Origin of the sequence: Anaeromassilibacillus sp. D41t1_190614_C2, assembly GCF_015558525.1 — a bacterium.
Classification (GTDB): Bacteria; Bacillota; Clostridia; order Oscillospirales; family Acutalibacteraceae; genus Anaeromassilibacillus; species Anaeromassilibacillus stercoravium.
Map to the genome: position 1 here is coordinate 1 of NZ_JADMOD010000005.1, position 115,343 is coordinate 115,343.

101 protein-coding genes and 2 tRNA genes (1 of these 103 running past the window's edge) are annotated in these 115,343 nt (G+C 56.4%); 32 read left to right on the forward strand and 71 right to left on the reverse strand.

All coding sequences use genetic code 11. The features are described from left to right. The 11 genes from I2G69_RS05735 to I2G69_RS05785 all read right to left on the reverse strand — a co-directional run. On the reverse strand, nt 1–1,332 hold a 1,332-nt coding region (locus I2G69_RS05735), incomplete at its 3' end, for a hypothetical protein (RefSeq protein ID WP_195560395.1). Between the two features lie 1,131 nt (nt 1,333–2,463). After that, on the reverse strand, nt 2,464–3,072 hold the full coding sequence (locus I2G69_RS05740) for a recombinase family protein (RefSeq protein ID WP_087231674.1): 609 nt from the start codon (nt 3,070–3,072) through the stop codon (nt 2,464–2,466). A 442-nt stretch (nt 3,073–3,514) separates the two neighbouring features. Then, entirely contained in the window at nt 3,515–4,423 is a 909-nt protein-coding gene (gene argF, locus I2G69_RS05745) for an ornithine carbamoyltransferase (protein ID WP_087231671.1), read from the reverse strand. A 42-nt stretch (nt 4,424–4,465) separates the two neighbouring features. Then, on the reverse strand, nt 4,466–5,644 hold the full coding sequence (locus I2G69_RS05750; protein WP_191395658.1) for an aspartate aminotransferase family protein: 1,179 nt from the start codon (nt 5,642–5,644) through the stop codon (nt 4,466–4,468). A gap of 38 nt (nt 5,645–5,682) precedes the next feature. Next, nucleotides 5,683–6,006 carry an MGMT family protein gene (locus tag I2G69_RS05755; RefSeq protein ID WP_191441778.1) on the reverse strand — a complete coding sequence of 108 codons (324 nt, stop codon included), beginning with the start codon at nt 6,004–6,006 and terminating at the stop codon, nt 5,683–5,685. Between the two features lie 17 nt (nt 6,007–6,023). Next, nucleotides 6,024–6,884, reverse strand: coding sequence for an acetylglutamate kinase (gene argB, locus I2G69_RS05760; protein WP_087231662.1), 861 nt, complete (start codon nt 6,882–6,884; stop codon nt 6,024–6,026). A gap of 91 nt (nt 6,885–6,975) precedes the next feature. Then, nucleotides 6,976–8,196 carry a bifunctional glutamate N-acetyltransferase/amino-acid acetyltransferase ArgJ gene (gene argJ, locus I2G69_RS05765; RefSeq protein WP_087231659.1) on the reverse strand — a complete coding sequence of 407 codons (1,221 nt, stop codon included), beginning with the start codon at nt 8,194–8,196 and terminating at the stop codon, nt 6,976–6,978. Nucleotides 8,197–8,232: 36 nt separating this feature from the next. Next, on the reverse strand, nt 8,233–9,273 hold the full coding sequence (gene argC / locus I2G69_RS05770; protein WP_195560396.1) for an N-acetyl-gamma-glutamyl-phosphate reductase: 1,041 nt from the start codon (nt 9,271–9,273) through the stop codon (nt 8,233–8,235). 37 nt (nt 9,274–9,310) lie between these two features. After that, nucleotides 9,311–9,607, reverse strand: a complete 297-nt coding sequence (locus I2G69_RS05775; RefSeq protein ID WP_195560397.1) for a hypothetical protein — start codon at nt 9,605–9,607, stop codon at nt 9,311–9,313. After that, nucleotides 9,604–11,013: an argininosuccinate lyase gene (argH, locus tag I2G69_RS05780; protein ID WP_087231650.1), complete on the reverse strand. Its 1,410-nt coding sequence runs from the start codon at nt 11,011–11,013 to the stop codon at nt 9,604–9,606. The genes I2G69_RS05775 and argH overlap by 4 nt, the downstream gene beginning before the upstream one ends. Before the next feature lie 248 nt (nt 11,014–11,261). Continuing rightward, complete coding sequence (locus I2G69_RS05785; protein ID WP_087231643.1) at nt 11,262–12,512, reverse strand: argininosuccinate synthase; 1,251 nt, start codon at nt 12,510–12,512, stop codon at nt 11,262–11,264. Between the two features lie 364 nt (nt 12,513–12,876). On the opposite strand from I2G69_RS05785, the gene I2G69_RS05790 reads away from it, so the two are divergent. Further along, nucleotides 12,877–13,386, forward strand: coding sequence for a flavin reductase family protein (locus tag I2G69_RS05790; protein WP_191448479.1), 510 nt, complete (start codon nt 12,877–12,879; stop codon nt 13,384–13,386). 134 nt (nt 13,387–13,520) lie between these two features. Here the strand turns inward: I2G69_RS05790 and hflX are convergent, their stop codons facing one another. From hflX to I2G69_RS05870, 16 genes are all read right to left on the reverse strand, one after another. Next, nucleotides 13,521–14,780 carry a GTPase HflX gene (gene hflX, locus I2G69_RS05795; protein WP_087231638.1) on the reverse strand — a complete coding sequence of 420 codons (1,260 nt, stop codon included), beginning with the start codon at nt 14,778–14,780 and terminating at the stop codon, nt 13,521–13,523. 66 nt (nt 14,781–14,846) lie between these two features. After that, complete coding sequence (locus I2G69_RS05800) at nt 14,847–15,311, reverse strand: hypothetical protein (RefSeq protein ID WP_087231635.1); 465 nt, start codon at nt 15,309–15,311, stop codon at nt 14,847–14,849. A 9-nt stretch (nt 15,312–15,320) separates the two neighbouring features. Next, the gene (locus tag I2G69_RS05805) at nt 15,321–15,899 is read right to left on the reverse strand and encodes a hypothetical protein (protein ID WP_195560398.1); all 579 of its coding nucleotides are present in this window, start codon (nt 15,897–15,899) and stop codon (nt 15,321–15,323) included. Continuing rightward, nucleotides 15,896–16,963, reverse strand: coding sequence for a baseplate J/gp47 family protein (locus I2G69_RS05810; RefSeq protein WP_195560399.1), 1,068 nt, complete (start codon nt 16,961–16,963; stop codon nt 15,896–15,898). The genes I2G69_RS05805 and I2G69_RS05810 overlap by 4 nt, the downstream gene beginning before the upstream one ends. Continuing rightward, nucleotides 16,950–17,300, reverse strand: coding sequence for a histidine kinase (locus I2G69_RS05815; RefSeq protein ID WP_191395669.1), 351 nt, complete (start codon nt 17,298–17,300; stop codon nt 16,950–16,952). Before I2G69_RS05815 ends, I2G69_RS05810 begins: the two co-directional genes overlap by 14 nt. Continuing rightward, nucleotides 17,301–17,639, reverse strand: coding sequence for a hypothetical protein (locus I2G69_RS05820; RefSeq protein ID WP_243254857.1), 339 nt, complete (start codon nt 17,637–17,639; stop codon nt 17,301–17,303). After that, nucleotides 17,639–18,544: a hypothetical protein gene (locus I2G69_RS05825; protein ID WP_195560400.1), complete on the reverse strand. Its 906-nt coding sequence runs from the start codon at nt 18,542–18,544 to the stop codon at nt 17,639–17,641. Before I2G69_RS05825 ends, I2G69_RS05820 begins: the two co-directional genes overlap by 1 nt. After that, nucleotides 18,541–19,071 (reverse strand): LysM peptidoglycan-binding domain-containing protein, encoded by a 531-nt coding sequence (locus I2G69_RS05830; protein WP_195560401.1) that lies wholly within the window; start codon nt 19,069–19,071, stop codon nt 18,541–18,543. The genes I2G69_RS05825 and I2G69_RS05830 overlap by 4 nt, the downstream gene beginning before the upstream one ends. 94 nt (nt 19,072–19,165) lie before the next feature. Next, on the reverse strand, nt 19,166–19,471 hold the full coding sequence (locus tag I2G69_RS05835) for a hypothetical protein (protein ID WP_087231615.1): 306 nt from the start codon (nt 19,469–19,471) through the stop codon (nt 19,166–19,168). A gap of 11 nt (nt 19,472–19,482) precedes the next feature. Then, nucleotides 19,483–19,842 carry a hypothetical protein gene (locus I2G69_RS05840; protein ID WP_140400331.1) on the reverse strand — a complete coding sequence of 120 codons (360 nt, stop codon included), beginning with the start codon at nt 19,840–19,842 and terminating at the stop codon, nt 19,483–19,485. Then, entirely contained in the window at nt 19,839–20,858 is a 1,020-nt protein-coding gene (locus tag I2G69_RS05845) for a phage major capsid protein (protein WP_191405777.1), read from the reverse strand. Before I2G69_RS05845 ends, I2G69_RS05840 begins: the two co-directional genes overlap by 4 nt. A 24-nt stretch (nt 20,859–20,882) precedes the next feature. Next, complete coding sequence (locus tag I2G69_RS05850) at nt 20,883–21,227, reverse strand: hypothetical protein (protein ID WP_191395675.1); 345 nt, start codon at nt 21,225–21,227, stop codon at nt 20,883–20,885. 12 nt (nt 21,228–21,239) lie between these two features. Then, nucleotides 21,240–22,208, reverse strand: a complete 969-nt coding sequence (locus tag I2G69_RS05855) for a hypothetical protein (protein WP_195560402.1) — start codon at nt 22,206–22,208, stop codon at nt 21,240–21,242. Then, nucleotides 22,205–23,356 (reverse strand): serine/threonine protein phosphatase, encoded by a 1,152-nt coding sequence (locus tag I2G69_RS05860; protein WP_191395677.1) that lies wholly within the window; start codon nt 23,354–23,356, stop codon nt 22,205–22,207. Before I2G69_RS05860 ends, I2G69_RS05855 begins: the two co-directional genes overlap by 4 nt. Before the next feature lie 5 nt (nt 23,357–23,361). Continuing rightward, nucleotides 23,362–24,612 (reverse strand): PBSX family phage terminase large subunit, encoded by a 1,251-nt coding sequence (locus I2G69_RS05865; protein WP_191395678.1) that lies wholly within the window; start codon nt 24,610–24,612, stop codon nt 23,362–23,364. After that, nucleotides 24,602–24,928: a hypothetical protein gene (locus I2G69_RS05870; RefSeq protein WP_140400330.1), complete on the reverse strand. Its 327-nt coding sequence runs from the start codon at nt 24,926–24,928 to the stop codon at nt 24,602–24,604. Before I2G69_RS05870 ends, I2G69_RS05865 begins: the two co-directional genes overlap by 11 nt. 300 nt (nt 24,929–25,228) lie before the next feature. Here I2G69_RS05870 and I2G69_RS05875 point away from each other — a divergent pair, with 300 nt between their 5' ends. Beyond that, on the forward strand, nt 25,229–26,104 hold the full coding sequence (locus I2G69_RS05875) for a DegV family protein (protein ID WP_191441119.1): 876 nt from the start codon (nt 25,229–25,231) through the stop codon (nt 26,102–26,104). Between the two features lie 376 nt (nt 26,105–26,480). Then, complete coding sequence (locus I2G69_RS05880; RefSeq protein WP_191395681.1) at nt 26,481–26,648, forward strand: hypothetical protein; 168 nt, start codon at nt 26,481–26,483, stop codon at nt 26,646–26,648. A gap of 66 nt (nt 26,649–26,714) precedes the next feature. Here the strand turns inward: I2G69_RS05880 and I2G69_RS05885 are convergent, their stop codons facing one another. Continuing rightward, nucleotides 26,715–28,055 carry an MATE family efflux transporter gene (locus tag I2G69_RS05885; RefSeq protein ID WP_195560403.1) on the reverse strand — a complete coding sequence of 447 codons (1,341 nt, stop codon included), beginning with the start codon at nt 28,053–28,055 and terminating at the stop codon, nt 26,715–26,717. A 155-nt stretch (nt 28,056–28,210) separates the two neighbouring features. Here I2G69_RS05885 and I2G69_RS05890 point away from each other — a divergent pair, with 155 nt between their 5' ends. Further along, a complete protein-coding gene (locus I2G69_RS05890; RefSeq protein WP_087231584.1) occupies nt 28,211–28,669 on the forward strand; it encodes an Lrp/AsnC family transcriptional regulator in 459 nt (152 codons plus the stop codon). A 246-nt stretch (nt 28,670–28,915) separates the two neighbouring features. Here I2G69_RS05890 and I2G69_RS05895 read toward each other — a convergent pair whose 3' ends face one another. From I2G69_RS05895 to I2G69_RS05990, 20 genes are all read right to left on the reverse strand, one after another. Then, complete coding sequence (locus tag I2G69_RS05895) at nt 28,916–30,991, reverse strand: trypsin-like peptidase domain-containing protein (protein ID WP_195560404.1); 2,076 nt, start codon at nt 30,989–30,991, stop codon at nt 28,916–28,918. Beyond that, complete coding sequence (locus I2G69_RS05900) at nt 30,988–32,499, reverse strand: HAMP domain-containing sensor histidine kinase (RefSeq protein ID WP_087231576.1); 1,512 nt, start codon at nt 32,497–32,499, stop codon at nt 30,988–30,990. The genes I2G69_RS05895 and I2G69_RS05900 overlap by 4 nt, the downstream gene beginning before the upstream one ends. A gap of 36 nt (nt 32,500–32,535) precedes the next feature. Further along, entirely contained in the window at nt 32,536–33,231 is a 696-nt protein-coding gene (locus I2G69_RS05905; RefSeq protein ID WP_087231573.1) for a response regulator transcription factor, read from the reverse strand. A 321-nt stretch (nt 33,232–33,552) separates the two neighbouring features. After that, a complete protein-coding gene (locus I2G69_RS05910) occupies nt 33,553–34,938 on the reverse strand; it encodes a condensation domain-containing protein (RefSeq protein ID WP_191395684.1) in 1,386 nt (461 codons plus the stop codon). Nucleotides 34,939–35,403: 465 nt separating this feature from the next. After that, nucleotides 35,404–35,889, reverse strand: coding sequence for a 3-isopropylmalate dehydratase small subunit (leuD, locus tag I2G69_RS05915; RefSeq protein WP_087231567.1), 486 nt, complete (start codon nt 35,887–35,889; stop codon nt 35,404–35,406). Between the two features lie 13 nt (nt 35,890–35,902). Further along, a complete protein-coding gene (gene leuC, locus I2G69_RS05920; protein WP_195450977.1) occupies nt 35,903–37,171 on the reverse strand; it encodes a 3-isopropylmalate dehydratase large subunit in 1,269 nt (422 codons plus the stop codon). 279 nt (nt 37,172–37,450) lie between these two features. Further along, on the reverse strand, nt 37,451–39,106 hold the full coding sequence (gene ilvD / locus I2G69_RS05925; RefSeq protein ID WP_191448490.1) for a dihydroxy-acid dehydratase: 1,656 nt from the start codon (nt 39,104–39,106) through the stop codon (nt 37,451–37,453). A gap of 84 nt (nt 39,107–39,190) precedes the next feature. Next, nucleotides 39,191–40,699, reverse strand: coding sequence for a lysine--tRNA ligase (gene lysS / locus I2G69_RS05930; RefSeq protein WP_191395685.1), 1,509 nt, complete (start codon nt 40,697–40,699; stop codon nt 39,191–39,193). Between the two features lie 115 nt (nt 40,700–40,814). Next, entirely contained in the window at nt 40,815–41,303 is a 489-nt protein-coding gene (gene greA, locus I2G69_RS05935) for a transcription elongation factor GreA (protein WP_087231226.1), read from the reverse strand. 244 nt (nt 41,304–41,547) lie between these two features. Further along, on the reverse strand, nt 41,548–42,426 hold the full coding sequence (locus I2G69_RS05940) for a S66 family peptidase (protein WP_195560405.1): 879 nt from the start codon (nt 42,424–42,426) through the stop codon (nt 41,548–41,550). A 301-nt stretch (nt 42,427–42,727) separates the two neighbouring features. Beyond that, nucleotides 42,728–43,390 carry a hypothetical protein gene (locus I2G69_RS05945; protein ID WP_191441127.1) on the reverse strand — a complete coding sequence of 221 codons (663 nt, stop codon included), beginning with the start codon at nt 43,388–43,390 and terminating at the stop codon, nt 42,728–42,730. A gap of 115 nt (nt 43,391–43,505) precedes the next feature. Continuing rightward, a tRNA-Pro gene (locus tag I2G69_RS05950) sits at nt 43,506–43,583 on the reverse strand. A gap of 213 nt (nt 43,584–43,796) precedes the next feature. Next, nucleotides 43,797–44,210 (reverse strand): TM2 domain-containing protein, encoded by a 414-nt coding sequence (locus I2G69_RS14070; protein WP_207740549.1) that lies wholly within the window; start codon nt 44,208–44,210, stop codon nt 43,797–43,799. A gap of 238 nt (nt 44,211–44,448) precedes the next feature. Beyond that, complete coding sequence (locus I2G69_RS05960; RefSeq protein WP_195451182.1) at nt 44,449–46,215, reverse strand: phosphoenolpyruvate carboxykinase (GTP); 1,767 nt, start codon at nt 46,213–46,215, stop codon at nt 44,449–44,451. 138 nt (nt 46,216–46,353) lie between these two features. Then, the gene (tsaD, locus tag I2G69_RS05965) at nt 46,354–47,370 is read right to left on the reverse strand and encodes a tRNA (adenosine(37)-N6)-threonylcarbamoyltransferase complex transferase subunit TsaD (protein WP_191521323.1); all 1,017 of its coding nucleotides are present in this window, start codon (nt 47,368–47,370) and stop codon (nt 46,354–46,356) included. 12 nt (nt 47,371–47,382) lie between these two features. After that, entirely contained in the window at nt 47,383–47,835 is a 453-nt protein-coding gene (rimI, locus tag I2G69_RS05970) for a ribosomal protein S18-alanine N-acetyltransferase (RefSeq protein ID WP_191395834.1), read from the reverse strand. Continuing rightward, nucleotides 47,832–49,004 (reverse strand): glycosyltransferase 87 family protein, encoded by a 1,173-nt coding sequence (locus I2G69_RS05975; protein ID WP_195560406.1) that lies wholly within the window; start codon nt 49,002–49,004, stop codon nt 47,832–47,834. The genes rimI and I2G69_RS05975 overlap by 4 nt, the downstream gene beginning before the upstream one ends. Before the next feature lie 23 nt (nt 49,005–49,027). Continuing rightward, nucleotides 49,028–49,846, reverse strand: coding sequence for a putative RNA methyltransferase (locus tag I2G69_RS05980; protein ID WP_195560407.1), 819 nt, complete (start codon nt 49,844–49,846; stop codon nt 49,028–49,030). A gap of 1,077 nt (nt 49,847–50,923) precedes the next feature. Further along, nucleotides 50,924–53,536 carry a DNA polymerase I gene (gene polA, locus I2G69_RS05985; protein ID WP_191395837.1) on the reverse strand — a complete coding sequence of 871 codons (2,613 nt, stop codon included), beginning with the start codon at nt 53,534–53,536 and terminating at the stop codon, nt 50,924–50,926. Between the two features lie 172 nt (nt 53,537–53,708). Next, nucleotides 53,709–54,125 (reverse strand): MarR family winged helix-turn-helix transcriptional regulator, encoded by a 417-nt coding sequence (locus I2G69_RS05990; protein ID WP_172749574.1) that lies wholly within the window; start codon nt 54,123–54,125, stop codon nt 53,709–53,711. 275 nt (nt 54,126–54,400) lie between these two features. Between I2G69_RS05990 and dusB the strand changes: the two genes are divergently transcribed. The 3 genes from dusB to I2G69_RS06005 are packed head-to-tail and all read left to right on the forward strand — an operon-like array spanning nt 54,401 to nt 57,228. Next, nucleotides 54,401–55,393, forward strand: coding sequence for a tRNA dihydrouridine synthase DusB (gene dusB / locus I2G69_RS05995; RefSeq protein ID WP_191441134.1), 993 nt, complete (start codon nt 54,401–54,403; stop codon nt 55,391–55,393). After that, entirely contained in the window at nt 55,390–56,325 is a 936-nt protein-coding gene (locus I2G69_RS06000; RefSeq protein ID WP_207727199.1) for a ComEC/Rec2 family competence protein, read from the forward strand. Before dusB ends, I2G69_RS06000 begins: the two co-directional genes overlap by 4 nt. A 12-nt stretch (nt 56,326–56,337) precedes the next feature. Beyond that, on the forward strand, nt 56,338–57,228 hold the full coding sequence (locus I2G69_RS06005) for a hypothetical protein (RefSeq protein ID WP_191405499.1): 891 nt from the start codon (nt 56,338–56,340) through the stop codon (nt 57,226–57,228). Nucleotides 57,229–57,444: 216 nt separating this feature from the next. Here I2G69_RS06005 and I2G69_RS06010 read toward each other — a convergent pair whose 3' ends face one another. Both I2G69_RS06010 and I2G69_RS06015 read right to left on the reverse strand, forming a co-directional pair. Then, nucleotides 57,445–58,791, reverse strand: a complete 1,347-nt coding sequence (locus I2G69_RS06010) for an MATE family efflux transporter (RefSeq protein ID WP_191448501.1) — start codon at nt 58,789–58,791, stop codon at nt 57,445–57,447. 325 nt (nt 58,792–59,116) lie between these two features. After that, a complete protein-coding gene (locus I2G69_RS06015; RefSeq protein ID WP_191441138.1) occupies nt 59,117–60,385 on the reverse strand; it encodes a hypothetical protein in 1,269 nt (422 codons plus the stop codon). Between the two features lie 499 nt (nt 60,386–60,884). On the opposite strand from I2G69_RS06015, the gene I2G69_RS06020 reads away from it, so the two are divergent. Beyond that, complete coding sequence (locus tag I2G69_RS06020) at nt 60,885–61,586, forward strand: GNAT family N-acetyltransferase (RefSeq protein WP_140400328.1); 702 nt, start codon at nt 60,885–60,887, stop codon at nt 61,584–61,586. On the opposite strand, the gene I2G69_RS06025 is transcribed toward I2G69_RS06020, so the two are convergent. Beyond that, nucleotides 61,489–62,184 carry an ABC transporter ATP-binding protein gene (locus I2G69_RS06025; RefSeq protein ID WP_191405496.1) on the reverse strand — a complete coding sequence of 232 codons (696 nt, stop codon included), beginning with the start codon at nt 62,182–62,184 and terminating at the stop codon, nt 61,489–61,491. The two genes, I2G69_RS06020 and I2G69_RS06025, sit on opposite strands and share 98 nt — an antisense overlap. A gap of 355 nt (nt 62,185–62,539) precedes the next feature. Between I2G69_RS06025 and I2G69_RS06030 the strand changes: the two genes are divergently transcribed. Continuing rightward, nucleotides 62,540–64,063 carry a phosphomannomutase/phosphoglucomutase gene (locus I2G69_RS06030; RefSeq protein ID WP_087231181.1) on the forward strand — a complete coding sequence of 508 codons (1,524 nt, stop codon included), beginning with the start codon at nt 62,540–62,542 and terminating at the stop codon, nt 64,061–64,063. A gap of 219 nt (nt 64,064–64,282) precedes the next feature. On the opposite strand, the gene I2G69_RS06035 is transcribed toward I2G69_RS06030, so the two are convergent. Next, nucleotides 64,283–64,618: a helix-turn-helix domain-containing protein gene (locus tag I2G69_RS06035; protein ID WP_195560408.1), complete on the reverse strand. Its 336-nt coding sequence runs from the start codon at nt 64,616–64,618 to the stop codon at nt 64,283–64,285. 153 nt (nt 64,619–64,771) lie between these two features. Here I2G69_RS06035 and I2G69_RS06040 point away from each other — a divergent pair, with 153 nt between their 5' ends. From I2G69_RS06040 to spoVAD, 4 genes are all read left to right on the forward strand, one after another. After that, a complete protein-coding gene (locus tag I2G69_RS06040; RefSeq protein ID WP_243254873.1) occupies nt 64,772–64,984 on the forward strand; it encodes a helix-turn-helix domain-containing protein in 213 nt (70 codons plus the stop codon). After that, a complete protein-coding gene (locus tag I2G69_RS14190) occupies nt 64,985–65,212 on the forward strand; it encodes a hypothetical protein (RefSeq protein ID WP_243254859.1) in 228 nt (75 codons plus the stop codon). A 293-nt stretch (nt 65,213–65,505) separates the two neighbouring features. Continuing rightward, nucleotides 65,506–65,919 (forward strand): stage V sporulation protein AC, encoded by a 414-nt coding sequence (gene spoVAC / locus I2G69_RS06050; RefSeq protein ID WP_087231689.1) that lies wholly within the window; start codon nt 65,506–65,508, stop codon nt 65,917–65,919. Between the two features lie 13 nt (nt 65,920–65,932). Continuing rightward, nucleotides 65,933–66,952: a stage V sporulation protein AD gene (gene spoVAD / locus I2G69_RS06055; RefSeq protein ID WP_087231171.1), complete on the forward strand. Its 1,020-nt coding sequence runs from the start codon at nt 65,933–65,935 to the stop codon at nt 66,950–66,952. Nucleotides 66,953–67,051: 99 nt separating this feature from the next. Here spoVAD and I2G69_RS06060 read toward each other — a convergent pair whose 3' ends face one another. The 5 genes from I2G69_RS06060 to I2G69_RS06080 form a co-directional block, all read right to left on the reverse strand. Then, entirely contained in the window at nt 67,052–68,869 is a 1,818-nt protein-coding gene (locus I2G69_RS06060; RefSeq protein WP_195560410.1) for a serine hydrolase domain-containing protein, read from the reverse strand. 6 nt (nt 68,870–68,875) lie between these two features. Beyond that, the gene (locus I2G69_RS06065) at nt 68,876–69,355 is read right to left on the reverse strand and encodes a hypothetical protein (protein ID WP_195560411.1); all 480 of its coding nucleotides are present in this window, start codon (nt 69,353–69,355) and stop codon (nt 68,876–68,878) included. 41 nt (nt 69,356–69,396) lie between these two features. Beyond that, nucleotides 69,397–70,656, reverse strand: a complete 1,260-nt coding sequence (locus tag I2G69_RS06070) for a competence/damage-inducible protein A (protein ID WP_191395847.1) — start codon at nt 70,654–70,656, stop codon at nt 69,397–69,399. Between the two features lie 118 nt (nt 70,657–70,774). Continuing rightward, nucleotides 70,775–71,953 carry a tRNA uracil 4-sulfurtransferase ThiI gene (gene thiI / locus I2G69_RS06075; RefSeq protein ID WP_195451168.1) on the reverse strand — a complete coding sequence of 393 codons (1,179 nt, stop codon included), beginning with the start codon at nt 71,951–71,953 and terminating at the stop codon, nt 70,775–70,777. 17 nt (nt 71,954–71,970) lie between these two features. Beyond that, nucleotides 71,971–73,098, reverse strand: a complete 1,128-nt coding sequence (locus I2G69_RS06080) for a cysteine desulfurase family protein (protein ID WP_242969642.1) — start codon at nt 73,096–73,098, stop codon at nt 71,971–71,973. Between the two features lie 254 nt (nt 73,099–73,352). Here I2G69_RS06080 and I2G69_RS06085 point away from each other — a divergent pair, with 254 nt between their 5' ends. Together I2G69_RS06085 and I2G69_RS06090 are read left to right on the forward strand one after the other, a co-directional pair. Beyond that, nucleotides 73,353–73,763 carry a Fur family transcriptional regulator gene (locus I2G69_RS06085; protein ID WP_087231152.1) on the forward strand — a complete coding sequence of 137 codons (411 nt, stop codon included), beginning with the start codon at nt 73,353–73,355 and terminating at the stop codon, nt 73,761–73,763. Beyond that, a complete protein-coding gene (locus tag I2G69_RS06090; RefSeq protein WP_195560412.1) occupies nt 73,753–74,322 on the forward strand; it encodes a GNAT family N-acetyltransferase in 570 nt (189 codons plus the stop codon). Before I2G69_RS06085 ends, I2G69_RS06090 begins: the two co-directional genes overlap by 11 nt. A 600-nt stretch (nt 74,323–74,922) precedes the next feature. Here I2G69_RS06090 and I2G69_RS06095 read toward each other — a convergent pair. The 3 genes from I2G69_RS06095 to I2G69_RS06105 are packed head-to-tail and all read right to left on the reverse strand — an operon-like array spanning nt 74,923 to nt 77,368. Next, on the reverse strand, nt 74,923–75,117 hold the full coding sequence (locus tag I2G69_RS06095; RefSeq protein ID WP_087231147.1) for a hypothetical protein: 195 nt from the start codon (nt 75,115–75,117) through the stop codon (nt 74,923–74,925). Then, complete coding sequence (locus I2G69_RS06100) at nt 75,114–76,244, reverse strand: MGDG synthase family glycosyltransferase (RefSeq protein WP_191395850.1); 1,131 nt, start codon at nt 76,242–76,244, stop codon at nt 75,114–75,116. The genes I2G69_RS06095 and I2G69_RS06100 overlap by 4 nt, the downstream gene beginning before the upstream one ends. Then, complete coding sequence (locus I2G69_RS06105; protein WP_191395851.1) at nt 76,241–77,368, reverse strand: MGDG synthase family glycosyltransferase; 1,128 nt, start codon at nt 77,366–77,368, stop codon at nt 76,241–76,243. The genes I2G69_RS06100 and I2G69_RS06105 overlap by 4 nt, the downstream gene beginning before the upstream one ends. Before the next feature lie 408 nt (nt 77,369–77,776). Between I2G69_RS06105 and I2G69_RS06110 the strand changes: the two genes are divergently transcribed. The 4 genes from I2G69_RS06110 to I2G69_RS06125 all read left to right on the forward strand — a co-directional run bounded on the left by I2G69_RS06110 (nt 77,777) and on the right by I2G69_RS06125 (nt 83,078). Next, nucleotides 77,777–79,549 (forward strand): VanW family protein, encoded by a 1,773-nt coding sequence (locus tag I2G69_RS06110; protein WP_195560413.1) that lies wholly within the window; start codon nt 77,777–77,779, stop codon nt 79,547–79,549. A gap of 48 nt (nt 79,550–79,597) precedes the next feature. Then, nucleotides 79,598–80,578, forward strand: coding sequence for a glycosyltransferase (locus tag I2G69_RS06115; RefSeq protein WP_195560414.1), 981 nt, complete (start codon nt 79,598–79,600; stop codon nt 80,576–80,578). Between the two features lie 213 nt (nt 80,579–80,791). Beyond that, nucleotides 80,792–82,708: an NAD(+) synthase gene (locus I2G69_RS06120; protein ID WP_207740550.1), complete on the forward strand. Its 1,917-nt coding sequence runs from the start codon at nt 80,792–80,794 to the stop codon at nt 82,706–82,708. A gap of 25 nt (nt 82,709–82,733) precedes the next feature. Then, nucleotides 82,734–83,078, forward strand: coding sequence for a TIGR04076 family protein (locus I2G69_RS06125; RefSeq protein WP_191395855.1), 345 nt, complete (start codon nt 82,734–82,736; stop codon nt 83,076–83,078). Between the two features lie 322 nt (nt 83,079–83,400). On the opposite strand, the gene I2G69_RS06130 is transcribed toward I2G69_RS06125, so the two are convergent. Together I2G69_RS06130 and I2G69_RS06135 are read right to left on the reverse strand one after the other, a co-directional pair. Then, nucleotides 83,401–85,077: a S1C family serine protease gene (locus I2G69_RS06130; protein WP_243254861.1), complete on the reverse strand. Its 1,677-nt coding sequence runs from the start codon at nt 85,075–85,077 to the stop codon at nt 83,401–83,403. Between the two features lie 423 nt (nt 85,078–85,500). Then, nucleotides 85,501–85,689 carry a ribbon-helix-helix domain-containing protein gene (locus I2G69_RS06135; RefSeq protein ID WP_087231127.1) on the reverse strand — a complete coding sequence of 63 codons (189 nt, stop codon included), beginning with the start codon at nt 85,687–85,689 and terminating at the stop codon, nt 85,501–85,503. 111 nt (nt 85,690–85,800) lie between these two features. Between I2G69_RS06135 and I2G69_RS06140 the strand changes: the two genes are divergently transcribed. The 7 genes from I2G69_RS06140 (at nt 85,801) to I2G69_RS06170 (ending at nt 91,486) form a co-directional block, all read left to right on the forward strand. After that, entirely contained in the window at nt 85,801–86,094 is a 294-nt protein-coding gene (locus I2G69_RS06140; protein ID WP_087231124.1) for a DUF6809 family protein, read from the forward strand. A 155-nt stretch (nt 86,095–86,249) separates the two neighbouring features. Continuing rightward, nucleotides 86,250–86,729: an RNA polymerase sigma factor gene (locus I2G69_RS06145; protein WP_237966906.1), complete on the forward strand. Its 480-nt coding sequence runs from the start codon at nt 86,250–86,252 to the stop codon at nt 86,727–86,729. Beyond that, nucleotides 86,726–88,333 carry a DUF5050 domain-containing protein gene (locus tag I2G69_RS06150; RefSeq protein ID WP_195560416.1) on the forward strand — a complete coding sequence of 536 codons (1,608 nt, stop codon included), beginning with the start codon at nt 86,726–86,728 and terminating at the stop codon, nt 88,331–88,333. The genes I2G69_RS06145 and I2G69_RS06150 overlap by 4 nt, the downstream gene beginning before the upstream one ends. Before the next feature lie 13 nt (nt 88,334–88,346). Then, nucleotides 88,347–88,874, forward strand: coding sequence for a cob(I)yrinic acid a,c-diamide adenosyltransferase (locus I2G69_RS06155; protein ID WP_191448510.1), 528 nt, complete (start codon nt 88,347–88,349; stop codon nt 88,872–88,874). Between the two features lie 25 nt (nt 88,875–88,899). Beyond that, on the forward strand, nt 88,900–89,592 hold the full coding sequence (locus I2G69_RS06160) for a peptidoglycan recognition protein family protein (protein ID WP_207740551.1): 693 nt from the start codon (nt 88,900–88,902) through the stop codon (nt 89,590–89,592). Nucleotides 89,593–89,826: 234 nt separating this feature from the next. Further along, nucleotides 89,827–90,357: an RNA polymerase sigma factor gene (locus I2G69_RS06165; protein WP_195560418.1), complete on the forward strand. Its 531-nt coding sequence runs from the start codon at nt 89,827–89,829 to the stop codon at nt 90,355–90,357. Beyond that, nucleotides 90,350–91,486 (forward strand): hypothetical protein, encoded by a 1,137-nt coding sequence (locus I2G69_RS06170; RefSeq protein ID WP_195560419.1) that lies wholly within the window; start codon nt 90,350–90,352, stop codon nt 91,484–91,486. The genes I2G69_RS06165 and I2G69_RS06170 overlap by 8 nt, the downstream gene beginning before the upstream one ends. A 181-nt stretch (nt 91,487–91,667) precedes the next feature. Here the strand turns inward: I2G69_RS06170 and I2G69_RS06175 are convergent, their stop codons facing one another. From I2G69_RS06175 to I2G69_RS06185, 3 genes are all read right to left on the reverse strand, one after another. After that, the gene (locus tag I2G69_RS06175) at nt 91,668–93,917 is read right to left on the reverse strand and encodes a vitamin B12-dependent ribonucleotide reductase (protein ID WP_195560420.1); all 2,250 of its coding nucleotides are present in this window, start codon (nt 93,915–93,917) and stop codon (nt 91,668–91,670) included. A gap of 256 nt (nt 93,918–94,173) precedes the next feature. Next, nucleotides 94,174–94,761, reverse strand: a complete 588-nt coding sequence (locus I2G69_RS06180) for a response regulator (RefSeq protein WP_087231104.1) — start codon at nt 94,759–94,761, stop codon at nt 94,174–94,176. 21 nt (nt 94,762–94,782) lie between these two features. Then, nucleotides 94,783–96,186 carry a sensor histidine kinase gene (locus I2G69_RS06185; RefSeq protein ID WP_195560421.1) on the reverse strand — a complete coding sequence of 468 codons (1,404 nt, stop codon included), beginning with the start codon at nt 96,184–96,186 and terminating at the stop codon, nt 94,783–94,785. A gap of 309 nt (nt 96,187–96,495) precedes the next feature. Here I2G69_RS06185 and I2G69_RS06190 point away from each other — a divergent pair, with 309 nt between their 5' ends. From I2G69_RS06190 to I2G69_RS06200, 3 genes are all read left to right on the forward strand, one after another. Continuing rightward, nucleotides 96,496–97,671 carry a M15 family metallopeptidase gene (locus tag I2G69_RS06190; protein ID WP_195560422.1) on the forward strand — a complete coding sequence of 392 codons (1,176 nt, stop codon included), beginning with the start codon at nt 96,496–96,498 and terminating at the stop codon, nt 97,669–97,671. Between the two features lie 288 nt (nt 97,672–97,959). After that, nucleotides 97,960–98,235, forward strand: coding sequence for a metal-sensing transcriptional repressor (locus I2G69_RS06195; RefSeq protein ID WP_087231095.1), 276 nt, complete (start codon nt 97,960–97,962; stop codon nt 98,233–98,235). A gap of 288 nt (nt 98,236–98,523) precedes the next feature. Next, nucleotides 98,524–100,392 carry a heavy metal translocating P-type ATPase gene (locus I2G69_RS06200; protein WP_195560423.1) on the forward strand — a complete coding sequence of 623 codons (1,869 nt, stop codon included), beginning with the start codon at nt 98,524–98,526 and terminating at the stop codon, nt 100,390–100,392. Nucleotides 100,393–100,890: 498 nt separating this feature from the next. Here the strand turns inward: I2G69_RS06200 and nifJ are convergent, their stop codons facing one another. Then, complete coding sequence (nifJ, locus tag I2G69_RS06205) at nt 100,891–104,457, reverse strand: pyruvate:ferredoxin (flavodoxin) oxidoreductase (protein ID WP_195560424.1); 3,567 nt, start codon at nt 104,455–104,457, stop codon at nt 100,891–100,893. Between the two features lie 442 nt (nt 104,458–104,899). Here nifJ and I2G69_RS06210 point away from each other — a divergent pair, with 442 nt between their 5' ends. The 3 genes from I2G69_RS06210 to I2G69_RS06220 all read left to right on the forward strand — a co-directional run bounded on the left by I2G69_RS06210 (nt 104,900) and on the right by I2G69_RS06220 (nt 108,594). Then, on the forward strand, nt 104,900–106,219 hold the full coding sequence (locus tag I2G69_RS06210; RefSeq protein WP_330610134.1) for a hemolysin family protein: 1,320 nt from the start codon (nt 104,900–104,902) through the stop codon (nt 106,217–106,219). A gap of 380 nt (nt 106,220–106,599) precedes the next feature. Beyond that, entirely contained in the window at nt 106,600–107,145 is a 546-nt protein-coding gene (locus I2G69_RS06215) for a QueT transporter family protein (protein WP_087231084.1), read from the forward strand. Nucleotides 107,146–107,202: 57 nt separating this feature from the next. Continuing rightward, nucleotides 107,203–108,594, forward strand: a complete 1,392-nt coding sequence (locus I2G69_RS06220) for a TrkH family potassium uptake protein (protein WP_237966914.1) — start codon at nt 107,203–107,205, stop codon at nt 108,592–108,594. Nucleotides 108,595–109,229: 635 nt separating this feature from the next. On the opposite strand, the gene I2G69_RS06225 is transcribed toward I2G69_RS06220, so the two are convergent. The 5 genes from I2G69_RS06225 to I2G69_RS06245 all read right to left on the reverse strand — a co-directional run. Further along, nucleotides 109,230–111,887 carry a TasA family protein gene (locus I2G69_RS06225; RefSeq protein WP_195560426.1) on the reverse strand — a complete coding sequence of 886 codons (2,658 nt, stop codon included), beginning with the start codon at nt 111,885–111,887 and terminating at the stop codon, nt 109,230–109,232. A 339-nt stretch (nt 111,888–112,226) separates the two neighbouring features. Beyond that, the gene (locus I2G69_RS06230; protein WP_087231079.1) at nt 112,227–112,889 is read right to left on the reverse strand and encodes a potassium channel family protein; all 663 of its coding nucleotides are present in this window, start codon (nt 112,887–112,889) and stop codon (nt 112,227–112,229) included. A gap of 200 nt (nt 112,890–113,089) precedes the next feature. Next, the gene (locus tag I2G69_RS06235) at nt 113,090–113,713 is read right to left on the reverse strand and encodes a potassium channel family protein (RefSeq protein WP_237966916.1); all 624 of its coding nucleotides are present in this window, start codon (nt 113,711–113,713) and stop codon (nt 113,090–113,092) included. Between the two features lie 586 nt (nt 113,714–114,299). After that, nucleotides 114,300–114,376, reverse strand: a tRNA-Arg gene (locus I2G69_RS06240). Nucleotides 114,377–114,711: 335 nt separating this feature from the next. Beyond that, on the reverse strand, nt 114,712–115,343 hold the end of the coding sequence (locus tag I2G69_RS06245; protein ID WP_195560427.1) for a carboxylesterase family protein. Its footprint extends 5,467 nt past the window's final position; the window shows 632 of its 6,099 coding nt (coding positions 5,468–6,099); its start codon lies beyond the right edge, outside the window; the stop codon is at nt 114,712–114,714.

The window sequence follows — 115,343 nt, forward strand, 5'->3', positions numbered from 1 at the left end:
GGTATCGGCTTCCACTTCCGTACCGTTCTCCAAGACGATCCACTTCTCCAAGCCAGGATAGCTGGTCTTGTCGCCGCTCACCCAATAAACAGCGTCCTTAAACCATGTGAAGGTCAGCAGGAAATTGTCCGGGTTGTCCACGCCAAACGTCAACGTTTTCGAACCTTCCGCATTTGCCTTGTCAATGGCCTCCTGAACGCGCTCTGCGGCATCCGAGGGATTTCCGCCTCCTGCAAGGTCTTCTTTGCCGGTCCATTTCCAATAGCCCTTGCTGTCTTCCGGCGCAACGTAATTGGCGTGCATCTCAATCTGTCCCGAAACTTTGCTGCCGGAGACAACAAACGTATTATCGCCGAAGGTGTTGTTTGCGCCGTCTTCATAAACATCTTCATAACTTCCGTTGTTGTCTTCCAGGTTTACCAGGCCAACAATCGCATTGGTAAAGGTGTTGTTTTCGATAACGATGGTGTAGCCGTTACACTCCACACGGTTTGCGTCCTGATAAAGGTCTTCAAAATACGCCTTGTTATAAAGCTCCGGCGTACCTGTAACCGTATTGTTTGTGAAGCTGTATGTACCCTGCGACGAAGCGTCCGATTCGCCTGCGTATTCATGAACGGCAAAATTGCAATTGATGAACTGGTTTCCATCGATTACAGCATTGCTCACATTTGCGTTATCGGACTGTCCGCGGATAGCCTCTTCAAACCCTTCAAAAGTACAGTTTGTAATCGTAAAGGATTCAAAACTGCCGATGGAAATTGCAACATTTCCATTTCCCTGTCCGCTCATATCGTTTGTGCCCGTGAAGTGGCAATCTTCAATCGTAAAGTTGTCTGCAAACTCGATCATCTGGCTGTGATTACTAATCCCCGCCGACATATGGCTCGTTTTGTTCGCTGCATTGTCAACTACAACAATGTTCAAGCCTCTCAATGTGACGTCGTTCGCATACAATAGCTGAATACCACCCATGTCCGGCGCACCGCCGCCAAAAGTAAAACCCTCTAATGCTTCACCATTTAATGTCTCAACGGTAACATCGGCGTCTTCCGCTGCTTGAATCGTCAGGCCATCTAGCTCATTCACAACCACAAAGCGGTTATATGTACCCGATTCTATATTGATGGTCCAACCGGTTTTATCTTCTTGTTCATTAATATAATTGATAGCTTCCTGAATTTCGTTTACAGTATCCGCTTCGTCCGTCACGGTGATGGTTTTTGCAGCGTTGTCTGCCTCAAATGCAAACACACTCGTAGGCAACAGGGATAACACCATGATCAGCGCCACAAATCCGCTGAGAAAGCGCTTTGACAACTTGATTTTCATTTATAGCACCTCTTTCCTCAAAATTACACGGCAAAACATATACTCTATTCTCAAATAGTCCCTCTTGTTCGAACAGCGCCCAACACCCAACCACTGACAGGCCAAAAACTCTCTGTTCCCCCCTTATTGGCTTCTGGCAGCGCAATGCCGGAAGGCTGGCCGCTCTCCCCAGAAAGTCTGCCCCCTTTCGATTGATAAAATAAAAGTACCAACAGGATTCTTCGAATGGATTCTCAGACTTGTCCCTCGTAGCAAATTCACAACCGTACAGGCCCGGAAACTTCTTCCTGCCCAGGCCCGGTTGTCAAACCCATTTTCTGTTTCCCGTGGTATTCTGCGAATGTGTGTAGCTCTCCCTCAACAAACGGTTGAGGCCTTAAAAATAGCTGGCCACGTTTTTAAAAAGCACAGCTGTGTGTACGGGGAGCGAACGGCTCCCAACGGATGGCAATGGTGGACCGGGATGCCGTAATCTTCTGAGAGGCTTTCCCTCTTGCCGGCCTCCTTGGCCCTGTCTTCCTAAGCCCATGATTTAACGGAACGCCGTATTGCATACGGCAGCACGGAGAGGCCGACGAAGAAGTTCGGGATAATATCTCCACAGGCCCCCTTCATCAGCCTCCCCCTACTGCCGCTCAACGGGAACATGTGCCCCCGTGCGCGGTAGCAGGATTGCAGAGTCAATATATTGAGGATGTACTTGTAATCGATTTTTGACCCATACGCCTTTGCAGTCGGCCAGTATGGTATCGCACATGTGAAAAAGCCGTTAACCATCTCAGAGACGTTTCTGTTTTTAAAAATCTTCCCAGTTTTCCTCTATAGTTCATGTCTTAATAGACAATTCCGCCTATATTTTTTCTATATTTATATATTTTAAATATTTATTGATTTTGTAATTTTTATCTTCTATTTCTTCTTAAATACTCACTAAATGGTGTCGAAATCAGACTTTTAAAACCAAAAATGCTATAATAAACAAAAATTCTGTAATGTAATGTAAATTAGTCTCATTCGTACTGCAAAATAGTTAAATTACACAATAATCGAGGAGATTTTTATATCAAATTTCCATTGGCAATATGTAGAAAATTTGGATTCAAAAGTCTACCATCAAAACCAACATATATTTCATAAATTTTTCATAATAGATTGGTTCCATTTCAAAAAAGTGCTGTGCGCAACGCCAAGTTCTCTGGCGGCAGCGCGGGCGGTGATGCTGCCTTCCCGATATCGGGTTCGAAGCGCATAGAACTCCTCTGGGATCGGCATTTTTTCTCTGCCAAACCGCACCCCCTTCGCTTTGGCTGCTGCAATTCCTTCCGCCTGCCGTTGTTTGATGTTTTCGCGCTCAACCTGGGCAACATAACTTAATATTTGAAGGACCAGGTCTGCGATAAAGGTTCCTGTTAAATCCCTCCCTTTTTGGCGTGTATCCAGCAACGGCATGTCCAATACAACAATATTGGCCTTCTTTTCCTTGGTGATAATCCTCCATTGGTTTTGTATCTCGCTGTAATCCCTGCCTAAACGATCGATGGATTTGACGACCAGTGTATCCCCTCCTTTTAACCGGCGCAAAAGCCGTTTATATTGTGGACGGTCAAAATCCTTCCCGCTGAGCTTGTCCATATAGATATGCTTTTCCGATACCCCAAACTCCTGCATCGCAATCATTTGACGGTCCTCATGTTGATCCTTCGTCGATACCCGGATGTAACCATACATCATTTCTTGCATGTTTGATCCACTCCTATCATTGAAAATCGGGATACAATCATTGTATAGGATGTACATTTTTCGGTTCTTCTATCAGCAAAAATACATGAAATACGTTTAATATACGCTTAGTAAAATTTACATCATTCCAATTACTACATTTTTCCTATGTAATAATTCGAAATAAGTGCAATTTAATCACAAATTCCCCTTTGCTAAATTTTCTATAATGAATATTTTTCATATATACTACGCTTCAAAGCATCTTAAAACGATCTTCCCCCTTTCTCCCCATTGCCGTATGTTCATATAAAAAAACCGCCCTCAAAAACTTGAGAGCGGGGGAAGAACGGAAAAGGAAATAATGTATCTTTATTTTTCTGAAACGGGAAAGTTTTGCTTCATACAAAAAGACGGCTCCGGGTATCCTTTTCGAGAAAACCCTTCGCCGTCCTGAAATATTTTATTTTCTGCCCAAGAGCTTGACCAAAACCGCCTTCTGCGCATGCAGGCGGTTTTCCGCCTCGTCGAAGATCTCTGTGGAGTGCTTCTCCAAGATCTCCGCTGTGATCTCCTCGCCGCGGTGCGCCGGCAGGCAATGCTGGACCATCGCGTCCGGCTTTGCCACGGACATGATCTCGTCGTTGACCTGGAAGCCCTGGAACGCTTCACGGCGCTTCTGCGCCTCTTCTTCCTGGCCCATGGAAGCCCAAACGTCTGTGATCACCACGTCGGCGCCGCGTGCAGCTTCCTTCGGGTCGTTTGTGATGCTGAACGCCGGATGCTGTACGGCGAAGTCGAGCACCATCGCGTTTGGCTTATAGTCGTTCGGGCAGGCGACCGCCACTTCCATCTTCATCTTCAAGCAGCCGACGATCAGGGAATTCATCATATTGTTGCCGTCGCCGATGAAGCACATTTTCAGGCCGTCCAAGCTGCCCTTGTGCTCCCGGATAGTCATCAAGTCCGCCAACACCTGGCAGGGATGGGCAAAATCCGTCAGGCCGTTGATGATCGGGATGGTGCCGTTCTGGGCCAGCGCATCCACCTCGGACTGCTTGTATGTGCGGATCATGATGCCGTCCAGGTAGCGGGACAGCACGCGCGCAGTATCCTCCACCGGTTCGCCGCGGCCGATCTGCAAATCGCTGGCCGAGAGGAAGATCGGCAGGCCGCCGAGCTGGTACATGCCGACTTCAAAGGACACGCGCGTCCTTGTGGAAGCCTTCTCAAAGATCATGCCGAGCGTCTTGCCCGCCAAGTGGCGGTGCTCGATGCCGTGCTTCTGCTCATATTTGAGCTGGTCCGCGAGGTTGAGGATCTCGGTAATGTCCTCGGTCGAAAGGTCGAGCATTTTTAACAGGTGTTTCATCGGTCAATCCCTCCGTATACGCCCTTGGGCGGTTTTTCTATATTATTGTAAGTTTGAAATGGTTTCTTGCAAAATGGCGAGGCCCTTGTCGAGCTCCTCCTGGGTGATGGTGAGCGGCGGCAGGAACCGCAGCATATTTTTCGCCGTGAGCACCAGGAGCCCGTTCTCCACGCAAGCCGTTGCCACTGCTTTGGCATTGTCCGCCTTGAGCCTGGCCCCCAGCATCATGCCGATGCCGCGCACCTCTTCGATTCCATCCATGGCCGCCAGCTTTTCCCGCAGGTAATCGCCCTTTTGCGCAACCTGCTCCAAAAAGCCCGGCTTGCTGATTTTTTTCAGGACTGCCAGCGCGCCCGCGCAGGCAACCGGGTTCCCGCCAAAGGTGGAACCGTGCATGCCCGCGCCCATCACAGTGCCCAGGCGCTCCGTGCAGAGGCAGGCCCCAATGGGCAGGCCGCCGCCCAGCCCCTTCGCGCTGGTGATCACATCCGGCTGGACGCCGTAGTGCTCATAGCAATACAGCTTGCCCGTGCGCCCCACGCCGGTCTGCACCTCGTCCACCACGAGCAGGATATCGCGCTCCTTGCAGAACGCCGCCAGCGCCTGGACAAACCCCTTGTCCAGCGGGCAGACGCCGCCTTCGCCCTGGATCAGCTCGATCATCACCGCGCAGGTGTTTTGGTCAACCTGTGCCTGGACGCTCTCCAGGTTGGGATCGGCGTAGGCAAAGCCCTCGGTAAAGGGGGTGAAGTACTGATGGAACCCCGCCTGCCCGGTGGCGGACAGTGTCGTCACCGTGCGGCCATGGAACGAATTGTTCAGGGTGACGATCCGGTTGCAGCTCTCCCCATGCGCCTGGACGCCGTACTTGCGCGCCAGCTTGATCGCGCACTCGTTGGCCTCCGCGCCGGAGTTTGCAAAGAAGACCTTGGAGAAGCCCGTCTGTTTGCAGAGGGTTTCCGCCAACTGGGTCATCACGGGATTGTAATAGAGGTTGGAAATATGTTGGAGCGCCGCCGCCTGGCCGCACACCGCTTCGACCCAGTCCGGGTCGCAGTAGCCCAACGCATTCACACCGATTCCCGCGCCAAAGTCAATATATGGCTTTCCTTCCGTATCCACAGCCGTGGCCCCTTTGCCGCTCACCAGCGCGACCTGGAACCGCCCATAGGTGGGCATCAGATACGACTGTTCCTGTTGCTTGACTTCCTCAAAAAGCATAACGATCCCTTCTATCTGCGGGCTGCAAACGCCGCCCCTTAAAATTCGACGCAATAGGTTTTCATATCCACATATCCGTCTTCGCTGACCACTACGCCCTCGCCCTCCAGCAGCCTGCGCTGCTCTTCCGGGCCGCCAAACGCAAACTCCGGCGCAAGCCGCCCTTCGCGGTTGACCACGCGGTGGCAGGGGACGGGGTTCTCCCCGCCCATGACCCACGGATAGGGATTGCGGTGCAGCGCCCAACCGACCGCCCTGGCGCCTCTGGGGCTTCCGGCCAAAAACGCCACCTGCCCGTAGGAGATGACCTTTCCCTTTGGGACCCGCCGCACAATCGCATATACACGTTCGTTAAAATTCATCGCCGTTACATTCTAAATCAATACAGCATGGTCCCGATGCCTTCGTCGGAGAACAGCTCGATCAAGATGGAGTGCGGGATGCGGCCATCCAGGATGTGCGCGCGGTTCACACCGCGCCGGACCGCCTCCACGCAGCAGTCGATCTTCGGGATCATGCCGCCGCTGATGATACCCTGGTTCTTGAGGCTGGGCACCTCGCTCACATTGACCACGGGGATCAGGGTGTTCTCGTCGTCCTTGTCGCGCAGCAGGCCGCGGATATCCGTCATCAGGATGAGCTTGATCGCGTCCAGTTTTGCCGCAATGCGCGCCGCCGCGACGTCGGCGTTGATGTTGAACACCTCGCCGTTCTCCCCGCCGGCCACTGTGGAGATGATTGGCACATAGCCGTTGCGGGTTGCGTCGATGATGATGTCCGTGTTGACGTCCACAATCCGCCCCACGTAACCGAGGTCCCCCTCATTGGAGCGGAGCTTTTCCGCCGTCAGCATGCCGCCGTCCAGCCCGCACAGGCCGACCGCCCGGCCGCCGTGGTGCTCCAAGAGCTGCACGAGGTCTTTATTGACCTTGCCCGCAAGGACCATCTGCACAATATCGATGGTCTCCTCGTCCGTCACGCGCATCCCACCGACAAATTGGCTCTCCTTGCCGATCTTTTTCAGCATGGCGCTGATCTCCGGCCCGCCGCCATGCACCAGCACCACATTGATGCCCACGAGCTGCATCAGGACAATATCGCTCATCACGGCGTCCTTCAGATCGTTGTTAATCATGGCGTTGCCGCCGTATTTGACCACTACGGTCTTTCCCGCATATTTCTGGATGTATGGCAGCGCCTGTACAAGCACCTTGGCCCGCTCGGCGGTGGATATTTTCATACTCGTCGTCCCCTTCAAATTGGAAATAGTAGCCGCTTCCGGCGCGGCGCGCAGATGCTTCCCATCCGCACGCGGCCGCCCTGCCGGAACATCAGGTGCGGTAATCCCCGTTGATCTTCACATAATCATAGGTCAGGTCGCAGCCAAAGGCCGAAGCGCTTGCATTGCCGTCGTGCAGTGTCACCAGGATGTCGATCTCGTCCTCGCTCAGGACCTTCTTGGCAACCTCCTCGTCGAAGGGGATGCCCGCACCGTTGACGCACACCTCGATGCTGCCCGCCCGCGATGCGAAGCCCACATCAACCCGGTGGATGTCCACCGGCGCACCGGAATACCCGATGGCGCACAGCACGCGGCCCCAGTTGGCGTCCGCGCCAAACATGGCCGCTTTCAATAGGCTGGAACAGATCACGCTCTTGGCCACGGTGCGCGCGTCCGCGTCGCTGGCCGCGCCGGTCACCTTGCAGACCAAAAGCTTTGTCGCGCCTTCGCCGTCCTTTGCCACCATACGCGCCAGGCGGATGGCAATCGCACGCAGCGTCTCCGTGAAGAGATCGAACGCCTCCGTCCCCTCTTCAATCGGGTCGTTTTCGGCCAAGCCATTTGCCAGGATGGCGGTCATATCGTTCGTCGATGTGTCCCCGTCGATGCTGACCATGTTGAAGCTGTCCTTCACTGCGATGCGCAGGGCGCTGTCCAGCACCGCTGGGGCGATGTTCGCGTCCGTTGTCAAAAAGCACAGCATGGTCGCCATATTGGGGTGGATCATGCCGGACCCCTTGGCGATGCCGCCCATGCGGACCGTCTTCCCGTTGATGGTGACTTCGGCCGCCGCCTCTTTGACCACCGTGTCCGTGGTCATGATCGCCTTGGCCGCATCTGCGGAACCGTCCTCTGTGAGGGACTCCGCCAGCTTCGGCGTGGCCTCCAGGATCGGCTCAATCGGCAGCACCTGGCCGATCACGCCTGTGGACGCTACGACCACGTCTTCGGGTTCCAAATGCAGCGCCTTGGCAGCCGCTTCACACATCATCTGCGCCTTCTGTTCGCCGTCCGCGTTGCAGGTGTTGGCGTTTCCGGAATTGCAGATGACCGCCTGTGCAATGCCGTCCGCAAGATTGCGGCGCGTGACCTGAATCGGCGCGCCCTTGACCAGGTTTTGCGTGTACACCGCGGCCGCGGCGCACGGGACCTTGGAATAGATCAGCGCCAAGTCGGGCTTGCTTTTGTTCTTGCGGATCCCGCAATACATGCCGGACGCCAGGAACCCCTGTGCGGCAGTCACGCCGCCTTCTATCGAAATCGCTTGCATGATTCATTCGCTCCTAAAAATGGATTGCCGCCCTTTTTAGAATGCCGGCGGCGTCAGCATCAGGCCGCAGGTCTCGTCCAGGCCGAATGCGAGGTTCATGTTCTGGATGGCCTGCCCCGCAGCGCCCTTGACCATGTTGTCAATGGCGGAAATGGCGATGAAAGTGTTGGTGCGCGGGTCCATGTGCAGGGAAATATCGCAGTAATTGGAGTAGCGCACATTCTTAATATCCGCCACGCGGCCCTCCGGCAGCAGCCGGATGAAGGGTTCGTCCCCATACTGCTCCTCGTACGCCTGCCGGATCTCCTGCAAGGAGACCTCTTTTTGCAGCTTCGCGTAACAGGTGGCCAAGATCCCCCGGTTGACCGGGAGCAGGTGCGGCACAAACGTCAGCTTGACCGGCGCCCCGCCCGCCACATGGGACAGGCTCTGCTCCATCTCCGGCGTGTGCCGGTGCGCCGCCACTTTATAGGCGGAGAAGCCCTCGTTGAGCTCCGGATAATGGGTGTTCTGGGTCAGCTTGCGGCCCGCGCCCGTGACGCCGGACTTGCAATCCGCAATGATCCCCTCTGCGGCGATATACCCCTTGCGCAGCGCCGGCGCCAACGCCAGCGGCACAGCCGTGGTATAGCAGCCGGGGTTTGCGATGATCTTCTTCCCGCGAATCTGCTCGCGGAACAGCTCGGGCAATGCATAGACCGCCTGCTCGTGCAGCTCTTTATAGAGGTAGGTCCCGCCGTACCATTCCTTATAATCGTCCTCGTTTTCCAGGCGGAAATCCGCCCCCAGGTCGATAAAGACCTTTCCCGCGTCGTAACACGTCTTTGCGAGCTCCTGCGAAAGCCCGTGCGGAAGCGCAGCAAAGACCACGTCGCTCTTCTCCACCACTTCCTCCTGCGTACCGCACACCAAATCGCAGATGTGGTAGTACGCCGGATAGATGTCGCTGAGCGCCTGCCCGGTAAAGCTGACCGAGCTGATGGCCGCCAGCTCCGCCTGCGGATGCCCGGTGAGAAGCCGGACCAGCTCCGCGCCGGCGTAACCGGTCGCGCCCACGACGCCTGCCTTGATATTCATTCTCGTCACCTTCTATATCCTTGTCCAAAACGGACTCTTACATCTTTTCTTTTTTCTCTTTTGCATCGTCTTCCGCTGTTTCGGCCGGTTTCTCCTCCGGCTTTTCCGGTTTTGTGGGGATGCCGCCCTTGCTGATAAACCGCTTCATGCGGATCTTGTAGACCGCCTCATCCACGATCACGCCGACGCAAAGGCCGCCGACCGGCCCCATCACATACTGCTGGATGTATGCGCCCACGACAAAGCCCATGATGATGCAGACCACCATCCAGAAGTATCCCTTTTTCGGCTCCACCGGCCGCAAGCGCTTTGCCGCTTTTTCCAACTTGTTCACGGCGTCTCGCCCCCTTCATCGTACGGCCATACGGCGTCCTGCATGAGCGCCAACACCCGCTGCGCCTCTTTTTCCACGTTCTCCGGCGCCGGGCCGCCCGGCACTTTCCGGCCATTCACACAGGTGTCCAGGGAGATTGCCTGGTAAACGTCTTCCGCAAACAGGGCGTGGAACTTCTGGTATTCCTCCAAGGGCAGGGTCTCCAAAGTCAAATCGTGGTCGATGCAATAGGCCACGAGAGCGCCCGTCACTTTATACGCATCGCGGAACGGCAGGCCCTTGCCCACCAGGTAGTCCGCGCAATCGGTTGCGTTGATAAAACCCTTTGCCGCCGCCTTGCGCATATTTTCAGGCAGAACCTTCATGGTGTCCACCATCGGAACAAACGCGGTCAGGCACATGTGCAGGGTATCCACCGCGTCGAACACGGCCTCTTTGTCCTCCTGCATGTCCTTGTTGTACGCCAGCGGCAGGCCCTTCATCATGCTCAGGAGCGTGGTGAGGTCCCCGATGGCGCGCCCCGCCTTGCCGCGGACCAGCTCGGCGATATCCGGGTTCTTTTTCTGCGGCATGATGCTGGACCCGGTGGAGAATGCATCGTCCAGCTCGATGAATTTGAACTCCCAGGAACACCACAGGATGATCTCCTCCGAGAAGCGGGAGAGATGCACCATCGCAATGGCCACCGCCGCGGCGGTCTCCATGCAGAAGTCGCGGTCGGAGACCCCGTCGAGGCTGTTGTGGGTGTAGTCGTCAAAGCCGAGCAGCCGTGCGCTCATGGCCCGGTCGAGCGGATAGGTTGTCCCGGCCAATGCGCCGGAACCCAGCGGGCAGACATTCATGCGCTGCGCCGCGTCCTTGAGCCGCGCCAAATCGCGCTGGAACATCTCCGCATAGGCCATCAGATGATGGCCAAAGGTGATGGGCTGCGCGCGCTGCAAATGGGTATAGCCCGGCATCACCGCGCCCTTATAGTCCAAAGCTTTCTTGCAGAGCACCTCGATCAATTCCTTGATCTGCCCATAGAGCATGCCGCACTGCTTGCGCAGGTACAGGCGGTCGTCCAACGCCACCTGGTCGTTCCGGCTGCGGGCTGTGTGCAGGCGCTTTCCGGCGTCCCCCAGGCGGGCTGTGAGCTCCGCTTCCACAAAGGTGTGGATGTCCTCGGCCTCCGGGTCGATCTCCAGCGCGCCGGATTCCAGATCCGCCAGGATGCCTTCTAACCCCGCGCAGATGCGCTCGGCCTCCTTTTGGTCGATCACCCCGCACGCCCCCAGCATGGTTGCATGGGCGATGCTCCCTTCGATGTCTTCCTTCGCCATGCGGCTGTCAAACCGGATGGAGGAATTAAAGTCGTTTGTCTTTTTATCGAGCTCCTTGTGGAACCGTCCTGTCCAAAGTTTCATATGATGCACTCCCCAATGATTGATGGGCGCGTCGCGCCGCGTTCCCTTCTATGATTGCACGCCCGGTCCCCGACAGGGCTCTTTCCCCGCCAAAATCCGCCGTGCTTCCGAACCGTTCCCCTGCATCCGGGCGGGGAACTCGGAATCGTATAATGTATGAGGCCAGAATTTCTGGCATCCCTGCGGGGCAGAAACTCCGGCCTCTCTTTTCTGAATCTCGCGCGGTTATTGCTGTTAAACTTCGTCGCTTATTTCTCCACAGGCCAGTTCTTCTTTGCCATGGCGCGCACTTTGATCGGCAGCCCAAACAAATTGATGAACCCTGCGGAATCCGCCTGGTCGTAAACCTCGTCCTCGTCAAAGGTCGCCATGTCCGAATTGTACAGGCTGTACGGGGAGGTCACGCCAGCGTCGATGATATTGCCCTTATAGAGCTTGAGCTTCACTTCACCGGTGACGGTCTGCTGGGTGCTGTCCACAAAGGCGGAGAGCGCCTCGCGCAGCGGGGTGAACCATTCGCCGTCGTAAACCAGCTCGGCAAACTTATTGGCGACGTTCTGCTTATAGTGGTAGGTCGCCTTATCCAGGCAGATCTCTTCCAGCTTGTTGTGGGCGTGATACAGGATCGTGCCGCCGGGGGTCTCGTACACACCGCGGGACTTCATGCCCACAAGACGGTTTTCTACAATATCCGCAATGCCGATGCCGTTCGCGCCGCCCACCTCGTTGAGCTTGGCAACGAGATCGACCGCACAGAGCTTCTGGCCGTCCAAAGCGACCGGGATGCCCTTTTCAAAGGTCAGGGTGATGTAGGTCGGCTTGTCGGGCGCCTGCTCCGGGGAAACGCCCAGCTCCAGGAAGCCCTCTTTATTGTACTGCGGCTCGTTCGCCGGGTCCTCCAGATCGAGGCCCTCGTGGGAAAGGTGCCACAGGTTCTTATCCTTGGAATAGTTGGTCTCGCGGGTGATCTTCAGCGGGATGTTGTGCGCCTCCGCATATTCGATCTCGTCCTCGCGGGACTTCAAATCCCAGATTCTCCACGGCGCGATGATCTTCATGTCCGGCGCAAATGCCTTGATCGCCAGCTCAAAACGCACCTGGTCGTTGCCTTTGCCGGTGCAGCCGTGGCAGATGGCGTCCGCGCCCTCGGCTAGTGCAATCTCCACCAAGCGTTTTGCGATGATTGGGCGCGCAAAGGACGTGCCCAGCAGGTATTTATTTTCATACACCGCACCCGCCTTGACGGTCGGGAAGATGTAGTCTTCGACGAACTGTTTCTTCAGGTCTGCAATATACAATTTGGAAGCGCCGGTCTTTTTGGCCTTTTCCTCCAGGCCCTCCAGTTCGCTTCCCTGTCCAACGTCGGCGGAAACCGCGATGACCTCGCAGTTGTTGTAGTTTTCCTTCAGCCACGGGATGATGATCGAAGTATCCAGGCCGCCGGAATACGCCAGAACGACCTTCTTAATATTGGTATTATCAATCGCTTGCTTTGCCATTTTGATAGCCCCCATTTCTTCGTTGTGTTTTATTATACACTGTTTATGCAAAAAATCAAGCATTTTATGTATAAATATTCACGTTGTCCGTATTCCATAAATTTCACTTACCAAGTTCCCATTCTCTTGTGAAAGTGCACAGTCTCGGATTTGGCCTTTGCAAGGCCCCTGCCGTTGAACGTTCTCCCCTTTCCAAATGCTTTCTTTCCGATTTATTATAACACTATCCCATGGAAAAGCAATGGTACAATCTGTGCGTTTTGTCCTTCACCAATGGGATTTTTCTCTCCACAATTCGCCGGCCTACCTCTTGCCTTCTATGGTATAATAAGGATATTCTAAACACGATACGGAGGCGTTTTTTATGAACGGTTTTAAAACGGTAGAAATCAAAGACCTGCAATTCAATCCCTTTACGCTGATCGACAAAGAATGGATGCTGATTACCGCAGGCAATGAGCAGAAATGCAACACCATGACCGCCAGCTGGGGCGGACTGGGGGAACTCTGGAAGCACTATGTGTCCTTTATCTTTGTCCGCCCGCAGCGCTACACACTGGAATTCATCGAAAAAGAAGGCTATTATTCCCTCTGCTTCTTCGACGAATCGTACCGCAAGGCGCTGTCCTTCTGTGGGAGCCATTCCGGCCGCGACTATGACAAATGCAAGGAGACCGGCCTGACCCCGGTGTTCGACGAGGCCGCGCCCTATTTCGCAGAGGCCAAGATGGTCCTGATCTGCCGCAAGCTGCATAAGCAGCCGATCGACCCGGCCGGATTTATCGACCCGTCCATCGACGCAACCTGCTATCCGGAAAAGGACTACCACGAAATGTTTGTGGGCAGCATCGAAAAGGTCCTTGTCAAAGAATAATCCTCTAAAAATGCCGCGAAACGGGAAGCCCGAAAAGCTTTCCCGTTTTTTGCTTGGCAATCGCCACACAAAAATCCCCTTTGCCGTCCAATCTTCGGACCGCAAAGGGGATTTTTTCTATCGTATTCTGAGAGCTATTCGTGCGGAAAGATCACGTAGTCCTGCACCAAATGGAGTAAAACCGGATCTACTTGCGCGGTCAATTTTAAACCGTCCGCGGTATATTCCTCCTGCAAGATGGTTCCATCCTTCCGCAGCTTTGCCGCCAAACCGCCCTGTGCAAAGGGAAGCAGCAGTTCCACCCGCGTTGTCTTGACCGGAAGGTTTTCCTCAATGGACTCCAACAGGGCGTCCAAGCCGCGCCCCGTCTTGGCGCTGATGCGTACCGCATTGCCGATCATCGGCAGATCGTGCAGCGATGGGACCAAATCGCACTTATTCAGCACCGGGATGATGGGACGCCCGCCGCAGCCCAATTCGGCCAACAGCGTGCGGGTGACGTCCAAATGCACCTGCGCTTCGCTGCTGGAGGCGTCGCACACATTCAAGATGATGTCCGCCGTCGCCGCCTGTTCCAGCGTGGAGTGGAACGCCTCCACCAAATGGTGGGGCAACCGCCGCACCAGCCCGACCGTGTCGATGAGCATGACGGTCTTTCCGCAGGGCAGCTTTAAGGCGCGGGCCGTCGGGTCGAGCGTGGCGAACAGCATGTCCTTTGCCAGCACACCCGCCTGCGTCAAGGCGTTCATCAGGGTGCTTTTCCCCGCATTCGTATATCCCACGAGCGCCACTGTAATTACGCCGTTCTTTTGACGGCGGCGCTGGATCTGGCCGCGGCGCTTCTCCACCTCTTCCAGTTGCTCCTTGAGCTTGGAAATGCGGCGGCGGATATGGCGGCGGTCGGTCTCCAGTTTGGTCTCGCCCGGTCCACGCGTGCCGATTCCACCGCCCAGACGGGAGAGCGACGTTCCCTTTCCGCCAAGGCGCGGCAGCATATATTTCAGCTGCGCGAGCTCGACCTGCAACTTGCCCTCGCTGCTTCTTGCCCGCGATGCAAAAATATCGAGAATCAGCATCGTGCGGTCAATCGTCCGCACATCGCTGATGGATTCAATATTGCGGATCTGTGTGGGAGAGAGTTCGCAGTCAAACACCAGCAAATCGATGTCGTAGTTTTTACAGTACGACGCGATCTCTTCCATCATTCCGGAACCCACACAGGTAGCCGTGTCGGGGGAGGGCCTTTTTTGGGTCATCGCGCCGCAGGGTTCCGCCCCCGCGCTGCGCACCAATTCATACAACTCCGCCAGGGACGCCTCCGCGTCGTATTCCCCCGTGTCCACCGCTGCCAGCAGCGCGCGTTCCGGCCTCTTTTCCTTCTCGGTATTTTCCAAAGGCGCCTCCCCCTTTCTCTGTTGTCTTATTTTACAATATCTGGCAAAAGCTTGTCAAATCGGCGGCTAACGGAACAGCAGATATCCGTATCCGCCGCCCGCCTGGTTTAGGCTGTTCGCCATGCTGTCCGCGGCGGGCGTTCCCTGCGCCTGCTGCACCGTAAGCGTAGTGCCGGACAAGGAAGCCCCCTGTGTACCGCCCTCTTCCGTCACAATGGCGAAGTTCACCCGATAGTACCCCGTATGGGATTCGATTGGCGGCGCGTCCATCTGGAAAACCAGCACAGCCGTTGGCGCAAACGGGAGGGTGATCGACCGGCTCTCGGCCCCGTTTCCATTGTAGGTTCCCACCGTCGCCGCATTCCCCAGCAGCAGGCGGTCTTCGGCGGACAGATGCGCCTGCGTGTCTCCAAAATGCTCGGCCAGCAGGGAATCCAGCGTTTCATTGTCCGCCACAAAATCGGCGCGCGCCGGTTTGTCCGTCCCCTGCCACCGGTTTAGCCCCAAGCTTGTCTTTTGTTCTGTCGGCATAAATCCTCCTTATCGTTCAAACAGCTCATCCTCCGCCTGATCGAGCTGATCCCAAGTGCTGTTCCCGGCGTCCCATTCGTCAAAGGTCTTTTCCGCATGGTCAATAGTATTCCAGGAAAGGTCCCGGAAATCCAGTATGACGTTCAAATGCGCGGGCAAAAAGCGTTCCAGGTAGGCGACCGCATTTGCGCGCGCTTCTGTGCTCTCCAAGCCGGTGCAGTTGAAGCACAGCCGCTGCCCCGATGGATCCTCCAAAATCGTGGCTTCGATTCCAACCGATTGCAACAATTTTAAAAAATCGCCGCAGGTATTCGAATTGCTATGGACAGCGCCGCACTGCAACAGCACCTTTCGCCGTTCTTCCAGGGAACCCTGTATCTGCAAGCCGAAGAGCGCCTCCCAGCGGGAAAGCCCCTCCTCCCCCGCTGTACAGAGGAAGCTGTCCTTTTGTAAGGCCTCCAACCGCTCGCACAGGACATCCAACGCCGCAGCATAGGCAGCCAATTCTGCATCCACCAAGGTCTCCCCCGACAGGGCGTACAACCCCGTTTCGCGGAGGGCGGAAGCCATCGTATCGTAAGACGTCATGCGCTCGCCTCCTGTACCGTCACATTCTGCAAGACCGCAAGCTGATTTGCTTTGACTACCCGGTCGGCCGCAGCGCTTCCCACCAGGGTGCAATTCTCCACAACGCCGGTGGCAAAAACCTTTGCGGTCAAGGCGGCCGCCCGGACGGGCTCGCCCACGCCCAGGCCGGCAAAATATGCCTGTACCGCCTCTTCCACGCCATCGGAGGCCGCTTCGAACGACATCCCCGCGCAGGGTACGATCTGCACCGTGACCGGGCAGGAGACCGTTTGCGCCGCCGCGACCGTCACCAGGACGTTGATCTCGCGCAGCTCGTCAAACATCGCCTGCACACGCTGGACCGTTTCACTGTCCGCCGCGGCGCCGCTCGCCCCCAGGTAAACGCCAACCGTTCCCAGCCCCTGTTCCTTAGGAACCACATTTGCGGAAAAGACACCCTCGTCCTTGAGGGCCTGATTCCGATAGAAAGCCGCGTTTGTTCCATTCGGAAGGGCCGCATAGCTTTGCGTCAAGCGGGCGCGAAGGGACTCGTCCCCCTCCGCATCAGCGCCGCCCGTAAAGGGTTTCTGGTTCGTCACCTGTTCGATGCCCGGCGGGACGGTAATCAGCGTTGTGACCGTCCCGGCCGCCGCATTCCCATCCCGTCCCGGCTGTTCCGCCTCCGCGGGCACCGTCACCGACGTGCTCCCCACGGCCAGGACAGCTTCCTCCGTCGTGACATAGCGCGCGCCATCCTCACCCGGCAGGGCGCACACGGTCCCTTTGTCGATCACCGCGCGGTACCAAAGCGGCTTGGCGCGGGAAAAGGTGAGTTCTCCCGCAGCTGCCTGCGCTGGCCGTCGCTGAATCCCGTGCTCCTGTGCGCGCAGATCCAGCTGTTCGCCCTGCGCGGTCTGCGCAAAGAACTGTTGTTCCAGCCAGTCCATCGCCGCCGTCAGGGAATAGACCTCCCCGGCCAGCACCCGCAGGCGGATGCCGATGTCGGACGCATCGTCCGCCGGATATCCGGCGAGCTCTTCAAAGGTCCCCTGCATACGGCCCAAAATTTCTTCATATGTCTCCATCACATGTCACCTCGATCTCTGCCCCGCCGCCTTTCCAGGCGATCTGTATCCGCGCGATGAGCGGTTCCGCAGCGCTGCAAACAGCACTCTCCACCCACACCTGCGGCAATTCCCGCAGCGCTTCCTGCGCCATGGCCAGGGCGTTTGCGTCCTTGTCCTCCGTTTCGGGCCGCAGGGTATACAGGCGGCTTCCTAATGTAGGCTGAAAGGCAAACCGTCCCAAAGGTACGCGCAGGCGGATCGCCGCGCGCTGCAAAAGCTCCTCTTCGCCGGAAATCTTACGCGGCAGCCCGTTGGCTCCCAGGGAAAAATCGCCGCCGGCAAGCGCTGTATCCATTTATTCTCCCTCCTCCGCGGCAAAGACCTGTCCATTGATGACCACCTCGCCGCTGTTTTTCAAATAGATTCGCGCGCCCCCCTGGGAGAACAACAGCAGTTCCCCCGGCTCCAACGCCGTTTCCTCCACTACAGCCCCTGCGCAGACCATCCCCTCCGTACTGTTGACCAGCACGGCCCGCGCCGCATCCGGGGGCATATAGGCGATTCCCCAGGGGGCGGCGAGGGCAACATCCCTGTACTCCCCGCTCCCCTGCGCGGTCGAACTTCCCGTCATCCGGGCCACTTCCGCGGTTGGTTCCCGGCGGAGATCCCCCGCCATCTTTTTCGAAAGCCACATCAGCCTTCCTCCTTTCTGCGCAGTGTCACGCGGCTGATCTCCCCGCGGCTGTCCAACTGATACTCCCATGCCGAAACATAGAGATTTTTCCCATAGTCCGCCTTCGCCGGGCTTCCCAGCGGTGGGCACAGCATTCCTGGGCCGCACACCTGCACGGCGAACGCCTTCTGGCGGGCCTTTCGCAACACATCCTTTGCCCGCTCCACGTCGGAACCGCTCAAATAGCGCCTGCGCACAACCCCGCGGGCCACAGCCTCCTCATCTTGCAAAATGGCGTCGTAATCCGCTGCATCCCCGGTGCGCATGCGTAATTCCGAAATGCGGGCGGCGTCCTTCCAAACAATTTTGCATGTGGAGAGGGGCCAATGCGAGCGGGAAACATCCACCGGCTCCGGCTGCATCAAGCCGGATGCATCCAGCACATCCCCCCGCGCTATAAGCCGCACCCCCAGATACGTTTTGCAAAAGGCCTCCAGCGCCTGCCACTCGCTCATTCCCTTTTCCACCGTGAATGCCCCGCCAAACACCTCATCCCGCCCAAGGTAGCCGGTAAAGCCATACGGGGCGGCGTGCCGTTCAAACAGCAGTTTTAGCGACGGCATGTAATAGATCTGCGGCTGCGCTTCATTGTCCAGCAACAGGGCGGCGCGGCTTCGCGCGGAGAGTTCCACCGTGATCCCGTCCCCGTCCTCCGAAAGTACCTGTTCGTCCACGATCCCCGCAAAGAGCACCCGTCCTGCCCGGTCCATCAATTGAATCCAGCAGAGGTTCCCCACAGCGTCCCATGCGGGGAAGCGTGCCTCCAAGCTGTCCGCGGGCGCATCCTCGTCGCTGCGCAGCCGCAGACACACCGGCGCTGGCAGCTGAACCCGCTCTCCCCTGGCGGTCCATCCCACACACCTCATGGCAGCTTCACCTTCGTTCCCTCCGCCAACCGGTTGGGCCATTGAATCTGCGGGTTACACTGCCGCAGCACATCGACCGTCGTGGCATACCGGTTTGCCACATGCCACAGCGTATCCCCTTTTCCGCAGACGGCATATTCATCGCGGAGGATTCCGTCGTCCTCCGCCGACTCTTCGTCCTCCAAAAACAGGAAGCTATAGCGCACCGCGTTGGGCCGCGCCTCCCCCAGCATTTGGAGGGAGGCAAAAACGGCCCGGAACGGCGCTGCGCCGGGGATGCACAAGATCTGGCTTTTGCCCTCCCGGAAAACCGCCGCCAGCCGCTCAAATTCCGCGGCGGCGTCTTTCCCCAGGAAGCTCCCTTTGCCGGTCACTGCGCGTCTCTGGCAACCGAGGTCCTGTAGGGCTTCCCCCACCTGCGGGAGCGTCAGCCGTTTGACATTTCGCTGGTACTCCACCTGCAAGGTCTCCGGATTCCGCCCCCAGACAAACTTGCCAAACCGCATGGCGCGTGCTTCCAAGCTCATGGCTCTTCCTCCTTTAGTTCCTGCGGATAGCGCCGCACATCGCGCTCCAATTCCTCCGAGAGCCGGTCTGCCCAATCCAAATAATCGTCCTGGTTCATGCTTCCTCCTCTGTGCAGAAGGCCGTCTCCTCTTCCCTGCGCAGGACGGCCCATACATACAGGCTTTCGCCTTCCAACCACTCCACATCCGCGCGGGTCACGCGATACCATTCCGTCCCCACCTGTACAAGGTCGCCGGTCAAAAGCTTCTGATCGGGCGTCCCGGTATAGAGGTAACACTGCGGCGCTTCATCGCTTTGTTTGCGCAGGGGGCGGATCACGGCCCAAGCCTCTTTCCCGTTTGCCGTGGCCTTCTGCCCGTAGGTCTTCAGGATATGGCGGACCAATTCTTTTCTTGTCACAATCCCGCCCCCTATATCCGTTCAAATACAAACTGGGTGTCGTTGAGATAGGGCGCGGCGGCGGCCTCGGACTCCCGCCACAGCGTCCGGGCCGTGTCCACATCCGCCGCATGTTTGGTCACCCGCACGTCTCCGACTGCAAACCCATTCTCCGCGCCCGCCGCCGCGCGGAGCAGCGCCCAACGGTAAAAGGCCAGTGCAGCCGCCGCGCTGCACAGCACCAGTTCGCCCGCTGTCCCGATGTCCGGCTTTGCGATCCCCATCACCTGCGCCCGCGCATTCTCGCACAGGGGCCGGTATTTCCCGGCCTCCTGTTCCCCGAGACCCGTCAGCAGGGCAAACTGCTCGAAAACCGCTTGTGTCTCCATCATTCCTGTTCCTGGTAGCAGAGGGTTTTAACCGCCCCGTCAAAAATTCTGGAAAAGCCCGCAATCACGCTGATGGAGGCGCGTTCCAGCTGGCGGTCGATCAGCTTATCATAGTCGGTCGTCACCCCGCCCGCCTGCACCATTTCCAATGCGCAGGTCTTGTCCAGGCCGATGACGCCCTTCGCGGTCAGAGAGGGCGCATGCAGCAGGGTTGCGCCCAAGGGCGTAATCATCTTGCCGGTTCCCTGGAAATTCAGCCCCGCCTGTGCGTCGCACATCTGGCTGAGCGCCAAAATCTGCTGCATGGTCGTGGTCGAGGCCAGCATGGTGTTGAGCTGATACGGCGCAAGGCCCGCCCACAGGGATACCAGCCCGGCATAGTCCACTGCACCCCCGGCGGTTCCGATGTTCGTCGCCGTGCTGTCGCCATCATCGCCGTTCACCAGCACGTTCATCGCATCCTGGAGCTGTGCGCGCGCGATGTAAGCGCCGATCTGGCGGAGCGTAACCGTAAACAGGTCCAGCTTCTGGAAGCGAAGCGCTTCGTAGGAGGCCACCAGCATCCTTCCGCGCTTATACAGGTGGACCAAATGGTCCTTTGTGGTCACGGTGGTCTGGGGAAGCACCGCGCCTTCGGCCACCGGCTTCAGGGATTTGTCGTCGTCCGACGGTTCCGAGGAAAGGGTCCGGTAGTCCATGCCGGCGATGTTGGTCACGGTCGCCACCAAATTCGGCAGCAAGTCCGCCTGCTCCATCCCCTGGCGCACAGCGCGCGATACATATTCCGGGAACAGGGCCGTGGAGTCGCTCGTCTGGAAAAATTTCTCCACCAGGTCAGAGCCCGGCCCGCTCACGCGGATGTCAAAGCGTTTGAGCTGGCGCTGGTATGCGTCCAGACCTTCCAGCGGCGTCCCGCGGTAGTTTTCCGAGGGGTCCAATTCCTCCAACGCCTGGGTAAAACTTTTTCCCGGCGCGCTGTACATTCCCTTTTCGAGCTTGAGCGTTTCATAAAAAGCCATTCTTCATTCCTCCCTTTTTCCGGCTTACGCCAATACCAGGCCGCAGGTGCCGGACGGTTCATCCACATCCGTAATCAACAGCAACCGTCCGGTGGCCTCTACCTGTACCTTGCCGGTTCCATCCGCGTTGACCGTCTGGTATCCCACCGTCGGCTTTGTGCCGGTATAGGGGAGCTTTGCATAGCCCGCCATCTGTACGGCCGCATACCCGCCGCGCAGGGAAAGTACAACGCCGCAAAATTTATCCTTTGCCACACACGGTGCAACGGTGCCGTTCGCGCTGATCTTCACCGGCATTCCCACCTTGACCTCTCCGGAAACGGCGAATGTCGCCACCTGTTCCCCATATCCGTTCAAAGAAATATCCATGATCCTTCCTCCTTAAATCTGAAATTCTCGGTTTTCCGTGGAAGCGCGCTGTTCCGCTGGGGCCAACTGTGGCGTCAGCGGAAGCGCCTGCTCCGCACGCTTGCGGAACGCCTTCTCAAAGGCCTGCAGATCGTCCAACTGCATCGCCTGCGCCGCACGCTCCATGGCCTCGTGGGGCACCTCCGGCGACACAATCCCACAAAGCCGCACCACGCTCTTCTCAAGCGCTTCCCGGTACTGCCTGCCGCACGCTGCCTGCTCGCGCAAAATGGCAACTTCTTTGGCGAGCTGCTGCCGCTCCCCCGCATGCAGCACCAGATCCCCCTCTCCCGAGAGGCTTTTCCAAACTTCCTCCATGGTCCGTTCCCCCTTTTCTGTAAAGCTCTTGATGACGCCCGCCTCCCGCTGTGCCGGGATCGCAACAAACGACCACTCGTATGCATCCGTCGGATGATCCAGGATCGTGCAGCACAAAACGCCGTCGTAGCAGCGCCCCTTCACATGGCCGCATTCCTCCTTCCGGCGGTCGGCCCCGCAGATGGAGCACGTCGCCTCAGCCACCGAACAGCCGACGCTGACCTCCTTTTTGATCCCGCTCTCCAGCTCCAAAATGAATTCTTCATTTTTGGGGCAGCGCGGCAGATACGCGCGCGCCACCAGGCGGTGATACGCCTCCCCTGCGCGGGTCACGCGCTCCGGGAGGCACTCCACCCGGCAGTCGTAGATGCGCGCCGCCTGGTTCTGTGCCTGTGGAGCATGGTCGAAAATGCCGGTCTTGCCCAAAAAGAGCTCGCCCAGGCGCTCCAGCGCGGGCACGGTAAACCGCTCCATATCCCGGTCGACCTCGTTGTCGCAGAGCACAACGGAAAACGTGTACAGCTCCTCCTCCTGGAAGGCGCGCCGTGTGTAGCGGTTGATTTTCTCCAAGTCCTCCGCCGTCAGCACGCCGCTTTTCAAAAGCACACAGCCTGTCTCCTTCAAATGGCCACCTCCTTTTCTTTCAAACCCTCCTCAATTTGCGCCGCCTGCGCGTTCATCAGGCGCGCGTTTGCAAGATCCACCGCATCCTGGAGCGTGATGGTATCCCACTCGATGGTGAACCTCGGCTCCATCCCGTGCAGCTGCATCCACAGCTTGCAGATTTTCTCAATCACCGGGTTTAGCAGCCGCCGGTATGCCTCCAATTCGCTGGTCAGGATGTCCGCCTGCTGGCTGGACATCCGTTCCGTGGAGGACCACGACAGCCCCAGCAGGAACGGCGGGATGCCCATCTTTGCCACGATTTCCTCCAGCATCTGCCGCACCGGGACATTGCTGTCCAAAATTTGATTGTCAGCGCCGATGGCCTTGATGCTCACGTCCCCCACCGCAATAAAATCGCTGACGCAGTCCTTGCGCATGGCGCGGCTCCACTCCTGGGCGATCTGCTTGGCCCGGTCCTTTGCAAACGCGCGGTCGGACGCATCGTTCGAGGGCTTGTAGGTCACGGCAAAGCGCACATCCCCCAGCCGTTCCCAATTGGTGCCGATGGTCCGGTAGATCTGCATCAGGATGCCGCTGACAAACGGAAGCCCGTGCAGCAGCGAAACCCCTTTTGCGCTGCCGGGCGGCGGGTTCAGCGCCGAGGCGACCACCAGTTCCGGATAGCGCACCGGCACGCTCTGGCCGGCCTCCCGCCGGAAGACGGTGAGGCAAAGGGGCGCGCACTCGCACAGTTCCACATCGTCGAGCGACGCATTGTAGAGCGCGCCGATCTCACCCGAAGCGGCCAGCACAATCTCCCCCACGGCATTTCCATAGGTCAACAGCTGGGAAAGGTAGGCATTCAAAAAGCTTTGGACGCCACATTCCAACGCATTGACTTTTACGTTTTGTAGAAATTGATTAATTTGATACGATTTGTTTTCATCCGCGCACACAATCACAAAGCTTCCCACCAAACGGAGGATCTTGTCGATGGCCGCATCGATGATCGGGATATTCTCCCGCAGGGCGGTGTACAGCCTCCGCTCCCCGATACCGGCTGGGGCGCAGCTGGTAAAGCGCGCAAAGGGATCTTCCCACGCCGTCTGCACCGCCAGGACCTCCGGTTTTTCCGTCTTCCGGCCGCCCTTTTTTCTCCAATTCATGCTTTTCACTCCTCCCGGCGCGCCACACTGACCGCGCAGAAATCATCCGTCTCCCTCTGCAAGGACGCTACAAAATACCGGATGTCGTCCATCGCATGGTCGTTTTCCTTGAGCGGCGCGTCCTTTCCCGCCACATCCGCCCAGCGATAGAGCCCAAACTCCCGGACGGCGTCCGCGCAGTTCGCACAGATTTTGATCTCGCCCTGCTTGAGCGCCACGCTCACGCGCCGGATGCCGTCCAATACGTCGTTTTCCGCCGGCAGAACCCGGTAGGCCCCATGCCGCCGGATCGTCTCCATAAAGCTTGCCGCAGAGGGGTCAACCACCACGCACTCGATCCGGCGGCCGCCGCAGAGTTCCACCAGCCCCGCATAGTGTTCTTCGTCCGTCCTCTGTGCTCCCTCCCTGCGGGAATCATAGTAATACTCGTCGATCCGGTACCACACGCCATTGCGTTTTCCCCATAAGCCGAAGGAAGCGGGATTGACGGTCCCATAATCGCAGGACACCCGGAATTCCTCCAGATTTGCCGGTGCCTCGCAAAGCATGGCCCGCGTCAGGAATGGATAGACCAACCCCTGCGCTGCCACCCAACGGCCCCGGATAAAGCGCTCGTAAAATGCGCCGGAATAGAGCTGCTCATACCGCGCAATCACTTCCGGGCTGAGCGCGGGATTGTCCTGCATGGTAAAGTGCAGGTAGAGGGCGTTTTTCTGTTGGGACTGTAGAATCCACTCCTGGTAAAACCAGTGCTGCGGATGTTCCGGATTGCAATTAAACCAAAATTTCGATCCATCCACCGAACAGCGTGCGAGCGCCTGCTCCACAAACGAGCGCGGCATCAACGCCACTTCGTCCAGCAAGACCCCTGCCAGGGTCATCCCCTGGATCAGCGCTGCGGAGCCTTCGTCCTTCCCGCCAAAGAAATAGAACCGGTTTTTGCGTCCGGCATAGGACAGCTCCATCCAGTTTTCGCTCTGATGCACCGCACAGCCGAACCCCGCCTGACGCAAGGCGGGCAGCAGGGTGTTCAGCAAATTGCGCTTGAGGGAGCGGATGGTGCGGCCGCAAAAGGCGAACGCCTTCCCGTGAAAGGAACGGCTTGCCCAGGCTGCAAAGCCGATCCCTAGGCAGAGGGTCTTTCCGCTTCGCACAGCGCCGTCGCAGATCACCGCGTCCCGCCCCGCATCCGGGCTGCCAGGGCACCACCAGCACATCGCCCGCAACTGTTTTGGGGAAAATGGTTCAAGTTTCATCCGGTTCCCCCTTGTTCAGCGCCCGTGCGCCCGCTTCCAAAGCTTCGAACAGGCTGGGTTGCCCTGCCTCCGTCTCCATGCGTTCCAGGCATTGAAGCGCCTTGATGCGGTCGAAAAATTTGATTTCCATGCCGCCGCCTCTCGGCCTCCGGATCTCCGCCACGTTGTATAAGTCCAGCCCTTCCAAATCCTCCGGCTTGAGGTCTTCACAAAAGAGCAAGCGCACGGCATCCTCAATCCCACCGAACGCCAACGTCTCATAGCCTTTTTTCACCCGGCGCGCACGGGTTTTCCGGGTCTTTGTCTTTCGTTCCAAGGCAAACCTCCTTTCACCTACCGCGGAAAAAACCTGGAGAATTTGCCTGATGAAGCAAATTTTTTGAAAAAAACCGGAAAAAATTTGAAAAGGGCGGACGGCACAAACCATCCACCCTGTCTTTCTCACGATATACAACCACCCGAACATACCCTTTTAAAATCACATATTATTTTCAAAACTATTTCATATAATTTTTAAGATAAAATCACTTTTTATTTCTAAGGAACATTTCTGTGCTGCAATTTCTGTGGTAAACTAATCACAACGATGATCCAATCCAGGAAAGGAGGCTTCCCAATGAACACATTTTCCATTGTCACAGACTCTTCCTGCGACCTTCCCGCACCGATGGCGCAGGAAATGGACCTGACCGTTCTTCCGCTCGCCTTTGTGATGCAGGGGAAGGAGTATTATAATTATCTGGATGAGCGGGAAATCCCCCTGCACACCTTTTATGAGGCGCTTCGCGCGGGGCAGCCCTGCACCACCTCCGCGGTCAACGTCGAGGCGTTTACCTCCGCGATGGAACCCCTTTTGGCAGCGGGCAAAGACGTCCTGTGCATCGCCTTTTCCTCCGGCCTCAGCAACACGTACAATGCCGCTGCGGTCGCCGTTCAAGAGCTGTCGCAAAAATATCCGGAGCGGAAAATCTACGCGGTCGATTCCCTCTGCGCTTCTCTGGGCCAGGGCCTGCTGGTCTATCTTGCCGCACAGGAACGCGCCAAAGGAAAGGGCATTGAAGAGGTGCGCGATTGGTTGGAAACCGAAAAATTTCACCTCTGCCATTGGTTCACTGTGGAAGACCTGCAATTTCTCAAGCGCGGTGGGCGCGTTTCGGCCGCAACCGCCCTGGTCGGTACGATGCTGAGCATCAAGCCGGTCATGCATATGGATAACGCGGGCCATCTGATCAATGTCAGCAAAGCGCGTGGCCGCCGCCCCTCTCTAACCGCCCTGGTGGACCGCATGGAGCAGCTTGCAATCGATCCGGAAGAGCAGACGGTTTTCATCAGCCACGGCGATTCTCTGGAGGATGCCCAATTTGTGGCGGGGGAGGTCCAGCGGCGCCTCGGCGTCCGGAAACCGGTGGTCATCAACTACGTCGGCCCGGTCATCGGCGCCCACTCCGGCCCCGGCACAATCGCCCTATTTTTCCTCGGCAGGGAGCGATAACGATTGATAAAAATTTCGCCTGCATGTTTGAAGCAAGACACATTCAAACATGCAGGCGTTTTTTAATTGTATTTCTCAGGCCATTGATCCCGTTCTTCAAATTCCATGCGCATCCGTTCTTTAATGCTTTCCTTTTCGCTCTCCGGCAAATCTAACAGGATACACTCCCGGCACAGTCCCATCTCATCAAGCGAAATCTTTTTTAAAATGCATCTGCCCTTTTCTTGGTAAATACAAAAGGAATGGTCGCAAAAGCGCATTCCATCACCTCCCCCATCATTTTATAAAATATCATAGAAAAATGTAATAGAAATTTCTCATATATTTTATCATACGTATTTATCATACAATAGAACCATAGAAAGGGGGAGAGTCCATGCCGTTTGTTCCAAAGAAAACGAAACAAAAAGTAAAAGCCGGGTATAAGTCTCTCTATCTTTCTGTCGAGTTGATTGAGAAAGTGGAACAGATTGCGAAAGAGAACCACACCAGCTTCAACAATGTCGTTGTCAGCATGATTGAGCATTGTCTGGAAGAAGAATGACGCAAAAGGAAAAAAGGGCTGTTGCACGGCTTTTCGCTTGTGCAACAGCCCCTTTTTTATAAAACCCTACCCTTTTCCAAACATGGACTTCCTCATCTTTTTATAAACGAAAACCCCCACCAAATCGGCCAACAGCCATCCGATGGGCACAGAGACCCAAATGCCCGTCACGCCAATCCATGGAATTGCGGACAAAAGGTATGCCAGCGCTACCCGCGTCCCCAGGGAAATGACCGTCAGCACAACGGACATCCCCGGCCGGTTCATCGCGCGGTAGAACCCATACAGCAGGAACAGCAGGCCAATCCCGATATAGAACGACGCCTCGATCCGCAGGTATTCCACCCCCACGCGGATAATCTCCGTTTCTGTGGGGTGGATAAAGAGCTCCATGAGCGGGCGGGCAAACACGCACACAAGCGTGCTCACAATGACGCAGAACACAAACGCGGAGAGGACTGCGCTCTTCACGCCTTTCCGAATCCGCTCCGGCTTCTCTGCGCCGTAGTTCTGGGCCACAAAGGTGGAAAATGCATTTCCAAAATCCTGCACCGGCATGTAGGCGAAGGAATCAATCTTCACCGCAGCCGCAAACGCCGCCATGACAACGGTCCCAAAGCTGTTAATCAATCCCTGGACCATCAGAATGCCGAAATTCATAATGGATTGCTGTACGCAGGTCAGGAGGGAGAGATTGGTAATCTGCTTTAAAATCCCTCTGTCCCAGCACATGTGGCGTTTCTCCGGCCGCAGCTCCGGGAAACGCACCCATGTATAAATCCAAATGCCAATCCCGGAAACATACTGGGAAAAGACGGTGGCAATCGCAGCGCCCGCCACGCCCCAATGGAAAACCAGCACACAGACCAGGTCCAGGACCACATTCAGCACGGCGGAGGTCCCTAAAAACACCAGCGGCACCACGGAGTTTCCAACCGCCCGCAGAAGATTGGCAAAATAGTTATAGAGGAATATGGCCACAAGCCCCCAGAAAATCACCCACAGGTATTCCTTCATCAGACCGACAATCTCCGCCGGGGTCTGTAACAGCCAGACGATCCCGTCCAAGCCGAGAAACACCACCAAATTCACAAACAATGTAATCCCGGCAATCAGGACAAAGGACTCAAACATACAGCACTTTAAACGCTCGTAATCTTTTTTCCCATACTGCATGGAAAAAGCCGCGCCGCTCCCCATGCAGAGCCCGAGCAAGATCGAGGTTAAAAAGGTCATCAGCGTATAGGAAGAACCCACGGCGGCCAGTGCGTCCGAGCCAAGGAACTGCCCCACGACCCACGTATCCGCCACATTGTAACATTGCTGCAAAAGATTCCCGATCATCAACGGGAATGCAAATTTCAGCAAATTCCCTGTGATCTTTCCGCTTGTCAGGTCTCTTTGCATATTTCCATCCCTCTTATTTCGTTATGTAAGTTTAAATTAACTTTTCGTAAGTTATATTAGCAAAATAAAAACGTTATGTCAATTCTATATTCCTATTTGTTTTGTTAAGAAAGTATGCTATAATCGTTTTATCATGTGATGGAGGGATGAACCGCATGTTTCTGGATGGACTTGACGCATTGGACCAAAAGATTTTGTCTCTGCTGATTGAAAACGCACGCTATTCCTACTCAGAGATCGGGGAAAAGGTGGGGCTTTCCAGGGTAGCGGTCAAATCGCGCATCGACGCCCTGGAAAGAAGCGGCATCATTGAGGAATACACGACGATTATCAACCCGCAAAAGATCAGTGGGGCTATCTCCTGCTATTTTGAAATTGAGGCGGAACCCGCCTCGTTGGAAGAAATCATCGGCCGGCTTTCCGCCAACGACACCGTGACCCAAATTTACCGCATGACCGGCAGCAGCAGCCTGCATGTCCATGCTGTCGCCTCCTCGCAGGAAGCACTGGAGACCTTCATCCGGACAGAGCTCGACCGTCTGCCCGGCGTTATCCGCTTAAACAGCCACGTCATTCTCTCCCGCATCAAAGATGTGAAGGGCCTACGCCTGTAAGCCTCTAATCCCCGTGCATCGGCCCGGCTTCTCCCTGGTTCTTGAATCGGCCCCCCAAGAAAGCCGTTATACCAGCCTTTCCAACCACCGGGCCTGAAAGGCAATCCCTTTCAAAAAGAATGGCGGAGCAGCTCCCGAAAAAACAAGTAAAAAGGACGCTTCCCAACGGCAGACAAAGCCGTTGAAAAGCGTCCTTTATTATTCTCTATGTTGGCAATCCACGCCGGGCCTATGGCTTTCGCCTCATTACGGCGTTACTGGTTGGCTGACCGTCTGCTGGGTTTCCCCGCGGTCCTCCAAAAGTGTAATCTGTACTTCGCGGCTCTGCCCATTGCCCCCGTTTTGAGACGGCTGATACAGGGTAACCGCAATCACATCCCCAGGCTTATGGCGTCCCAGCACCGTATAGAGGTCGTCCATGCTTTCAATAGTGTCGCCATCCGCTTGGGTGATGATGTCGCCCACCACAGCGCCGGCCTGCGCGAAGCTGCTTTCCGGATCAATGCTGATGATTCGCACGCCGTTGGGCAGCCCTGCCAGCTGTGCCTGCATCCCGGCCACATTGCTGGCCGTAATCCCCAAGCGGGCGCGCCCGCTGACATATCCCCGTGCGATCAAGTCGTCGATGATGGATTTTGCATGGCTGACCGGGATGGCAAATCCCATCCCCTCGTAGCCGGTGGAGATGATTTTGTTAGAGTTGATGCCGATCACCTGGCCGTACATGTTGACCAGCGGCCCGCCGGAATTGCCGGGATTGATCGCCGCATCCGTCTGGATGTAGGTCATCCCGTTGTCGCTGTTGGATTTCAGCGTACGGTTCAATGCGGAAATATAGCCGCCCGTCAGGGTGCTGGCGAAATCCAGGCCGCCCGGATTGCCGATCGCCAGCACTTCGTCGCCGATCTCCATCTGGTCCACATCGCCAAACACAGCGGGCTTTAGATTATCCGCTTCGATTTTTAAAATCGCGAGGTCGGAGGTCTTGTCGTACCCCACGACCACTGCATCATACGCGGTCTCATCTTCGTGCAGGGTCACCGTTACATTGTAATCCTTGGAGTACTCCACCACGTGCGCATTGGTGATGATATACCCGCTCTTCGTCGCAACAATTCCAGAACCCTGGCTCAGCAGGCCGGTCCCATCGTCCGCGGACGTCTCCACGCCGACCACGCTCTCGACAACCTGGCGGTAGACCTCCTTGGCGCTCATCCCGTCCCCTTCCGGCCGGGGTTCGATCACCATCCCGGCGTTGTCCGGGTCGGTCGCATCGTTTTGCGGCGGGGTGCTCTGCCCCTCTTCCGGGGACGTCCCGCCATCGGGGGCAGGTTCGCTGGCCGAGGGGTTCTGGCCCTCCGTGGTATTGCCGCCCTGTTCCATCTGCAACACCGCGGTGTTGATGCTCACAACACAGAACGCCACCAGGAACAGGCCCGCCAAAATGCCGAGGATCCACAGGAACGCTTTCAATCCGCCGCTCATCTTGCGGCGCGGCTCCTGCGGGTCCTGCCCCGGCTGCCCCCCCTGGGGAGGCTGCGGAGGCATCGCACCGCCCATCGGCGGCTGGCCCGGCTGCTGCTGGTAGTTCCAGTATACTTGCTGCTGCGGATACGGCGGTGCATACGGCGCCTGCGGATTTTGATACGGCCCACCTTGCGGCGGCTGGCCGTAGGACGAACCCATGTAAGGATTCTGATACTGTCCATAGTGCTGATAGGGGTTCGCATACGGGGGCGCGCCATATTCCTGCTGGGGAGCGCCTTCCCGCCCAACCGGCATTGTGTCCGGGATGGGCGCCCCGCTGGAAATATCCCGGTCCTTTTCCAGGTGGATAGTCCCGGGTTGCCCCTGCCCATCCTGGGGGCTTGGCTGTGCGCCTGCCTCCGCCGGCGTTCCGGGGGCCGCCTCCGGTACCGCTCCATTTGGCGCTTCCGATGTTGCCCCTTCTGCAAATGCATCTTGCGGTATGGGTTCTTCCATCTGTTCTCCAACCGGCGCATCTGCAACCGGCTCCTCATATACTTGCTCCCCGGATTCTCCAGGTTGCGATGGGGCACTGGCCGGCCCGTTTGTCTCCCCAGCCGGTTCCGCCGCACCAACTGGCGCGCCACTGTCCGGCAGCAGATCGGAAGAAGCCTCTTCCGGCCCGTCCAGCTGGCCCGCAGGGGATTCCTGAACCGGTTCTGCCGGCGCTCCCTGCTGTGGCAGTTCCCCGGCCCCCGGCTCTGTTCCCTCGGCAACCGGCGGTATCACAGGGGATTCCGGCACAGGCGGCTCCGCGCCCATCCCGGCCTCCTCTTTCCAATCGGTATCCGTCATCGTTTTTCCTCCTTTTTGTCCTTTGCCGGGTCCTTTTCCTTCTTTCCGGCCTTCAGCTTGGGCTCTTCGTGCTTGGGAAGCCAAAACTCAAACTGGCAATATTCGTTCTCCACACTCTGCACGGTGATCTCTCCGCCGTGCAGCTTGATGATCGTCCGTACAATATAGAGTCCCAATCCCATGCCGTTTTTATCCTGGCTGCGGGACTTATCCGTCTTGTAGAAACGGTCAAAAATCAATGCGATCTCATCCGCCGCAATCCCCGCGCCGCTGTTTTTGATCGCGACGGAAGTCCTGTCCGGCAGATCCCGGATGGCCAACTGGATATAGCCGCCCTCATTGGTAAACTTTACGGCGTTTTCAATCAAATTATACACGACCTGATGGATCATATCCGGGTCGCCATCCACATAGAGGCTTTCCGTATCCTCCAGGCCGAGCACCTGGATCTTCTTTTGCTCGATGCTCTTTTCAAAGGAAAGCAGCGCCACAAAAATGGTATTGGTCAGGTCAAAGCGCGCCATGTGCAGCCGCAGCTCGCCGCTGTCGATGCGCGAAAGATCCAACATCGTGCGCACCAAACGCGACAAACGCTTAACCTCCTGGGAAACGATCTGCAAGTAATGCGACTGCTTTTCCGCCGGGATAGTCCCATCCAAAATGCCGTCGATAAATCCGGCGATCGTTGTCATCGGCGTTTTCAATTCGTGGGAAACATTGGCAATGAAATTCCGGCGCACGCTCTCGCTGCTGGCCAGGGAAGAGGCCATATTGTTAAACGCGAGCGCGAGCTGCCCCACCTCGTCGTTGCTGGTGACCGGGACCCGTATGCTGAAATTCCCCTCGCCAAAGCTCCGGGCCGCCAACGCCATGTCGCGCAGGGGGCGCACAAGCTTATAGGAAAACATCCAGCTGATGCAAAAGGCCACCAAAAACGCCGCGACCGCTGCTAGCGCAAACATTTTCATCAGCTCGTTGCGGTATTCGTTGAACGAGCGGGCGCTGCACGCGGTAAACACCGCCCCGATGGTCGAGCGTGTCCCATCCAAATTCGAGATGCGGATCGGGACGCCCACCACATAGTATGGTGAGTCATAGATGCCATCGACGGTTCCCTGCCCGCTGTATGTGCCCAACAGGGCCTTGTCCATCGTCCTGCGGGTAAAGGGCGCCGGGTTGACCGTTCCGCCGCTGCCGAAGGCGCTCAGGACCCATTCCCCTGCGCGGTTTGTCACATAGATATCTGCGTCCATATTTTCGGAGAACGCATTCATGAAGGACTGCATGCGTTCCGTATCCAGCAGGATATAATTGTCCCCCTGCACAGGCGTTGCACTTGCAGCGGCAATCCCTGCGATGCTCTCTGCATTTCGTCTGAGCAGGTCCTGCTTTTCATCCTGCCAGTAGGATTTGATAAACACCAGCATCACCAGCCCCAGCAGGAAAAAGCTGATGAGGATAATCGCTGCTGTAACCCGCAGATATTTTTTAAACAGCGTTTTCTGCATGTCTTATCGCTCCAAGTCTTTCCAGGGCATCCACCCTTAATTCTTGTCCTTTACTTCAAATTTGTAACCAACGCCCCAGACAGTTTTCAACGCCCACTGGTCAGAGACGCCCTCCAGCTTTTCGCGCAGGCGCTTGACATGGACGTCCACCGTACGGCTGTCGCCGTAATAGTCGAACCCCCACACCTCGTCCAACAGCTGGTCGCGCGTAAAGACGCGGTTGGGATTGCTCGCCAAATGGTAAATCAGCTCCATCTCCTTCGGCGGCGTGTCCACCACCTTGCCGTTGACCTTCAACTCATAGTTGGTCAAATTGATGCTGAGCTTATCATATTTAACTTCTTTCACCTGGTTCTCATCGTTCTTCCCAAAGCGGCGCAGCACCGCTTTGATGCGCGCGATCACTTCTTTTGCCTCAAACGGCTTGACCACATAGTCGTCCGCGCCGAGCTCCAAGCCCAGGACCTTATCAAAGACCTCGCCCTTTGCCGTCAGCATGATGATCGGGCATTGCGATTTTTTCCGGATCTCACGGCACACCTGCCAGCCGTCCAGTTCCGGCAGCATGATGTCCAGCATAATCAGGTCTGGGTTTTCCTGCTCGAACATTTCCAGGGCCTTCCGCCCGTCGTTTGCAATGACTACTTCGAACCCCTCTTTTTCAATATAGAGGCGCAACAATTCACAGATATTTTGATCGTCGTCCACCACCAGGATTTTTCCCGATGCCATAAGTAACACCCTCCTTCAATCACAGCCATCCGCGGTTTGCCCACTTCCTTGCGTTCCCATTCCAAGCCGGTCAAAGGGCCAAATATTTCCGGCGAACATTCTTGCGGATTTATAGTATATTATAGGATACTCCCCCGCAAAAGTCATGAATATTTTATAAATTCCCCGCAGGCTGAACGCCTCACCGGAACCCCAGCCCCCGGAACATAGGGGAGGGCTTGCAAGCCTATTCACACGTATCCCGGGCGCGGCCTCCAAGAATCCCTTAAAGCACCTTGGCCGCGCACCAAAGGATGCGCGGCCAAACGTCAACCTGTTCCATTATACCGTCCGCAGGATCTCCCCTACGGTCATGTCCGGGTTTTCTACACCCATAAACAGGATCTTCATGAGATAATAATACATCAACTCCATATCGTGCGGGGAAAGCTCCGCCAGCTGGTACTTGAAGTAAAACTGCAAGCCCAGGTCGGTGGCACTGTGCATCACGGTCAGATACACCTTTTGAATTGCCGTCCCGTTCGTCAGCCAATCCGACTTAAACGGGATGCCGTGCAGCTGCTCGTTCTGCAAGCGCATCGGGAGCGGCTGATACGTCAACGCTACGGAGTCATACGTGGTATTCTTGGGCGGATGGTACCGCTCCTGGAACATCCGCGTGACCTCCAGCGGGTCAAAATCGACATGCCGGTAAATGGTGTTCTGCAAATCCTGAATCATGCGCACGCCGTCTAGGAATTCGGTCTCCGGCTCCAGGATGGTCCGGCACGGGAAGCAGTGGGTGCGCGTGCCGCCGGAGGTCTTGTTCAGCAGCGTGGACCTTCTGGACACATAATTCCGGACCGTGACGTCCTTTTCCCCGTCGTTCATCTTGGAAAGGTAGGTCCGCAGGCCCATCAGCAGCAGGTTTGTCATGGAGACTTCGTTCTCCATGCAATAGTCCATCAGGCGCTTAGTTGGCTCCGGCTCCAGATGATAAATCGCGCGCCCTACGCGCAGGTCGTTCATCTCCCGGTCCGCCGCGCGCAGGTTCGGGTTGTTGTACTTTTTCCGGCACGCATCCAGCTTCCAGCAGCCGGTCACATCCGTATAGATCGGCTCGCCGACCGCCACCTGTTCCTCCCAGAACGCGCGGTCCTTGGCAGTCCGGGATGCGTTCTCCTCCTTTGCGAGATCCTTTTCCAAAGCCAGGTGGTATGGCGGCGGGTCCTCCGGCATGGGCGCGCCGTAGGCAAAGTGGCAGTAAAGCCCCATAATGTCGTTAATCATCAAGATCATGCCGGTGGAATCGGTCAGCCGGTGGTCGATGCGCAGATAGATGCCGTTGTACCCGTCGGGCATGGCCACCATGATAAACTCGTTCATCGGCGAATCCACCTGCTCAAAGGGCTGGCTGGACCATTCCTCCAGGGTTGCGTTGATCTCCTCCTGGGATTTTCCCCGGAAGTCCACCAAACGGATGTCGCGCGGGTCATAAGAAGCGAAGTACTGAAAAACTTTTCCGTTTTCGTCCCGCTTTGTGAAGCGGATGCGCAGGGATTCCTGCCGCGCATACTCCAACTGGATGCAGTGCTTCAGCAGGCCGAAATCCACCCCAGCCCGGATCGTCATGCACACGCAGATGTTTACTTCCTGCGGGCGGTTGTACTCCAGGATTTTGTGATCCTGCAACCTTTCGGCCGCGCACAGCGGATAGAAATGTTTCATATCGATCCCTCTTTCTTTGCCTTTCAAAAGTCTTCCCCAATTTTGCACAACGAGGCTTCCCCATGTGGAAGCATGTTTTTTCTATTTTACCACATGCGCATTAAAAATCCAATGCGGATCTTTTTGTAGAAAAATGGTGCATCTTGAAAGAAATGATTCTTAAAAACAAACGCAGGGCTTTTATCGGCGCGGGGAATTTTTTGACCCGGACGCCGCTCCCCAGCGCACCGTTCAGAAAAAACATCATCGCTGGCTTCCGCAAGCTTTTATAATCATATATTACTATAAAATTCTATTTAAATCTATAATTTTATATATTTTTTATGAAATATTTATTGTTATGGAACCTCTTCTGCGCCATTCACGCAAAAGAAAACCATCCCAAAGATTCCCAACAGGCCGCCTTCTCATAAAAAAGACGAGGGTCCCAACTCCGCCGGAACCCTCGCCTTTGATTTCCAATCTTTATTTTTCCGTGATGCTCTTGAGCAGCCCGCCCTTTTGGATGATGTTCTGGATAAACGGCGGGAACGGCTGCGCCTTATAGGTCTTCCCCGTGGTCACATCCGTGATCACGCCCGTATCGAAGTCCACCTCGACCTCGTCCCCTGCCTGGATCTCCTGCGCGGCAGCGTCGCACTCCAGGATCGGCAGGCCGATGTTGATCGCATTGCGGTAAAAAATGCGGGCGAACGTGGATGCGATCACGCAGGAAACGCCGCTGGCCTTGATCGCAATCGGCGCATGCTCTCTGGAAGAGCCGCAGCCGAAGTTTTTATTCGCCACGATGATGTCGCCGGGCTTCACGTTCTTGACAAAGTCCTTGTCGATGTCCTCCATGCAGTGGGAGGCCAGCTCCGCGTGGGAAGCCGTATTCAAATAGCGCGCGGGGATGATCACGTCCGTATCAACGTTATCCCCATATTTATGTACGATTCCATGTGCATTCATGTTGCCTACCTCCTCAAATCTTGTCCGGGTCCGCGATATAGCCTGCTACTGCGCTGGCCGCCGCAACCGCGGGGCTCGCCAGGTAGACTTCAGACTCCACATGTCCCATACGGCCTACAAAGTTGCGGTTCGTGGTGGAAATGGCGCGTTCCCCCTTGGCCAAAACGCCCATATGGCCGCCCAGGCACGGCCCGCAGGTCGGCGTGCTGAAGACAGCGCCCGCCTTGATAAAGACCTCCGCGATGCCCTCCTTGATCGCCTGCAAATAGATGTCCTGCGTCCCCGGGATCACGATGCAGCGCACGCCCTTCGCCACCTTGCGGCCCGCGAGGATCTTTGCAGCGGCGCGCAGGTCTTCGATGCGCCCGTTCGTGCAGGAACCGATCACGCTCTGCTGGATCGCGATGGGCTCCATCTGGGCGACCTCGTCGATCGTCTTGGTGTTCTCCGGCAGATGCGGGAACGCAACCGTCGGGCGCAGCGTGGAGAGGTCGATGGTGACCGTCGAATCGTACTCCGCGTCGGCATCCGCGCTGAAGATGACCGGCTGCCTCTGGAAGCGGCCCTCGCAGTATTCCAACGTCACGCCGTCCACCGGGAAAATACCGTTCTTCGCGCCGGCCTCAATCGCCATGTTTGCAATGCACAGGCGGTCGTCCATGCTCAGGTATTCCACACCCTTGCCTGTAAACTCCAGGGATTTATACAGCGCGCCGTCCACGCCGATCTCGCCGATCAGATGCAGGATGACATCCTTGCCGCTCACCCAGCGGCCGGGCTTGCCCTCCAGCACCACCTTGATCGCGGAAGGCACCTTGAACCAAGCCTTGCCGGTGATCATACCGGCAGCCATGTCCGTGGAACCCACGCCGGTGGAGAACGCGCCCAGCGCGCCATAGGTGCAGGTGTGGGAGTCCGCGCCGATCACGCAGTCGCCGGGGCCGACAATGCCCTTTTCCGGCAAGAGTGCATGTTCAATGCCCATCTGCCCCACATCAAAGAAATTCTTAATGTCGTATTTATTCGCAAAATTCCGCGTCTGCAAGCACTGTTCCGCCGCCTTGATGTCCTTGTTCGGCGTGAAGTGGTCCAGCACCAGCGCAATGCGCGTGTTGTCGAACACCGCGTCCGCACCGCACTTTTCAAATTCGTTGATTGCCACCGGCGCTGTGATATCGTTGGCCAGCACCACGTCCAGATTTGCTTCAATCAGCTGTCCTGCCACCACGTGGTCCAAACCCGCGTGTGCCGCCAGGATCTTCTGTGTCATGGTCATTCCCATCGGATATTCCTCCTTAATCGTTTTGTCGGTATCTGTATTGTAGCATAACATCCCCTATACAAATGTAAACCGTACTACAATTAGAATGATTCTCTTCTTTTTTGGGAAACGTCTCCTGTTGCCGCCCCGGGGATTTCATTTCTCTCCCGGCAGCAACGCTATGGGGCAAAAAAGGGCCCTTCCACCGCTTCCCGTGGAAAGGCCCTGCCGTCAATCCGAAATAAAAAACAATGCCTCTTTCAGAAAACAGCTCCGGCAAACCCGCAAAAGCCGATGCCTTTAGTCTACAAACACCGCGCCCTTGGAACCGGACGTCACGAGGCTTGCATAGCGCTTGATGTAGCCGGTCAGATGCTGCTCGGGCGCCTTCCACGCTTCGCGGCGCTTGGCGAGCTCTTCGTCGCTCACGCGGACATTGAGCTGGCGGCCCGTGATGTCCACATCGATGATGTCGCCGTCTTGAATCAAGGCGATGTTGCCGCCCGCAGCCGCCTCCGGCGATACATGGCCGATGGCCGCGCCGCGCGTCGCACCGGAGAAGCGTCCGTCCGTGATGAGCGCCACGCTCGAACCCAGGCCCATGCCGGTCAGCGCCGAGGTCGGGGTCAGCATTTCGCGCATGCCCGGGCCGCCCTTCGGCCCCTCATAGCGGATAACCACCACGTCGCCCTCTTTGATCTTGCCGCCCAGGATGGCTTCGGAGGCGTCCTCCTCGCAGTCGAAGCAGCGGGCCGGGCCCACATGCTGCATCATTTCGGGCGCAACCGCGCCCTGCTTGACCACAGCGCCCTCCGGGCAGATGTTGCCCTTGAGCACCGCGATGCCCCCGTCCGGGCGGAACGGGTTCTCGATCTTGCGGATGATCTCGCCGTCCGCATCCGGCGCCGCCTCCACACGGTCGCGCACCGTGCCGCAGACGGTCTGCGCATCCAGATGGATCAGGCCCTTGCGGGAGAGCTCCTTCATCACCGCCGGGATGCCGCCCACCTGGTTCAGATCCGTGATAAACACCTGGCTGGCAGGGTTGAGTTTGCAGATCTGCGGGGTTGTACGGCCCAGCTCGTCGATCTTGTCGATGTCCAGCGGCACGCCCGCCTCATGTGCAATGGCCGTGAGGTGCAGCACCGAGTTGGTGGAGCAGCCCAGCGCCATCTCCCCGCGCAGGGCGTTCTCAAACGCCTCCGGGGTCAGGATGTCGCGCGGGCGCAGATCCTGTTCCAACAGCTTCATCACCTGCATACCGGCCCGCTTTGCCAGCGCGATGCGCTCGGAATAGACCGCCGGGATGCTGCCGTTGCCGGGCAGTGCCATGCCGATGGCCTCTGTCAGGCAGTTCATGGAGTTGGCTGTATACATGCCGGAGCAGGAGCCGCAGGTCGGGCACGCGGATTTTTCCAATGCCAAAAGCTCGTCCGCATCGATCTTCCCGGAGGCATAGCTGCCCACCGCCTCAAACATTTCCGAGAGGCCAAACTTTGTCCCGTTGTGCTCGCCGGGGAGCATCGGGCCGCCGCTGACAAAGATGCTGGGCAAATTCATGCGGCAGGCCGCCAGCATCATTCCGGGCACGATCTTATCGCAGTTCGGGATAAAGACCGCCGCATCCAGCGGGTGCGCGGTCAGCATCACTTCGATGGAATCCGCAATCAGCTCGCGGGAGCAAAGGGAGTATTTCATGCCCTTGTGGTTCATGGAGAGGCCGTCGCACACACCGATGGTCTCAAACTCAAACGGGACGCCGCCCGCGTTGCGGATGCCCGCCTTTACAGCCTCCGAAATATCCTTCAAATGCCGGTGGCCCGGAATGTAATCGCTCGCAGCACTGACAACCGCCACAAAGGGCCGCTTCATTTCATCATCGGTCAAGCCCAGCGCACGCAAAAGGGAACGGTGCGGCGCGCGGGTGGAACCTTCTTTCATCAGATCGCTTCTCATGGATGTCCTCTCCTTTATCATAAAATTACGCGCGGATCGCCTGGAAAGGCAAATCCGCGCTGTAGAAACTCCTAAATTTTCGTCTTAGTCGCGCGGCTTCATCGTGGGGAACAGCAGGACGTCGCGGATGGATGCCGCATTGGTCAGCAGCATCACAAGACGGTCCACGCCGATGCCCAGCCCGCCCGTGGGCGGCATACCGTATTCCAGCGCGGTCAGGAAATCCTCATCCACATCGCATGCTTCCTCGTCGCCCGCCGCCTTGAGCGCCGCCTGCGCCTCGAAGCGCTGGCGCTGGTCGATCGGGTCGTTCAGCTCGGAGAATGCATTCGCATGCTCGCGCCCAACAATGAAGAGCTCGAACCGCTCGGTGTATGCCGGATTCCCCGGCATCTTCTTCGCCAGCGGGGAAATCTCCACCGGATGGTTCATCAGGAAGGTGGGCTGGATGAGCTTTTCCTCACAATATTCGTCGAAGAACAGGTTCAGGATGTCGCCCTTCTTGTGGCGCTCCTCATACTGGATATGATGCTCCTTGGCCACAGCCTTCGCCTCTTCGTCGGTCGCAATCGCATCAAAGTCCACGCCCGCATACTTCTTGACCGCATCCACCATGGAAATGCGCTCAAACGGCTTGCCCAAGTCGATCTCCACATCGCCGTAGGTGATCACCGTCGTGCCCAGCACCCTCTGCGCCACAGTGCGGATGAGCTCCTCAGTGATGTCCATCATGCCATTGTAATCGGTGTACGCCTGGTACAGCTCCAGCATGGTGAATTCCGGGTTGTGGCGGGTGTCCATTCCCTCGTTGCGGAAGCAGCGGCCCAATTCATAGACCTTATCGAATCCGCCGACAATCAGCCGCTTGAGGTAAAGCTCCAGTGCAATGCGCAGGTACATATCCATGTCCAGGGTATTGTGGTGCGTGATAAACGGCCTTGCCGAAGCGCCGCCCGCGATGGTGTGCAGCACAGGGGTCTCGACCTCCAAGAAGCCCTTTTCATTGAGGAAATTGCGGATCTCCGTCACAATCTGGGAACGGCGCACAAACGTATCCTTGACCTCCGGATTGACGATCAAGTCCACATAGCGCTGGCGGTACCGCAGGTCGGTATCCTTCAGGCCGTGGAATTTCTCCGGCAGCGGCAGCAAGGACTTGCTGAGCAGCTTGATCTCCTTCGCATGGACCGAGATCTCGCCCCGTCTCGTCTTAAAGACAAAGCCGCTGACGCTGATGATGTCGCCCAAATCCCAGCAGGCCTTCATTTCCTTATAGGTCTCTTCCCCGACCTCGTCGATCTTGACATAGACCTGCATCCGGCCCGTCTTGTCGTGGATATCCAGGAAGCTGGCCTTGCCCATATCGCGCCAGCTCATGACGCGGCCCGCAATGCAGACGTCCTGGTTTTCCAGCGTCTCAAACTGGTCGCGGATCTCCTGGGCATAGTGATCCCGCGGGCAGGTCGTAATCGCAAACGGGTCTTTCCCCGCCTCTTGGAGCTTTGCCAGCTTATCCCGGCGGATCTGGAGGAGTTCGTTCAATTCCTGTTCGGTCTGCACAGCCTGCGGCTGCTCGTTCTTATTTTCGCTCATGTTCAGCTCTCCCTATCTTTTGCCAGCGCTCGGGGCGCAGGCTTCCTTGTTTCCCTTAGAAAAAGAAAAAGCGGCCGGGACGCGCTTCGCCGCCATCCACACGCCGCCTTGTTTCTTATTTGGAGATGGCGAGCACCTCGTACTCCATCATCCCTGCCGGAACCTCCACTTCGATCTTGTCGCCGATGCCGTGGCCCAACAGGGCCTTGCCCACGGCGGACTCATCGGAGATATTGCCGGAAAGCGGGTCCGCTTCGTTGGAACCGACAATTTTATAATTGTAAACGTCCGTCTTGCCCGTGCGCGGATTGTTGACGCGCACCTCGACCTTGGAACCAATGTGAATATTCTCGTTGCTGAGCTCGCTCTCGTCAATGACCTTCACATTTTTCAGTGTGACTTCAATGTCCGCAATGCGCGCTTCCATGATGGCCTGTTCGTTCTTTGCCTCGTCGTATTCGCTGTTCTCGGACAGGTCGCCGAAGGACAGGGCCACTTTAATTTTTTCTGCAATTTCTTTTCGTTTGACACTTTTGAGCTCTTCCAGCTCCTGCTCCAGCTTTTCCAGGCCCTCCTGGGTCAAGATCACCTGTTTTCCTGCCATAACTCTTACCACCTTTTATGATCGCCCCGCCCGCGGCGCGGCGTTTTGAAAAATGCGTACATTTCTTTTTATTATAATGATGCCGCCGCCCCGTGTCAACACTTGCCAGGCCGCTGGGGAAAAATCCCTTTGTACAAAAGCCCTGCCAAAGAGGGAATCTTCCTAACATAGATTTCCCAACAGGAAAGCCGGCAACCTGCCAAGGGCTTCCGGCCGCAGGCGGTCATGCCAAGCTGCGGGTTCTTCATTCCATAGGCTCCGTTTTCCAAAGATCGCAATGCGCCCCGATGATGAAACATCTCGATTGGCTGCCATGCCCGATTTGCTGCGTCTTGGCAATCGGGAGCGCCGGGTCGCCGACAACCGTCTGAACCAACTTGGCAAAGTCCGACGGGCTTTCTTTCTCTTCGAATTTCGTAAACGTCCCCAAAAGCAGCCCGGAGATTTTTTGAAAAGCTCCCATCTGCTTCAGCTGATTCAAATAGGTAATCAGCTCCGGCTTGCCACCTCCAAGGCTTTCCAGGAACAGAATCTTATCCGAAAAATCCGGCATATAGGGCGTGCCCGCAAGCTTCAGAAAACAGCGGGTATTCCCGCCGATCACTACGCCCTCCATGTGCTCGCCCTGGATGAAATCCCAGTCCACCCGGTAAAGGGCGTCCTTGCCCTCCAGCAAAGACTGCTGAAAAAGCAGCGCCTGCTGCCCGCCATGCTCCCAGGTGAGGCTTTTGACCTGGAACAGATAGGAAGCGTTCCCGGTCATGGTGTAGATGGCATTGATGATCGTTGACAAATCGCTGTACCCCCAAAAAGGCTTTTGACTGCCTTTTATAAGCGGATAATCCAAGAGGGGCAATAGCTCATTTGCCAGGTTTCCGCCCGAAATATCAAAGATGGCCTTGATGGAAGGGTCTGCATAAAACCGCATCAGTGCGTACGCGCGCAGCCCGGCTTCTATAAAGCGCGTGCCGCTGGGCTCAAAAATGTGGTCGCTGAACACCGGAACCAGCCCCAGCCGTGTCAATATACGGGACAATTCCCGTATGCGTCCCTCTTCCTGGCGCGGCAATGCATCCGAACATGCCACAATCCCAACTTGATCGCCTGGATACAACCGAAACATTCTTTTTCCTCCTTTTCTCCCTTAAGTATTTGATTTTTGATACAATCTCCACAGCCTTTGGGGGCATTTATTTAAGCCATAATTTTGAAAAGATGCCTTTTCCTCGGGAATACCTCATATTTATTCTTTGGAGCTTCTATTACAAAAAATGCCCACTAAATATCTGTTCTGAACACACGCAAAATGCAAAAAAGCCAAATCTAGGCTATGGTTTGTGTCCAAGATCAACATAGCCATAGTGTAATTATAAGATTTCAAAAAAACACTACATCAATGGGTTACAAGCAAAAAGCAAAAGGATTTATTCTGCTGACTTAACAGCTTCAAAAATATTCCCATACGGAGAGTCACTTAGTTTTCCATCTATTGAAACATAAAATATAGTATCTTTGTCTTCTAGTTTGATTAAATGTGCCCATAGGAGATTTTGAATTTTTTTGATCCATCCCAAAATATTGTTTTCCATTTCTTTATAATAAAGCTCCGTTTCTTTAAAAGATAAAAGTGGCGAATCCTCATGCATGGCTTTTCCTATTTTATCATATATTTTTATAAACTCATCTTTTGATAATATATTATCTGTGCGGTCATACCATTTGCTTTTATCCCCTGGATCGATGATTATCGCACTCGGATAAAAGTCAGGATTGATTCGCTCAATATCCCTAAAAATTAGCCGTGCGTTCCACATATGCTCAATACTTTCCAATTTTGACTTGTATAGATCCATGTTTGAAACCAAGGATGACAACGCAATTAATTCAAGAATCTTCCTGATTTGCAATAATGAAAATTCAATATTTGTCTGTGGAAATAACGTTGACGTACGCCTATCTTCGGTACTGCAATAAATAGATAAAACAGCTCGGATACGTTGCTTTACAATCCACATGTTTTTCAAATAAATTTTTAAAAGTTCGGTTTGGCGCTTTAACTTTTTACTTACTAGTTCGTTGTTAGTCACAAAGTCACATCCAATTACTTCAAATTATGCATATACAAATAATATCATATACCAAAAAGTGTGGTAAGAAGTATCTGAACATAAAGAAAAGGTGAGTCCTATAAGGACTCACCTTTGGTCCGAGTGACAGGAGTTGAACCTGCGGCCTCTTGAACCCCATTCAAGCGCGCTACCAAAACTGCGCTACACCCGGATTTTTAGAACGCTATTTATGATAGCATAGATTCCCAAAAAAATCAAGAGTGAACTTGCATCCCCGGCCGTTTTTCGAGTTTTCCTGCCACAAAATATACGACGGATCTATGTCGAAATCCCACGCCCGCTGAAGGAAAAACAGAGAAGGCCCCTCCGTTTACAATGGAAAGGCCCCTTCCCCATCTGAACGTTTCTCCATATTTCGAAATTCCTATCGCTTTAAAGGCGCACCCGCAGAATCCGTGAAACTCCCGCAGGCGATTAGAATCACGTCCACCAGCCAGCCGATTCCAAAGACGCCGCCGGTCAACAGGTAGATCACACCCGTGCCGATCTTTCCTACATAAAAGCGGTGGACGCCCAACCCGCCCAAAAAGATGCACAGAAGCAGCGCGACCCATTTGCTCGATGCGGAAACAACCTCCATATAAGGCGGATAGTTCGGCGGGGCATAATACGTCGGGGGCGGCGGGTTCCACTGCCCTTCCCGGTACGTATAGGGAGGCGGCGCAGCATACTGCGGGCCCGCTTGCCCCTGCGGAGCAGCGGCCTCCAACGGGGTGCCGCATTGCTTGCAGTAATGGGCGTCATATGGATTGTCAAATCCACACCTTGTACATTTCATATTCAAAACTCCTATTCCCAAGATGCTCAATCAATGCCCTCATCATACCACGGGAAGAAAAGCCATGTCAACGGAACCGACCCGGCAACTGTTTCCAATTTTCAGGGCATCGTTCCATCCCCTTCGCCAATCGCCGCCGTCCCTCTCCGGAAACATCCCACCGGGCAGGCCGACTCCAAACAAAAAAGAGCGTTCCGGTTTCCCGGAACGCTCCCAAACCCCTGCGGGTTAAATGTTCTTATTTTGCGAGGTTCGCCTTGAGGGTATTCAGCTGATCGCGGAGCTCCTGCGGCAGCTTGTCGCCAAACTTCTTGTAGAATTCCTCGATGCCCTCGGCTTCCTTGGTCCACTGGTCCTTGTCGACCGCCAGGATGCTCTTCAACGTATCGACGCTGAAGTCCAGGCCTTCCAGGTTGATGTCCTCCGCATACGGTACATAGCCGATTGCGGTCTCCTGGGCATCCACCTTTCCTTCGCAACGGTTGATGATCCATTCGAGGACGCGGAGGTTGTCGCCGAAGCCCGGCCAAATGAAGTTGCCCTCGTCGTCCAGACGGAACCAGTTGACGTTGAAGATCTTCGGAGCCTTGTCACCCAGCTTTTCGCCCATCTCGATCCAATGCTTGAAGTAGTCGCCCATATGATAACCGCAGAACGGCAGCATTGCCATCGGGTCGCGGCGCACTACGCCGACCGCACCGGTCGCAGCAGCGGTGGTCTCGGAAGCCATGATAGAGCCAACGAACACGCCGTTGTTCCAATCGCGGGACTGATACACCAGCGGGGTGGTCTGTGCACGGCGGCCGCCGAACACGATTGCAGAGATCGGCACGCCAGCACCGTTCTCAAACTCGGGGCTGATGCACGGGCAGTTCTTCGCAGGCGCCGTGAAGCGGCTGTTCGGATGCGCGCCCTTCTCAGTGGAGGTCTTGCCGTTCCACGGCTCGCCCTTCCAGTTTTCCGCATGCTCCGGCGGATTCTTATCGAGGCCTTCCCACCACACGGTGTTGTCGTCGAGGTTATGCACAACGTTGGTGAAGATCGTGCCTTTGCCAGTGGTGTGCAGTGCATTCGGGTTGGACTTTTCGTTCGTGCCCGGTGCTACGCCGAAGAAGCCGTTCTCCGGGTTGATCGCCCACAGGCGGCCGTCCGGACCAATGCGCATCCAAGCGATGTCGTCGCCGACGGTCCAAACCTTGTAGCCCTTCGCTCTGTAGCCCTCCGGCGGGATCAGCATGGCCAGGTTGGTCTTGCCGCACGCGGACGGGAATGCAGCGGTGATATATTTCACTTCGCCCTTCGGGTTCTCGAGGCCGAGGATCAGCATATGCTCTGCCATCCAGCCTTCGGTCTTGCCCTGGTAGGAAGCGATGCGCAGTGCAAAGCACTTCTTACCCAGCAGCACGTTCCCGCCGTAACCGGAGTTCACGGAGATGATGGTGTTGTCCTCCGGGAAGTGGCAGATATAGCGCTTCTCTTCATCGATGTTGCACTTGCAGTGCAGGCCGCGCACCCAGTCGTTGCTGTCGCCGAGAACGTCCCAAACCTTCTCGCCTACGCGGGTCATGATGCTCATGTTCATGACAACGTAGATGGAGTCGGTCAGCTCCACGCCGATCTTCGCAAACGGGGAACCGATTGGGCCCATGGAATACGGGATGACATACATCGTGCGGCCCTTATAGCTATCCTTCGCAATATCGAACAGCATCTTATACGCTGCCTGCGGCTCCATCCAGTTGTTGGTGGGGCCTGCATCCTCTTCCTTGCGGGAGCAAATGTAGGTTCTGCCCTCCACGCGAGCCACATCGTTAACCGCCGTGCGGTGCAGGTAGCAGCCCGGGAGCTTCTCCTCGTTCAACTTAATCATTTCGCCCGTGGAGCAAGCCTCTGCGCGCAGCTGGTTGAGCTGTTCCTCAGAGCCGTCAATCCACATCACATTGTCCGGATTGACAAGCTTTTTCATGTTTTCAATCCAATTCAAAACGGATTCATTTTTTGTCATAAGTGTTCTCCTTCCGGCCCAATGGCCAAATTCACATTACTGGTTTAAGTATAGTACATTGTCGCAAAAATAGCAATTAAAAATTTGTGAATACCTAGCCTATTTTCCAAATTCGTGCAGGTTTTTGGAACCTCTCTTTCATCCCTGTGGGCCCTGTATGGGCATTTCCGCGCAGGCGTTTAAGTCCAGCCCCGCGGTATTCCCCGCCAAGAATTCGTAATATCCCTGCGCGCCCACCATCGCCGCATTGTCGCCGCAGAGGTTTAACGCCGGCATATACAGCTTCCATCCGTGCTTTCTGCACTCTTCGTCCAGACGGCGCCGCAGCAGGGAATTTGCCGATACGCCGCCCGCAATCACAAGCTTCTTGCTTCCAAACGCTTCCGCCGCTTTTACAAAATTCTGCACCAGGCAGTCCACTACCGCTTTGCGGAAGGAAGCGGCCAGATCCGGGACCGGCAGCTCCTCGCCCTTCTGTTTGGCGTTGTGGATCAGGTTGATCACCGCTGTCTTCAAGCCGGAAAAGCTGAAATCGTAGGGTGCGCCGTCCACCTTGGGATGGGGCAGGCGGAACGCCATCGGGTCCCCGTTCTCTGCAACCCGGTCCATCTCCACGCCGCCCGGATACGGCATCCCCATGGCGCGCGCCGCCTTGTCAAAGGCTTCGCCCGCCGCGTCGTCCCTTGTGCAGCCGATCACACGGAGGTCCGTATACCCGTTGACCTCCACAATGTGCGTATGGCCTCCGGACACCACAAGGCACAAAAAGGGCGGCTCCAGTTCCGGCGCGGTGATATAGTTTGCCGCGATATGGGAGCGCAGATGATGGACGGGGATCAGCGGCTTTTTCGCGGAGAGCGACAACCCCTTTGCAAAATTGACCCCCACCAACAGCGCCCCGATTAGACCGGGGGCGTATGTCACGGCGATGGCATCGATTTCGTCGAGCGTCATTCCGGCGTCGTCCAGGGCCTTCTGCGTAACCGGGACAATGGCCTCCGAATGCCTGCGCGAGGCGATCTCCGGCACCACGCCCCCGTACAATTTATGTTCCTCCACCTGCGACGCAATGACGGACGAACGGACCAGCCGCCCATCCTCCACAACCGCCGCAGCGGTCTCGTCGCAGGAACTCTCCAATGCCAATATCTTCATAAGCTTCCCCCTTTATTGAATCCCCTTTGCGGGCCGGGTCAGGAGCAAGGCATCCTCGTGGTTGTCCTCATAAAACCCCTTGCGCACGCCGGCCTGCTCAAAGCCCAGCTTTTCATACAGGGCAATCGCGGGCGCATTCGACACCCGCACCTCCAGGGTGATGAATTCCCCGTGCTGTTCCTCCATCCATGCAATCATCTGCCGGACCAACCGTTCGCCAATCCCCCGGCGGCGTTCCGCCGGATGCACGGCGACCAGGTCCACATAGCACTCCCCGCACACCGCGTGCATCCCGGCAAACCCGAGGCAGCGGCCCGCCTCTTCCGCCACCCAAAAATGGGCCGTATCGCTGGAGAGTTCCGCCGCCAGCCCGTCCCGGCTCCACGGCATGGAAAAGCACAACCGGCTGATCTCCGCCAGTTCGTTCAGATGCCGCCCCTCCATCGGGACGATCGCAAGGCTCATACCGCCGCCTCCACGCGCCGCTGGATGGGGTTCTGCGAAAGCAGCTCCCACAGGTGCTTCATCAGCAATACCAGGTTGATCAGGATTGCAATGGCCAGAAGTTGCTGCGGGTAATACACCAATCCAAACAGATAATTCGCGGTCGCACAGGCGGACGAAACGCACATAATCACCGCCGCATAGAGCTTTTTCGGGAAATAGAACGCAAACACCACACTGACGATGTCCGCCAGGAAATAGTACCGTTCATGCATGTGCGGCAGGATAAACGGCATTAAGATGGCAAACAGCAGCCCGATGGTCACCAGGATATCCGGCGTAATGGTGTATTCCTTCCGGTACAGCGCATAGAGCAGCATCAGCACCGCGCCACCCGCGAAGATAACGCCCGCATCCCCCAACGGTTCGGAGGCGACATTCCCGAGAAACGCATACAAATTCGGGATGGACATGCAAAGGCTCGTATAGAGCTTTGACTGCGAGACATACACGGTGAGCAGGTCCCATAGGCTCCTGCCCATGATTGCAGCTGGTATAATCGATAGAATATATACCGCCGGGATTAGCACCAAACTGCGCAATTTGATCTTCCGCTTCAAAACCAACAAAAGCAAAAACGGCGCAAAGAAAATCGCCTGCAATTTCAGCACGAACGCAATGGAAAACGCCAGCACCGCCCGGTTGGGACGGTTGACCAACAGATAATACAGGCATGCGAGCAACGCCGCAGTATACATCGCGTCGCACTGTGCCCATGCCGCGGAATTCAACACCACCGAGGGCAAAAAGAGCACCACCGCATAGGCCATAAAGCCCTGGGGCCTTCCGGGATACCGCAGGCTAACCGCCCGCATCACATAATAGGCCAATACAAAATCCGCCGTACAGGAGACCAATTTGATCAAATACAAATCGTTGAACGGCAGATAGGTCAGCAACGCTAAAATATAAAAGTACGGCGGCATATAATCGCCGATGTTCATCCCGATGGCCGCCAGCCCGCCGTTCTCCTTCAAGGTTGCAAACCAGTTCTGTAAGAATTGTTGGTAGTCGTTCGACTCAATCGGAAATAAGTAAAACCGCGTCAGCAGCGCGGCGCCGGAAATCAAAAGAAGGAACAGCATGTCCTCCCATCGGACTTCCTCCCGCGCGCGTTTTGTCGTTTCCACGCGTGCCCGCCCCTTTCGGAAATTTATGTAAGATTTCTTTGATAGACCAGAAAATGAAATTCAATATGCGTCTCCAACCGCTGCGTTTGGCGCAGATTTTCCCCGCCCTCAACGCCGGTTTTCCAATAATATGGGGTCATTGCAAACAAATTGAGCATGGTCTGCGGATCGGTGATCGTGATTTCCCTTGCAACCGCAGTGCGCTGCAAAAAGGTGAATCCAGGATACTCCGTCTCCTTATAGGGGTTCTCATACGGATGTTCATACAAAATCTCTTTCAGACCATAGAGATGCCTTTCCCCCGGCACCGCCAAAATGAAGTGGCCGCCCGGTTTGACCACGCGCGCCAGCTCTTCGGGGACAATCGGCGCGAAGACGTTCACCACCAGGTCGGCCGCAGCATCCGCAAAAGGGATCCCGAAGCTGCTTCCCACCGCAAACGCGATCTCCCGGTACCGCTTTGCCGCAGCGCGCACCGCGCATTTGGATATATCAAACCCAAACACCCGCGCCCGTTCCCCGAGCGCCTGCGCCAACCGGCCGGTGTAATAGCCTTCCCCGCACCCCGCGTCCAGCACGACCGGCGACCCGTTTTTCCCAAGGCACTCCAGCGCCAGCCGGTCCAGCTCGTCGCTGAAGGGCTGATACAGGCCCGTCTCCAGAAACGCACGCCGTGCGGCCACCATCTGTTTGTTGTCGCCGGGGTCCTTTGAATGCTTTTTATTGGGCGGAAGGAGATAAACGTATCCCTCTCTCGCCAGGTCGTAGTTGTGCCCCTTCGGACATATATAGGCTTTTTCCTCTTTCTGCAACAGATTTCCGCAGACAGGGCAGATAAACACGTTTCCCCCTCCCTTCTTTTCATTATCATTTGCTCTTCGGGAGCTTGTCCTTTCTGTCCGGCGTACACTTCGCTTGCTCTCCGCAGAGAGCCCCGCGCCGGCCGTGCGTGCAGGCTCAGCCTGACGGGAGCTTGTCCTTTCTGTCCGGCGTCACTTCGCTTGCTCCCCGCAGAAAGCCCCGCGCCGGCCGTGCATTCAGGCTCAGCCTGACGGGAGCTTCCCCTTTCTGTCCGGCGTACACTTCGCTTGCTCTCCGCAGAGAGCCCCGCGCCGGCCGTGCGTGCAGGCTCAGCCTGACGGGAGCTTGTCCTTTCTGTCCAGCGTACACTTCGCTTGCTCTCCGCAGAGAGCCCCGCGCCGGCCGTGCGTGCAGGCTCAGCCTGACGGGAGCTTGTCCTTTCTGTCCAGCGTACACTTCGCTTGCTCTCCGCAGAGAGCCCCGCGCCGGCCGTGCATTCAGGCTCAGCCTGACGGGAGCTTGTCCTTTCTGTCCGGCGTACACTTCGCTTGCTCCCCGCAGAGAGCCCCGCGCCGGCCGTGCATTCAGGCTCAGCCTGACGGGAGCTTATCCTTTCTGTCCGGCGTACACTTCGCTTGCTCTCCGCAGAGAGCCCCGCGCCGGCTGTGCGTGCAGGCTCAGCCTGACGGGAGCTTGTCCTTTCTGTCCGGCGTACACTTCGCTTGCTCTCCGCAGAGAGCCCCGCGCCGGCCGTGCGTGCAGGCTCAGCCTGACGGGAGCTTGTCCTTTCTGTCCGGCGTCACTTCGCTTGCTCTTCGCAGAAAGCCCTGCGCCGGCCGTGCGTACAGGCTCAGCCTGACGGGAGCTTGTCCTTTCTGTCCGGCGTCACTTCGCTTGCTCCCCGCAGAGAGCTCCGCGCCGGCTGTGCATTCAGGCTCAGCCTGACGGGAGCTTGTCCTTTCTGTCCGGCGTACACTTCGCTTGCTCTTCGCAGAGAGCCCTGCGCCGGCCGTGCGTGCAGGCTCAGCCTGACGGGAGCTTGTCCTTTCTGTCCGGCGTCACTTCGCTTGCTCTTCGCAGAAAGCCCTGCGCCGGCCGTGCGTGCAGGCTCAGCCTGCTCAGCCTGCTTTGGCGTCGAACCAGGATTTGCCGATCCCGGCGTCAGCGATCAGCGGAACGGACAGCTGCGCCGCGCTGCGCATCTCCTCGGTCAGGACGGCGGCGGCCTTCTCCGCCTCGTCCTCGGGCGCTTCTACAATCAGCTCGTCGTGTACCTGCAAGATCAGCCGGGACTTCATGCCTTCTTTGCGAAGCCGGTCCTCCACGCGGATCATCGCGATCTTGATGATATCCGCAGCCGTGCCCTGGATGGGCATGTTCCGCGCCACACGCTCCCCGAATGCGCGCATGTTGAAATTGGAGGACGCCAGTTCCGGCAGGTAGCGCCTGCGTCCAAACATGGTCTCTACATACCCCTGCTCCTTGGCCTGCTCCACCACTCGCTTCATATAATCGTCCACACCGCTGTAATGCGCCAGATAATCGTGGATATATTGCTCCGCCTCCTTGCGGGTAACGCCGATGTTCTTCGCCAGGGAGAACGCGCCGATGCCGTACACAATGCCAAAATTGACCGCCTTGGCCCGGCTGCGCATCATCGGGGTGACCATCTGCTCCGGCATGTGGAACACCTGTGCGGCTGTGATCCGGTGGATGTCGTCGTCGTGCAAAAAGGCATCGATCATATTCTGGTCGTTCGCCACATGCGCCAACACGCGCAGCTCAATCTGGGAATAGTCCGCATCCACCAGCACACATCCCTCTTTTGCCACAAAGAAGCGGCGCATCTCGCGTCCCAGATCCGTGCGCACTGGGATATTCTGCAAATTGGGCTCCGTGGAGCTGATGCGCCCTGTGCGCGTCTCGGTCTGGTTGAAATTGGAATGAATCCGCCCGTCCACGGCGATCACCTTGGTCAGGCCGTCGCAGTAGGTCGATTTCAGCTTCGTCAAGCTGCGGTAATTCAAAATCATTTCGACCGCCGGATGCTCATAGCGCAGGTTTTCCAAAATTTCCGCCTTGGTGGAATAGCCCGTCTTGGTCTTTTTTCCATGCGGCAATCCGAGCTTCTCAAAGAGGGCGTCGCCCAGCTGCCGCGGGCTGTTGATGTTGAATTCATAGCCCACGGACTGGTAAATCTCCCCCTGAATGCGGTCGATCTCCGCCTGGAGCGTCTCGCCGTACTGCGCAATGCCCTCGGCATCCACCAAAAAGCCAATCGCCTCCATATGTGCCAGTACGCGCGCCAGCGGCAATTCAATCGTTTCCAAAAGCTCCGTCTGGTTGTTCCGGGCGATCTGTTCCGCCAGCTTGTCCACCAGCGCGGGGAAAACCGCCGCCTGCGCGCGGAACAGCGCCTCCGTCTGCCGCCGTTTCCCCTCCACATCGCCGCGCTTGAGCGCCTCCTGCTCCGGCAGCTCCAACGGGAGGTTGTATTCCTGCGCCAACCGCGTCACATCGTAGGACGACGCGGACGGGTTCAGCAGGTAGGCTGCCAACATGGTGTCAAACGCCCCGCCCGGGATTTCTTCGCCGCCGAGCGCCGCATACAGCGGCTTGACGTCGTGGGTGTTGATGCGGATCTCGCTGCACGCACACAGCTTGCGCAGGAAATCCATCCCTTCCAACTCATATACACGGGCCTCCCGGCCGATGTATACGCGATACACCTGGCCATCCTCATACCAGACCAGGCAATCCGCGCGCCCTGCTGCGCGAAGCTGGTCAAACAGCGTGTCCGGCGCACCCTGCACCACCTCATGGGCGGGTTCCTGGACATTCGTTTCCGGCGCCGCGGTGGGGACGTTCAGCCCCAATTTTTCGATTAGGGAGAACATCTCCAGCTTGACGAGCAGGCGCGCCGCACCCTCCCGGTCGCCTTCGGTGGGGATATAGTCGGCCAACTCCGTGTCGACCGGCGCATCCCGCCGGATGGTGCCCAGGTAGCGGCTCAGGTAAGCGCTGTCCTTGTCGCGGATCAGCTTCTGGCGCATCCCCTCTTTGATGTCCAGCGTATCGATATTTGAATAAATATGATCGAGGTCATGGTATTTCTGGATCAGCTCGCCCGCCCCCTTAGGGCCGATGCCCGCCACGCCGGGGATGTTGTCCGAGCTGTCGCCCTGGATGGCCTTGATATCGATCAACTGCGGCGGCGTAACGCCGTAGTCTTCCAAAATTTTCGCCTCATCGTAAAAGGTCACCTGCGGCTGTCCCATTTTGGTGGCCGCCAGGCGCACCGTCACTTGCGCATTGACAAGCTGGAGACTGTCGCGGTCCCCGGTGGCAATCACACAGGTGTCCCCGGTCTCCGTACATTTCGCGGCCAACGTCCCAAGGATGTCGTCCGCCTCAAAGCCCTCGCATTCCACCAGGCGGTAGCCCAGCAGCCGCAATAGCTCTTTGAGGTTCGGCAGCTGTTGCGCCAGCTCCTCCGGCATCCCCTTGCGCTGCGCCTTATAACCTGCATACTCTTTATGCCGGAACGTCGGGGCGCGCATGTCGAAGGCAATCGCCACCGCATCCGGCTCCGTCTCATGCTTCAGCTTTTCCAGCATGGTCATAAAGCCGTAAATGCCGTTTGTATACAGCCCCTCCTTGGTGCTCAGCAGGCGGATGCCATAAAAGGCGCGGTTCAGGATGCTGTTTCCGTCCAAAACAAGCAGTTTCATGATGTCTCTCCCGTCTTATCAGTCAATTGTTTTATTATATCACTTTCCGAAGGGAATTTTAAGTGCTATAATAGCATCTATCCTTTATTATTTCCGCCTGCTGGGGCAACCACACCGCAAAAGGGAGAAACCGGCGGCCGTGGGGCCCGCCCTCTTTGGTTTTCCGAACGCCTTAAAGCTGTGTGTTCTCCACCATTTTTTCCAGCAGGACGCCCAGCTCCTCCTTTTCCTCCGGCGTCAATCCTGCGGTCAGCCGTTCCATACACTGGTCCCCCTGTCCAACCAACATGGGGTAGACCTCCTGGGCCTTTTCCGTTGGGAACAGGTTAAACGCCCGCTTGTCCTTGGGATTCTGCTCCCTGGTGATATATCCGGCTGCAATCAGCTTTGCAATGGCTTTTGCCACGACGCTTTTTTCGTGGGAAAGCCGTTTCACAAGCTCGGTCTGGGAAATGCCGCTATTTTTGCAGGTCTCAATGATAATGGTAACCTGCGAGGAGGAAAGACCCAGTGGCGCAGCGTGTTCGCTTCGCCAGGCGTTGATTTTGCGGTAAATCATCAACAAGGCGGCAATATTTCGATCTGGCAATCGCATGTCCTTCACCTTTTTTCGTTTGTTGTGTTTCGATTATAGCGAAAAATCGTGGCAAAAGCAACTATCTATTGACAAGCCAACGTTTTGGAATATAATAAAAAGTGTCATTTGCCACTATCTTTCAGAGAATCCCTCTGACTTCTTATATTCCGCGTTTGCAATGGGTATTTGCGAAAAGAACAGGCAGCCGGTTTTTCGCCCGATACGGGCGGGGAACCCTCCCCGGGAACCGGCTTTCCAACAATATTAAAGAAATACGGAGTATTCGAATGGTAAAGATTGGGAATTTGGAATTGGAAGGGCGCGCCGTGCTGGCCCCCATGGCCGGCGTCACCGACCGTGCCTTTCGCGAGCTCTGCACACGTTTTGGCGCGTCCTATGTGGTAAGCGAAATGGTCAGCTCCAAGGGCCTGCAATACAACGACAAAAACACCGGCCGCCTCATGGAGCTGGGCGGCGCGGAGCGGCCCGCGGGCATTCAGCTCTTTGGCGACGAACCCGCGGTCCTGGCGTTGGCTGCAAAAAAGGCGATGGCGTACCATCCGGACGTGATCGACATCAACATGGGGTGCCCGGTGCCAAAGGTCGCCGGGAACGGTTCCGGCAGCGCGCTGATGAAAAACCCGCCCCTGTGCGGGGAGATCGTCGCAGCGGTCAAACGGGCGGTCCCCGTGCCTGTCACAGTGAAAATCCGCAAGGGCTGGGACCGCAACTCGGTCAACGCCGTGGAGGTTGCAAAAATCTGCGAGGAAGCGGGCGCGGACGCCATCGCGGTCCATGGGCGTACGCGCGACCAGATGTATGAACCCTCCGCCGACTGGGACATCATCCGGCAGGTCAAAGAAGCTGTGAAAGTCCCGGTCATGGGCAACGGCGACGTGACCAGCGCGCAGGACGCCGCAAAACTCTTGCAGCAAACCGGCTGCGACCTGGTGATGGTGGGCCGCGGGGCGCTGGGGAACCCCTGGATCTTCCAGCAGATCAACGCATATCTGACGGACTCCTGCTGCATCATCCCCGGGCCGGGCCTTTTTGAGCGCCTGACGGTGATGGTGAAGCACATCGAGCAGATGTGCCAATACAAGGGCGAGGCGCACGCCATGCGCGAGGCCCGCAAGCACGTCGGCTGGTATCTCAAGGGCATGCGCGGCGCGGCAGAATTCCGCCGGCGCGCGGGCACCTTGACGACCCGCGAAGACCTGAAAGAGCTGGTCAAATGCGTTTTAGAAGCCAATCTAAATCATGGGGAGGGATCTGTATGAGTAAACGGCCAAGCCGCACGGCGCGCCGTGTTTCATCCTGGCTGGTGGTAGCAGCTATCTTAATCATTGCATCGGTGAGCGGCATCCGCCTGCATTGGAACGATATCCTGTCCAACGCAACGGGCACCGTGGCCATCCCGGAGGGCTCCACCTCGGTCTATTTTATCGACGTCGGGCAGGGGGATTGCGAACTGATCCGCACACCGGACGGGCAGAACATCCTGATCGACGCGGGGACAAACGCAACGGGAGACAAGTTGGTCCAATACCTGGAACAGCTCGGTGTGGAGCAGATCGACACCTTGATCGCCACGCACCCGCACGAGGACCACATCGGCGGCATGGATGAGGTGGTCAATGCATTCCCCATTGGGGACGTCTACCTGCCAAAGGTGGCGGACAGCCAAACGCCCACCACGCGCACCTACGAGCGCCTTTTGGACGCGATTGCGGACAAAGGCCTTTCGATCACGCCCGGCCGCGGCGGGATGACCATCCTGGACGACGATGGCATCAAATTGGAATTTCTCGCCCCGAACGCCGACTCCTATGCGGACCTAAACAGCTACTCCATTGTGGCAAAGCTCACCTGTGGGCAGAAGAGCTTTTTGTTCACCGGCGACGCGGAGGCGGACAGCGAGGAGGAAATGCTCCACGCAGGCTACGACCTGCGCAGCGACGTCCTGAAATGCGGCCACCACGGGAGTTCCACCTCCACCAGCGCGGCGTTCTTGCAGGCGGTTCAGCCCACATATGCGGTGATCTCCTGCGGGGTGGACAACGACTACGGCCATCCGCACCGTGAAACGCTGGATAAACTCAACGACGCTGGCGTCCAAATTTACCGCACCGACGAACAGGACACCATCCTGGCTGTGTGCGACGGGACGGACGTCACCTTCCAGACCGGCCTCGGATCTCTTGTCAAGTAAAGGAGCACAGCCATGTTTCTGAAAAATTTTAAAATCGACACCTCGCGTGCGCGGGAATTTTGGCCGCGCCACGTCAACACGTTGGAGGAACTCCCCGCGCCGTACCGCCCGCATGTGGCGGAGTGGATGGAGCAGGGGATGCCCATCTCGCAGGTCATTTTTGTCCGGCAGACCAACCACTGGGTCACGGAAAAGCCGGAGTATGTGCTCGCCTGGATGGGGCGCCGCCTCCTCTATATTCAAAAGCAGCCCCTGGGCGGCGTGGCCCCCACGGTGATCGAGGCCGATACCATTTTCTACGCCCTATATTCCCATCGCCTTCTGGACAACCGCATGACGATCGGTTATTCGGTGGACAACGAGCCGCAAACCATCATGCTTCATTTCAACGCGGCCACGGAAGAACTCTTCTACCCGGTATTCGAGCTTCTTCTGCGGAACCCCTTTACACAGCCGAGCGAAGCGCGCAGCAAAAACCAAGCGGATACCATCGTTTCCCTCCAGGAAAAGACCTTCAAGATGTGCAGCTATCTGGATTTCGTTTACCGCTTTGACGATACCATCCTGGCGTATTACTGGGATAAAAACATCACGCCGGAGCAGCAGAAGCGCAACGCAAAGAGCCTGAAGCGCATAGAGGATACGGAATATCTCGCTGCGCTCATGGGCCGGGGCCTCGCTTTGGAGAAGATCGCAGAAAACGCCATCGACGTCGCCTATCTCTTCCGCAGCGCCGTCGGGGAGGCGTCCGTGGTATCCTCTGCGCAAGGCGAGCTCTCCCTCTGTTTCCCGTGCGTCTCTGGGGAATCCTTCTTTGTCCCGGTCAAGCCGGAAAACCGCCCCGAGGCGGAGGCGTTCGCACAAAAGTTCAACAAGAATGTGAGCATTTCGCTCGCCAAATAAATCTCTCCGCCCGTGGGCAGCCCGCCTGCAAAGGATTCTTCCGCAGATGCACCACAGGCATATTCCTGCAAAAAACGCATGACAGAACAAATTCTGTCATGCGTTTTTTGGTTTCGTTTCAAATGTCGCTATCCGGGAATTCCCCAAACGACGAAGTAGTTTCCATCTGCCAGCCGTGCCCCTTCCTCTGGCTTTCCCTTGCCGCCTGCGAATCCGTTAGGCATTGGAGGCCGGCGGGCGCGCTTGGGCCCGCTTCCAGAGCATACGGGCAACATACAACAACAGCAGAATCCCCCACGAAAACGCCTCCGCATAGGCGATGATGCTGTTTCCAAAAACGCCTGCAAAGGCATACGATGCGATAATCCGGCACGCCAACGATACGATTCCTGCGACACTGGAATAGACCACATCGCCAATCCCTTCCAGATACCCGCGCGTGGCAGTCGCGAGGCCATAGACCACATAAAAGCTGGCCAGCCGTTGGAAGAATCCACGCCCGATTTCCACTGCTTCGGGCCCAGCGCCGAACAGCGCAATCAGCGGGCCTCCAACGGGGACAACCAGCACCGTCATCAACACCGACACAACGGCCATCAGCACCGTACCGACCATATAAATCTTCCGGGTTTTCTTTTCTTCCCCCGCGCCGTAGCTCTGGGCGACAATCGTGGAGATCCCGGAACCCAAATTGATAATGGGAAGCAGTGCGATCGAATCGATCCGGTATGCCGTTGTGATCGCCGCCACTGTTTGCGTTCCAAAGCCATTCATAAAGTTTTGCAGCAGCAGGCTTCCAAAGGCACTGACGCTGGACTGGATCATCGGCGGAATGCCAAAGCGCAGCCCACCGGCCAGGGTCTGCCGGTCCACAATCCCCCGCCGCAGGCGGAACCGCAGCACAGGGTATTTTTTGATTGCGTAAAGGATGATGAACACCGTCATGGCCGCCTGGGAAACAACCGTTGCAATGGCAGCCCCCGACACGCCCCAATGCAGAACGGCGACAAAATAGAGATCTAAGGCTACATTCACAACGGAGGAAATCAGAACTGCCAGAAAGGGGGCGCGGCTGTCCCCCATTCCACGGAGCGCAGCGGAATAGACATTGTAAACCGCCAAAAAAGGAATGCCCAGAAAAATGATCCGCAAATACGCTTCTGCCAGCTGCACCGTATCCGGCGTGGTATGAAGAAGATGCAAAATCGGGGAAGTCAACCAAATCCCCACCGCGGCGAGGATCGCAAAAAACACGCCAAGCGTCACGGAAAATGTTGACAGCACTTGGGGCACGGAATCCGTACGGCCCCCTCCGAATCTTTGCCCGACCAAGATCGAAAGCCCCAGGGTAAACCCGGTGATCGCCATAAGATAAAAGTTGATGACGGTGGTGGTCGCCCCGACCGCCGCCAACGCCCGCTCGCCCTCCACATTTCCCACGATGAAGGCGTCTGCCCAGTTATAGAGCTGCTGCAAGATCCCGCTCAAAATGAGCGGCAAGCTGAACGTAATCAATCCATATGCGATGCTTTTAAATCCGCTTGGCCCTTTTGATTCAACCACCGGCCATCCCCTCCTAAAGATCCCATTCTCCGAATCCCGGAACCCTGCAAAATGGAATCATCCCTGTCATAAATCCCCCAGCTCTGTTGGGGTAAGTAGCCGCCTCCAAAAGAAAAACCGTATCCAAGTTTCGCCTTGAATACGGCAGGTGCTTACCCGAACGGCTTGATTCTGGAAACCATTATAACAAATAGGCGGGAAACACGCAAGGGAAGCGTCCGGCGCTGGTTTTTCCTGCAAGGGGGGCGGGACCTTCCCAGATGGGCAACTGCGGGAAAAAGCCACAAAAGGCCGTGGGCATTGTTGCAGCCCACGGCCTTCCGGTTTATTTGTCGTTTGGCCCGTTGTCAAAGAAAGCGTCCCAATCAAAGTTCCCGTTTTCGTCCTTTTGATCCTTCATGATCTCGACTTTAAATCCATAAGGATTGGCCGCCGCATCCTTGGATTCCTCACGCGGCATCTCCCCCGGCTTTGCATCCGGAATAAACCGCACTTCCGGCTCGGCAATCTCAACATTCTTTTGTATGGGCGCCTCTTCTGTCAGCGCACCCACCGGGGGCGCTCCCTCTTCCGTAACCGCTTCGTCCTGCGGCTCTTCCGTGGGGATCTGCTCCTCTTCCTCGGGTTCCGCCAGGTCTTCCGGCTCCGATTCCCCTCCAAACAGATAGTCCTCGCGCTGCTGGACGCCGCTGCTGTCGGAGCTGATGTCCGTAAATTCCTGGATTTCCCCCGTATCATCAAAGGCCGCGCGTCTCCGCGGCGCAAAGAACTGGGCGTATACAAAGAACGCGATGCCGCCTAAACCAAGCACAATCAAGAGGATTCCCACCGGTAAAATCCAGGAGAACGATCCTTGGCTTGTATTCGAGCCGCTCTGGTTTTCCTGCTGCTGGATGTTCTCAAAGGGCTTTGCATCGGGCGACTGGCTGACCTCCCCGCTTGTGAGCAGCTCGCTCCAATCCTGGGAGGAAAGCAGATCCGGGTCATCGGTCGCTTCGGCTGCACGGGAAGCGTTCTCGTTGATCTCCTCGTTGTCCGTGTCAACGATGACCGACGGTCTCTGGCTGACCGGCGGTTGATAGGGCTCTTCCTCCACGGGTTCCTCTTCCACAGGCTCCGATGCCTCCGTATCGGAGGATTCTGTTCCTTCCGGCAGGCTCTCCGTCCCATCAGACGGGGTCGTCCCATCGGGATTTACCGGCGCGTTCGGGTCTGTGGGAGGCTCCGTCGTTGGCGGTGTCTCCTCTCCCGGCGAAGTGACAGGCGCATTGGGATCAAACGGCGGGGAAATCCCCGGGTCCGTCGGGGTCGTTGGGTTGTTTGGGTCCACAGGCGTCTCTGCATTGGGATCGGTGCCAGACGGGACCGTTGGATCGGCCGGCGTATTGGGGTCCGTGTTTGGAATAATGGGGTTGACCGTTGAATCCCCTGGCACACCCGGGTCCGCCGTAGACTCTACCGGCGTCGTTGGGTCTGGGACCGGCGTGATCTCCGTTGCGGATGCCGATGCAGCAAATGTAGAGGCTGCAAAGACAAGAACGGTAAATAGGAGGGCTGCCCGGTGCAGCAATCTATTGCATTTCGATCGTTTCATATTGATTAATTCGCTCTCCTGTCTAAAATCAGGCGTACGAGCCCCAAAAGGAAATCGTCGCATTTTCCTTACCATCATATCACAAACGGACCTAAAAATACAACTGGTAAATCGACGGCCCGTGAGAAAAGAATCCCGCCGGGGCGGCGGGCAAACTGGTTGTGCCCAAGCCGTGTCCCGATTCATACAATAATTATGTAAAACGGTATATGCCGCACAAGGGGCCAACGCCCACACCAGGCACACTATTTGTATAACTTATTTAAAAAATACAAATTGTATATCCAAAGGCGCTGTTCTTTTATGAGGGTGCTTTTTCCAGAAAAAGATTCCTAAAAATCCGCATGGAAATGCTTGCGGATGCCAGGGGAACGCGCTATAATGTAGGCGCGCAAACATACCTCCTCGGGAGGGCAGTGCAGATTGGCGTCTGCTCTTTGTTGCGCAGGCTCCCGGAGCGAACTCCGGGCAAAATTTTTGAGATGGGAGAATTTGAATCATGCGTACATTAGAGCCGGCCAGTATTACACTCGGCACGGTGGATGATCTTCCGCAAATCTATGCGGATATGGAGAAGCAGTTCCCACCCGACGAAATGTACAAGTATAAGAACCTCTTGCATCTTTTGCACGGGGACAAATACAAAATCTTATTGTACAAGCGGAATTCCGATGGAGAGCTGCTCGGCTATGCATTGGTTTATACCGTAGAAAATTGCAACATCCTTTGGCTGGATTACATCGCCATTTTAAAGGAGCATCAAACCCATGGCTATGGCGCCCAGCTGTTCAACGCTCTGTGGCACAAATATTGCGGGCCGTACGACGGCATTTTGTTCTCTCTGGAGCACATCAGCAAGAACAACCCCAGCTTGGCAAAACGCCAAGAGCTCCGCATTCAGTTCTATGAAAAAGTAGGGGCCTACCGGCTGCATGCCGATTTCCAACTCCCATGCGAAAACGGCGCGCTTCCCATGTATCTATATTTCAAGCCTCGCCGTGGATTGTGCGCCATCAGCCGCACCGTGCAGCTTCAGGCGATCCGCCAAATTTATGAATACTGTTTTTACCATTTTGCACACAACAAAGAGCTGCTCGCCCATTTCAAACCAACAATCTTGGACGAACGGCTTCTTCCAACACGCCGTCCCGTATTGCAACACGCCGCTGCGCCCGTTGTGCAATCCGTTCGTCGTGCGTAATTAAGAGGACCGTCCGGCCCTCTTCATGCAATCCATGTAAGATATCCATGACCGCCGCGCCTGATTTCGTATCGAGGTTGCCGGTGGGTTCGTCCGCCAAAATGATGGGTGGCCTTGCCGCAATCGCGCGCGCAATGGCCACCCTTTGTTGTTGCCCGCCGCTCATTTGGCTGGGCCGGTGGCGCATCCGTTCTTTCAATCCAACCCGGAACAAGGCGTCTTCAGCCAAAGCGTGCCGTTCCTCCCGCGGGATTCCCCGATAGGAAAGCGGCAGCTCCACATTTTCCAGCGCGGTCAATCCCGGCACCAAATTGAACCCCTGAAAAATGAACCCAATTTCCCGGTTCCGGATGCTGGAGAGCTGGTCTTCGGAAAGCGCGTCAACATTTTCCCCGTCAAGGATGTATTCCCCGGAGGTTGGCGTATCCAAACAGCCCAACACATTCATCAGCGTGGACTTTCCGGAGCCCGACCGCCCTACAATGGCGACAAACTCCCCCTTGTCCACCGTGAGGGAAACGCCATCCAATGCGCGGACCTCATTTTCCCCTTGATGATAGATTTTATAAAGATTGCGTACGATCATAATTGGTTCCATCTTTTCACCCCGCAATATCATACCCAGCAATATTGCAAAGATACTGGCAGCAAAAGCTTTTACAAATGTGCCAGAATCCGGTATAATAAAGATAAGAAGGGTGTTTTTCCTTTCAGGCGAATCAGTGCGATTGAAAGACATGGGGGAATTGGCCCTACTTGGGTTTTATACTCTATAGGATGGAGTGGTCCCGCCTTGGATCGATCGTGAGGGGATAAAATCCATGGCATACGAATAGATGGCAATACGTTCAATAGAGGCAAACCGCAATAGGATTCCACAATCTCTGCTTTTACGAAATCTCACGAAAGTTTAATAAGCCAAGGATTTTTAATAAATTAAAGGAGAACGAACAATGCTGAATACCTATTGGAAACAATTTAAGAGTGGCACGGATATCCGCGGAGTGGCCAGCGAGGGGGTTGCGGGACAGGAGGTCAACTTGACCGACGAAGCCATTGAAAAAATGGCGGCGGGATTTGTCTTGTGGTTGTCCCAAGCGGTTGAAAAAGAACCGTCCGCTCTGACCATCGCTGTTGGGCACGATTCCCGCATTTCTGCGCAGCGCATCCAGGATGCCGTCACGCGCGTCCTGGTGGGAGCGGGCGTGCGGGTGCTGGACTGCGGCCTGGCTTCCACTCCTTCCATGTTCATGACAACCATCGACCTGGCGTGCGACGGTTCGGTTCAGATCACCGCAAGCCACCATCCGTTCAACCGCAACGGCTTGAAATTCTTCACAAAAAACGGCGGTTTGGACGGCCCGGACATCGAGCAGATCCTTCTGTTTGCGCAGGAGGGCCAGACGCCGCCCGCAGGCGAGGGCCATGTGGAGGCGGTCAACTACATGGCGGACTATGCCAAGCGTCTGCGCGAGATGATCCAGAAGGGCGTCAATGCGGCGGACTATGAACATCCGCTCAAGGGCTTCCATATTGTGGTGGACGCCGGCAACGGCGCAGGCGGGTTCTACGCGAGCGATGTGCTGGCGCCGCTGGGCGCGGACGTCACAGGAAGCCAATTCTTGGAGCCCGACGGCATGTTCCCGAACCATATCCCCAACCCGGAGAACGAAGAGGCGATGCAGTCCATCTGCAAAGCGGTCTTGGATGCAAAGGCGGACATGGGCGTGATCTTCGACACCGACGTGGACCGCGGCGGTGCGGTGGACGCGCGCGGCGAAGAGATCAACCGCAACCGCCTGGTAGCGATTGCATCCGCGATTGCGTTGGAGGGCAATCCCGGCGGCACGATCGTGACCGACTCCATCACGTCCAGCGGCCTAAAGGAATACATCGAAGGGACTTTGGGCGGCGTCCACCATCGCTTTAAGCGTGGCTACAAAAACGTCATCAACGAGGCGCTGCGTCTGAATCAGGAGGGCGTCAACTGCCCGTTGGCGATTGAAACGTCCGGCCATGCGGCCATGCGGGAAAATTACTTCCTGGACGACGGCGCCTATTTGGTGACAAAAATCATCATCCAGATGGCGCGCCTGCGCGCAGAGGGCAAGACCCTGGACTCGATGTTGGAATCGCTCAAAGAGCCGGTGGAGACGGCAGAACTGCGGTTCCCGATTCTCAAAGAGGATTTCCGTTCCTATGGGGAGTCCGTGATTGCCGGTGTGAGCGCCTATGCAAAGACGCATGCCTGGAATGTTGCGCCGGATAACCGCGAAGGCATCCGCGTTTCGTTTGGCAAGGACAAAGGGGACGGCTGGTTCCTGCTGCGGTTGAGCGTACACGATCCGATCATGCCGCTGAATATCGAGAGCGACACCGTTGGCGGCACGAAGCTGATTGCCGAGCAGCTCAACGATTTCCTGATGGAGTGCCAGTGGCTGGGCCACGAGGTAATGGATAATTTCTTGGCCCAATAACGGCCGGTTGTTTGATTGCGAAATAGACGATAAGCCAGCTCACGGGAGTGCAAAATGCTCCGATGGGCTGGCTTTTTTCTTTTGACAAAGGTTTTTAGCAAGCATGTTAAAACAATTGTCCTGTATAAAAATGTTGAATCTCTTAATAGGAAAATCTTTCTTCCAAAAATACACCTATAGTGTATAAGAATATCGTAAACTAAGCTGGAAGCTATACGGCTAATCCGTTTCACCCAATCGCGCTTTCAAGGCGCGAATCACATCCAGCAAATAGAGCTGCTCCTTTTTGGGAAGCCCCTTGATCTCTTGTAACAGCTCGGAAAGAATAGCCATGTCTCCCTGTGGCTGGCAGGGATCGGGCTCTCTTCCCACAAGGGTATCCAGAGAGATATGCAGCGCATCCGCAATCAAAACCGCATTCCGAATCGTAGGGCTTTTCTTTCCGCTGATATAGTCGGACATCAAAGACGAGCGGATGCCGGTCAGCCTGCATAAGTCCGCTTGCCGCATATTCCGATTCTTTAACAATGCCTGAAGGCTTTCCGCAAAATTCATTTTATCATCTCCAATGTGATCGTAACATTTGCGAGCAGGGAAGTCAATGATTCTATTGACTTACTAACTATTGAGAGTATAATAAACAGGAGAGTACTCACTAAAGAGAGTAAAGAAGGTTTATAGATGGTATACCCAAATATACGGGCAGAAATGAAACGGTGCAATTTAACAATCAAAGAGCTTGCGCAATATTTGGGTCTATCCTCTGTCAGCGTAAGTTTAAAACTCCGTGGGAAGCGGGAATTTACACTTTCAGAGATCGAAAAGATTGCGGATTTATTTTGCTGTTCCCTCGATTATCTGGTTGGGCACACAGTAAAACGATGTCCACAGGCACGCTTTGAGGAAAAGGGGATGGTTTGAATGATTCGATGCGACAAACAAGGAATCCATGACCTTTATCTGCAAATGGCGCGGCTGGACCGTTACGTCGCGCGCCAGCCATCCCATATCGATTCTTTCCATGCCCTGCATGTTTGGCGGGAGCTGGAGCATGTGCAAAAGGAAGCCCTGCGCCTGCGAATTTCCCTTTTAGAAGATGAACACGTTGATTATTTGTGCGGGGATGGGAAAGACCATCCATACCTATAATCAAGACAGCTGCTAAAACCTGCTGCAAATAGATCAGACTATAGACGCGCCTCTTCCGGTGAAAAGCCGAAAGAGGCGCATGTTTATTTATATGCAAAATAAAAGCAACAGGATCGTTCAAACAACTTTCGCTCCCGCCGCCGAACCAGCGCATCCCTTTCGGTCCATGAAAACCCACGCCCACAGGGAATGCGGTATAAAACCGCGCCAAAAGGCCAAAATAGGAGGTAAATAGAACAAAAAGGATGTGAGCGGATTTGGACATCAAAGTCACCAGAACCGAATACCAGCAAATGGCCGAAACTGTTTCGCCGAAGTCAAAGGTACTGCGCAATTGCGTGATGGCCTTTCTGGTCGGCGGGGCGATCTGTGCCCTGGGGCAGGCGCTTACCACGCTGTTTTTGTCGTTTGATCTGCCGGAAAAGACAGCCAAGGCGTTTGTCTCCATCTCCCTGATCGCCTTGAGCGCCATTATGACCGGCCTAAAAGTCTACGACAAGATTGCAAAGCACGCCGGGGCGGGCACGCTGGTGCCGATCACCGGCTTTGCGAATTCGATTGTCTCCCCTGCGATGGAGTTCAAAAGCGAAGGCTATATCATGGGCATCGGCGCAAAGATGTTTTCCATCGCCGGGCCGGTGCTGGTCTACGGCACATGCGCCTCCATCATCTATGGGCTGATCCTCTTCCTCTTTAAGATGTACTGAAAGGGGTGCTTCCATGCCGACCAGAATCGGAAAATATACGCTGCAATTGGACAAAGCCCCCGGCATTTTGGGATTCGCCTCTGTTGCAGGCAAGAAGGAGAAGGAGGGGCCGCTGGGCGCCTTCTTTGACGTGAGCCACACCGACAACACCCTGGGGGACGTGAGCTGGGAAAAAGCGGAAAGCCAGCTGCAAACCGAGGCGGTGCAGACAGCGCTCAAAAAGGCCGCGCTGGAGGGCAAAGACGTGGATTATATCCTCGCAGGCGACCTGCTAAACCAGTGCATTTCCTCAACCTTCGGCCTACGCAGCCTGGGAATCCCCTTTCTTGGCCAATACGGGGCCTGCTCCACCATGGCTCAAACCCTGGGCCTGGCGTCCCTGTTTGTGGAAACCGGGATCGCGCGGCGGGCCGTGGCTGTGACCTCCTCGCATTTCTGCTCCGCGGAGCGGCAGTTCCGTTTCCCGCTGGAATACGGCGGGCAGCGCACCCCGACCGCCCAGTGGACCGCGACCGCGGCTGGTTCTGTCGTCGTCGGGGCGCACGGGCGCGGGGAGGTGAAAATCAACGCCGTAACCTTTGGGCGCATCGCAGACCTTGGCATCAAGGACGCCAACAACATGGGCGCAGCGATGGCGCCCGCCGCCGCGCAGACACTGCACGACTATCTGACCGACACCGGCGCCTCCCCCTCGGACTACGACCTGATCCTCACCGGCGACCTCGGCGCGGTCGGCTGCGAGCTGATGGACGAGATTCTGGAAAAGGACGGCATCGACATCCGGGAAATTCACAACGATTGCGGCCTGATGATCTACGAACGCCAGGCGCAGGACGTCCACGCCGGCGGTTCCGGCTGCGGGTGCTCCGCCGCGGTGCTGTGCTCGATCATCCTGCGGCAGCTTTCCTCCGGGGAGCTCAAAAAGGTGCTCTTCATCGGCACCGGCGCATTGATGTCCACCACATCCTCGCAGCAGGGCGAGAGCATCCCCGGCATCGCGCACTTGGTGTTCCTCGAGTCCCAGGCAAAATAACAGGAATCATCGCATTTTATCCGAATAGTTTAAAGAAGTCCTCTGGCATCCGATTGGTTTCCAGAGGACTTCTTTCCTTAAAACAAAACGGGCGGCCACTCACGGCCTCACCCGCGTGGCCTTCACCCGTGGGCGCGAAACCTGCGCGACGCGTTCGTCCAAGCGCTGCTGCCCCACGGTATCCATAAAGAGTTTATTCAGGCTGTTCTGGTTCTCCCTGCCGCCCACCAGGGAAAAGAGCACCTCAAGCGAAGCTTCCACACTCGGCAGCTCGTCGAAGCGGATCAACATCCGCTCCGGACTATAGAGGATAAACTTCATAATCCGGACGCTCGGGGTCTCTGTGAAACAGATAAAGACCTTCAACACCGGGCGGTCGTCCTCGTCCGTCGTCAGGCGCGCCGTGCTGCCGACCGCATAGATCTCGCCGTTCAGGGTCACGCAGCCCTTGCGCGGGGTCCCGTCCATCCCCGCCACAATGAGGTTGGTCTCCGTGCCATCCTCCACGATCAGCCGGCATTCGCCGGGGGAAAATTCCATGCTGATTTTGGAAATGTTGGCGCCGAAATTGTTGGTGGTCCCCTGCAAGATCAAGGGCATCAGGGCGGCGGAGCTGCTTTCCAACTGATACTGACGGCCGTTGAGCTTGCGCAGCTCCGGTGGGACCGTTGGCACAACCTGCTTTTCCGGGAACACACGCCGCCACACACGGCTCCAAGTGGAAAGACGCTTTGGCTTTGGGGCGGTTTCCCGGATGGCATAGAGGTTCCCCAGGGCGTTGCGCAGCGAACGCAGGGCACGGATGTCGTTTGGCAGCGGATCGTCCGAGAGTTCCTTTGCCGCATCGCCAAAGTATTTTTCCACGATCAGGCAGGTCTCGTCCGCAAAGAGGCTTGGGCTGCCCCCGGTCATCGCAATGACCATATCGCGCTCCGGCAGGACGATCACATATTGCCCCAACATGCCGTTGAACTGATAGGCGCCCCTGGCCCCAAAGCTCCAAATCTGGTAGCCGTATCCCTTGGAGTAGTCGCCCTCGCGGGTGGGCGTGTCCATTTTGGTGGATTCGATCACCCAGTCCTCCGGCAAAAGCTGCTTTTCTTTGCCATCCACCATCCACCGGCCGCGCTGCAAATAAAACTGCCCCAGTTTGGCCATGTCCACGGTGCGCAGCCAGAGACCCCAGCCGCCTTTTTCAATCCCCATGGGGCACACGTCCCAACTCACATTGTGAATCCCCAGGGGGCCAAACAGGCGCGGCGTCAGGTATTCCACCAGGCCCATCCCCGTTTTCTTGCAGAGGATGGCGCTGAGCAAATACGTATTTAAGCTGTTGTAACTGAATTCCGTCCCCGGCTCAAATGAGCAGTCCGACTGCAAAATGGCGCGGACCCAATCCTTTTCCACCACGGAATGGACCTCGTTGAATTTTAAGCCGGAGGTCATATTGAGCAGATGGCGCACCGTGATGTTGTTGATGCGCGGGCTGCGGAACAGCACATTTTTATCCGGGAAATATCCGGCCGCTTTGTCGTCGAGGGTGAGCAGCCCTTCCTGGACGGCAAACCCTACCGCCATGCTCACCACGCTCTTGGAGAGCGAGAACATCATATGCGGATAGCTGCCGGAATACGGCTTCCAGCTCCCCTCCGCGACGATCTTCCCATGGCGGAGCACCATCGCGCTGTGCACATGGATGGATGGGCAGGCATCCAGCTCTTCAAAAAAGTGCTGGAGATGGGCGCTTGGTATGCCCTCGTGTTCCGGGATGGAACGCATCAGGCCGCCCGAATCGGCGTTGGGGATATTTTTGTGCTTCTGCGGCACAAACGGATACGGGTTGATGTGCTGCAAGTCGCCGCGGAACAGCTTTAGCAACAGGTCTACGACCTTCATCTGGGAACGCAAATCCATCATAGGACATCACCTCGTAAAGAAGGGCTCGATCAACGCCTCGTAGTCGACCTCCTTCGGGGAAGGGACCGGCGTCAGGCCAAATTTTTCCACCAGACGCCGCTGGGTGCCGGGCAGTTGAATCCGCAGCTCTTCCGGCAGGTCCGGCAAAAGGACAATCGTCTGCGTCTGGCTCTCCAGCAGATAGCCGCAGGCGTCGAAACCCGTCAGGCGGCGCACATGTTTGGGTTCGCCCTGTTCGTCCAGCGGCACATGCAGCGCCTGGAACACGGTGTCCGCGCAGAGCAGCCGCCCGCCTTCCACCGCGCTCACCAGATAAATCAAGGGGTACTTTTTCAGGAAAGAGGCCAATGCGCGGCACAAGCCCTCCCTGCGTGCGCTCGCATTGACGCCCTGCAGGGCAACCCGCAGGTTTGCCGCCGCTTTGCGCACCTCCTGCTCACACAGGGATGTCCGGCGCGCCTGAAAAAACAGCAGTCCAGCATCCATCGTTTTTCCCTCCGTTTCTTTGAAGTAAATCGGGACGCGGCTTACACCGCGTGTCCTTCCACCGGCAGCCCCGCCAGGTACCGCCGCACCATATCGAGCGCATAGTGCGCCGCGCGGTCGCGCACCCACGTGCGGTTCTTGACGCGGCCCGGCGGGTCCATCCGCCGCACCCAGGTGTGCGTCCCATCGCTCAATGCCATATAGACCAGGCCGACCGGCTTTTCCGGCGTTCCGCCGCCGGGCCCGGCGAGGCCCGTAATCCCAAGCCCCAAGCTGGCCCCGGCTTTTTTCCGCACGCCTTCGGCCATGGCGCGCGCCACCGGCTCGCTCACCGCGCCATACGCGGGGAACAGCTCCTCCGGCACGCCCAGCAACATGCTCTTGACGTCGTTGGAATAGGTCACCGCGCCCATCTCAAACACCTCGGATGCGCCTGGCACGTCCGTCAGGCGCTTGGCGACCAGGCCGCCGGTGCAGGATTCGGCAGTGGCCAAGTGCAGCCCCTTTTCTTGCAGGCCATGCACCACCACTTCCTCCAGGCTCTCCACGTCCACGCCGTAAACGAATTCGCCTAGGCGCACACAGACCTCCCGCACCACCGGTTCGCATAGAGCGGCGGCTTTCTGTTCCGTCCCGGCCTTGGCCGTTATGCGGACAAACATCTCGTTCTCTTTGGCATACGTCGCCGCGGTCGGGTTGGCCCCTTCGGTCAGATCGCGGATCTTTTCCTCCGCCGCGCCCTCCCCAATGCCAAACACGCGCACCATCCGGGAGACGATGACCGCCTGTTCCCGCTGCGCCAGATACGGCACCGCATAGCGCTTGAGCATCAGCTCCATCTCGGACGGCGGGCCGGGCAGCATGATGACCACCTTGCCCGTGTCCGTCTCCAAGCCGCAGCCCGGCGCCGTGCCCGCATCGTTCGGGAAGACCGTGCACCCCTTGGGCAGCATGGCCTGTTTGTATTGGTTTTCCCCGCAGTAGCGCCCTTTAAAATAGGTCTCGATGCGCTGGCGGCTCTCCTCATGCAAAACGAGCTCCACACCCGCCGCCTCCGCGATGGTCTCCTTGGTCAGGTCGTCCCCTGTGGGGCCAAGCCCGCCGGTGGTGATCACGACGTCGCTGCGCGAGAGCGCTTCGCGCAATGCGGCGCGCAGGCGCTCTGCGTTGTCGCCCACCGTGCAGGAAAAGAGCAGGTCGATCCCCAGCGCGGAAAGCTCGCGTGCAATGATGGTGGTGTCCGTATTGACCGTATGGCCCAAAAGCAATTCGGTGCCCACAGAGATAATTTCCGCATTCATTCCGATGTAACCTCCTCACGGTAACGCTTCACAATTTCCAAATGTGTATGCAAAATTCCAGATCCATTTTCTCGCTCATCCGCGGGCAAGAGTGCGCCGCGGCACCCACTTGATTTCCTCAACGATACGCCGTAATCTTCCGGAAGGTCGTGCGGTTCACGCAGTCCTCCAAAAGCGCTTCGCTGTCCAATGCGGATTCCGCCTCCAAGAGCTTTTCCATCTCCGGGCGGGTGCGCGGATGCTTCGGCGTAAAGACCGTGCAGCAATCCTCGTATGGCTGGATGGAGAGGTCGTATGTGTCGATTTTGCGCGCCATTGCGACGATTTCGCTCTTGTCCGTGCCGATCAGCGGGCGGAACACCGGCATCATCGCGGCCGCGTCCGTGCAGACGATCGCCTGCAGCGTCTGGCTGGCCACCTGCCCCAGGCTCTCGCCGGTAATCAGCGCGGAACAGCCCTCCTTGCGCGCAATGCGCTCCGCGGCGCGCATCATAAAGCGCCGCATAATCAAGGTGAAGTACTCCTCGGGGCATTTGTCCCGGATCTCCTCCTGAATCCTCGTAAACGGCACCGTAAACATAAACATCCGGCCCGCATATTCGCTGACCTTTTGCAGCAGGTCGACCACCTTCTGCTCCGCGCGCTCACTGGTGTAGGGCGGGCTGGCGAAGTGGACAGCCGTCAATTCCAGGCCGCGCCGGGCCATCTGCCAGGCAGCCACAGGGCTGTCGATGCCGCCGCTGATGAGGATCGCCGCCTTGCCGCCCGTCCCCACCGGGATGCCGCCCGCGCCGGGCAGCGCTTTCCCATGGATATACGCGCCGAAGTCGCGGACCTCCACCCGCACCTCCAGGTCGGGGTTGTGCACGTCGACGTGCAGGTTGGGGAACTGCTGCAACAGGTATTCGCCCACCGCCGCGGAGATCTCGGGCGATTTCAGCGGGAAATGTTTATCGGAGCGTTTGCTCTCCACTTTAAAGCTGGAGATGGTGCTCAACTGGTCGCGCAGGTAGTCCGCCGCGGTCTTCAGGATGCTGTCCATGTTCTTCTCCGCCATGCACGCGCGGGAGAAGGCGATCACGCCGAACACCTTCCCCACGCGCTCCGCCGCAGCTCCCAAGTCGATGCCATCCTCCAGGGGCTCCACATAGATGGTGGACTGCGCCTCGCGGATATCAAATTTCCCCAACGGTTCCAAACGCCGGCGCAGGTTACGGATCAGGGCGAACTCAAAGCTCTGGCGGTTCAGCCCCTTTAATACAATTTCACCCAATTTGATCAAAATAATCTCTTTCATCTTACAAATCCTTACTTTTATTTTTTGACAGCCAAACTGGCCATGCCCTCGCGCACCCCTTCGATGAGGGCGTCCACGTCTTCCAGCGTATTAAACCGGGAAAAGCTGACCCGCAGGGCCGATTGAATCCGCTCTTTGGGCAGCTGCATGGCCTCCAACACCGGGCTCTGCTTCCCCTTGGAGCAGGCGGACCCGGACGACACGTAGACGCCCCGCGCCGCCAGGAAATGGAGCATGGTCTCCGCGCGGACCGCGCCCGCGCTGAAATTGACGATATAGGGCAGCGCGTCCTCCGGCGAATTGAGCGCTACGCCGGGCAGCGCGCGCAATTTTTCCCGGCAGGCCGCGGCAAGCTCCTGCGCGTGCTTCAAGCTCTCGCCCACCGCCGGGAGCGCCTCCACCGCCGCGCCAAAACCGCCGATGGCGGGCAGCGCCTCCGTGCCGGGCCGTATCCCGCGCTCCTGCCCGCCCCCAAAGGAGTGCGGCTGAATCCGGATGCCCTTGCGCACATACAGCGCGCCCACGCCCTTGGGCCCGTGAATTTTGTGCGCGCTGATGCTCATCAGGTCGATCTTTTTCCGCTCCGGCTTGGTATCGAGCTTGCCAAACGCCTGCACCGCATCCACATGGAGCAGGGCCGGCGCTTTCTTCAGCGCGATGGCGCGCGCCGCCGCCTCAATGGGCAGGATGGTCCCCACCTCATTGTTGACCGCCATCATGCTGACCAGCGTGGTGTCGGGCCGGACCGCCTCCAGGACAGCCTCCGGCGCGATATGGCCCTCGCGGTCGGGCTGGAGCCAAGTGACCTCCCAGCCCTCCTTTTCCAGCTGGCGCACGGCATTCGCCACGGACGGGTGCTCGATCTGCGTGGTGACGATATGCATCCCCATGCGCTTCCGGGCATATGCGGCGCCAAAAATGGCCAGGTTGTTGCTCTCCGTCCCGCCGGAGGTAAAGAACACCTCTTCCTCCTTCGCGCCCAGCGCCGCAGCCACGCTCCGGCGCGCCTGGGTCAACGCTTGTTCCGCGCGAAAGCCCAACGCGTGCAGGGAGGAAGGGTTTCCGTAATTTTCCGTCATCAGTTCCATCACCTTGGCGGCCGCCGTCTCGCATACGCGGGTGGTGGAGGAATTGTCGAGATACACTTCGTTCAAGGGGCAGGACCTCCGATATGTCTATTCATAAGTCCCTATTATACACCATCCCGGCAGTCTGGGCAACGCGCGCCATTGCAATTTTGGATTTTCTGTTTATAATAAGAAGCAGCGAATCCAGAGAAAACGGGGACACCCCCCGGCCTTTTGCCGGGGGTTCCGGCGCACGCCGGAACGCTGGCGCGGCAACGCGCCAGCTGCGTCCCCGCCCTCCCGTTCCATCCAATCTTGAAAGGAGCGCCGCTATGAAAAACACCAAACAACGCGAAGCCATGCTGTGCGTCCTGCGCCAGAGCACCGACCCGCTGAGTGCGGAGGACATCTTTGCACAGATGAAGGCGGCGTTTCCATCCCTGGCGCTGTCCACCATCTACCGCAACCTGGAGCGCTTCGCCGCGGACGCGCTGGTCGAACGCAGCGACTTTGGCGACGGCGTGGTGCGGTATTCGCTGGCGCGGGAGCAGCACGGCCATTACCTGGTCTGTACCGGATGCCACGCCAAAATCAAGCTCTGCGACTGCCCGCTCTCCGGCATGGAGCGGACCATCGCGGAGGAGACCGGCTTCACCGTGGAAAGCCACACATTGACGATCTACGGCAAATGCCCGAAATGCGCCAAAAAGCCGGAGACAGGAGGGACGTCCCATGGAATTTGAACTGCGCCCCTGGCGGATGGAGGACGCCGAAACGATCGCCCGCTACGCCAACAACCCCAAAATCGCCGCCAACCTGCGCGACGCCTTCCCCCACCCCTATACCCAGCGGGATGCGGAAACGTTTATCCAAAGCTGCCTGGACGCGGACCCCGCCCGGTGCTACTTCCGCGCGATCGCGGTGAATGGGGAGGCGGTTGGCAGCATCAGCCTTTCCATCGGAGAGGATATTTCCTCTAAATCGGCGGAGCTCGGCTACTGGCTGGCGGAGCCGTACTGGGGGCAGGGGATTATGCCGGAGGCAGTCCGGCAGATCTGCGGCTTTGCCTTCCAAACCTATGGCCTTGCGCGCATCTTCGCCGTGCCGTTCGCCTATAACCTCGCCTCCCGCCGCGTCTTGGAAAAGGCAGGATTCCAGCAGGAAGGTCTTATGCGGAACAGCGTCTACAAGCGCGGCATGCTCTACGATTCCTATTTATATGCGCGGACGAGCGAAGACGGACCCGCGCATGATCCAGACCGGACCGACCGGGAAGAGCATGCTTCCGGCAGGCTGAAATGAGGCATCCCTGTTCACAGGCTTTGTAATATTTTTTAAGGCAGAGCGGCAAATCGGATTTTTATGATGGCGGGGAGAAAACATCGTATGGTCGATTTTATGATTGATTTTATCGCAGAGTTTATAGCGAGTCTGATCGAATGGCTGGCAACGCCTTGGGTGGATAAGATGAATAAAAAATGGAAACGCAGAAAAAAATAGGTGGATTTCCATGACCAAGCGTACACCGTGAAAATCCATCACGACGCGGAAGGGAGGCCGAAGCATATTCGCCTTCCCTTTTTCTATGCGCATAGGCAGAAAGGCGCGGCTTTCCAGGGCCAAGGGAGAAAGCCTGTGAGAAATTGACTTTGCGATAAAGATGGAGCGCCGTTTGACCGCACCAAATAAATCCATCTATACTTGGGTATGGATTTTAGTCCCCAGGAACACAAACTGGAATGAAGAAAAAATCAAACGGCTGCTGTCCGGAGGATTCCCCCAAAACAGCAGCCGTTGCTTTCTGTTGCGTTATGAACGTCCCTACAATGCCGTGCCAGACGCCGCTGGCAAGAGGTACGCCCGAGCGGGCAAGCCACGCCGGATGGCGTTCCAACCCGTTCCCTATCGTTTTGTGGATGTATCGTTCCCTGTAGCGCGGACGCTTTTATAGATCATGTAGGCAATAAAGGCCAGCAATACCGCGTCCAGGCCGATCATCGGGCCATTCCCGTCCATGATCTCAAACACCATCAGCACCAGGACGGCGATCCCTAAGATGCAGTAGCCCAACAGGCCGATTCGAAATTTTGGTTTCAAGTTGACTCCCTCTTCCCATTCGTTAATTCCTGTAGCAAAGACAGGATGTTTTGACAGCAATCCGATTTATCGAACGCTTTGCACGCGGCGCGCATATCCGCCAAGCGGCGCGGGTCCTGCAAGAGGGACCGCACCATAAACGCACAGCTCGCCCCGCTCTTGAGACGGACGCCCATCCCGTGCGCCTGCAAAAACTGGGCGTTGTCCTCCTCCTGGCCCGGGATCGCGTCGAAGACGGCCATCGGCAGCCCGCTGGCCAGCGCCTCCGAGACGGTCAGCCCGCCGGGCTTGGTGATGAGCAGGTCGGATGCGTGCATATACTTCTGTACCTCGGTGGTAAACTCGACCAGGTGGGTCGGCTTGGAGCTGTTTGGCAGCTCCTTTTGGAACGCCTCGTAAAGCGTTTTATTCTTTCCGGTGATGACGATCACCTGAAACGCCGTGCCCAGCGTCGAAATGTCGCGGTACACGCGGAGGATGTTTTTCACGCCGAAGCTGCCCGCCATAATCAAAACCGTGGGCAGCTCGGGGGATAGGTTCATCCCGCGCAGCAGCGAAGCGCGGTCTTCCTCCTGGTAAAACGCCTCGAAGATTGGAATGCCAAAGGTATGGATTTTTTCCTTGGGCGCGCCCATGCGGATAAATGCATCCCGGAGCCCGTCCTCCGCCACCACGTAGGCATCCACCTGCGGCGCCAGCCACGCCATATGCGGGCCGTAGTCCGTCACCACGTTCACCAGCGGGGCGCTGACCAGCCCCTTCTCTTTCAGGCGCGAGACCATCTGCCCGGCAAAATGGTATGTATCCAGGATGACGTCGGGCCGGAACTCCTCGATCAAGGGCAGGAGCTTCCGGGCGAGCATCCCGTTTACCCGCGGCAGCAGGGCGGCGAATTTGGTATCGCGGTTGGTGCTGCGGTACAGCGTCCCAAAAATCTGCGGGGCGTGCTTCGCGGAAAACTTATATCCGTCGCAGCAAAGCGCGTTCACCGCGCGCCCCACATGCCGGAGCGCGTCCTCCACGCGCACCTCTGCGCCCGGCAGGTGCTCGCGGAAATAGGCCTCCATCGCCTGCGCCGCGCGCTTATGGCCACCGCCCGCCGAGGCGTATAGCAACAAGATTCTCATAGCGCTTTCTCCTTTCCTGTGAGCGAGCGGATGAGCCAGAGGATGTTTTCCCCCGATTTGGATTTGTCAAAGCGCTCGCACGAAGAACGCATGTCCTCCAACCGGCGGTTGTCCGCCAAAACAATGCGGATGGTCTTGCCGCAGCTCTCCCCAGCCCGGATGCGCACCGCCATATTGTGGGAGAGCAGGAACTGTGCGTTGTCCTCCTCCTGCCCCGGGATCGCGTCGAACACCGCCAGGGGGATGTCGCACGCCAGCGCCTCGGAAACCGTCAACCCGCCGGGCTTTGTCACCAGCAGGTCCGCGGCGTGCATGTATTTTTCCACCTCATCCGTGAAATAGATCAGCTTCGTCCGGCGCTTGCTCTTGGCCAGCTCCACGGCAAACGCCTCATAGAGCTTTTGATTTTTGCCCGTGATCACAATGATCTGAAACACAATGTCCTGCGCCGCGATCTCCCGGTAAATATCCATAATACCCGACACCCCAAAGCTGCCCGCCATGAATAAGATGGTGGGCACGCCCGGTTCCAGCCCCATCTCCTGGAGCAGCGCGGCCTTGTTTTCCTTGCTGAAAAACACATTGTCCACCGGGATGCCGAACGGGTAGATGATGTCCCGTGGGGCGCCCATCTCCACCATCTCGGGGAGCATGTCCTCATTGCTCACCACATAGGCGTCCACCCGCGGCGCAATCCAGGCGCGGTGCGGGCCGTAGTCCGTCATCAGGCAGATCAGCGGCGCCTGCACCAGCCCCTTTTCCTTTAAATGGGAGATCATCTCCGTGGCAAAGGGGTGGGTGGATAGGATCAGATCCGGCTCCTGTTCCCGAAGCATGGGCAGCAGGCGCAGGCCGAGAAGCCCGCTGAAGTGCGTCATCAGCGTGTTGAGCACGCTTTCTTCGTTTGTTGCGCGGTATAGTTGTCCAAAGACCTTTGGCGTTTTGGTCGCCAGGAAGCGGTAACCGTCGCAGCACGTTTTATCCAACAGGGACCCCACGCACTTGAGCGCATCCACCACCTCGACGCGCCAGGACGGTTCATGCTCCCGCAGGCATGTCTGTACCGCCCGGGCGGCGCGCAGATGCCCCCCTCCCGTTGCGGCAGATAGAATCAATACCTTCACAAAGACCCTCCTTTGGCATTGGAAAAATCCTTTTTCCGCAAATTTATCCTGCCTTGGACGATTTCGACAACTCTTTTGATTTCATTATTATATCATATATTCAGGGCGATTCAACACGAACCACGAAATCTTCTCCATCCGCTACAAAAGGAGGCATCCTTGGAAAGGGCCGCTTGCAAAAATATCCCGATATCTCTGCGCTACCCCTTAAAAAACAACGATTATGCCTGTAAAAAGGCAAATGGCAAGTAAACCGCCAGGAATTGGCGTGATTAATGATAAAGCTGTAACTTTACTTTTATTCAAAAAAGTTATATCATACTATTGAATCCGCAGGATTGAGTGGCGGCGTATGCAAAAATTAGCAGCGGCCTGCAAAGGCCTGTAATAGAGATAGGGAGGCACCAAATGAGCGGCAAAAGATATTACAGACAGCAAGACAGCGGACGCGACATCTATTCTGGTGCGTCCAAGACAAACCATAAACGGCTATGGATCATCGGGGGCTGTGTTCTGGCAGCCGTCGTGGTGGTCTGTGCAGTCGGCGCCGGCATCAAAATGCTCGGTGATCCACAGGTTTCCTCCGAGGAACCGGGCGTGGAACAAACGGCGGAGCGCACCACTTTCCCGAAAGGGATTGTGGTCGAGGGGATTGACCTCGAGGGCATGACCCTGGAGGAGGCCACCGCTGCGGTCAAGGCCGTGGAACCGTCCTTGAGCACCTGCAACATCACCCTCACCTCCGGCGATAAGAGCTGGACATTGACCAACTCCAATTTTACCTACACATACAATACGGATGAGGTGCTGCAAGAGGCCTTCGAATACGGCAAACAGGCCGGCGAAGATCTTCTCTCCTCATTGGAGACGCAGCCCAAAACATATGAGATCACCGCAACGCCCGACACCACCAACCTCAAGGAAACCTTGACCACGCTCACCCAGGAGGTCAACCAGGCGGCAAAGGACGCCACCGTTAAATCGTTCGACGCTGCGAGCGAAACCTTTACGTTTGAAGAGGGGCAGAACGGTGTAACGGTCAATATCGACGAACTTACCCAGCAGGTCGAAGCCCTGCTACAGGAAGGCGGGACCGGCACGGTCGAAGTGCCTGTCACCGAAACAGCATACCAGGTGTCCGCAGCAGACCTCAAAGCCAATATGAAAAAGCTGGGTACCTACAGCACCGTGTCCACCAACACCAGCAACGGGAACACCAACATGCGGCTCGCGTTGGAAGCGGTCAACGGCACCTGCATCCCGGCGGGCGGCACCTTTGACTACTGGCAGGTGGTCGGGAATACGACCCCTGAAAAGGGATATAAGCAGGCGAACGCCATCATCAACGGCAAGTTTGTCCCGTCCTATGGCGGCGGCGTCTGCCAGACGAGCACCACCATCTATGGCGCCGCCCTGCGGTCCGCCATGGAGATTGTGCAGCGCTCCTCCCACTCGATCAAGGCGACGTATTGCCCCATTGGGCAGGATGCGGCGGTCAGCTATCCGGATTTAAACTTCTCGTTTAAAAACCCCACAAATTACCCTGTGTATATTTCCGCGGGCATGAGCGGAAAAACATTGACTGTCACCATGTATGGGTATCAATCTCCGGACTATGATACCATTGAGATTACCTCCCAGTTGACGGAAACCATCCAGCCCGATTCCACGCCAAAGTACACCGTGGACAATTCCATGGCAAAAGGGACGATGCACTACGACGCCGCGCCGCGGGAAGGATACCGCGCCAGCGCACAGCGCATTTATTACAAAAACGGCCAGGTGGTAAAGACCGAAAAACTTCCGAATTCGTATTACCGCCCTGCGCCGGCCTATTATTCCATCGGGCCGGACACCGACCCGGCAACAGCCGTCCTGGTGGACTATACCGGCAAGCCGGTCAATGGCACGGCTTCCAGCAATGAGACGTCGTCTTCGTCGACGCCGGAAACCACCACGCCGCCCGCTTCCTCCACGCCGGAGACCACCACACCGCCTGCGACCAACAGCGAACCGGAAACCACTACGCCGCCCACAACGGAGCAGCCGGCAGATTCCTCTTCGGAACAGCCGCCCGCCACAACGGATGGGACGGTGGTCCCCACCGTGCCGGACAGCGGCGCCGAAACCTCGGCCGATGTGCAGCCGGACCCGGAAGCGCCCATCACACCCGTCGGCTAATCCCGTACGGGGCAACCTGAAATCAAAGAAAGGAGGCCTGTCTGAAAGATGGAAGCAAAAGCGCCCACGGTCAGCATCATCATCCCTGTCTATAACGTGGAGAAATTTTTGCGCAAATGCCTTACCAGCCTTGTAGAACAGACCTTTCAGGATCGGGAGATTATCGCTGTCAACGATGGTTCCACCGATCACTCCCTGGATATTCTGCGTGAATTTGAGCAAAAATATGATTTTATCACCGTAATCGATCAGAAAAACCGCGGCATGTCCAAAGCGCGCAACCGCGGCTTGAACCTCGCCCGCGGGGAATATATCTGTTTTATCGACAGCGACGATTACGTTGCGCCCAACTTCTTGGAGCGTTTGTACAACGCCTGTGTGGAGAACGACGCACAAATTTCCTGCTGTTACTATTATTATCTCTTTCCAAACTCCGGCTTTACCTTTGAGTACCCGTTCCGGTGCAATGGGGTGTTTACCCGCGAAGAGGCAATGAACAAGCTTTTGCGCGATATGCAGATTCAAAGCCTGGTATGGAACAAAATGTACAAGCGTTCCCTGTTTACCGATTACAACATCCAGTTTCCAAGCATCGCGTTTGAAGACATGGCGACCGCAAACCGCGTGTTTGCCCATGCAGAGCGCATCGCCGTCCTGGATGAACCCCTCTATTATTATGTACAGCGCAGCGGCAGCACCTTGGCCACCATCAACGCCAGCAAGATCAACGATTTTATCCGCGCCGTTGCGATGGTGCGTGTATCTTTGGAAAAGAGCGGCCAGTTCTGCCAATACCGCAAAAGCTATCTTGCGCTCACGCGAAAAACCGCGCTTTGCTGTTACTGGTACGTACTCCGCATGCACAACGAAAAGAAATCCATGCGCGGCTGTTTAACCAACATGCGCCGGATTAACCGTGCGATGCGGCATTATACGGCGGAATCATTCGACCCGCTGTCCCCGCAGTTGCCGGATGTAGTGTGTGCGCCGACGGACAAGAAATTGGAAAAAGACTATTCCATCCGTTGACACGGACGTCAACCGGCGATGCAGAAAGCTGCATCGCCCTTTTTTCTTGTTCCGTGTTTGGGAACCGGTTCCTGCAAAGAAATTGGGAACTCTCCCGCCAATATCCCTGGAATCCTACGGCTCCCCCTCCCGCACGCAGCATATAGGAAAAATACCCGGAGCGGAGGGCTAAGCGATTTCATTTCGAAAAGTAGCAAGGAAAGGATGTCGACCATGAAAAATGACGGGTTTCTTCGGATCGCCGCCGCCACCCCGCACATTCGCGTGGCAGATTGCGTCTCCAACAAAGCGGCCATCTCCGCATTGCTGCGCGCTGCCAACGAGCAGGGCGTCAGCGCCATTGTGTTCCCGGAGCTCTGCTTGACAGGCTATACCTGCGGCGATCTCTTCCACGATACGACGCTGTTGCAAGCGGCGGAACGCGCGCTTCAGGAACTCATAGAGGAAAGCGCTTCGTACCATCTTCTGGCCGTTGTGGGCCTTCCCGCCGCGTTTGGCGCGTCGCTTTACAATGTGGCCGCCGTATTCTGCCGGGGAAAGCTGTTGGGCCTCACGGCCAAAAGCCATATTCCAAACTACAGCGAATTCTATGAGGCGCGCCATTTTTCGCCCGCACCGGACACGCCTATCCCGGTCACATTCTGTGGGCAGGAGACCTTGCTCGGGCGTGAACGGATCTATTCTTGCGCGGATGCGCCGGAGTTCACCGTGGGCGTGGAGATCTGCGAGGACCTCTGGGTCCCGGAGCCACCCTCCAGCCGCATGGCCCAATGTGGGGCGACGGTGCTCCTGAACCCCTCCGCCAGCGATGAGGTGATCGGCAAGGCAAATTACCGCCGCAACCTGGTCCGCGACCAATCGGCGCGGCTCTTCTGCGCCTATGCCTATGCGGATGCCGGGGAGGGAGAATCCTCCACCGACCTGGTCTTTGCCGGGCACGATTTGCTCGCAGAGAACGGCGCGATCCTGGCAGAAAGCCAGCCCTTTACCACCGGGCTGGTCACCGCAGAGGTCGATTTGCAGCGCCTGGTGCAGGAGCGCCGCCGCGCAAACACCTGGGCGGACCGCTTCGGCGGCCCGGCGCCCATCCCCTTCTCCTTATCCCTTCCGGAGCTGACCCTGACGCGCCCGTTTGCGCGCCTCCCCTTTGTGCCCCAGGATGCGCAGGACCTTTCCGGCCGCTGCGAGATGATCCTGCATCTCCAGGCATCCGGATTGAAAACCCGCCTGGCCCACACCGGCGTCCAGCATGCCGTGGTGGGGCTCTCCGGAGGATTGGATTCTACCCTGGCGCTGCTGGTGACCGTGCGCGCATTCGACGCGCTTTCCCTGCCCCGCAAGGGCATTTTGGCTGTGACCATGCCCGGATTCGGCACCACCGGCCGCACCAAGGGCAACGCGGAAAAGCTGGCCGAGCTTCTGGGGGTCGATTTTTGCACGGTGCCGATCGGCGACGCGGTGAGCGGCCATTTCCAGGACATCGGCCACGATCCCATGGTACACGACGTGACGTATGAAAACGCCCAGGCGCGCGAGCGCACCCAAATCTTGATGGACCTGGCCAATCAGAACGGCGGCCTTGTCATCGGCACCGGGGACCTCTCCGAGCTGGCGCTCGGCTGGGCAACCTACAACGGCGACCACATGTCCATGTATGCGGTCAACGCCTCCGTGCCCAAAACCCTGGTGCGCCACCTGGTCCACTATGCCGCCCAGCAGTCCGGCGGCGCGCTCTGCGAAGTGCTGGAAGACATCCTGGACACCCCGGTCAGCCCCGAGCTTTTGCCGCCCGTGGACGGCGTGATCTCGCAGAAGACGGAAAGCCTGGTCGGCCCGTACGAGCTGCACGACTTCTTCCTCTATCATATGCTTCGCTTTGGTTTCCCTCCGTCAAAGATTTACCGGATGGCGCTGCGCACCTTTTCGGGCACTTATGACGCCGCCACCATCTATAAATGGCTATACACTTTCTACCGGCGCTTCTTTGCGCAGCAGTTTAAGCGGTCCTGTTTGCCGGACGGCCCCAAGGTCGGCACGGTCGCGCTCTCTCCTCGCGGCGACTGGCGGATGCCCAGCGACGCCAGCGCACGCCTGTGGCTGGAAGAGCTGGAAGCCCTTTCCGCTGAATAGAAAAATATTTGTAGGGGGAGCTTGCATGAAAAAAGTTCGAATCACGGTCTTAAAAACAACGCTGGATGAAGAACTCTCCAGGGAGTACGGCGTCGAGGGGCTGACCGCATGCCCCATGATGAAGGCCGGGCAGGTATTCTATGCGGACCACGCAAAACCGGAAGGGTTCTGCGACGAGGCCTGGAAAGCGATCTATCAGTATGTGTTCGCCCTGGCCCACGGCGCAGAAAACGGGCTCTTCTACTACGGAGATTGGATCCGCAAGCCGGGCGTGGCGATTTGCAGCTGCAACGATGGCCTGCGTCCGGTCATCTTCAAGCTGGAAGCGACCGACGAGGAAGCCGTCATCAACTATACGCCTGTGCGGTAACGGGAAAATGCCCGCCGCCTGGATTTCTCTGGGCCGGGTTCCGATTTTGCCGGGATGCCAATTAGTTGATCCCCATCCTCCCAGAGTTGTGTGAAAATTTTGAAAAACGGTGCCCTTCTCTGCCTATTCGATGGCAAGGGGCGCCGTTTTTTGGCTTCTATTGCCAAATTGCGCGATGTGGAAAAACCAACTGGTGTGTCTCCCATCCCTTGCCAACGCCACAACGCGCAAAATGCGCCAAACCGAAAGGGGCGGAGCCTTTCGGCCCCGCCCCTCCCGGTTTGGATAAGGAAGAATTTATGAAAAAGAGTCTTGTAATCGATTATTGGCCGCTGGCCTGTACCAGCGTTACATCTGCCGTGAATGTGCGGTCGGTCAGATCGTTTACTACCGTCAGCGTCACTTTGTCGCCCGGCTTCTTCTTGCTTACATACGAAGTGATGGTGCTGCTGCTTGTGATGTCCGTATCATCAATCTTTGTGATGATGCACCCCTGTGTGATGCCTGCGTTGGAAACGGATTCGTTGCTGATGGAGGCCACATACATGCCGGGGGTCAGGCCATAGAAACGGGCCGACATGCTGTCCAAATACTGGCCGGTAATGCCAAGCACCGCTCTGTCTTTCACATAGCCGTATTCCTTCAAATTGCTGATGACGGACTGTGCATCGTCGATCGGGATCGCAAAGCCCAATCCCTCAAAGCCTTCCGCCACGATTTTGCTGGAGTTGATACCAACCACCTGGCCATACATGTTGACCAGTGCGCCGCCGGAGTTGCCGGGGTTAATGGCGGTATCGGTCTGGATGCAATCCATCGTGTAGCCGGTTTCACTGTTGGTAATCTGGCGGTTCAGGGCGGAAACGATGCCCTGCGTCACACTGGAGCTCAGTTCCAAGCCGCCCGGGTTGCCGATTGCCATGACGCTGTCGCCAACCTCCAAATCGCCGGAGGAACCAAATTCTGCGGCTTGCAGACCAGTTGCATCGATCTTAATGACGGCCAAATCGGTGATGCTGTCGCTGCCAACCAGCTGCGCCTCATAGCTTGTGCCGTCCGACAAAATCACTTTCAGGGAAGAGGCACCCTCCACCACGTGGGCGTTGGTGATGATATAGCCATCGCTTGTCGCAATGATGCCGGAACCCTCGCTCACCGGAGAGACTTCATCGCCCGCGTCACCGTTCTGCGCCCCTCCACCGAAGAAGAACATCGAATTATTGTTGCTTCTCTGATAATTCTGGATGCATACCACAGACGGGATGACCTTCTTTGCCACCTCTTGGGGAGTCAGTTCACCGGATACCGTGCTGGCCGGCTGATTGTTGTCCACCAGTTTGTTGATGGTAAACGCCGGTTCTGTGGAGTTCCCAGAGTTATTGACGGAGATATAACCATTGTTAATCAGGGCGACAAAGCCGCCGATGGAGCCGACGGAAACCATCAAGCACGCCATCACGCCGGCTACAACCTTCAGGGCTGTCTTTTTGCCTTTGGACATCGGCTTCTTTTCTTTTTTCGGCTTTTGCGGCTTCTGAGCTGCCTGTGCGTATGGGTTCTGATAGCTGTGGTAATAGTCGCCCTGCCACATTACCTGGCTTTGGTGCTCGCTGTAATCGCTTTGTCCATTGGCGCTGCCGGAATACCCACCGTAAGGAGAGTAGGATGGATTCCCCTGCGATTGGTGGTATGCGTTGTACGGCTGCTGGCTGTAATTGGCTTGATAATTGGAATAGCCGTTGGACGGATTGGTGTAAGCGGACGTATAAGACGGCGCCTGTGTTTGTTCGGTATGGGCTTCATTGGAAGCTTGGCTTTCGTAATGGTCCGCCTCTTGGGCGCTTTCAGAAGCATCCTGCACCGCTTCGCTGGTGGGCTCTTCCGATGCGTTTTCAAATTGGGCCTGCTCCGTAGAAGTGGCGTCCGCCTCCTGATTTCTATTTTCGGGATTGTTCAATCCTTCGTTCAAAGTATTGTCCATTTCGTTCGGATTATACATAAGCTCATTTCCTTTCCCAGAAATCTTCATATTTATTCAAATGGTTTGTATTCTTGGTCATCCCTTGGGTTCCTTCCGTCCCCCTCGGTGTGATTTTATTATGCCAGTGCAATGTGACCGCTGTGTGAAGACTATTTTATGTTTTCCTGATAACTTGCAAAAGAATCCCTGTATTCCATGCGCGAATATCCTTTTCTGGTTTTGCTAAGCGTATTCTCCCGTTCCAGAGCTTGTTTTTTAGCTGGAAACGCACACCAGCCGGGCACGAATCCGTGCCCGGCTGGTTCTTCTGCCGCCCCTTTTCAGGAACGCACTATATGCGATTGCCGTTTTCCAAGAAGAAAAATCCCTCGTATTCGCAGCCAAGTGCGTCGGCAATTTCCCTGCATTCCTTTTCTGAAAAGGATCTTGCTTTCACTTATGTTACAGGTTTCTTCTCAGATTGTCTTCTATCTCATAGGAAACGCCGTTCTTCTTCAAAAAATCTTCGATCGCTTCATCCAGTAATTTTGAAAGGGGAATCCGTGTCTCAATGGAATACTTGCGGATCGCTCTATATAGCCCCTTATCCACCGAAGAGGATAGGCGTTCCCGATATTTTAAATCACCCATCTCACCGCTCCTTTCTCTCTTTCTTTATTATATTGCCTGATGGACTTGCATACAACTCACATAAGCTTTATAATATTATTAAGCTTAATAAGCTAGAAAGGAGCATCCACCATGAAAACCATCCTGCAAGACCTCTATTATGGGAATCTCAATCCCAGCGGAAAGGCGTTCCTCCCCGACTCGCCCTATGGCCGTCTGGTCAACGATCTCACCGAGACGGAGGAAAAACTTCTGCCCCTGCTCACCAGCGCGGAAAAGCAGCTCTATGCCGCCCTGGTCCAGCACAACCTGGATATCCAGTCCCTCTCCTGCGAGGAATCCTTCATCGACGGAGTCCGCCTGGGGGCGCGCTTGATCCTGGAAATTTTTTCAGAGGCGGACGGTTGCCTGCGTGCCCTTGTATAAACCGCCTCTTTCTTTTATAATAGAGACAATTGCATGGACTTCCCTGGGGCCTACCGCCCTTTGGGAAGAATTTCAGCTACCGGCGGAATTTGTCAACCCTTGAAAAGTTTCGGCCGTGTAGTTTGTATTATTACTAGAGGAGAGGAGGACGCGAGGTGGAACAGAAGGAGCAGGCGGAATTCACCGAACTGCTGCAAAAATATTCTTCTATGGTACTGCGCATCGCTTTCTCCAATGTAAAAAACCTACAGGACGCCCAGGACATTGCGCAGGAGGTTTTTATCAGCGTGCTTACAAAGCGTCCGCAGTTTGACAGCGAAGAGCACGAAAAAGCGTGGTTGATCCGTGTTACCATCAACCGCTGCAAGAACCATGTCAAAAGCTTTTGGAACCGCCACACCGAAGGGCTCTCGGAAGACCTCAGCTATCTGCCCGAGGAGGAAACCGGCGTTATGCAGGCGGTCCTGGCTTTGCCACAAAATTATCGAAATGTGATTCATCTTCACTATTATGAAGGCTACAGCATCAATGAAATCGCAGAACTTCTACATAAAAAGCCCGCCACGGTGGGCACCTGGCTGGCGCGCGGGCGCGCCGCTTTAAAAAAGAGTTTGAAAGGAGGGTTTGACGAATGAAACAGGACGAAGGCCGTGGGCCGCAGGAAAACACCGAACTCTATCGCGCCGCCATGAACCACCTCCGGCTTCCGGAGGACTTCGAGCAGCGCACGCTGGAACTGGCGAAAAAACGCATGGAACAGGCGCAGGAAAAGCAGGCTGTGAAAGACGTCTGGCGCGCAAAGCCCTTTTACCGCCGTCCGGCGGCGCAGGTCTGTTTCGCCCTGCTGCTCCTGCTGGTGGTCGGCGTATTCCCTGTTTTGTATTTGACACAGCCCTCCTTATCCACAAAGAGCAACGATACCGCTGCGGTCATGCAATATGATGAGGCGGGCGGGAACGGCGGGCTAGACGGTGGGGCAGAAGCCGGCGAAGCAGAACCCGAGGCGGGGGAACCGGAAGCAGCCCTTACCGCCGGGAACCCCGCAGAGGACCGCATGGATGAAGGCTGCATTCCGGAGGCTGCCTCCCTGGGCGGGGCGGCGGATGGCGAAGTGGAAGAGCAGGCGTCCATTTCCAGCCAGGACGCTGCCGTAGAAAAGCAAGTCCAGGACACCGCCTCAAGCGGGGCCGTGCCGCCGGACACCGGCACCCCCACAGCGAATTCCTCCTGCGCCCCGCAGGTTTTCCAGGAGGAGAACCCCATGCCGGTACAGGAAGGGGCCGGCGGCAGCGAGGCCATGGATCAATCGCCAACCCCCGGCGTGATGCTCCGCTCCACCCCGGAGGATGCCGGGCAGGCGCTGTTCTCTGCGGACGGCGGGACGCTGTACTTTCAGCCGGATCCCTCCAGCGAAAACGGCGGGAAACTGATGGTCTGGGACGGAACCACCCTGTCCGACACAGGGGTTTCAAACGCCGACAGCCTGCTTGCTGCCAACGGCGGATATTCTTACACATCGGAGAATAAACTGTATCATGGAACCTCCCTGGTGCGCGATTTCTCCGGGGAGGCGCTTCTCGGCACATCCTCCTTTACGCTGCGCGTGTTCGGCGCAGACAGCGGGTATCTCTATCTGTTCGCCAACAACAGCAACCCGTCCTCCGGCAGCGATGCCCCCTATGCCATCCTGCGCGTCACGCCGGATGGAACAACCGAGCAGATTTTGTTTACCGCCACCGGAGGTTCTACCGGCGGCAAGATTACCCAGGCCCTTCTCGCGGAGAACGGGGTCATCTACTTCTCCACGGAAGACGGCTTCTATGCGCTGCCCGCGTCCGGCGGCCAGCCGCGCCGCCTCACCGCCAACTACACATCCGTCCCGTTTTATCTCTGGGAGGGCGAGCTGTTCTTCATAGACGCCCAATCGAATCTCTGTGCTGTGCAGACAAACGGGGGCGGCGCCAGGAAGCTGGTGGACGGCCGCGTCCTCTACCAACCGGCTGTGTCCGGCGGGATCGTCTACTACACATTGGCGGCCTCCGACGCTTCCGCGTCAAACGCGATCTATGCGTTTGACCTGTCCACCGGGGACAACCGGCTTGTCCTGACCAATACCGCTGGCGGGGCGGACGATTTCTGCCAGCTTTTGCCCGCGCCGGACGGCCTGTTCCTGGCCAAAGCATCCGGGGAAATCTTTCATTTCCAGTCCGAGACGGGGGCTCTTACAAAAATTTCCTAAGCGGGAGGTCTGTATGGAAAAAGGGTTGATTCACATTTACTGCGGCGATGGGAAGGGGAAAACCACCGCCGCAGTCGGTCTATGTGCACGGGCCTGTGGCTGCGGTCAAAGAGTGCTCCTCGCCCAGTTCTTAAAGGACGATTCGTCCGGAGAGCTCTCTTCCCTCCGCCTGCTCCCCGGGTTTTCGTTGATCCCTGCCCCGAAGGTGGTCAAATTTACGTTTCAGATGAACGAAGCGGAGCGGCAGGAGGCCGCGCAGCGAAGCGCGCAGATGCTGGCGCAGGCGCGCCGGGCGGCCGAGGCCGGGGAATGCGACCTTCTGGTGCTGGACGAGTGCTTTGGGGCGCTCTCCACAGGCATGCTGGATACGGAGGCGCTGCTCGACTTCGTGGAGCACAAGCCGCCCCATCTGGAATTGGTCCTAACCGGCCGCAACCCGCCGGAGGAATTCATGGCCCTCGCAGATTACGTTTCGGAGATCCGCAAGGTAAAGCATCCCTACGACGTTGGAGTTGCCGCGCGGCGGGGGATTGAGTATTAATTTACAAAATAAGGGAAGCCCTTTTATGGGCCATTGGGAGAGCGAATACAGTATGCAAACCGATCTACGGGGTGCTGCATGGCGCAGATGGGCCATCGCAGTACCCATCCTTGTTTTTGTTGTGGTCGTGGCGGCCTTCCTGGTGGTGACGGTTGTGAACAGCCACCAGCCGGAGCCGCAGGAGAGCGTCTACCCAGAGGAGATCTTTGGCATCCCCGTCCACACGGAGCTGCTTCCGGAGACCTTGCCCGCCCGCCCCGGGGAACGGCGCACCATCAAATATGTGGTAATCCATGAGACGGGCAACACCGCCGAAGGTTCCGACGCCGCGGGCCACAGCGCCTATCTGTTGAGCGGGAAGAGCGGCGACACCTCCTGGCACTATACCGTGGACGACCACCAGATTTATCACCACATCCCGGACGATGAAATCGCCTGGCATGCGGGCGACCAGCGCACGCGCGACGGCGGAAACCTCTGCGGCATCGGCGTGGAGCTCTGTGTCAACGCGGACGGCGACTTCGAAAAAACCTTTGACAACGCGGCGCGGCTGACCGCCTACCTGCTCGATACATACGGCCTCCAGCTTGGCGACGTCAAACAGCACGCGGACTTTATGGACAAAAATTGCCCCCAGACCATCCGGGACAACAACCGGTGGCCGGAATTTCTTGAAAAGGTCCACGAATACAAAAACCTCATTCCCTCTGAGGAATAAATTTCCCGCGGGCACGGCCTTCAATAGCCGTATCCGCGGGATTTTTGTATATTTGCAGCCCGTCCTAGGTGGCCGCTGCCATTCCCATGGGGCGCTTTCCTACAAGCACCAGGCCAGCTGCGGGATCCGCAAAATTTTTGCAAAATTTGAACCGTCCCCTTCCCCGCGACCATATAGGGAGTGAAGGGACTCTCCCCTGAAAATCCTCTCGTTCGAACAAAGGATGAAGCAACATTGAATATACAGGAATTGAACGAACTCATTCGCCTGCATGGCGCGGCCGTCTACAGCTTTTGCTGCCGGTTGGCCGCCAACCGGCCCGACGCGGAAGATCTCTACCAGGAGACCTTTCTGAAGGCCACTGAACTGTGCCACAAAATTGACCGGTACGACAATCCAAAGGCCTTTTTGCTCGCGATCGCCCTCCGCCTGTGGAGGGACAAGCGGCGGAAATTTGCCCGGCGGCAGCGCATTGCCCCCATGGAATCCCTGCCGGAGGACGGCCTGCAAGGGCGTTTCGCCGGGGCCAAAGAGGACCAGCCGGAAGAGATCGCCATCGCCCGCGAACAAGCGGAAATGGTCCGGCGGGCCGTAGAAGCGTTGGACGACGCGCACCGGGTCCCGCTGTATCTCTACTATACGGCGGAACTGCCCATCGAGGAGATCGCCTCTCTGCTGAAGCTCCCCAAAGGGACGGTCAAAAGCCGGTTATACCATGCACGTCAAGCAATCCTGAAATGTTTGGAGGCTGCCGATCATGAATGAATCCGATCTGAACCGCCTGCTGCAGCAGGCGCTCGCACCAAAAGAGTTCCCTTCTGACCAATTGAACCAAACCATCCGAAACCGTGTACAGGAGGAACAGACTATGAAACGGTTTTCCAAAAAGCGGCCGCTGGCGGCCGCGCTTGTTGCGGCGTTGGTCCTCGCCCTGTCCATCACCGGCTTTGCATCCTGGCGGTTCCTATCCGCTGGGGAGGCCGCCGAACACTCCGGCATGTCCAACCTCGCCCGTGCCTTTGAAAGCGGGGATGCGGTCTCCGTGAATCAAACCGTCGCCTCCGGCGGCTATACCTTTTCGTTCTTGGGCATCGCCTCGGGAGAAAACTTGAGCGGCTTCCAATCGGATTCCCAAGTGAACCCCAAGCGCACCTATGCGGTCCTGGCCATCGCCAAAACGGACGGGACAGCCATGGCAGCGGACGGCTCGGAGTCGTTCTTTGTCTCGCCCTTAATCAAGGGGCAAAAGCCCTGGCAGGTGAACATCACCACCATGAACGGCGGTTACACGGAATTTGCCGAAGGCGGCGTCCTTTACCGCCTGATCGAATGCGACGACATCGAGATGTTCGCGGACCGCGGGCTATACCTCTGCGTGAGCACCAGCGATTTTTACGACAAAAACGCCTTTACCTACGACGAGGAAACCGGGGAGATCACGACCAACCCGGATTACAGCGGCGCTTGCGCCCTGTTCGACCTGCCGCTCGACCCAGCGAAGGCGGACCGCGCCGAGGCGGACGCCTACCTGGAAACCCTTCTGGAACCGTGGGAGGACGATTCCCAGGAATCCAGCGGGGCAACCGGTACGGACGATTGGGCGGATGCGATCGCCAACGGGACGGTCATACCGGGCTCAGAACAGGCGGTCACCTACGACGAGGACGGGATGGCCCACTATTCCTTCGGCGGCTACAGTGAGACCTTTGACCCGGAGCTCTTGCTGGGGGACGGTTCGCTCGGCCCCTCCAGCTGCGCCTCCTTGACCGAGGACGCCGATGGGAACCCCTTGGCCATCTGTTATTACCGCAATGAACAGGGCGTTGTCATGGGAAAGGCCGTCCGTTTGCAGGAATTCCCCTCGCTGTTAAAGGAAGCCCAAGCGGAAGAATAGCGGCCCTTTCTTCCGGCGGACACATCCCGGGACGGGTTCCATCCGCCTGAAAATAGCCCCCGCCTTCGGAACTCTTTTTTCATACCAATTCCAAATAGCGCAGCAGGCCCGTTCCGGCGTTTGTTTCCGGAACGGGCCTGTTTTTCTATCTTTATAGAATGTTTGTCGATCAAATCCCTGGTCAGGAGCAATGGGAATATCCGCACTGGCGGCAGGTGACGCAGCCGCCCTCGTGCTCCAGCTTTGCGCCGCACTCCGGACAGAAGTGCATCCGGCCGGCGATGTCCACCGTGCCGCGCGGCTTCGGGGCCGGGGGCGCGAATTCCTTCCAGTGCCCCAGCTCCACCTGCTGGTTCCAGACTTTTTCGATCACGCGCGCAATTGCGTCCGGGCAGGACGTGCACTTGAGCCCCGGCTGCCGGATGGTGGACGGGCAGCGGATGCCGCGCAGCTGGTTGACGATCGTCTTGACGTCGATGCCGCTGCGCAGGGAGATCGAAACCAGGCGCGCGGTCGCTTCGCTCTGGGACGGGCATCCGCCCGCCTTGCCGGTGTTCGTGAAGACCTCGCAGATGCCCTTGTCGTCGTAGTTGACCGTGACATAGAGGTTCCCGCAGCCGATCTGCATGCGCTCGGTCACGCCCTGCACCAGGTCCGGGCGGGGACGCGGGACAATGGGCGCGGCTGCGCCGTCCTGCGGCTCCTTCCCCTCGCCCTCCCTGTTGACCTTGCCGATGTTGAGCACCTGCTCGCTGCGGCTGCCGTCGCGGTAGATCGTCACGCCCTTGCAGCCCAGATGGAACGCCAGGCTGTACACCTCCGCGACCTCCTCCCGCGTTGCATCGTGGCGGAAATTGACCGTCTTGGAGACCGCATTGTCCGTGCCGCGCTGGAAGGCCGCCTGCATCCGGATGTGATCCTCCGGGCTGATGTCGTGCGCCGAGACAAACACCCGGCGCAGGTCCTCCGGAAGCTCCTCGATGTGGGCGATGGTGCCCTCCTTGGCGATCCGCCGCATCAGCCCTTCGGAGTACAGGCCGCGCTTTTCCAATTCCTCCCGGAGGATGGGGTTGACCTCGACCATCTCGGTCCCGTCCATGATGTTGCGGATAAACACATAGCCGAACACCGGCTCCACGCCGGAAGAGCACCCCGCGATGATCGAGAGGGTGCCGGTGGGCGCAATCGTGCTGATCGTCCCGTTGCGCTGCGGCGTATCCTGCGGCAAAATGCTCTCTTCAAACAGCGGGAACGCGCCGCGCTGTACCGCGAGGGCCGCGCTCTCTTCGCGGCCACAGGCGGTGATGAATTTCATCACCTTTTCCCCGAGCGCCACCGCTTCCTGGGAGTTGTACGGGATGCCCATCCGGAGCAGGCTGTCCGCCCAGCCCATCACGCCCAAGCCGATCTTCCGGGTCTGCTTGGTCACGCGGTCGATGTTCTCGAGCGGGTACTTGTTCGCGTCGATCACATTGTCCAGGAAATGGACCGCGTCCTTCGCGGTGCGCTCCAGTTTCTTCCAGTCAAAGGAATAGACGCCGTCCTCTTCCTTGAGCATCTTTGTCAGGTTGATCGACCCCAGATTGCACGACTCATACGGCAGCAGCGGCTGCTCCCCGCACGGGTTTGTGGATTCGATCTCCCCCTGGGAGGGGACGATGTTGTCGCGGTTCAGGCGGTCCAGGAAGATGATCCCCGGTTCGCCGTTGCGCCATGCCGCGTCCACGATGCGCTCAAACACATCCCGTGCGCGCAGCTTCTGCACCACTTTCCGGGTGTGCGGGTCAACCAGCTCATAATCCCCGCCGGACTCCACCGCATTCATAAATTTCTCTGTGAGGCCGACGGAAATATTGAAATTGTTGATCTCGGAATTGTTGCTCTTGCAGTCGATGAACTCCAAAATATCCGGATGATCCACGCGCAAAATGCCCATATTGGCGCCGCGGCGCGTCCCGCCCTGCTTGACCGCCTCTGTCGCCATGTTGAACACCTTCATAAAGCTGATCGGGCCGGAGGCCACGCCGCCCGTGGAGTTGACCGTGCTCCCCTTCTGGCGCAGGCGGGAAAACGAAAAGCCCGTCCCGCCGCCGCTCTTGTGGATCAGGGCCGCCTGCTTGATCGCTTCGAAGATCTCGTCCATGCTGTCCTCCACCGGCAGCACAAAGCACGCGGAGAGCTGGCCGAGCGGCCTGCCCGCGTTCATCAGCGTCGGGGAATTCGGCAGGAATTCCAGGTTGGTCATCATATCGTAAAAGGTCTTCTTGGTCCGCTCCACGTCGGCGTTTTTGTCGTGCAGCAGGTCGGAGGCCGCAATCGCCCCCGCCACGCGCTGGAACATGCCGTCCACACTCTCAATCGCCTTCCCGTCCGCATCCTTGATTAAATAGCGCTTCTCCAACACCAGCCGCGCATTTTCCGAAACTCCCATGAACGTTCCTCCTATATTGATTTCTATGGCTGCGGGCCCGTCCCCTTTTTGGCGCCCGCGTCTTCCATCCATTCCAGGCATCTCCCATGCCGCATACCATATATTGTACCACAGGATCGACCGTTGTCAATCGGTGGGGGCATCATTTGCTTTGCATTCCAAACTTGTTTTTTCTCCCTCTGCCCGGCGCGCCTTGCGCCCCATAAGGCGCAAAAACGTCCGTGCGCCGTAAATGGGCCGCGGACGTTTTATCATTCTATACCTGCATCCCGTGAAAAAGGTGCTCCAACTCTTTTTGGCTTTTTAATCCCAGCTTTTTGAGAAGCGCGGTCTTCTGGTTCGCAATGGTCTTTTGGGAGGACTGCAAGTGGACGTCCCTCCCCAGCATCATCAGGCAGACCGATTGCTCCGCTGGCGAAAGGTCGGCCAAAATCAGGGAAGCAATCAGATACTCCTGCGGCGTCGGGCCCTCCGCCGTCTGCCGCACAGTCTCTGTCAGGATACTAAACTGACTTTTAAACACATAGGACGAAGCAAACGAACGCTTACAGGCGTCGATCACAATGGACTGCGCTTCAAAGGCAGTCACAAGGATCACCTTCGCGCGCGTATACAGGCGGATTTTGCGCGCCGCTTCGATGCCGTCCAATTCCTCTAAGGAGAGGTTTAAATCCATCAACACAATGTCTGGGTCGAGCCTTTGGGCCAGATACACCGCCTCCTCGCCGCTGGCCGTACTCCCCAAGATCCGCATGTCGGGTTCCCGGCCCAATGTGTCGCCGATCAAAAAGCAAAAATCGTCGTCGTCCTCAACCACCAGGACGCCGATTGTTCCGTCCTTCACCCCAATCCTCCTTCTCAACCTTTATTCCCCTGGGAAACGCAGTACAAACGTTGTCCCGCGCGTTTCGTTCTGCCGGGCTTGAATGCTGCCCCCGTGCTTGCGCATCACATTCCGGCAGTAATAGAGCCCCAGCCCGATGTGATGGCCGCTGGTTTTGGTCGTGTAATACGGGCTAAACAGCTGCCCCAAATGTTCCTTTGCGATGCCGTCCCCGGTATCGGACACGCAGATCTGATACCCACGGCCTGTGGGCTTCCCCTCCACGGTGATGCTGCCTTGTCCGCGCATGGCCTCCCCAGCGTTGTTCAACAGGTTGTTGAGCACCTCCGTCAGATGCGCCCGGTCACAGAACAATTCGTCCCCCTCCCCACAGCGGACCTCCACCTGGACCCCCGGAGAGAGCTTCCGGTAATCCGCTGCACAGGCCTCCAAAAGCGGGGCTATTTGCAGCACCTGCCGGTTCAGGACGATGTCTTTGGAATAGTGGAGCGCTTTGCCGGACAGCTCCTTCAAGCGCGTGGTCGACCGCAGGATGATGTCGGCATAATCCGCTGCTTCCTCCGGCGCGGACTGTTGGATATTTTGGGCGCACCATTCGATTTTGACCACTTCATTCTTCAGCATATGCCGTAAGAACTGCGCGCTTTGGTTCACCAATTTGCCGTCCTGATTCCATTCATACGATTCATGTTGGAAGCGCGCACCCATAAATCCGCCTTTGAAGGCATTGTATAAATAGAAGATAATCAGGAACAGGATAATCGGCAAGTTTCCCTGCCACGCCTTAAAAAGGCCCTTCAGGTCCAACAGGTGAATCAGGAATGCGCTGATTAATTGATACCAGATCGGCACCAAGACCAGGATGGCCACCATCTTTTTCTGCCGGTATACGGCTGTCCGCCGCTCCCGCCAAAGCGTTCCGAGCAGCAAAACCGTCAGCAGGACCCCGTAAAGCCAGTTGTAGAGGGCTGCACAAAGATAGTACGTCCGGTCGTACAGCTGGTAGTAGCGGGTTTCCAGATAGGGATAAAAGACGCCAAACAGCAGCGCCGGCACAAAGACCCCTATGCGCGCCCAACGGAAAAGCTTTGGGCGGCGCTCATCCATACGGCTGAAATAGAAGCCAAACACCAGGGCGGCGGGCATGGCGAAATAGTACAACACCGCCGTGAGCACAGAATAAATATCCAGGGAGAGCTCCTCGGTCATCCATCCGGGCCACGCCTGCATGACCGCTGGGAACAGCGTAAAATAGAGGTACTCTTTGAATACGCCCATGCTGAAGCACATCCCGCTGATAAAGCACCAACGGTTCAGCCGGTTGTGCCGGTTCCCAAGATAGACCAGGAAAAACAGCACCCAAATCAGGAGGGTGAACAACAATAAAAATTCCCCCGGCAGCCCTTTTGAAGTCCCAATCAACATCGCCTTCCACCCTCAAGCACTTTTCTTTCATTATACACGTTTTTTGGGGCGCTGGGGGAAGCGCTTCCAAAAAAAAGGGCCCGATATTCCCAAAGTTTTTAGGAAGACAGTCACAGCAAACTATGCTATAATGAAACCGTCAATTTTCAATCGGGATCACCTGATTTCGAGAAAAGCCACGGCATTTTTTCTGCAAATGTTGGAAAATTATTCACATATTTTCGGTTGAAATTTTGGCTGGCATCCGGTATCATAAATTCTATATGGAATGGTTTCTGAGTGAAAGGGTAGAAAGGTGAAAGAACGGTTATGAAAAACAAGTGGATTCTTCTTCCTGTGGCAGCTGCTTTATTGCTCACCTCCTGTCAAAGCGCCAGCGGTGCGGCGGTCTACCGCAACAATCCGCTCGAGCTCGCGCAAAGGGTGGGACAAACCGTGCAGAAATCCACCGAAATTCACTTATCCGCTGATTTTGCGGAACCCACGCCGCAGGAATCGCTTTCTGCTTGCCTACACTATATTGCGGCCAATCAAGAGCGCTATTTGAGCTACCAGTCCGCACACCCGGAGATGTCCCCCTGGGACGTTGTCACCTATGTGAACATCGGCCTGGACCATCCGTTTTACACCAACATTCAGACCGTCAGCGACCCTGCCGGCCTGTTGGCGCTTTGCAACAAATATTGGAAACTTCCGGACGGCTATGAACCTTCCGATTTGCGCCCGCTTTCGTCCCGGGTTGCTGTGGGTGTCTCCAATCAAATGCGTTCCGAGGCGGCCGGCGCCTTTGAACAGCTCTGTGCGGATGCGAAAAAAGAGGGATACACTATCCTGGCGCAATCCGCCTACCGCAGCTATGCCCGGCAGGAATCCCTCTATTCTCAATACGCCGCCCAGGACGGGACGGAGGGCGCAGACGTCTACAGCTCGCGCGCCGGCCATTCGGACCACCAAACGGGCCTGGTGGTGGACGTCAAAAACGCCTCGCTCCCCTACAACCGTTTTGGCGAGACGGCGGAGTACCAATGGGCGAAGGACAATATCTATAAATACGGGTTTATCATCCACTATCCTGAGGGGAAACAGGCGATCACCGGCTATAAGACGGAGGAATGGCACTGGCGCTATGTGGGGAAAAAGGCGGCGGCGGAAATCCACAGCCTTGGCCTCACCCTGGACGAATATTGCGCGATCTTCCTGGCTAACCCGGGCAGCGGTGTCCCCGCTTTGACCTCCGACACGCCGGATACGCTCTCCCTTGCGCAGGGAAGCTCGTATACCTTTGCGTTCCAGCCATCCGGAGCCCTCGCCGTCCCCACCTTTACCACCGGCGACGGGACCATTCTCTCCACCGCCGGGCTGCGGTTCCGCAGCGGCACGTATCTGCTCTCGGTGCAGGGGCTGGCCCCGGGAAGCACCAACCTCTATGCGACCTTTGATGGACAAGCCCCCATCCGGCTTTGTTCCGTCACCGTCGAAGGATGATCTATCGGGCAGTCTGTACCAGCGCTGTCCGTGCCTTTTTCGGCGCTATGCCAAGTTTCAGCCATTGTTTTCTATGATTTCCTCGGACCGTATGGCGGCCATCGCCCCATGCGGTCCGTTCTGTTTTGCGCAAAGCGCAGTGCAACCAAAAAGATTGCGCACGGCAGCCGGCCGGTCGTAAATTGCCCCGCGCCTGCGCCAGTCCATCCGGCACAGCGGCCCTTGACAAACACAAACTTTTCGCGAATAATAGATTCATATCCCTAAGTTGCACAGGAGGCGTGAAGGATGAGACAATGTATGGACGCGGATAATTTGCACCGCCGTTTGAAAAAGATCATCGGCCAGGTGCAGGCCATCGATCGGATGGTCGACGAAGACGTCCCCTGCGAGGACGTTCTTTCCCAGATCAATGCTGCAAAATCAGCGCTGCACAAGGTCGGCCAGGTTGTTTTGGAGGGCCATATCCAGCACTGTGTACGCGATGGGATCGAACACGGGGACGCAGACAAGACCATCGAGAACTTTACAAAAGCGGTTGAACGCTTTTCCAACATGACATGATTTTGCACACCGGCTGTACAAAACGGCCGGTGCTTTTTATTTCCATGCTCTGGATTTGGAAAATATCCCCCGCTTCTTTTGCATGCCCCTCACAAAACGCCCTATAAAGATTACGCTCTATTTTCATTTCTTACCCCCACTATAAGATTTCTGTGCCCTTCTGGCAATCATCCATTTGCCCAATCCGCACGCACCTCTTTCTAAAAAATTTTTTGCATACTTGACAACCTATACCCGTATAGGTATTATATACATATACCCCCATAGGTATAGAAAGAAGGGTGCTCTATGCAAGCATTGGAACGGTTTTTAGAATGGGGCGGGCTGAAAAAAGACATCGCCTGTCTTGTTCTCTCCGGGATTTCCTTAGTCATCAGCATTTTCCATCTGCTTCCCCTCCCCTTTGACGCCGCCTGGGTTGCGATTATCCTTTGCGGCGTCCCCATTCTTTTGGAAGCCTTTATCGGCCTCGTAACCGCCTTTGACATCAAGGCCGATGTGCTGGTGTCCATCGCTTTGATCGCCTCGGTGCTCATTGGGGAAGATTTCGCCGCCGGTGAGATCGCGTTTATCATGCAGCTGGGCGCCCTTTTGGAGGATCTGACCGTCGCAAAAGCGCGCGCCGGCATCGAAAAGCTGGTCCATCTAACCCCCCAGACCGCCCGCAGGCTTGCCGGCGGCCAGGAGGAAATCATCCCCGCCGAACAGGTTTGCGTGGGCGACCTGCTCCGCGTCCTCCCCGGGGAAACCATCCCGGTGGACGGGAAGATCGTCTCCGGCGAAACGTCGATCAACCAGGCGGTCATGACCGGCGAGTCCCTGCCCGTGGACAAACATCCCGGTGACCCGGTATCCAGCGGGACCGTCAACCAATTCGGTTCCTTCGATATGAAGGCGACCAAGGTGGGAGAGGACAGCTCCATCCAGCGCATGATCCGCCTGGTGCAGTCGGCAGACGCCGGGAAAGCGAAGATTGTCGGCATTGCAGACCGGTGGGCAACCTGGATTGTTGTGATTGCCCTCAGCGCAGCCGCCTTGACCTGGCTGATCACCGGGGAGATCATCCGGGCGGTGACCATTCTGGTGGTCTTTTGTCCCTGCGCCCTGGTCTTGGCCACCCCCACCGCCATCATGGCCGCGATTGGGAATGCCACCAAACACAGCTTTCTCGTGCGCGAGGGCGACGCTTTGGAGCGGCTTGCGTCCGTCTCCAAGATCACGTTTGACAAAACGGGGACGCTCACCTATGGGAAACCGGAGGTCGTCGCCGTCCACAGCCTTTCGGACCATTTTGCAAAGGAGGACCTGTTCCTCTACGCGGCCAGCGTCGAATCGCACTCCGAGCATCCCTTGGGAAAGGCGATTGTGTCCAGCTATGGCAGCAAAGGCAAACAGGAACTCTCCCCGGTTGACCAATTCCAAATGCTCCCGGGGCGGGGCGTAAAGGCGCGGATCGGCGGAAAGGAAGTCCTGGCAGGAAATGGGGAACTGCTCGCGGAGGAAAATATTCCGACTCGTGCGGCGAAAGAACCGGCCGGCCGGTATCTCGGCCAGGGGTGCACGGTCATCTATCTGGCGATCGATCACACCCTCGCGGGATTCCTTGCGCTCTCCGATACGCTGCGCGAGGACGCCAAAGCGATGATCCGCGCTGTAAAGGAGGCAGGCGTCACCCCCGTCCTACTGACCGGCGACCACGAGAATGCTGCTCAGACCATCGCCCAACAGCTCGAAATCGACGAGGTCCATGCGGGCTGCCTGCCGGAGGACAAGCTACACTGGATTGGCGCCTACCAGAAGGAGCGGCATTATGTCTGCATGATCGGGGACGGCATCAACGATGCACCCGCACTGAAAAAGGCGTATGTGGGCATTGCCATGGGCGGCGTGGGAAGCGACATCGCCGTGGACGCCGCCGACATCGCGCTGGTCAACGACGACATCAAGGAGCTGCCCCACCTTTTGCGCCTGGCAAAGCGCATGATGGTCACCATCAAATGCAATCTGACGTTCTCCATGGCCCTAAATTTCATTGCGATCGTCTTGGCGATGACCGGCATTTTGAACCCTGTGGTCGGCGCGCTGGTCCATAATGCGGGCTCTGTGCTCGTCATCGTCAATTCCTCCTTGCTTTTGAAATGGAGGAAAAAGCGCTAAGAAATCTTCCATGTATCATGTATTTTTACCCCGCAGACATTTAAAAACAAATCGCTCATTCGCTTTTATGATCTCTTGAATGTACCATTCCTACGGAAATACAATTGTCGGAAAACCAGCGGCTTGGATTTTCAAGCCGCTGGTTTTCTAATTGTATACAAATTGTATAATTCAGTTTGATATATCTATTTGTTGTATTTCCTATCTGCTTTCTTCGCTATCGCACCTTCCCCAGTAGCAGTGTTACGTGCAGAACCGTATTTTAACGCATGGAGTGCGCCATCATTTCTGGCGTGGTGTAACATTTCTGTGTTCCTGGACGCTCCGCTGGGGTTCTCGAGGATGTTCCCAATGATTCTGAAAATGATATGGGAAAACAAAACCAAATATTGGGTTCCAATCGTATTTCCTATTGCAACATAAAAAATCCCCTGCTGCGTGATGCAGCAGGGGATTTCACCTGTTGTGTCAAAAAGGGATTTGCTGGGGGAATGCGATTTATTCTGCGATTTCGCCCTTGGAGAGCTTCTCGAGGTGCTCGTAGTTCTCCTTCGCGACCTTCTCTGCCTCTGTGAAGAGCTTCTCTGCACGCTCCGGGAACGCACGGGTCAGGGAGTTGTAACGAACCTCGCCCATGATGAAGTCACGATAGCTGGCGGTCGGCGCCTTGCTGTCGAGATGGAACGGATTCTTGCCCTCTTCCTTGAGTCTCGGATCATAGCGGAAGTTCTGCCAGTAGCCAGCCTCAACTGCCTTCTTCTCTTCCTTCTGTGCAATGCTCATGCCGCCCTTGATGCCGTGGTTGATGCAGGGAGCATACGCAATGATGAGGGACGGGCCGTTGTAGCTTTCTGCCTCGGTGATCGCCTTGATGCACTGGTTGTAGTCAGCGCCCATTGCAACGTGAGCAACATAGACATAGCCATAGCTCATTGCGATAGCCGGGAGATCCTTCTTCTTCGTCGCCTTACCGGTTGCCGCGAACTGTGCCACGGAGCCGATCGGGGTGGACTTGGAAGCCTGGCCGCCGGTGTTGGAATAAACCTCGGTGTCGAATACCAGGATGTTGACGTTCTCGCCGGAAGCGATGACGTGATCCAGGCCGCCGAAGCCGATGTCATATGCCCAGCCGTCGCCGCCGAAGATCCACATGGACTTCTTCGCGAGGAAGTCTTTGTCCTTCAAGGTCTTCTGGGACAGCTCGTAGCCAGCCGCAGCAGCCTTCTCCAGCTCCGGAATCAGAGCGTCGGTCGCCGCACGGTTGAGCTTGCTGTCGTCGAAGGTATCCAGATAGTTCTTGCAAGCTTCCTTCATCTCCGCGGAGGACTTATCGGAAGCTGCGATCTGCTCAACATATTCGGCCAATCTGCCGCGGATCGCCTTCTGAGCGAGCGTCATGCCGTAGCCGAACTCTGCGTTATCTTCAAACAGGGAGTTGGACCATGCCGGGCCATGTCCCTTCTCGTTGCGGGTGTACGGAGTAGCCGGTGCGGAACCGCCCCAGATGGAGGAGCAGCCCGTTGCGTTGGCGATATACATTCTGTCGCCGAACAGCTGGGTGACCAGCTTAGCATACGGGGTCTCGCCGCAGCCTGCGCAGGCGCCGGAGAATTCAAGCAGCGGCTGCTTGAACTGGCTGCCCTTGACGGTGGTCTCCTTGAACTTGTCGATGACTTCCTGTTTCGGGCCAATCTTGCGGCCATATTCGAAGCCTTCCTGGCTCTGCAGCTGGGTCTCCATCGGCTTCATGACGAGCGCCTTCTCGCCCTTCATGCCCGGGCAAACCTGTGCGCAGGAACCGCAGCCGGAGCAGTCCATCGCGGAAATGGTCATTGCGAACTTCATGCCCGGCATGCCGGTCATGTCCTTGTACTTCATGCCAGCCGGTGCATTGGCGGCCTCTTCCTCTGTCAGAGCGACCGGGCGGATAACCGCGTGCGGGCAGACATAGGAGCAGAAGTTACACTGGATGCAGTTCTGCGGGTTCCATTCCGGAATATCGATTGCAATGCAGCGCTTCTCGTAAGCGGAAGAGCCAGCCGGAGCCGTGCCGTCCTCCATGCCGAGGTCGACAAACGTGGAAACCGGCAGTTCATTGCCTTTGTATTTGTTGCAGGGATTCAAGAAGTTCTTGACATATGCCACGGTGTCCGCATTGCCCTCGATGGCAACGTCGGCCTTCGCCTCGTCCACGGCGTTCTTCCAGGACTCCGGCACATTGACCTTGTGGTACTCGTTCGCGCCGCGCTCGATGGCCTCGTGGTTCATGGCGACGATCTTCTCGCCCTTCTTGCTGTAGGACTTGGTAGCGGCGTCCTTCATGTACTGGATCGCCTGGTCCTTCGGGATGATGTTTGCGATGCTGAAGAATGCGGACTGCAGGATGGTGTTGATGCGGCCACCCAGGCCGATCTCCTTGCCCAGCTTCACACCGTCGATGGTGTAGAAGTTGATGTTGTTGTCCGCGATATACTTCTTCATCTTGGCCGGCAGGTGCTGGTCAAGCTCTTCATCGCTCCACAGGCAGTTCAGCAGGAAGCTGCCGCCCGGCTTAACGTCCTGAACCATGTCATACTCGTTGACATAGGACGGCTTATGGCAGGCTACGAAGTCAGCCTGGCTGATATAATAGGTGGACTTGATCGGCTTGTCGCCAAAACGCAGGTGAGAAACCGTCAGGCCGCCGGACTTCTTGGAGTCATAGGCAAAATAGCCCTGTGCATACATATCGGTGTGGTCGCCGATGATCTTGATGGAGTTCTTGTTTGCGCCGACGGTGCCGTCTGCGCCCAGGCCCCAGAACTTGCAGGAGGTGATGCCCTTCGGCGTGGTGTCCGGGTTCTCCTTGATCTCAAGGGAGAGGTTGGTCACATCGTCCACGATGCCAATGGTGAAGCGCTTCTTCGGGGTCTCGGACTCCATGTTGCGGTATACAGCGACGATCTGGCCCGGGGTGGTATCCTTGGAACCGAGGCCATAGCGGCCGGTGTAAACCTTCACGGTGCCGAACTTCGTGCCGGACAGAGCAGCCAGCACATCCAGATACAGCGGCTCGCCGATGGAACCGGGCTCTCTGGTGCGGTCGAGAACGGAAATCGTCTTCACCGTCTCCGGCAGGACGTCCGTCAGATACTCTGCTACAAACGGACGATAGAGGTGAACCTTTACAAGGCCAACCTTGTCGCCGGCAGCGTTCAGATAGTCAACCACTTCTTCTGCGCATTCGCAGACGGAACCCATGGCGACGATCACGCGCTCTGCGTCCGGTGCGCCATAGTAGTTGAAGGGCTTGTAATCGGTGCCGATCTTTGCATTGACCTGGTTCATGTAGTCAACCACAACGGCCGGCAGCTCGTCGTAATATTTGTTGCCAGCCTCGCTCGCCTGGAAGAACGTGTCGTCGTTCTGCGCAGTGCCGCGGGTGACCGGATGCTCCGGGTTCAGGGAACGGCGGCGGAACGCATCAACCGCATCCCAATCGAGCATGTCGGCCAGATCTTTGTAATCCCATACTTCAATCTTCTGAATCTCGTGGGATGTCCGGAAGCCGTCGAAGAAATGGAGGAACGGCACGCGGCCCTTAATAGCAGCAAGGTGCGCCACAGCGCCCAGGTCCATAGCCTCTTGCGGGCTGTTGGAGCAGAGCATCGCATAGCCGGTCTGACGGCATGCATACACGTCGGAGTGATCGCCGAAGATGCACAGCGCATGAGTCGACAGCGAACGGGCGGAGCAATGAATAACGCTCGGAAGGAATTCGCCTGCGATCTTATACATATTCGGGATCATCAGGAGCAAACCCTGGGAAGCGGTGTAAGTGGTGGTCAAAGCGCCAGCCGCGAGGGAGCCATGCACTGCACCGGCAGCGCCTGCTTCGGACTGCATCTCCGTAACCTGTACTTCTCTTCCGAAAAGATTCTTTCTGTTTGCAGCAGCGTACTTGTCCGTCTCATCCGCCATCGGGGAAGACGGGGTGATCGGATAGATTGCGGCAACGTCCGTAAACGCATACGATACATGCGCGGTGGCGGTATTGCCGTCCATGGTTTTTCTTTGTCTTGCCATTCTAATATTTTCCTCCTTTTAAGGATCTTGTAATCTCCCGGTACAATTTACACCCACACTGTACCAATCTAAATTTTAGCATCTTTTATGGCGCATGTAAAGGAAAAAAACCGGATTTATCCAGAGAATTCCGCAGAATATTCGTTTTGCCCCCATAGAAAAATTTCTTTCCCAGGCCGGGCCAATCCTCTTTGCTCCGCCAAAACGCCCTAGCGGCGCATAACTTTTCAAAATGGGCGTTCCGTAGGGATTATGCCGCTGTATCGCGATTGACAGCTCCCCTCGGTATAGGCTAAAATAAGAATCACCATACTATTCTTATACTATGCAGGTTTTCACCTGCCGAAAGGGGAAAAATTTATTTATGCCTCCGGAACCCGCAGGCCATTTATGGCCGCTGTCAACGAGTGTCCAACCCGCCCAGGCGGAATCATCCTTCTCTGTGTTTTCCATTATCCTGCTGATTATCTTGATCTTGGTCAATGCGTTTTTCGCAGCGTCTGAGATCGCAGTCATCACCCTGAACGACAACAAGGTCCGCAAAATGGCAGAGGAGGGCGATAAGCGCGCTAAGCGCGTCCTCAAGCTCACCAAGGATTCCAGCCGTTTTTTGGCCACCATCCAGGTCGGCGTAACATTGGCAGGTTTCTTGACCTCAGCAGCGGCTTCGCAAACATTTGCCGGGAAACTGGCCGACGCGCTATCGTTCATACCCATTTCGCACGATATCCTCTTTGGCGTGTCCACCGTCCTGGTCACCCTGCTGCTCTCCTATTTTTCGTTGATCTTCGGCGAATTGGTGCCGAAAAAGATCGCCATGCAGCGGGCGGAATCGCTTTCCTTTAAATTCTCCGGCATTTTAAACGCGGTCTCCTCCATTTTCCACCCGTTTATCTCCTTCCTGACCGCATCGACCAATTTCGTGCTCAAATTGATGGGATATGACCCCAACAAAGATGAGCAGACAGTCACCGAAGAAGAAATCCTCATGATGGTGGACCAGGGCGAAGAAACCGGCGTGATCGGGGAGAGCGCCAAGGACATGATCTCGAACATCTTCGATTTCAGCGACGCGACCATCGACGAGGCGATGACGCACCGTACGGACATCACTGCGGTGGAGGACACCGCAACCATCCAGGATGTTGTGAACCTCTCTTTGGAAGACGGCTTTTCCCGCATCCCCGTATACCACGAGGATCTCGACAACATCATCGGGATTATCTATGTGAAAGACCTTTTAAAATATGTAGGGAAGCAGACGGACGACCACATCCCGCTGACCAGCCTGATGCGAAGCGTCTATTTTGTGCCCGAGACCAAGCAGTGCAGCCAGCTCCTCGCTGAAATGATCGAGCGCAAGCTGCAAATCGCCATCATCGTGGACGAATACGGCGGCACCGAGGGCCTCATCACCATGGAGGATCTGATGGAATCCATCGTGGGCAATATCCAGGACGAATACGACCACGAGGAAGAGGACATCTATCAGGTGGACGAGAACAAGTTTACCGTGGACGGCACCACGCCGATCGACGAAATTTCCGACCTTGTGGGCGTCGAACTGCCGGAGGGCGAATACGACACCATCGCGGGCCTTATGGTGGAAAACCTGGGGCGCATCCCAAAGCCGGAGGAACATCCGAGCATCGACATCGACTGCTTGACCTTGACCGTCCTGGCGGTGGACGACCGCCGGATTGCGAAGATCCTGATCGAAAAGCACGTCCCGCCAAAGGCGGAGGAAGAAGAAGCATCCTGACCGCATCCCAATCCGGATGCCCAGGGGGTGCCAACATTCTATATAGGCAATTCTGATACCAGCCAAGCGCATTCATGCGCTTGGCTTTTTTGTGCTCTATACAAGGTATACGCACCCAAAATTCCGCAGGCTATCCCCTGAAAACACCCGGTTTTTTCGTGGGTTTTCGCCTGCCTCCGGAAACCGCGGCCGCCACAAAAACGACGCGCTGCGGGGAGCCATTGCCCTCCGCTAAAACGATTCACAAAATGTTCATTTTTACCTTGCTTTTCTCCGCGAATTGTAGTACATTATAGGGGCTGTCCAGCATGGATCATGCGGGCTGGGCACTGGTCAGTCGCAAACTCCTGACCTAAAAGAAAACTACGGAGGAATCTCAAATGAAAAAACAAACCCGAAGCACGGTTTTCCTGGCGCAGGGCGCCATGATTGCCGCCATCTACACGGTCCTGACGCTTCTGGCCGCCACCATGAACCTGGCCTATGGGCCGGTCCAATTCCGGTTTTCCGAAGCGCTCACCATTTTACCCTTGTTCACACCCGCAGCAATCCCTGGGCTGACCATTGGATGCCTGCTGAGCAACCTGTTCAGTGGGTATGGGGCGGCCGATATGATTTTTGGCACGCTTGCCACTCTATTGGCAGCCATAGCCACCCACATGTTGCGGAATGTAAGGATCAAACATATCCCTTGGCTGGCGCCATTGCCGCCGGTCGTTTTTAACGCCGTCATCGTCGGCGCAGAAATCGCGTTCTTTGCCCCAGAAGGTTTCCTTTGGGCCGGTTTTGCCGCTTCTGCGCTTTCCGTCGGCTTGGGGGAGCTGGCTGTTTGCTATATCTTAGGTTTGCCCCTGGCGGTATTCATGGAACGCACAGGGCTTTCCCGCTATTTGACCGATGGACCGCTTCGCCTATCCAGCCGTTAAGGGCAGCCAAAACTGGCTGTCCTGAACATAAACTGTCAACCACAAGACTATTTCGAGGTGATCGAATTGCAAGAAAGCTTTTCCTTATTCAAACGTCTAAAATCTGTCCCCCCCGTCCGATTGATTGTCGTCAGCTTTTTTGTTGTGATCATGATCGGTACAACGCTTCTGACGCTCCCCATCACAAGCCGCAGCGGGCAATTCACCGCCGTGATCGACGCGCTGTTTACCGCGACCTCCGCGACCTGCGTAACCGGCCTGGTCACATTTGACACCTGGACCCACTGGAACGTGTTCGGGCAGGTTGTGATTATCCTCTTGATCCAGACCGGCGGCCTGGGTGTGATTACCTTCACAACGGGCTTTACTCTCCTCGCCCGCCGGAAGCTGGGCTTGCGCGAATTGCAGCTCGCGTCGGAAAACACCTCCGGTGATACGATGGACGTCTATCAATTGGTTCGGACCATTTTGATCTTCACCTTTAGCAGCGAGTTGATCGGGGCAGCCGTTCTTGCACTCCGTTTTGTCCCCAAATTTGGCGCCCATGGAATATGGATCTCCGTGTTTACCGCCATATCTGCTTTTTGCAATGCCGGTTTTGACATCCTTGGCTTTGAAAAGCCGGACAACAGCTTAATCGGATATGCGAACGATCCATTAGTTTGCATTCCTGTGGCCCTATTGATCATTGTGGGCGGCCTCGGATTTATTGTGATCCATAATATTTATTATGCAAAGCTGTTCCCCAGCTTGAAAAAGAAAAAACGCTTGCCGCTAAACCTGCATTCCCGCGTCGCCATCTGCATGACGGTCGCCCTGCTTGTCATCGGTACGGTTGGTTTCCTTGCTTTTGAATGGAACAACACACTGGAGGGGAAAAATTTCTTCCAAAAGTTGTTGGTCTCCTTCTTCCAATCGACCAGCGCACGTACAGCGGGTTTCGCCTCTGTAGATATCGCCAGTGAGCACGATATCACAAAACTCCTGACGGTTATCTTGATGTTCATCGGTGCGGCGCCTGCCGGTACCGGCGGCGGTATTAAGGTGACTACATTCGTAGTCTTGGTGGCTACGGTCGTCAGCGTCATGTTTGGTAAAGAAGATACCACGTTAAACCATCGCCGGATTGAAAAGGGCACTGTTTACCGCGCCTTGTCCATTACAACTGTCTCGATGTTGGTCGTCTTTTTTGCCACAGGGGTTATCCTTGCCACAAACGACCATCCAATCAGCGCGATTGACGCCCTTTTTGAAGCAACCTCCGCATTTGGCACCGTCGGCCTGACCGCCAGCTTAACTCCGACCTTAAATTGGATTTCAAAATTCGTCTTGAGCTTGACAATGTTCATCGGGCGCGTTGGCCCTATTTCCCTTGCCTTGGCCATCGCGATCAAGCGTGCCCGCAACAAAGGGGCTATCCTGCCAGAAGGCAAAATCGTCGTCGGATAAAGGCCGCCTGGTAACGGTTGGCCAAAGGGCATGCCGCTGTTTACCACCCTGAGGGCCGGCGTCACCGGACGTGCCCTGTGTGGACAGCCGTCCATTTCCACGCAGCCCATCTCCGATGCCCTTGAGGAAACCTTTTATCGGGCTTCCCGCAACAACACACCTTCCAATAAAAGGGGTTCGGCCCGAATGCATTGGGAGGATTGGGAAAGGCTTATTGCTTGCGCCCCGCAGGCAATAAGCCTTTTTTGCCGGTCCTGCTCCCCAAGGGGGTCCCGCCCGTCCCTCTGCCCTTTCTGGAGGGACAAGGCCTGCTTCAGAAAGGCCCCTAGCTAGCCCCTCTAATTTCCAAATCTGTGCGCAATCCTCATCCGGGCAGGGCTATGCCTCTCCAGGAAAAGGCCCTTCCCCACTTTGCGTATACCTTTCCGCCGGTGGCCCCGTGCTTCTATAGGGCTGTGTCTTGGCTGCGCGAAAGCCGATAAAGCAAACAAAGGGCCCGCATTTCGAAACGAAATGCGGGCCCTATCGTTTATATTCTTCTCCCTTTGAGAAGGTTCAGCCGGCAATCCAGCCGCTCCCCTCCTTCCGGGGACGCTGCCTTTCCAAAAGGTTTTCTATAGCAGGGGCTATAGGGATCACATGGCGTCGTTGCCAGAGAACTCCCCTACATAAACATTCTCTGCTTCGCCGGTGTTGTTCACGCTTCCCGTGGCTTCGCAGTCCTCTGCCGGGTCGCTCAGCATACCTGCAAAGCCGCCCACATAGATTCTGCCGGCCATGCCGGTGCTCTCGTTGCTGACATTGCCCTTTGCGCTGGAATTGGATGCCGTGCCGTTCATCCAGCCGATCAAACCGCCCAGGGCGATGGTGTCTTCATCCTGCATATCTCCGGTCATCGTCACATTGCCGGAAGCCGTGCAGCCGTCGACCATTGTATTCAAGTATCCCTCGCCGATCAGGCCGCCCACATAGACAACGGAGGTTGCCGTTCCTTCCGCCGTCACGTCCGCAGTGGACGAGCAATCCGTCAATGTGGAATCGCCGATGGCATCACCGGCCACACCGGCCAGGCCGCCCAGATAGCAGGAACCCCCTGTATCGTCCCAGGTAACCGTACCGCCGATGACATGGCAATTCTCCACGTTGGTGCTGCTCAAAACGCCTGCAAGGGCGCCGCCATATTCGCCTGTGGTGACCTGCGGGTCTACCAGCACGACATTTTTGATCTCCGCATTTTTGCAGTATGTAAACAAGCCCGCATATTTCAGAGGCTTTTCATCCTTTGCAGCTTCTACATGCAAACCCGTGATCTTGTAGCCGTTGCCGTCGAAGGTGCCGGTAAAGTTGTTTTTGCTTTCTTCCCCGCCGATCGGCTGGAAATCAACGTCAGAGAGGTCAATCCCTCTTGCAAGCTTGTAATAGCCGTCCAAATTTTCGTTGATCTTCTCGAAATCGCTGGCCTTGCGGATCCAGATCGCCTGCTCCTCCGAGCTGCCGTCGCCGTCCGTATACAGCATATCTTCGTTTCCTGCCAGCTCGCCCACATAGGTTTCCGCTGCCGAGCCGGTGTTGCTGACGTCGCCAGTGGCGGTGCAGCCCTCTGCCGGTTCGCTCAGCGATCCAGCAAAGCCACCCACATAGATTTTGCCTGCCGTGCCGGCGCTCTCGTTGCTGACATTGCCCGACGCGCTGGAATTCACCGCTGTACCGGTTACCCATCCAACCAAACCGCCCAGGGCGATGGTCTCGTCATCCTGCGTGCTGCCGGTCATGGTCACATCGCCGGAAGCCGTGCAGCCGTCAATGGTCGAATTCAAGAACAAACCGCCGATGAGTCCGCCCAAATAGACCTTATTTTTTGCCGTCCCCACAGCCGTCACATCCGCAGAAGACGAGCAATCCTTCAGGACAGAACTGCCAGTGTCCTCGCCAATCAAACCACCTATAGAACATTCGCCCTTCGTGTAATCCCATGTGATGCTGCCGCCGTTGACCTGGCAATTTTCAATGCGGGTGTTGCTCACAACGCCTGCCAAGGCCCCGCCGTACCGGTTCGTTTCCACCTGCGGCGCTTCAAATACAAGGTTCTTGAGTTCCGCGTCTTTGCAATATCCGAACAGGCCCACATGGAGCATCTGTTTCTCCCCTTTGATCTGCATCCCCGCGATCGTGTATCCGTTGCCGTCCAAGGTGCCGGTAAATTTCTCCGTTTTGCTCCCAGCGCCTCCAATCGGTTCCCAAATCATGCCCGAGAGGTCGATATCCGATCCCAGCTCATAATACCCGTCCATATTGTCGTTGATCTTGCTGAAATCCTCTGCCGAACGGATCCAGATGGCCTGCTCTTCCGAGCTGCCGTCGCCGTCCGCTTTGAATGCGACTTCAAAGGAAGCGGTCTTATCGGTTGTAGAGACCTCAACGGTCGCATCCGGGTCCGCCAGCACATAGCCTGCGGGCAGCTTATTCGCGTCAGGCTTGAGCGTCATGGTTGTTTCCCCTTCGGGGAAGGCCACCAGGTAAGAGCCGACGGTTTCGCCGTCCTTTACCCACTGGACCGTTGCCATTTCGGCTGCGCCTGCGCCTTCGTCGGTCTGGAACGCCTTCACGACCAAATTGCCGTGGAAGTGTTTGCCTTGGTATTCATTGCCTGCTGTCTCCGGCAGATATGCGCCGACCACATAGGTCTGCTCACCATTGCCCGCTGGCAACGCCAGGCCGGGTGTATAGGATGTGCCTTCCGAATCCGGGTTAAGGTTGTCCGCTATGGGCGTCCACGACCCGTTGACCTTCTCAAAGAGAACCAGTTTCAACACATCTGCCAGGCCGTTCGTGCAAACCGCCTCACCGTTTTGACTGCTCTGCACAATGGTCTCCGTTCCGTCGGCATTTTCGGTAATTGCAATTGCTTTCTCGCCGCCTTCCGGGCATGTCGCGCTTGCCATATCCAAAGCTTCCACTGAAAGCTGGATATAAGCCGGGAGTGTCCCCGCGTTTTCCACAACGACCGGCTGAAAATAGACCGGTTTTGGGTCATAGCCATCCACATTTGCATTGCCGTTGCCCGCATCGTTGATCTCTTCCAAGAAATTTTGATACTGCATTGGGCGCAGGTTCACAAAGGTCAGGGGTGCGGTAGCCCCTTCGCCCGGCTCTACAGTGATGTCCAAAACGCCGGCGGTAAAGTCCGCATCCATCTTCTCCGTATCCGTAAACCATGCCATGGTCCCGCCTATCAGCAGGCAAAGCACCAGCAGGATGGATACGCCTGATAGCAATACTCTCCTTTTTTTCATGCCGAATCCTCCTCGTTATAAATGATTAATCTATCTACAGCAAAATTCCACGGCAAAAGCGTGCCATTTCGCAGTAGTATTGAATTAATAGAATTTAAATGCGTTCTTTCTTTTATTTATACATTGTATAATATAGGATGATTTTACCATTCTTTGGGTTACATGTCAATCCTTCAAACAATTTGTATATATTATACGATAAAAGCAAATAACATCTGGAAAAATTGCGCTTTAAAAAACTGCATCTTGTTTGTGTGACTTTTATCCAGCAAAATGCATAAAAGCACGTGTGTATTTTTATACACACGTGCTTTTTCGGTTTTCTATTCTATTGCCCGATCACTTGCGTTCCCGCAAGACACGCAAAAGCTGTTTCTGGCTCTTGCCCTCGCACACAGCGACAATTTCATCATTCGCATGGATCACCGTATTACCATTTGGGATCATCATTGCATCCCCGCGGACAATCGAAATCACCAGCGAACTCTCTGGGAGGTCGACATCTTTCAGCGTAACGCCCTCCAAAGCGGTATCCGGCGGCAAAGTCATTGTACAAATGCCAGCGCGGCCCTTATTGAGCGTTGCCAAGAGATGCATTTCCGCGATATCGACTTCCTGTTCAATCAAATTCGTAATGATTTCCGTGCTGCTAACAACAATATCCGCTCCCAAGATGCGCAATGCATCCATGTTCCGTGGATCGTTCGCCCGTGCAATCACTTTAATCGCCTTAAATTGGCGCTTCGCGAGCTGGGAAGCCACCAGGTTGTCCTGGTCCTGGCCAGTCACCGCGATGAAGCAGTCCGCATTCTGTGTCCCTGCATCTTCCAACGTCTCAATCTCTGTTCCATCGCCGCAGATTACCTCGACATCCAGCTCATTCGCCAGCCGCATGCAGCGAAGCTTATTCTTTTCAATCAAACGCACATCATGCTTGCGGTCCAGCATAATCGTGGCCAAATGATAGCCTAATTTTCCGCCTCCAACGATTACAATACGCATCGTCTTTCCTCCCAGATAATACTATCTGTATTTTTATGTTTTAAAAATACAATCTGTTTCATTATTGTCTTAAATTTCCGAATATAGCCTTTCCCCGCTTTGCAAAAGGCAGGTGCAACCTGGCCGGGAGGCTCCCCAGCCCTACTTGACGCCCGCTGTATTGCAACAAAGGGCGGAGCGAAGGCAATCTCCCGGAAAACTCAATCGATAATCTTGGCAAACACTAGGCGGTCATTTTCCATAATCAACTGATCCTTCCGCCCGGTGTTAAGCACCATTGTCCCATCCGCATGTACAACGCCAAAGAGGATCTGCCCTTCCTTCATCGGGAACCGGTCCAGGGAAAGCCCATACCAAGCGCGGTCCGCTTCCTTGGTATAGAACCCCGCAGTTGCCGTCCCAAAGGTCACCTCTTTGGAATCCCAGGGCTGCGTCAGGGCGGCAAACATCGCGTCCCCGGCGAGCTTTGTGTGGCAGACGGTTTTTAGGCCGAACCGTTTAAAAACCTTTTCGCGCGCCGGATCTGAAATGCGCGCGACCACATTCTGGACCCCGAAAAACTCTTTTGCAATCTGTGAAATCGTGATATTCAGATTATCGTCCGGCGTACAGACCGCCACTGCATCACAGCTTTCGATCCCCGCATTTTTCAGCACATGGGTGTCCATGGGAAAGCCTGTAACAGTCATCCCATTAAAATCATCTTCCAACATCCGGAATGCATCGGTGTCAGAATCCACGATTGCAACATCGTGGCCATGATGGTCCAACAGCTCCGCCAAGCGTCTGCCCAGACGGCCGCATCCAATCACTAAAACGTTCACCCAGAATCTCCTCCCGGCAATTCAATTTGATTTTCTCCGGTGCTTGGGAAGGGCAAAGCCCATACCGCCCCATGCCACCTGGTTTCTAAAAGGATCTTTATCACGCCCCGGCCTGAAGCCAAAGGCGCTGCTCATACGCGTTTTTCCCGGTTCGATCTCGAAGGCAGGTTCATAAAAACGCATTGTATGACATCATTTGCGCTGGAGCGCCTTCCTTTTTTCTGCTTCTATACAACAAAAAACCTTTTCCCAAAAAAGGAAAAGGGTATCCATCACGGCTCTAACGGCCGTTTGACGCAACATATGCTATTTTGTTGTACGGATCACAAGCGCCGGCTTCCATTCCATTCTCCAGTATGGGATACAAAGCCAAGTCCTCCTTCGTTGCTGGCAACGGCCATTCGCCTGCCCAGCAGCCACAAAATTGACGGAACCAGAGAACCCCCTGGAAAAAGCCCTTGCACGGGGCACTTCCATCTGCTGATTGATCCAACGATGCAGCTCCCTTCGCCTGAACCCTTTCAGATTCAGGCCGCCGGGACCCGGCGAAAGAAGGATGCATCCCGTGTGGGTCACCACACATATTTGGCCCGCCCGGAGGGATTCGAACCCCCGGCCTTCAGAATCGGAATCTGCTGCGATATCCAGCTTCGCTACGGGCGGATGAAGACTGTTAGTAATTATAGCACGCCCTTGGACAAATTTCAATCATTAGTTTCCCAAAACTAGGGGATTTTCCGCAGGCATTCCCAGATAAGGTTGTGCTTGAAAACTGCAATAGGGGGCATACGGTCTGCTCTTTAACCGCACGCCCCCTACAGCTTCATTATATAATGGGTTTAAGGAAGATGAAAAAGAAAAGGGTTAAGCACTTCTATCGAAGAGATTCTGCTTCCCTGGTTGCCGCCCGGCTCCCCGGGCGGCCCCAAGAGAAAAGCAGCTTTGCTGGGCAGAAGATTTCTGTTGCCCATCAACCGCGCCCAGCCTAGAAAAGTCGTTTACGCTGCAATGGTTACTACGCAATGCTGCTGTGCGGTCTGTCCCGGAAGCGTCGTGTAAACGCCGGTGGACTCGCCGACATTGCCGATTGCCCAAATGCGGAAGTAGTAGTCATTGCCGATCTGCGCAACATACTGGGTCTTGAACACGCTGCCGTTGCCCACGGTGAAGAGAGGCAGGATATTGCTGCCGTTGACCAACGTCATCTTGAAGCAATACGCCTGGCCCTGGCGGACAGTAAACGGAAGCGTCGTATCGGAACGCACATATGGTGTAAGTGTAGAAGTACCCGTGCCCGGCGTTACCACGCTGGTTCCATCACCGGTGTTGCCGTCTCTCACAGGGACATAAACCGTGGTAGAACCGCCACCGGAAGAAGAACTGCTTCTCGGCACAAGTGCCATGATCGCATCGTTGATCGCCTTCACTGCAGCGTCTACTCTGGGCTGCGTTGCGGTGGACGGCAGGGCCTTTGCGGCTGCGACTGCCTCTTCCAGGGCTGCCCAAGAATCGCTGGTGTACTTGCTTTCGGAGCGGGACTCCGCATCCTGGATTGCTGCATTCAGCTCATCGAAGTTTGCATCCAGGATCTGATACGGATAGTAAACAATGTTTGCTCTGCCATAGGAAG

What these genes read in the sequence shown, in the direction of transcription:
- I2G69_RS05740 (WP_087231674.1), bottom strand. Translation starts at nt 3,072, where the DNA reads ATGCAAGAAATGATGTATGGTTACATCCGGGTATCGACGAAGGATCAA.
- argF (WP_087231671.1), bottom strand. Translation starts at nt 4,423, where the DNA reads ATGAAACACCTGTTAAAAATGCTCGACCTTTCGACCGAGGACATTACC.
- I2G69_RS05750 (WP_191395658.1), bottom strand. Translation starts at nt 5,644, where the DNA reads ATGCTTTTTGAGGAAGTCAAGCAACAGGAACAGTCGTATCTGATGCCC.
- I2G69_RS05755 (WP_191441778.1), bottom strand. Translation starts at nt 6,006, where the DNA reads ATGAATTTTAACGAACGTGTATATGCGATTGTGCGGCGGGTCCCAAAG.
- argB (WP_087231662.1), bottom strand. Translation starts at nt 6,884, where the DNA reads ATGAAAATATCCACCGCCGAGCGGGCCAAGGTGCTTGTACAGGCGCTG.
- argJ (WP_087231659.1), bottom strand. Translation starts at nt 8,196, where the DNA reads ATGCAAGCGATTTCGATAGAAGGCGGCGTGACTGCCGCACAGGGGTTC.
- argC (WP_195560396.1), bottom strand. Translation starts at nt 9,273, where the DNA reads ATGAATATCAAGGCAGGCGTCGTGGGCGCGACCGGTTACGCCGGCGCG.
- argH (WP_087231650.1), bottom strand. Translation starts at nt 11,013, where the DNA reads ATGAAACTTTGGACAGGACGGTTCCACAAGGAGCTCGATAAAAAGACA.
- I2G69_RS05785 (WP_087231643.1), bottom strand. Translation starts at nt 12,512, where the DNA reads ATGGCAAAGCAAGCGATTGATAATACCAATATTAAGAAGGTCGTTCTG.
- I2G69_RS05790 (WP_191448479.1), top strand. Translation starts at nt 12,877, where the DNA reads ATGAACGGTTTTAAAACGGTAGAAATCAAAGACCTGCAATTCAATCCC.
- I2G69_RS05800 (WP_087231635.1), bottom strand. Translation starts at nt 15,311, where the DNA reads ATGCCGACAGAACAAAAGACAAGCTTGGGGCTAAACCGGTGGCAGGGG.
- I2G69_RS05805 (WP_195560398.1), bottom strand. Translation starts at nt 15,899, where the DNA reads ATGACGTCTTACGATACGATGGCTTCCGCCCTCCGCGAAACGGGGTTG.
- I2G69_RS05810 (WP_195560399.1), bottom strand. Translation starts at nt 16,963, where the DNA reads ATGGAGACATATGAAGAAATTTTGGGCCGTATGCAGGGGACCTTTGAA.
- I2G69_RS05815 (WP_191395669.1), bottom strand. Translation starts at nt 17,300, where the DNA reads ATGGATACAGCGCTTGCCGGCGGCGATTTTTCCCTGGGAGCCAACGGG.
- I2G69_RS05820 (WP_243254857.1), bottom strand. Translation starts at nt 17,639, where the DNA reads ATGTGGCTTTCGAAAAAGATGGCGGGGGATCTCCGCCGGGAACCAACC.
- I2G69_RS05825 (WP_195560400.1), bottom strand. Translation starts at nt 18,544, where the DNA reads ATGAGGTGTGTGGGATGGACCGCCAGGGGAGAGCGGGTTCAGCTGCCA.
- I2G69_RS05830 (WP_195560401.1), bottom strand. Translation starts at nt 19,071, where the DNA reads ATGAGCTTGGAAGCACGCGCCATGCGGTTTGGCAAGTTTGTCTGGGGG.
- I2G69_RS05840 (WP_140400331.1), bottom strand. Translation starts at nt 19,842, where the DNA reads ATGATGGAGACACAAGCGGTTTTCGAGCAGTTTGCCCTGCTGACGGGT.
- I2G69_RS05845 (WP_191405777.1), bottom strand. Translation starts at nt 20,858, where the DNA reads ATGGCTTTTTATGAAACGCTCAAGCTCGAAAAGGGAATGTACAGCGCG.
- I2G69_RS05850 (WP_191395675.1), bottom strand. Translation starts at nt 21,227, where the DNA reads ATGGATATTTCTTTGAACGGATATGGGGAACAGGTGGCGACATTCGCC.
- I2G69_RS05860 (WP_191395677.1), bottom strand. Translation starts at nt 23,356, where the DNA reads ATGAATTGGAGAAAAAAGGGCGGCCGGAAGACGGAAAAACCGGAGGTC.
- I2G69_RS05865 (WP_191395678.1), bottom strand. Translation starts at nt 24,612, where the DNA reads ATGAAACTTGAACCATTTTCCCCAAAACAGTTGCGGGCGATGTGCTGG.
- I2G69_RS05875 (WP_191441119.1), top strand. Translation starts at nt 25,229, where the DNA reads ATGAACACATTTTCCATTGTCACAGACTCTTCCTGCGACCTTCCCGCA.
- I2G69_RS05880 (WP_191395681.1), top strand. Translation starts at nt 26,481, where the DNA reads ATGCCGTTTGTTCCAAAGAAAACGAAACAAAAAGTAAAAGCCGGGTAT.
- I2G69_RS05885 (WP_195560403.1), bottom strand. Translation starts at nt 28,055, where the DNA reads ATGCAAAGAGACCTGACAAGCGGAAAGATCACAGGGAATTTGCTGAAA.
- I2G69_RS05890 (WP_087231584.1), top strand. Translation starts at nt 28,211, where the DNA reads ATGTTTCTGGATGGACTTGACGCATTGGACCAAAAGATTTTGTCTCTG.
- I2G69_RS05895 (WP_195560404.1), bottom strand. Translation starts at nt 30,991, where the DNA reads ATGACGGATACCGATTGGAAAGAGGAGGCCGGGATGGGCGCGGAGCCG.
- I2G69_RS05900 (WP_087231576.1), bottom strand. Translation starts at nt 32,499, where the DNA reads ATGCAGAAAACGCTGTTTAAAAAATATCTGCGGGTTACAGCAGCGATT.
- I2G69_RS05905 (WP_087231573.1), bottom strand. Translation starts at nt 33,231, where the DNA reads ATGGCATCGGGAAAAATCCTGGTGGTGGACGACGATCAAAATATCTGT.
- I2G69_RS05910 (WP_191395684.1), bottom strand. Translation starts at nt 34,938, where the DNA reads ATGAAACATTTCTATCCGCTGTGCGCGGCCGAAAGGTTGCAGGATCAC.
- leuD (WP_087231567.1), bottom strand. Translation starts at nt 35,889, where the DNA reads ATGAATGCACATGGAATCGTACATAAATATGGGGATAACGTTGATACG.
- leuC (WP_195450977.1), bottom strand. Translation starts at nt 37,171, where the DNA reads ATGGGAATGACCATGACACAGAAGATCCTGGCGGCACACGCGGGTTTG.
- ilvD (WP_191448490.1), bottom strand. Translation starts at nt 39,106, where the DNA reads ATGAGAAGCGATCTGATGAAAGAAGGTTCCACCCGCGCGCCGCACCGT.
- lysS (WP_191395685.1), bottom strand. Translation starts at nt 40,699, where the DNA reads ATGAGCGAAAATAAGAACGAGCAGCCGCAGGCTGTGCAGACCGAACAG.
- greA (WP_087231226.1), bottom strand. Translation starts at nt 41,303, where the DNA reads ATGGCAGGAAAACAGGTGATCTTGACCCAGGAGGGCCTGGAAAAGCTG.
- I2G69_RS05940 (WP_195560405.1), bottom strand. Translation starts at nt 42,426, where the DNA reads ATGTTTCGGTTGTATCCAGGCGATCAAGTTGGGATTGTGGCATGTTCG.
- I2G69_RS14070 (WP_207740549.1), bottom strand. Translation starts at nt 44,210, where the DNA reads ATGAAATGTACAAGGTGTGGATTTGACAATCCATATGACGCCCATTAC.
- I2G69_RS05960 (WP_195451182.1), bottom strand. Translation starts at nt 46,215, where the DNA reads ATGACAAAAAATGAATCCGTTTTGAATTGGATTGAAAACATGAAAAAG.
- tsaD (WP_191521323.1), bottom strand. Translation starts at nt 47,370, where the DNA reads ATGAAGATATTGGCATTGGAGAGTTCCTGCGACGAGACCGCTGCGGCG.
- rimI (WP_191395834.1), bottom strand. Translation starts at nt 47,835, where the DNA reads ATGAGCCTTGCGATCGTCCCGATGGAGGGGCGGCATCTGAACGAACTG.
- polA (WP_191395837.1), bottom strand. Translation starts at nt 53,536, where the DNA reads ATGAAACTGCTTGTTTTGGACGGAAACAGCATCCTGAACCGCGCCTTT.
- dusB (WP_191441134.1), top strand. Translation starts at nt 54,401, where the DNA reads ATGGTAAAGATTGGGAATTTGGAATTGGAAGGGCGCGCCGTGCTGGCC.
- I2G69_RS06000 (WP_207727199.1), top strand. Translation starts at nt 55,390, where the DNA reads ATGAGTAAACGGCCAAGCCGCACGGCGCGCCGTGTTTCATCCTGGCTG.
- I2G69_RS06005 (WP_191405499.1), top strand. Translation starts at nt 56,338, where the DNA reads ATGTTTCTGAAAAATTTTAAAATCGACACCTCGCGTGCGCGGGAATTT.
- I2G69_RS06015 (WP_191441138.1), bottom strand. Translation starts at nt 60,385, where the DNA reads ATGAAACGATCGAAATGCAATAGATTGCTGCACCGGGCAGCCCTCCTA.
- I2G69_RS06020 (WP_140400328.1), top strand. Translation starts at nt 60,885, where the DNA reads ATGCGTACATTAGAGCCGGCCAGTATTACACTCGGCACGGTGGATGAT.
- I2G69_RS06025 (WP_191405496.1), bottom strand. Translation starts at nt 62,184, where the DNA reads ATGGAACCAATTATGATCGTACGCAATCTTTATAAAATCTATCATCAA.
- I2G69_RS06030 (WP_087231181.1), top strand. Translation starts at nt 62,540, where the DNA reads ATGCTGAATACCTATTGGAAACAATTTAAGAGTGGCACGGATATCCGC.
- I2G69_RS06035 (WP_195560408.1), bottom strand. Translation starts at nt 64,618, where the DNA reads ATGAATTTTGCGGAAAGCCTTCAGGCATTGTTAAAGAATCGGAATATG.
- I2G69_RS06040 (WP_243254873.1), top strand. Translation starts at nt 64,772, where the DNA reads ATGAAACGGTGCAATTTAACAATCAAAGAGCTTGCGCAATATTTGGGT.
- I2G69_RS14190 (WP_243254859.1), top strand. Translation starts at nt 64,985, where the DNA reads ATGATTCGATGCGACAAACAAGGAATCCATGACCTTTATCTGCAAATG.
- spoVAC (WP_087231689.1), top strand. Translation starts at nt 65,506, where the DNA reads ATGGCCGAAACTGTTTCGCCGAAGTCAAAGGTACTGCGCAATTGCGTG.
- spoVAD (WP_087231171.1), top strand. Translation starts at nt 65,933, where the DNA reads ATGCCGACCAGAATCGGAAAATATACGCTGCAATTGGACAAAGCCCCC.
- I2G69_RS06060 (WP_195560410.1), bottom strand. Translation starts at nt 68,869, where the DNA reads ATGATGGATTTGCGTTCCCAGATGAAGGTCGTAGACCTGTTGCTAAAG.
- I2G69_RS06065 (WP_195560411.1), bottom strand. Translation starts at nt 69,355, where the DNA reads ATGGATGCTGGACTGCTGTTTTTTCAGGCGCGCCGGACATCCCTGTGT.
- I2G69_RS06070 (WP_191395847.1), bottom strand. Translation starts at nt 70,656, where the DNA reads ATGAATGCGGAAATTATCTCTGTGGGCACCGAATTGCTTTTGGGCCAT.
- thiI (WP_195451168.1), bottom strand. Translation starts at nt 71,953, where the DNA reads ATGAAAGAGATTATTTTGATCAAATTGGGTGAAATTGTATTAAAGGGG.
- I2G69_RS06085 (WP_087231152.1), top strand. Translation starts at nt 73,353, where the DNA reads ATGAAAAACACCAAACAACGCGAAGCCATGCTGTGCGTCCTGCGCCAG.
- I2G69_RS06090 (WP_195560412.1), top strand. Translation starts at nt 73,753, where the DNA reads ATGGAATTTGAACTGCGCCCCTGGCGGATGGAGGACGCCGAAACGATC.
- I2G69_RS06100 (WP_191395850.1), bottom strand. Translation starts at nt 76,244, where the DNA reads ATGAGAATCTTGTTGCTATACGCCTCGGCGGGCGGTGGCCATAAGCGC.
- I2G69_RS06110 (WP_195560413.1), top strand. Translation starts at nt 77,777, where the DNA reads ATGAGCGGCAAAAGATATTACAGACAGCAAGACAGCGGACGCGACATC.
- I2G69_RS06115 (WP_195560414.1), top strand. Translation starts at nt 79,598, where the DNA reads ATGGAAGCAAAAGCGCCCACGGTCAGCATCATCATCCCTGTCTATAAC.
- I2G69_RS06120 (WP_207740550.1), top strand. Translation starts at nt 80,792, where the DNA reads ATGAAAAATGACGGGTTTCTTCGGATCGCCGCCGCCACCCCGCACATT.
- I2G69_RS06125 (WP_191395855.1), top strand. Translation starts at nt 82,734, where the DNA reads ATGAAAAAAGTTCGAATCACGGTCTTAAAAACAACGCTGGATGAAGAA.
- I2G69_RS06130 (WP_243254861.1), bottom strand. Translation starts at nt 85,077, where the DNA reads ATGTATAATCCGAACGAAATGGACAATACTTTGAACGAAGGATTGAAC.
- I2G69_RS06135 (WP_087231127.1), bottom strand. Translation starts at nt 85,689, where the DNA reads ATGGGTGATTTAAAATATCGGGAACGCCTATCCTCTTCGGTGGATAAG.
- I2G69_RS06140 (WP_087231124.1), top strand. Translation starts at nt 85,801, where the DNA reads ATGAAAACCATCCTGCAAGACCTCTATTATGGGAATCTCAATCCCAGC.
- I2G69_RS06150 (WP_195560416.1), top strand. Translation starts at nt 86,726, where the DNA reads ATGAAACAGGACGAAGGCCGTGGGCCGCAGGAAAACACCGAACTCTAT.
- I2G69_RS06155 (WP_191448510.1), top strand. Translation starts at nt 88,347, where the DNA reads ATGGAAAAAGGGTTGATTCACATTTACTGCGGCGATGGGAAGGGGAAA.
- I2G69_RS06160 (WP_207740551.1), top strand. Translation starts at nt 88,900, where the DNA reads ATGGGCCATTGGGAGAGCGAATACAGTATGCAAACCGATCTACGGGGT.
- I2G69_RS06170 (WP_195560419.1), top strand. Translation starts at nt 90,350, where the DNA reads ATGAATGAATCCGATCTGAACCGCCTGCTGCAGCAGGCGCTCGCACCA.
- I2G69_RS06175 (WP_195560420.1), bottom strand. Translation starts at nt 93,917, where the DNA reads ATGGGAGTTTCGGAAAATGCGCGGCTGGTGTTGGAGAAGCGCTATTTA.
- I2G69_RS06185 (WP_195560421.1), bottom strand. Translation starts at nt 96,186, where the DNA reads ATGTTGATTGGGACTTCAAAAGGGCTGCCGGGGGAATTTTTATTGTTG.
- I2G69_RS06190 (WP_195560422.1), top strand. Translation starts at nt 96,496, where the DNA reads ATGAAAAACAAGTGGATTCTTCTTCCTGTGGCAGCTGCTTTATTGCTC.
- I2G69_RS06195 (WP_087231095.1), top strand. Translation starts at nt 97,960, where the DNA reads ATGAGACAATGTATGGACGCGGATAATTTGCACCGCCGTTTGAAAAAG.
- I2G69_RS06200 (WP_195560423.1), top strand. Translation starts at nt 98,524, where the DNA reads ATGCAAGCATTGGAACGGTTTTTAGAATGGGGCGGGCTGAAAAAAGAC.
- nifJ (WP_195560424.1), bottom strand. Translation starts at nt 104,457, where the DNA reads ATGGCAAGACAAAGAAAAACCATGGACGGCAATACCGCCACCGCGCAT.
- I2G69_RS06215 (WP_087231084.1), top strand. Translation starts at nt 106,600, where the DNA reads ATGAAAAAACAAACCCGAAGCACGGTTTTCCTGGCGCAGGGCGCCATG.
- I2G69_RS06225 (WP_195560426.1), bottom strand. Translation starts at nt 111,887, where the DNA reads ATGAAAAAAAGGAGAGTATTGCTATCAGGCGTATCCATCCTGCTGGTG.
- I2G69_RS06230 (WP_087231079.1), bottom strand. Translation starts at nt 112,889, where the DNA reads ATGCGTATTGTAATCGTTGGAGGCGGAAAATTAGGCTATCATTTGGCC.